Origin of the sequence: Marinobacter sp. MDS2, assembly GCF_030718085.1 — a bacterium.
Lineage (GTDB): Bacteria > Pseudomonadota > Gammaproteobacteria > Pseudomonadales > Oleiphilaceae > Marinobacter.
The window spans coordinates 1-115,343 of sequence record NZ_JAVAJF010000003.1 but is presented as its reverse complement, the minus strand read 5'-3'; the positions used below and the strand labels follow the sequence as shown (position 1 = coordinate 115,343).

103 protein-coding genes, 3 tRNA genes and 1 pseudogene (1 of these 107 running past the window's edge) are annotated in these 115,343 nt (G+C 55.1%); 37 read left to right on the top strand and 70 right to left on the bottom strand.

The features are described 5' to 3' along the window. From Q9245_RS13755 to purU, 6 genes are all read right to left on the bottom strand, one after another. A protein-coding gene (locus Q9245_RS13755) for a bifunctional prephenate dehydrogenase/3-phosphoshikimate 1-carboxyvinyltransferase (RefSeq protein ID WP_305897723.1) crosses the window boundary here: on the bottom strand, positions 1–107 show its beginning. 2,134 nt of this gene lie to the left of the window's left edge; only the first 107 of its 2,241 coding nucleotides appear in the window; it begins with the start codon at positions 105–107; the stop codon falls past the left edge of the window. Next, a complete protein-coding gene (gene hisC / locus Q9245_RS13750) occupies positions 97–1,221 on the bottom strand; it encodes a histidinol-phosphate transaminase (protein WP_305897722.1) in 1,125 nt (374 codons plus the stop codon). Before hisC ends, Q9245_RS13755 begins: the two co-directional genes overlap by 11 nt. Before the next feature lie 32 nt (positions 1,222–1,253). Next, positions 1,254–2,351, bottom strand: coding sequence for a prephenate dehydratase (gene pheA, locus Q9245_RS13745; RefSeq protein WP_305897721.1), 1,098 nt, complete (start codon positions 2,349–2,351; stop codon positions 1,254–1,256). Between the two features lie 2 nt (positions 2,352–2,353). Next, positions 2,354–3,436 (bottom strand): 3-phosphoserine/phosphohydroxythreonine transaminase, encoded by a 1,083-nt coding sequence (gene serC, locus Q9245_RS13740; RefSeq protein WP_305897720.1) that lies wholly within the window; start codon positions 3,434–3,436, stop codon positions 2,354–2,356. Continuing rightward, a complete protein-coding gene (gyrA, locus tag Q9245_RS13735) occupies positions 3,433–6,051 on the bottom strand; it encodes a DNA gyrase subunit A (RefSeq protein ID WP_305897719.1) in 2,619 nt (872 codons plus the stop codon). Before gyrA ends, serC begins: the two co-directional genes overlap by 4 nt. A gap of 123 nt (positions 6,052–6,174) precedes the next feature. Further along, positions 6,175–7,029, bottom strand: a complete 855-nt coding sequence (gene purU, locus Q9245_RS13730) for a formyltetrahydrofolate deformylase (protein WP_305897718.1) — start codon at positions 7,027–7,029, stop codon at positions 6,175–6,177. Between the two features lie 211 nt (positions 7,030–7,240). On the opposite strand from purU, the gene ggt reads away from it, so the two are divergent. Beyond that, positions 7,241–8,932 (top strand): gamma-glutamyltransferase, encoded by a 1,692-nt coding sequence (gene ggt, locus Q9245_RS13725; protein ID WP_305897717.1) that lies wholly within the window; start codon positions 7,241–7,243, stop codon positions 8,930–8,932. On the opposite strand, the gene yghU is transcribed toward ggt, so the two are convergent. After that, positions 8,929–9,792, bottom strand: coding sequence for a glutathione-dependent disulfide-bond oxidoreductase (yghU, locus tag Q9245_RS13720; RefSeq protein WP_305897716.1), 864 nt, complete (start codon positions 9,790–9,792; stop codon positions 8,929–8,931). The two genes, ggt and yghU, sit on opposite strands and share 4 nt — an antisense overlap. Before the next feature lie 207 nt (positions 9,793–9,999). Next, complete coding sequence (locus Q9245_RS13715; RefSeq protein WP_305897715.1) at positions 10,000–10,311, bottom strand: YkgJ family cysteine cluster protein; 312 nt, start codon at positions 10,309–10,311, stop codon at positions 10,000–10,002. Positions 10,312–10,457: 146 nt separating this feature from the next. On the opposite strand from Q9245_RS13715, the gene Q9245_RS13710 reads away from it, so the two are divergent. Further along, positions 10,458–11,948: a helicase HerA-like domain-containing protein gene (locus tag Q9245_RS13710; RefSeq protein WP_305897714.1), complete on the top strand. Its 1,491-nt coding sequence runs from the start codon at positions 10,458–10,460 to the stop codon at positions 11,946–11,948. Here the strand turns inward: Q9245_RS13710 and Q9245_RS13705 are convergent. From Q9245_RS13705 to Q9245_RS13695, 3 genes are all read right to left on the bottom strand, one after another. Next, positions 11,945–12,277, bottom strand: coding sequence for an MliC family protein (locus tag Q9245_RS13705; protein ID WP_305897713.1), 333 nt, complete (start codon positions 12,275–12,277; stop codon positions 11,945–11,947). The two genes, Q9245_RS13710 and Q9245_RS13705, sit on opposite strands and share 4 nt — an antisense overlap. Before the next feature lie 392 nt (positions 12,278–12,669). Next, positions 12,670–15,366, bottom strand: coding sequence for a cation-transporting P-type ATPase (locus Q9245_RS13700; RefSeq protein WP_305897712.1), 2,697 nt, complete (start codon positions 15,364–15,366; stop codon positions 12,670–12,672). A gap of 59 nt (positions 15,367–15,425) precedes the next feature. After that, positions 15,426–16,295, bottom strand: a complete 870-nt coding sequence (locus tag Q9245_RS13695; protein ID WP_305897711.1) for a LysR family transcriptional regulator — start codon at positions 16,293–16,295, stop codon at positions 15,426–15,428. Between the two features lie 94 nt (positions 16,296–16,389). Here Q9245_RS13695 and Q9245_RS13690 point away from each other — a divergent pair, with 94 nt between their 5' ends. Then, positions 16,390–16,890, top strand: a complete 501-nt coding sequence (locus Q9245_RS13690) for a lactoylglutathione lyase family protein (RefSeq protein ID WP_305897710.1) — start codon at positions 16,390–16,392, stop codon at positions 16,888–16,890. Between the two features lie 67 nt (positions 16,891–16,957). Here Q9245_RS13690 and Q9245_RS13685 read toward each other — a convergent pair whose 3' ends face one another. The 5 genes from Q9245_RS13685 to Q9245_RS13665 form a co-directional block, all read right to left on the bottom strand. Beyond that, positions 16,958–18,895 carry a CocE/NonD family hydrolase gene (locus tag Q9245_RS13685; RefSeq protein WP_305897709.1) on the bottom strand — a complete coding sequence of 646 codons (1,938 nt, stop codon included), beginning with the start codon at positions 18,893–18,895 and terminating at the stop codon, positions 16,958–16,960. Positions 18,896–19,022: 127 nt separating this feature from the next. Further along, positions 19,023–19,451, bottom strand: a complete 429-nt coding sequence (locus Q9245_RS13680; RefSeq protein ID WP_305897708.1) for a DUF4399 domain-containing protein — start codon at positions 19,449–19,451, stop codon at positions 19,023–19,025. A 114-nt stretch (positions 19,452–19,565) separates the two neighbouring features. Continuing rightward, on the bottom strand, positions 19,566–19,913 hold the full coding sequence (locus Q9245_RS13675) for a 4a-hydroxytetrahydrobiopterin dehydratase (protein ID WP_305897707.1): 348 nt from the start codon (positions 19,911–19,913) through the stop codon (positions 19,566–19,568). A 26-nt stretch (positions 19,914–19,939) separates the two neighbouring features. After that, positions 19,940–20,866, bottom strand: coding sequence for a M14 family metallocarboxypeptidase (locus Q9245_RS13670; RefSeq protein ID WP_305897706.1), 927 nt, complete (start codon positions 20,864–20,866; stop codon positions 19,940–19,942). Positions 20,867–20,902: 36 nt separating this feature from the next. Then, positions 20,903–22,042: a PQQ-dependent sugar dehydrogenase gene (locus Q9245_RS13665; protein ID WP_305897705.1), complete on the bottom strand. Its 1,140-nt coding sequence runs from the start codon at positions 22,040–22,042 to the stop codon at positions 20,903–20,905. 153 nt (positions 22,043–22,195) lie between these two features. Here Q9245_RS13665 and Q9245_RS13660 point away from each other — a divergent pair, with 153 nt between their 5' ends. After that, positions 22,196–22,372 carry a DUF6435 family protein gene (locus Q9245_RS13660; protein WP_305897704.1) on the top strand — a complete coding sequence of 59 codons (177 nt, stop codon included), beginning with the start codon at positions 22,196–22,198 and terminating at the stop codon, positions 22,370–22,372. A 90-nt stretch (positions 22,373–22,462) separates the two neighbouring features. Further along, on the top strand, positions 22,463–23,392 hold the full coding sequence (gene rlmF / locus Q9245_RS13655; RefSeq protein WP_305897703.1) for a 23S rRNA (adenine(1618)-N(6))-methyltransferase RlmF: 930 nt from the start codon (positions 22,463–22,465) through the stop codon (positions 23,390–23,392). A 21-nt stretch (positions 23,393–23,413) separates the two neighbouring features. Here the strand turns inward: rlmF and Q9245_RS13650 are convergent, their stop codons facing one another. Further along, a complete protein-coding gene (locus Q9245_RS13650) occupies positions 23,414–23,872 on the bottom strand; it encodes an acyloxyacyl hydrolase (RefSeq protein WP_305897702.1) in 459 nt (152 codons plus the stop codon). Positions 23,873–24,041: 169 nt separating this feature from the next. Further along, the gene (locus Q9245_RS13645) at positions 24,042–24,362 is read right to left on the bottom strand and encodes a hypothetical protein (protein WP_305897701.1); all 321 of its coding nucleotides are present in this window, start codon (positions 24,360–24,362) and stop codon (positions 24,042–24,044) included. 248 nt (positions 24,363–24,610) lie between these two features. Here Q9245_RS13645 and imuA point away from each other — a divergent pair, with 248 nt between their 5' ends. The 3 genes from imuA to Q9245_RS13630 are packed head-to-tail and all read left to right on the top strand — an operon-like array spanning position 24,611 to position 29,839. Then, positions 24,611–25,300, top strand: a complete 690-nt coding sequence (gene imuA / locus Q9245_RS13640; protein WP_305897700.1) for a translesion DNA synthesis-associated protein ImuA — start codon at positions 24,611–24,613, stop codon at positions 25,298–25,300. A gap of 4 nt (positions 25,301–25,304) precedes the next feature. Then, on the top strand, positions 25,305–26,723 hold the full coding sequence (locus Q9245_RS13635) for a DNA polymerase Y family protein (RefSeq protein WP_305897699.1): 1,419 nt from the start codon (positions 25,305–25,307) through the stop codon (positions 26,721–26,723). After that, positions 26,723–29,839 (top strand): error-prone DNA polymerase, encoded by a 3,117-nt coding sequence (locus tag Q9245_RS13630; RefSeq protein ID WP_305897698.1) that lies wholly within the window; start codon positions 26,723–26,725, stop codon positions 29,837–29,839. The genes Q9245_RS13635 and Q9245_RS13630 overlap by 1 nt, the downstream gene beginning before the upstream one ends. Positions 29,840–29,897: 58 nt before the next feature. Here Q9245_RS13630 and Q9245_RS13625 read toward each other — a convergent pair whose 3' ends face one another. The 4 genes from Q9245_RS13625 to dbpA all read right to left on the bottom strand — a co-directional run bounded on the left by Q9245_RS13625 (position 29,898) and on the right by dbpA (position 34,911). After that, on the bottom strand, positions 29,898–31,232 hold the full coding sequence (locus Q9245_RS13625) for a sodium ion-translocating decarboxylase subunit beta (protein ID WP_323754651.1): 1,335 nt from the start codon (positions 31,230–31,232) through the stop codon (positions 29,898–29,900). Positions 31,233–31,245: 13 nt separating this feature from the next. Next, positions 31,246–33,027: a sodium-extruding oxaloacetate decarboxylase subunit alpha gene (gene oadA, locus Q9245_RS13620; protein WP_305897696.1), complete on the bottom strand. Its 1,782-nt coding sequence runs from the start codon at positions 33,025–33,027 to the stop codon at positions 31,246–31,248. A 41-nt stretch (positions 33,028–33,068) separates the two neighbouring features. After that, positions 33,069–33,320: an OadG family protein gene (locus Q9245_RS13615; protein ID WP_114335687.1), complete on the bottom strand. Its 252-nt coding sequence runs from the start codon at positions 33,318–33,320 to the stop codon at positions 33,069–33,071. 217 nt (positions 33,321–33,537) lie between these two features. Next, the gene (gene dbpA / locus Q9245_RS13610) at positions 33,538–34,911 is read right to left on the bottom strand and encodes an ATP-dependent RNA helicase DbpA (RefSeq protein WP_305897695.1); all 1,374 of its coding nucleotides are present in this window, start codon (positions 34,909–34,911) and stop codon (positions 33,538–33,540) included. Positions 34,912–35,014: 103 nt separating this feature from the next. On the opposite strand from dbpA, the gene Q9245_RS13605 reads away from it, so the two are divergent. Continuing rightward, complete coding sequence (locus tag Q9245_RS13605) at positions 35,015–35,551, top strand: DUF2058 domain-containing protein (RefSeq protein ID WP_305897694.1); 537 nt, start codon at positions 35,015–35,017, stop codon at positions 35,549–35,551. 136 nt (positions 35,552–35,687) lie between these two features. On the opposite strand, the gene Q9245_RS13600 is transcribed toward Q9245_RS13605, so the two are convergent. The 7 genes from Q9245_RS13600 to alaS all read right to left on the bottom strand — a co-directional run bounded on the left by Q9245_RS13600 (position 35,688) and on the right by alaS (position 41,405). Then, the gene (locus Q9245_RS13600) at positions 35,688–36,488 is read right to left on the bottom strand and encodes a MerR family transcriptional regulator (protein ID WP_305897693.1); all 801 of its coding nucleotides are present in this window, start codon (positions 36,486–36,488) and stop codon (positions 35,688–35,690) included. Positions 36,489–36,613: 125 nt separating this feature from the next. Next, positions 36,614–36,690 (bottom strand) — tRNA-Arg (locus Q9245_RS13595). Between the two features lie 21 nt (positions 36,691–36,711). Continuing rightward, positions 36,712–36,788: transfer RNA gene (locus Q9245_RS13590), tRNA-Arg, on the bottom strand. A 60-nt stretch (positions 36,789–36,848) separates the two neighbouring features. After that, positions 36,849–36,938, bottom strand: a tRNA-Ser gene (locus Q9245_RS13585). A 125-nt stretch (positions 36,939–37,063) separates the two neighbouring features. Continuing rightward, entirely contained in the window at positions 37,064–37,261 is a 198-nt protein-coding gene (gene csrA / locus Q9245_RS13580; RefSeq protein ID WP_133005221.1) for a carbon storage regulator CsrA, read from the bottom strand. A gap of 169 nt (positions 37,262–37,430) precedes the next feature. Next, positions 37,431–38,669 (bottom strand): aspartate kinase, encoded by a 1,239-nt coding sequence (locus Q9245_RS13575; RefSeq protein ID WP_305897692.1) that lies wholly within the window; start codon positions 38,667–38,669, stop codon positions 37,431–37,433. A 105-nt stretch (positions 38,670–38,774) separates the two neighbouring features. Next, a complete protein-coding gene (alaS, locus tag Q9245_RS13570; RefSeq protein ID WP_305897691.1) occupies positions 38,775–41,405 on the bottom strand; it encodes an alanine--tRNA ligase in 2,631 nt (876 codons plus the stop codon). A 140-nt stretch (positions 41,406–41,545) separates the two neighbouring features. On the opposite strand from alaS, the gene Q9245_RS13565 reads away from it, so the two are divergent. After that, positions 41,546–42,082: an RDD family protein gene (locus Q9245_RS13565; RefSeq protein WP_305897690.1), complete on the top strand. Its 537-nt coding sequence runs from the start codon at positions 41,546–41,548 to the stop codon at positions 42,080–42,082. A 17-nt stretch (positions 42,083–42,099) separates the two neighbouring features. On the opposite strand, the gene lptG is transcribed toward Q9245_RS13565, so the two are convergent. After that, positions 42,100–43,161 carry an LPS export ABC transporter permease LptG gene (gene lptG / locus Q9245_RS13560; RefSeq protein WP_305897689.1) on the bottom strand — a complete coding sequence of 354 codons (1,062 nt, stop codon included), beginning with the start codon at positions 43,159–43,161 and terminating at the stop codon, positions 42,100–42,102. Beyond that, positions 43,154–44,257: an LPS export ABC transporter permease LptF gene (gene lptF, locus Q9245_RS13555; protein ID WP_305897688.1), complete on the bottom strand. Its 1,104-nt coding sequence runs from the start codon at positions 44,255–44,257 to the stop codon at positions 43,154–43,156. Before lptF ends, lptG begins: the two co-directional genes overlap by 8 nt. Positions 44,258–44,478: 221 nt before the next feature. Between lptF and Q9245_RS13550 the strand changes: the two genes are divergently transcribed. From Q9245_RS13550 to Q9245_RS13530, 5 genes are all read left to right on the top strand, one after another. Next, positions 44,479–45,969, top strand: coding sequence for a leucyl aminopeptidase (locus tag Q9245_RS13550; RefSeq protein ID WP_305897687.1), 1,491 nt, complete (start codon positions 44,479–44,481; stop codon positions 45,967–45,969). Then, positions 45,959–46,471 carry a DNA polymerase III subunit chi gene (locus tag Q9245_RS13545; RefSeq protein ID WP_305897686.1) on the top strand — a complete coding sequence of 171 codons (513 nt, stop codon included), beginning with the start codon at positions 45,959–45,961 and terminating at the stop codon, positions 46,469–46,471. Before Q9245_RS13550 ends, Q9245_RS13545 begins: the two co-directional genes overlap by 11 nt. A gap of 341 nt (positions 46,472–46,812) precedes the next feature. After that, positions 46,813–49,665 (top strand): valine--tRNA ligase, encoded by a 2,853-nt coding sequence (locus Q9245_RS13540; RefSeq protein ID WP_305897685.1) that lies wholly within the window; start codon positions 46,813–46,815, stop codon positions 49,663–49,665. A gap of 4 nt (positions 49,666–49,669) precedes the next feature. Next, positions 49,670–50,554, top strand: coding sequence for a ketopantoate reductase family protein (locus Q9245_RS13535; protein ID WP_305897684.1), 885 nt, complete (start codon positions 49,670–49,672; stop codon positions 50,552–50,554). A 27-nt stretch (positions 50,555–50,581) separates the two neighbouring features. Then, on the top strand, positions 50,582–51,139 hold the full coding sequence (locus tag Q9245_RS13530) for a cob(I)yrinic acid a,c-diamide adenosyltransferase (RefSeq protein ID WP_305897683.1): 558 nt from the start codon (positions 50,582–50,584) through the stop codon (positions 51,137–51,139). 36 nt (positions 51,140–51,175) lie between these two features. On the opposite strand, the gene Q9245_RS13525 is transcribed toward Q9245_RS13530, so the two are convergent. From Q9245_RS13525 to Q9245_RS13510, 4 genes are all read right to left on the bottom strand, one after another. After that, a complete protein-coding gene (locus Q9245_RS13525) occupies positions 51,176–53,200 on the bottom strand; it encodes a methyl-accepting chemotaxis protein (protein WP_305897682.1) in 2,025 nt (674 codons plus the stop codon). 99 nt (positions 53,201–53,299) lie between these two features. Then, positions 53,300–54,187: a regulatory signaling modulator protein AmpE gene (gene ampE, locus Q9245_RS13520; RefSeq protein WP_305897681.1), complete on the bottom strand. Its 888-nt coding sequence runs from the start codon at positions 54,185–54,187 to the stop codon at positions 53,300–53,302. Continuing rightward, entirely contained in the window at positions 54,188–54,790 is a 603-nt protein-coding gene (gene ampD, locus Q9245_RS13515) for a 1,6-anhydro-N-acetylmuramyl-L-alanine amidase AmpD (RefSeq protein ID WP_371824826.1), read from the bottom strand. Positions 54,791–54,906: 116 nt separating this feature from the next. Then, positions 54,907–57,195, bottom strand: a complete 2,289-nt coding sequence (locus Q9245_RS13510; RefSeq protein WP_305897680.1) for a DUF1631 domain-containing protein — start codon at positions 57,193–57,195, stop codon at positions 54,907–54,909. A 216-nt stretch (positions 57,196–57,411) separates the two neighbouring features. Here Q9245_RS13510 and nadC point away from each other — a divergent pair, with 216 nt between their 5' ends. After that, positions 57,412–58,251 (top strand): carboxylating nicotinate-nucleotide diphosphorylase, encoded by an 840-nt coding sequence (gene nadC, locus Q9245_RS13505; protein ID WP_305897679.1) that lies wholly within the window; start codon positions 57,412–57,414, stop codon positions 58,249–58,251. Positions 58,252–58,267: 16 nt separating this feature from the next. On the opposite strand, the gene Q9245_RS13500 is transcribed toward nadC, so the two are convergent. The 5 genes from Q9245_RS13500 to Q9245_RS13480 are packed head-to-tail and all read right to left on the bottom strand — an operon-like array spanning position 58,268 to position 62,020. Then, a complete protein-coding gene (locus Q9245_RS13500) occupies positions 58,268–58,603 on the bottom strand; it encodes a YqcC family protein (RefSeq protein WP_305897678.1) in 336 nt (111 codons plus the stop codon). Positions 58,604–58,617: 14 nt separating this feature from the next. Continuing rightward, positions 58,618–59,415 (bottom strand): ParA family protein, encoded by a 798-nt coding sequence (locus Q9245_RS13495; protein WP_305897677.1) that lies wholly within the window; start codon positions 59,413–59,415, stop codon positions 58,618–58,620. A 50-nt stretch (positions 59,416–59,465) separates the two neighbouring features. After that, positions 59,466–60,182 (bottom strand): DnaA regulatory inactivator Hda, encoded by a 717-nt coding sequence (gene hda, locus Q9245_RS13490; RefSeq protein ID WP_305897676.1) that lies wholly within the window; start codon positions 60,180–60,182, stop codon positions 59,466–59,468. Further along, positions 60,161–60,721: a CDP-alcohol phosphatidyltransferase family protein gene (locus Q9245_RS13485; RefSeq protein WP_305897675.1), complete on the bottom strand. Its 561-nt coding sequence runs from the start codon at positions 60,719–60,721 to the stop codon at positions 60,161–60,163. The genes hda and Q9245_RS13485 overlap by 22 nt, the downstream gene beginning before the upstream one ends. An 18-nt stretch (positions 60,722–60,739) precedes the next feature. Next, positions 60,740–62,020, bottom strand: coding sequence for a DUF2066 domain-containing protein (locus Q9245_RS13480; RefSeq protein ID WP_305897674.1), 1,281 nt, complete (start codon positions 62,018–62,020; stop codon positions 60,740–60,742). Between the two features lie 203 nt (positions 62,021–62,223). Here Q9245_RS13480 and purM point away from each other — a divergent pair, with 203 nt between their 5' ends. The 3 genes from purM to Q9245_RS13465 all read left to right on the top strand — a co-directional run bounded on the left by purM (position 62,224) and on the right by Q9245_RS13465 (position 64,761). After that, positions 62,224–63,288 (top strand): phosphoribosylformylglycinamidine cyclo-ligase, encoded by a 1,065-nt coding sequence (gene purM, locus Q9245_RS13475; protein ID WP_305897673.1) that lies wholly within the window; start codon positions 62,224–62,226, stop codon positions 63,286–63,288. Beyond that, positions 63,285–63,947: a phosphoribosylglycinamide formyltransferase gene (gene purN, locus Q9245_RS13470; RefSeq protein ID WP_305897672.1), complete on the top strand. Its 663-nt coding sequence runs from the start codon at positions 63,285–63,287 to the stop codon at positions 63,945–63,947. The genes purM and purN overlap by 4 nt, the downstream gene beginning before the upstream one ends. Positions 63,948–64,020: 73 nt before the next feature. Next, positions 64,021–64,761, top strand: a complete 741-nt coding sequence (locus Q9245_RS13465) for a DUF3108 domain-containing protein (RefSeq protein WP_305897671.1) — start codon at positions 64,021–64,023, stop codon at positions 64,759–64,761. On the opposite strand, the gene Q9245_RS13460 is transcribed toward Q9245_RS13465, so the two are convergent. The 4 genes from Q9245_RS13460 to apbC form a co-directional block, all read right to left on the bottom strand. Next, complete coding sequence (locus Q9245_RS13460; protein WP_305897670.1) at positions 64,752–66,035, bottom strand: valine--pyruvate transaminase; 1,284 nt, start codon at positions 66,033–66,035, stop codon at positions 64,752–64,754. The genes Q9245_RS13465 and Q9245_RS13460 overlap by 10 nt on opposite strands. 63 nt (positions 66,036–66,098) lie before the next feature. Then, positions 66,099–66,698: a YjaG family protein gene (locus Q9245_RS13455; protein WP_305897669.1), complete on the bottom strand. Its 600-nt coding sequence runs from the start codon at positions 66,696–66,698 to the stop codon at positions 66,099–66,101. Next, positions 66,695–67,261, bottom strand: a complete 567-nt coding sequence (dcd, locus tag Q9245_RS13450) for a dCTP deaminase (RefSeq protein WP_247063590.1) — start codon at positions 67,259–67,261, stop codon at positions 66,695–66,697. The genes Q9245_RS13455 and dcd overlap by 4 nt, the downstream gene beginning before the upstream one ends. 303 nt (positions 67,262–67,564) lie before the next feature. Further along, positions 67,565–68,665 carry an iron-sulfur cluster carrier protein ApbC gene (gene apbC / locus Q9245_RS13445; RefSeq protein ID WP_199007446.1) on the bottom strand — a complete coding sequence of 367 codons (1,101 nt, stop codon included), beginning with the start codon at positions 68,663–68,665 and terminating at the stop codon, positions 67,565–67,567. Positions 68,666–68,843: 178 nt separating this feature from the next. Between apbC and metG the strand changes: the two genes are divergently transcribed. From metG to nth, 8 genes are read left to right on the top strand one after another with little or no spacing between them, the layout of a single operon-like run. Beyond that, positions 68,844–70,877 carry a methionine--tRNA ligase gene (metG, locus tag Q9245_RS13440; protein ID WP_305897668.1) on the top strand — a complete coding sequence of 678 codons (2,034 nt, stop codon included), beginning with the start codon at positions 68,844–68,846 and terminating at the stop codon, positions 70,875–70,877. Between the two features lie 25 nt (positions 70,878–70,902). Then, on the top strand, positions 70,903–71,484 hold the full coding sequence (gene rsxA / locus Q9245_RS13435; protein ID WP_199007448.1) for an electron transport complex subunit RsxA: 582 nt from the start codon (positions 70,903–70,905) through the stop codon (positions 71,482–71,484). Positions 71,485–71,496: 12 nt separating this feature from the next. After that, positions 71,497–72,069: an electron transport complex subunit RsxB gene (rsxB, locus tag Q9245_RS13430; protein WP_305897667.1), complete on the top strand. Its 573-nt coding sequence runs from the start codon at positions 71,497–71,499 to the stop codon at positions 72,067–72,069. Continuing rightward, positions 72,069–73,886, top strand: coding sequence for an electron transport complex subunit RsxC (rsxC, locus tag Q9245_RS13425; RefSeq protein ID WP_305897666.1), 1,818 nt, complete (start codon positions 72,069–72,071; stop codon positions 73,884–73,886). Before rsxB ends, rsxC begins: the two co-directional genes overlap by 1 nt. A gap of 21 nt (positions 73,887–73,907) precedes the next feature. Continuing rightward, positions 73,908–74,966: an electron transport complex subunit RsxD gene (gene rsxD, locus Q9245_RS13420; RefSeq protein ID WP_305897665.1), complete on the top strand. Its 1,059-nt coding sequence runs from the start codon at positions 73,908–73,910 to the stop codon at positions 74,964–74,966. After that, a complete protein-coding gene (gene rsxG, locus Q9245_RS13415) occupies positions 74,963–75,664 on the top strand; it encodes an electron transport complex subunit RsxG (RefSeq protein WP_305897664.1) in 702 nt (233 codons plus the stop codon). The genes rsxD and rsxG overlap by 4 nt, the downstream gene beginning before the upstream one ends. Before the next feature lie 2 nt (positions 75,665–75,666). Further along, positions 75,667–76,383 carry an electron transport complex subunit E gene (locus Q9245_RS13410; RefSeq protein ID WP_305897663.1) on the top strand — a complete coding sequence of 239 codons (717 nt, stop codon included), beginning with the start codon at positions 75,667–75,669 and terminating at the stop codon, positions 76,381–76,383. Positions 76,384–76,414: 31 nt separating this feature from the next. Further along, positions 76,415–77,053 carry an endonuclease III gene (gene nth / locus Q9245_RS13405; protein WP_305897662.1) on the top strand — a complete coding sequence of 213 codons (639 nt, stop codon included), beginning with the start codon at positions 76,415–76,417 and terminating at the stop codon, positions 77,051–77,053. Between the two features lie 78 nt (positions 77,054–77,131). Here nth and Q9245_RS13400 read toward each other — a convergent pair whose 3' ends face one another. From Q9245_RS13400 to Q9245_RS13320, 17 genes and pseudogenes are all read right to left on the bottom strand, one after another. After that, on the bottom strand, positions 77,132–77,707 hold the full coding sequence (locus Q9245_RS13400; RefSeq protein ID WP_305897661.1) for a chalcone isomerase family protein: 576 nt from the start codon (positions 77,705–77,707) through the stop codon (positions 77,132–77,134). Positions 77,708–77,901: 194 nt separating this feature from the next. After that, a pseudogene (gene rpoS / locus Q9245_RS13395) lies at positions 77,902–78,732 on the bottom strand (RNA polymerase sigma factor RpoS); the annotation flags it as partial. A 340-nt stretch (positions 78,733–79,072) separates the two neighbouring features. After that, positions 79,073–79,864 (bottom strand): peptidoglycan DD-metalloendopeptidase family protein, encoded by a 792-nt coding sequence (locus tag Q9245_RS13390; RefSeq protein WP_305897659.1) that lies wholly within the window; start codon positions 79,862–79,864, stop codon positions 79,073–79,075. A gap of 284 nt (positions 79,865–80,148) precedes the next feature. Beyond that, complete coding sequence (locus Q9245_RS13385; RefSeq protein WP_305897658.1) at positions 80,149–81,114, bottom strand: DUF368 domain-containing protein; 966 nt, start codon at positions 81,112–81,114, stop codon at positions 80,149–80,151. Next, a complete protein-coding gene (locus Q9245_RS13380; protein ID WP_305897657.1) occupies positions 81,114–81,770 on the bottom strand; it encodes a protein-L-isoaspartate(D-aspartate) O-methyltransferase in 657 nt (218 codons plus the stop codon). The genes Q9245_RS13385 and Q9245_RS13380 overlap by 1 nt, the downstream gene beginning before the upstream one ends. Next, complete coding sequence (gene surE / locus Q9245_RS13375) at positions 81,767–82,537, bottom strand: 5'/3'-nucleotidase SurE (RefSeq protein ID WP_305897656.1); 771 nt, start codon at positions 82,535–82,537, stop codon at positions 81,767–81,769. The genes Q9245_RS13380 and surE overlap by 4 nt, the downstream gene beginning before the upstream one ends. A 24-nt stretch (positions 82,538–82,561) precedes the next feature. Further along, complete coding sequence (gene truD / locus Q9245_RS13370) at positions 82,562–83,620, bottom strand: tRNA pseudouridine(13) synthase TruD (protein WP_305897655.1); 1,059 nt, start codon at positions 83,618–83,620, stop codon at positions 82,562–82,564. Further along, a complete protein-coding gene (ispF, locus tag Q9245_RS13365) occupies positions 83,617–84,096 on the bottom strand; it encodes a 2-C-methyl-D-erythritol 2,4-cyclodiphosphate synthase (RefSeq protein ID WP_305897654.1) in 480 nt (159 codons plus the stop codon). The genes truD and ispF overlap by 4 nt, the downstream gene beginning before the upstream one ends. A gap of 44 nt (positions 84,097–84,140) precedes the next feature. Further along, on the bottom strand, positions 84,141–84,842 hold the full coding sequence (ispD, locus tag Q9245_RS13360) for a 2-C-methyl-D-erythritol 4-phosphate cytidylyltransferase (protein WP_305897653.1): 702 nt from the start codon (positions 84,840–84,842) through the stop codon (positions 84,141–84,143). Between the two features lie 144 nt (positions 84,843–84,986). Further along, entirely contained in the window at positions 84,987–85,259 is a 273-nt protein-coding gene (locus Q9245_RS13355) for a septum formation initiator family protein (RefSeq protein ID WP_114335729.1), read from the bottom strand. Positions 85,260–85,455: 196 nt separating this feature from the next. After that, positions 85,456–86,751: a phosphopyruvate hydratase gene (gene eno, locus Q9245_RS13350; RefSeq protein ID WP_305897652.1), complete on the bottom strand. Its 1,296-nt coding sequence runs from the start codon at positions 86,749–86,751 to the stop codon at positions 85,456–85,458. A gap of 247 nt (positions 86,752–86,998) precedes the next feature. After that, complete coding sequence (kdsA, locus tag Q9245_RS13345) at positions 86,999–87,844, bottom strand: 3-deoxy-8-phosphooctulonate synthase (protein WP_305897651.1); 846 nt, start codon at positions 87,842–87,844, stop codon at positions 86,999–87,001. Between the two features lie 2 nt (positions 87,845–87,846). Continuing rightward, complete coding sequence (locus Q9245_RS13340; protein ID WP_305897650.1) at positions 87,847–89,475, bottom strand: CTP synthase; 1,629 nt, start codon at positions 89,473–89,475, stop codon at positions 87,847–87,849. Positions 89,476–89,563: 88 nt separating this feature from the next. Continuing rightward, entirely contained in the window at positions 89,564–90,907 is a 1,344-nt protein-coding gene (gene tilS / locus Q9245_RS13335; RefSeq protein WP_305897649.1) for a tRNA lysidine(34) synthetase TilS, read from the bottom strand. Further along, complete coding sequence (gene accA / locus Q9245_RS13330) at positions 90,891–91,844, bottom strand: acetyl-CoA carboxylase carboxyl transferase subunit alpha (RefSeq protein WP_199007467.1); 954 nt, start codon at positions 91,842–91,844, stop codon at positions 90,891–90,893. Before accA ends, tilS begins: the two co-directional genes overlap by 17 nt. A gap of 102 nt (positions 91,845–91,946) precedes the next feature. Then, positions 91,947–95,429: a DNA polymerase III subunit alpha gene (gene dnaE / locus Q9245_RS13325; RefSeq protein ID WP_305897648.1), complete on the bottom strand. Its 3,483-nt coding sequence runs from the start codon at positions 95,427–95,429 to the stop codon at positions 91,947–91,949. 2 nt (positions 95,430–95,431) lie between these two features. Beyond that, a complete protein-coding gene (locus tag Q9245_RS13320; protein ID WP_371824825.1) occupies positions 95,432–95,827 on the bottom strand; it encodes a TlpA family protein disulfide reductase in 396 nt (131 codons plus the stop codon). Between the two features lie 163 nt (positions 95,828–95,990). On the opposite strand from Q9245_RS13320, the gene arsC reads away from it, so the two are divergent. From arsC to Q9245_RS13300, 4 genes are read left to right on the top strand one after another with little or no spacing between them, the layout of a single operon-like run. After that, complete coding sequence (arsC, locus tag Q9245_RS13315) at positions 95,991–96,344, top strand: arsenate reductase (glutaredoxin) (protein WP_305897646.1); 354 nt, start codon at positions 95,991–95,993, stop codon at positions 96,342–96,344. 23 nt (positions 96,345–96,367) lie between these two features. Next, positions 96,368–96,973 carry an NAD(P)H:quinone oxidoreductase gene (gene wrbA, locus Q9245_RS13310; RefSeq protein ID WP_305897645.1) on the top strand — a complete coding sequence of 202 codons (606 nt, stop codon included), beginning with the start codon at positions 96,368–96,370 and terminating at the stop codon, positions 96,971–96,973. Positions 96,974–97,007: 34 nt separating this feature from the next. Then, positions 97,008–97,367, top strand: coding sequence for a DUF2069 domain-containing protein (locus Q9245_RS13305; RefSeq protein ID WP_305897644.1), 360 nt, complete (start codon positions 97,008–97,010; stop codon positions 97,365–97,367). Positions 97,368–97,393: 26 nt separating this feature from the next. Further along, entirely contained in the window at positions 97,394–99,199 is a 1,806-nt protein-coding gene (locus tag Q9245_RS13300) for a GspE/PulE family protein (protein WP_305897643.1), read from the top strand. Here Q9245_RS13300 and Q9245_RS13295 read toward each other — a convergent pair whose 3' ends face one another. The 8 genes from Q9245_RS13295 to smrA all read right to left on the bottom strand — a co-directional run bounded on the left by Q9245_RS13295 (position 99,200) and on the right by smrA (position 105,799). Continuing rightward, positions 99,200–100,264 (bottom strand): DUF3080 domain-containing protein, encoded by a 1,065-nt coding sequence (locus Q9245_RS13295; RefSeq protein WP_305897642.1) that lies wholly within the window; start codon positions 100,262–100,264, stop codon positions 99,200–99,202. A gap of 12 nt (positions 100,265–100,276) precedes the next feature. Beyond that, on the bottom strand, positions 100,277–100,969 hold the full coding sequence (gene mtnC / locus Q9245_RS13290) for an acireductone synthase (protein ID WP_305897641.1): 693 nt from the start codon (positions 100,967–100,969) through the stop codon (positions 100,277–100,279). Continuing rightward, complete coding sequence (locus tag Q9245_RS13285) at positions 100,966–101,526, bottom strand: acireductone dioxygenase (RefSeq protein WP_305897640.1); 561 nt, start codon at positions 101,524–101,526, stop codon at positions 100,966–100,968. Before Q9245_RS13285 ends, mtnC begins: the two co-directional genes overlap by 4 nt. Then, on the bottom strand, positions 101,523–102,149 hold the full coding sequence (locus Q9245_RS13280) for a methylthioribulose 1-phosphate dehydratase (RefSeq protein WP_305897639.1): 627 nt from the start codon (positions 102,147–102,149) through the stop codon (positions 101,523–101,525). Before Q9245_RS13280 ends, Q9245_RS13285 begins: the two co-directional genes overlap by 4 nt. Before the next feature lie 83 nt (positions 102,150–102,232). Next, the gene (locus Q9245_RS13275; protein WP_305897638.1) at positions 102,233–104,434 is read right to left on the bottom strand and encodes a molybdopterin cofactor-binding domain-containing protein; all 2,202 of its coding nucleotides are present in this window, start codon (positions 104,432–104,434) and stop codon (positions 102,233–102,235) included. Position 104,435: 1 nt separating this feature from the next. Beyond that, entirely contained in the window at positions 104,436–104,924 is a 489-nt protein-coding gene (locus Q9245_RS13270) for a (2Fe-2S)-binding protein (RefSeq protein ID WP_305897637.1), read from the bottom strand. 41 nt (positions 104,925–104,965) lie between these two features. After that, entirely contained in the window at positions 104,966–105,166 is a 201-nt protein-coding gene (locus tag Q9245_RS13265) for a hypothetical protein (RefSeq protein ID WP_305897636.1), read from the bottom strand. A 51-nt stretch (positions 105,167–105,217) separates the two neighbouring features. Continuing rightward, positions 105,218–105,799 carry a DNA endonuclease SmrA gene (gene smrA / locus Q9245_RS13260; RefSeq protein ID WP_305897635.1) on the bottom strand — a complete coding sequence of 194 codons (582 nt, stop codon included), beginning with the start codon at positions 105,797–105,799 and terminating at the stop codon, positions 105,218–105,220. 196 nt (positions 105,800–105,995) lie between these two features. Between smrA and Q9245_RS13255 the strand changes: the two genes are divergently transcribed. The 6 genes from Q9245_RS13255 to Q9245_RS13230 all read left to right on the top strand — a co-directional run bounded on the left by Q9245_RS13255 (position 105,996) and on the right by Q9245_RS13230 (position 115,024). Then, positions 105,996–107,912, top strand: a complete 1,917-nt coding sequence (locus Q9245_RS13255) for a putative nucleotidyltransferase substrate binding domain-containing protein (protein WP_305897634.1) — start codon at positions 105,996–105,998, stop codon at positions 107,910–107,912. A 14-nt stretch (positions 107,913–107,926) separates the two neighbouring features. Continuing rightward, complete coding sequence (locus Q9245_RS13250; protein WP_305897633.1) at positions 107,927–108,631, top strand: PolC-type DNA polymerase III; 705 nt, start codon at positions 107,927–107,929, stop codon at positions 108,629–108,631. Between the two features lie 210 nt (positions 108,632–108,841). Beyond that, positions 108,842–109,105, top strand: a complete 264-nt coding sequence (locus Q9245_RS13245; protein ID WP_305897632.1) for a DUF4212 domain-containing protein — start codon at positions 108,842–108,844, stop codon at positions 109,103–109,105. Between the two features lie 6 nt (positions 109,106–109,111). Next, entirely contained in the window at positions 109,112–110,881 is a 1,770-nt protein-coding gene (locus tag Q9245_RS13240; protein ID WP_199007483.1) for a sodium:solute symporter family protein, read from the top strand. A gap of 97 nt (positions 110,882–110,978) precedes the next feature. After that, the gene (locus tag Q9245_RS13235; RefSeq protein WP_305897631.1) at positions 110,979–111,485 is read left to right on the top strand and encodes a hypothetical protein; all 507 of its coding nucleotides are present in this window, start codon (positions 110,979–110,981) and stop codon (positions 111,483–111,485) included. Positions 111,486–111,511: 26 nt separating this feature from the next. Beyond that, positions 111,512–115,024 carry a PAS domain-containing hybrid sensor histidine kinase/response regulator gene (locus tag Q9245_RS13230; protein ID WP_305897630.1) on the top strand — a complete coding sequence of 1,171 codons (3,513 nt, stop codon included), beginning with the start codon at positions 111,512–111,514 and terminating at the stop codon, positions 115,022–115,024. A 126-nt stretch (positions 115,025–115,150) separates the two neighbouring features. On the opposite strand, the gene Q9245_RS13225 is transcribed toward Q9245_RS13230, so the two are convergent. Next, positions 115,151–115,343, bottom strand: a 193-nt coding sequence (locus Q9245_RS13225) for a hypothetical protein (protein ID WP_305897629.1), incomplete at its 5' end; no start/stop codon positions are given.

The following is a 115,343-nucleotide window of genomic DNA, read 5'->3' as shown; positions in this document are numbered from 1 at the left end:
AGCTGGTGCTTACGAATCGCACTCGCCAGAGAGCCACCGATCAGACCCAAGCCAATGATGGCAACCCGATGAAAAGCAGGCGCGCTATCAACCACTTTAGTGCCCATCCCGAACAGCCTGTAATGCGTCAGACAGGGCTTCAAGGAAACGTGCGTTTTCTTCGGCAAGGCCCACAGATACACGCAGGTAGTTTGGCATACCGTAGCCGGCGACCGGACGAACAATCACGCCACGGGCCAGTAATGCCTGATAAACCTCGGCCGCCTGAGCGCCCACATCTACCGCTATAAAGTTGCCGACCGACGGAATGAACGACACGCCCAACTGCTCAAAGCCTGCAGCGAGCTGGCGCAAACCGGCGTCATTCACTTCGCGCGAACGATTCAAATACTCTTCGTCCTCAAGCACGGCAGCGGCTGCAGCCAAGGCGATAGAGTTGACGTTGAACGGCTGGCGTACCCGATTCAGCACATCCGCAATAGCCGGCGAGCTAAGAGCGTAACCTACCCGCATCGCCGCCAATCCCCAGGCTTTCGAGAACGTACGACAGACAACGAGGTTGGGATAACGCTCAAGCAGCTGGACTCCGTCAGCATACTCGCCGCCGGTCAGGTACTCGCAATAGGCCTCATCCAGAACCACCAGAACCTGCTCTGGAATGCGCTGCAGAAACGCTTCGATGGCACCGGCAGTGTGAACAGTACCCGTAGGGTTGTTGGGATTGGCAACAAAGATCAGCTTGGTGTGCTCATTGACCGCTTTCGCCATGGCATCAAGGTCGTGGCCCCACGCTTTAGCGGGAACCGAGACGCCCTTGGCACCAATCGCCTGAGCCACTATCGGGTAAACCGCGAAGGCATATTGAGAAAACACCACTTCATCGCCTGGCCCGGCAAAGCAGCGGGCAATCACTTCAAGGACATCATTGGAGCCATTGCCCAAGGTGATCTGATTCATTGCAACGCCAAACCGGCTCACCAGAGCCTGCTTCAACGAAAATCCATTGCCGTCCGGGTACAGACAAGACTCCTCCAGAGCCTTGCGAGCCGCGGCCATGGCTTTCTCACTCGGCCCCAGAGGGTTTTCGTTGCTCGCCAGCTTGATAATCTCTTCCGGATTCAGCCCGAGCTCTCGCGCCAGTTCTTCAATCGGCTTTCCGGGCTGATACGGAGACAGAGCCTGAACACCTTTCACCGCGAGACTCTGGTAATCCACTGACATTCAACATTCCTCCGGGTCAATTCAATCTCAACTTAAAGCACGCCAATCGGGTAAGAACCCAAACGTTTCAACTCCACCGCTTCTTCATCAATCTCGGCCAATACATTGCGAGCAAGCTCGTCTTCCATGTGCCCTTCAAAATCGATATAGAACACATAGGCCCAGGTGCCGCTGGGCGATGGTCGGGTTTCAATCCGGGTCAGACTGATGCCCTCACGATGGAAAGGCTCCAGCAATTGATACAAAGCACCCGGCTTGTTGCGCATAGACACCAGAATGGAGGACTTGTCCTGACCGCTGGCCTCAACTTCTTCCCGTCCGATAATCAGGAACCGAGTGGTATTGTCAGGGCGGTCTTCGATGCTACTTGCCAACACATCCAAACCGTAAAGTTCGGCTGCCATATCGCCCGCTATCGCCGCCGCACCAGGCTCTTCCGAAGCACGACGGGCCGCCTCTGCGTTACTCGACACCGTAATACGCTCAATTCCGGCACGGTGGGAATCCAACCACTGTCGGCACTGGGCAAAAGACTGCTGGTGGGAGTAAATGCGGGTAATTTCCTGATCTTTAAACTGAGGCGACACCATCAAATGATGATGAATACGAAGTTGCACCTCACCACAAATTTTCAGTGGCGACGACATGAACATATCAAGGGTATGGTTCACCATACCCTCGGTTGAATTCTCGACCGGCACGACGCCGTAATGAGCGGAGCCGGATTCAACTTCGCGAAACACTTCATCAATCGCTGGCATCGGCACGCTGATAACCGAATGACCAAAGTGTTTGAGCGCAGCAGCTTGGGTGAAGGTGCCCAGCGGCCCCAGAAACGCGATGTGCATCGGTTTCTCGAGCGCCAGACACGCAGACATGATCTCCCGAAACAGACGCGCCATTTCCTCGGCCGGCAGCGGCCCCGGATTCTCCTCTTTAATCCGGCGAAGCACCTGGGCTTCCCGCTCCGGGCGGTAGAAAAACACATCCTGCCCGGGGTTCGCAGCCATTTTCACATGGGCCACTTCCTGAGCGCAGGCGGCTCTGGCGCTGATCAGCTTCATGATCTGCTGATCAAGGCTGTCGATTTCGTCCCGAAGTTCGCTCAGGCGGGCCTTCTCGTCGGTCATGATCAGCCCCGCTCCTTCTCGAATTCCGCCATGTAGTCAATCAACGCGTCCACACCCGCTTCCGGCATGGCGTTGTACAAACTGGCACGCATGCCGCCTACCGAACGATGGCCTGCCAAGTTAAGCAAACCACGGGCATTCGCGCCCTTCAGAAACTCACCGTTCAAAGCGTCGTCACCCAAGGTAAACGGAATGTTCATCCAGGAGCGGAAACGTGGATCAATGGGGTTAGCGTAAAAGTCGCTGTTATCAATAAATCCATACAGCTTGCTGGCCTTACGTGCGTTGATCTCGCCCATCGCCTGTACGCCGCCCTGCGCCTTCAGCCATTTGAACACCAGACCGGCCAGATACCAGGAGTAGGTCGCCGGTGTGTTGTACATCGAGCCGTTATCCGCGATGACTTGATAATTCATCATCGTCGGCGTCTCTTTGCGGGCTTTGCCCAGCAAATCCTTGCGGACGATCACGACAACCAGCCCGGATGGGCCGATGTTTTTCTGAGCGCCGGCGTATATCAGGCCAAACTTCGAGACATCCAGCGGGCGCGACAGAATCGTTGATGACATATCCGCCACCAGCGGTACTGAACCCGTCTCCGGCACGAAGTCGTATTCCAGACCACCAATGGTTTCATTCGGCGTGTAATGCAGGTAGGCGGCATCGGAAGAAGTCGCCCAGCTGGACTGGTCCGGAATGGTAGTAAAGCCACTGTCTTCCGAACTGGCAGCCACATTGACATTGCCGAAGCGCTTGGCTTCCGCAATGGCTTTCTTGGACCAGATACCGGTGTTCACGTAATCGGCTGTGGTGCTCTCACCCATCAAGTTCAACGGGATGGTGGCAAACTGACTGGATGCACCACCTTGCATGAACAACACTGCGTAATCATCTGAAATACCAGCCAGTTCCCGCAGATCTTTCTCGGCGGTTTCACCAATGGAAACAAACTCGTCACTGCGGTGACTCATTTCCATCACCGACATGCCGGTACCGCGCCAATCCAGCAGCTCGGTTTCAGCCTGTTTCAGCACAGCTTCCGGCAATGTCGCCGGGCCGGCACAGAAGTTAAACGCCCTACTCATTCTTCAGTTTCCTCGCCTGCGGCACCTTCATCGGCACCTGACTCTGTGTTCCCTTCTACGCTGACGCCGGCTTCATCCTCGTCATCGGATTCCGCAATACGCTCAACACCGACCAGCCGCTCGTCGTCCTGCGCCAATCGAATCAGGCGCACACCCTGGGTGTTGCGGCTAAGAACAGAGACTTCATCCGTCCGGGTACGCACCAGAGTGCCTTTATCCGAGATCAGCATCATCTCGTCGCCTTCAAACAACTGAAGTGCGGTGACCAGATTACCGTTACGCTCGGAACACTGCATCGCGATAACACCCTGGCTGCCGCGGCTGTAGGCCGGGAACTCGTCAATGGCGGTACGTTTACCGTAACCGTGTTCGCTCGCCGTCAATAGCACGCCACCTTCCTGCGGAATAATCAGCGACACCACATGATGCCCTTCCGGCATCTTGATACCGCGAACACCACGAGCAGTCCGGCTCATCGGACGAACCTGTTCTTCCTTGAAGCGCACTGCTTTGCCGGCGGTAGAGAACAGCATCACTTCAGCTTCGCCATTGGTGATGGCTGCGCCAATCAAGGTATCCCCTTCGTCCAGATTCAGCGCAATCAAACCGCTGCTACGCGGACGAGAGAAGTTAGGCAGAGGCGTTTTCTTAACAACACCGGCAGACGTTGCCATCAACACGAACTGGTCTTCAGGATAATCACGTACCGGCAGGAACGTGGTGATACGCTCACCTTCATCCAACGGCAAGATGTTAACCATTGGGCGACCACGGGAGCCGCGGCTACCACGAGGAATTTCAAACACACGCAGCCAGTACACCTTGCCACGGTTCGAGAAGCACAAAATGGTGTCGTGAGAGTTTGCCACCAGCAGCTTCTCTATGAAGTCTTCGTCCTTCATCGCTGTTGCTGCCTTGCCACGACCACCACGGCGCTGTGCCTGATAATCTTCGACCGCTTGTGTCTTGGCATAACCGCTATGAGAAATGGTCACAACCAGATCTTCTTCGTCAATCAGGTCAGCGATGGTCAGGTCACGCTGCGAACTGGTGATTTCGGTACGACGCTCGTCACCAAATTCAGAAACAACCGCTTCCAGCTCTTCACGGATAACCGACATCAGACGGTCCGGATCACCAAGAATGTCCAGCAGATCCGCAATCTTTTCCAGAATCTCTTTGTACTCGTTCTGGAGCTTTTCAGTTTCCAGACCGGTCAGGCGGTGCAGGCGCATGTCCAGAATCGCCTGAGTCTGCTCAGGCGACATGTAATACAGACCGTCACGCAGACCGTAGATTTCAGGCAGATCATCCGGACGGCAGGCATCTTCACCGGCGCGCTCCAGCATGGCCAGAACATTTCCAGGTGCCCAGCCACGACTCATCAGCTTCTCTTTCGCCTCAACCGAGGTCGGAGACGCTTTGATCAGCTCGATCATCTCGTCGATGTTGGCCAGAGCGACCGTCAGACCTTCCAGAATGTGGCCTCGCTCACGGGCTTTACGCAGCTCGAAGATGGTCCTGCGGGTCACCACTTCGCGGCGGTGACGCACGAACGCATCCAGCATTTCCTTGAGGTTCAGTGTCTTGGGCTCACCATTGATCAGCGCAACCATGTTGATACCGAACACGGTTTGAAGCTGAGTCTGCGCAAACAGGTTATTCACCACCACTTCAGGGTTTTCACCGCGGCGAAGCTCGATAACAACCCGGATGCCTTCCTTGTTGGACTCATCACGCAACTCGGTGATGCCTTCAAGGCGCTTCTCTTTGACCAGCTCCGCGATCTTCTCGATCAGACGCGATTTGTTCAGCTGGTAAGGCAGTTCGGTAATGATGATGGCATCACGCTTGGTCTTGGCGTCGTGTTCCACTTCGTGGCGGGCACGAATGTAAATCCGGCCCCGACCTGTGCGATAGGCCTCTACAATGCCCGCACGACCGTTGATAATGCCCTGAGTCGGGAAATCCGGGCCCGGAATATGCGCCATCAACTCATCAACAGTCAGGTCCGGATTTTCAATCAATGCCAGACAACCATTGACCACTTCCGTCAGGTTGTGCGGCGGAATATTGGTCGCCATACCAACGGCAATACCGGAGGAACCGTTCACCAACAGATTCGGCACTCGGGTTGGCATAACTTCCGGAATACGCTCGGAACCGTCGTAGTTGTCAACGAAATCGACCGTTTCTTTCTCGAGATCCGCCAACAGCGAATGCGCCACCTTTTCCATGCGAATTTCGGTGTAACGCATGGCGGCCGCGTTGTCGCCGTCGATGGAACCGAAGTTACCCTGACCATCCACCAGCGGGTACCGAAGTGAAAACGGCTGAGCCATACGAACAATGGTGTCGTATACCGCAGAATCACCGTGAGGGTGATACTTACCGATCACATCACCCACCACACGGGCAGATTTCTTGTACGCCTTGTTCCAGTCATTGCCCAGTTCGGACATGGCGAACAGCACCCTACGATGCACAGGCTTGAGACCATCCCTTACATCCGGCAATGCTCGACCTACAATTACACTCATTGCGTAATCGAGGTAGGACTGTTTCAACTCGTCTTCAATATTGACCGGCAGGATCTCTTTGGCTAATTCACCCATCGAGAAAGGTTCCTTTGCGTTATCTGGAAGTCGTCCCGGGACCGTGTCCCGGCCCCGTCTTTATTCTTCATCAAGCCGCCCAGCATACCACAGACCCAACAGGCCCGGGGCAGCAGCAACTTGTTAATCAAACACTACCGTCTTGTTTTCGTAAGTAATCACGCGATCTTCAATGTGCGAACGAAGCCCCCGCGCCAAAACGTTCTTTTCAACGTCTTTACCCAGGCGAACCATGTCTTCAATCGAATCCCGGTGACTGATACGAATCACGTCTTGCTCAATGATCGGACCTTCATCCAGATCCTGAGTCACGTAATGGCAGGTCGCTCCGATCAGTTTCACGCCGCGACTGTATGCCTGATGGTACGGGCGCGCCCCGGCGAAAGACGGCAGGAAGCTGTGGTGGATATTGATCACCTTACCGGCGTATTTCTCACACAGATCCGCCGGCAGTATTTGCATGTATCGCGCGAGCACGATCACATCAGCCTCATACTTGTCGAGCAACTCTTCAATCTGACCGAAAGCCTCGGCCTTGTTCTCTTTGCTCACCGGGATGTGGTGATAGGGAATGTCATGCCACTCCACCATGCGCCGCAAATCGTCGTGGTTGGAGATAACGGCTGCCATTTCGGCATTTAACTCTTTGCTGTGCCAGCGGTGAAGCAGGTCCGCCAAGCAGTGCGACTCTTTGCTGCACATCAGCACTACGCGCTTCGGGCGGGCCGAATCAGCAATGTGCCAACGCATATTGAACTCACGGGCAATCGGCTCAAACGCGGCGCGAAATTGATCCAACCCGAACGGAATAGATTCGGCTTTAATCTGGTGTCTCATGAAGAACCAGCCAGACTGGGTGTCTGAGTGATGACTCGCCTCGGTAATCCAGCCGTTGTAGGTGGACAGAAAATTACTCACCTTGGCAACAATTCCCACCCTGTCCGGACAGGAAATAACAAGACGATAGGTATGCTCCATTAAGCCATTCCTTAACTAGAATCCGGGGAAAGCGAATGCGTTAGAAAACCACCAGCGATGACGCACGAGGAACTATCAACACGCACCTATAAAAATGACCAGCTATGATAGCGTATATGACCGCCAGAAACGAGGATCCCCCATGCATGACACTGACCACAGCCTAAACATTAAACTTCGCTCAAGGCTCCTGTGGAGCCTGACAGCATCAATGCTGCTCTGTTTACTGTCTTTTTCGTCGTTCGCCAGCAACCAGGCGATTCTCGAAGGCGAGCGATTTCACCCCACCCAGGGCAAACTGGGCATGGTCGCCACCAGCCACACACTCGCCACCGACGTAGCGCTGGAGGTGCTGAAAAACGGCGGTAATGCCGTGGATGCGGCGGTAACCGCCGGTTTCGCCCTTGCCGTCACTCAGCCAAGATCGGGCAACATCGGCGGTGGAGGCTTCCTGCTTTACTCCCCCGGCGACGGCAAAGCACCGGAAGCGATTGATTACCGGGAAACCGCCCCCGCCGCCGCAACGGAAACCATGTTTCAGGACAGCGACGGCAACGTGGTGAAAGAACGCAGCCGATTCAGCCATCTGGCGGCAGGTGTTCCGGGTACAGTCGCCGGCCTGGCCCTTGCTCTGGAACGCCACGGCACAATTTCGTTAAGTGAAGCACTCGCCCCGGCGATTCGTTTGGCAAAAGACGGATTCGTCGTGCCACACCGGTTTACGATCGGGCTGGAACGAGCCGCCAATCGATTAAAACGCTGGCCAGCCACCAACGCCACGTTTTACAAGGAGGACGGTTCTGCGCCGCAACCCGGCGAAGTGTTCAAACAGCCCGAACTGGCTGCCACACTTCAACGCATCGCCGATAACGGCATCAAAGGATTTTACGAAGGCGAAACAGCGCGCCTGATCGTTGAAGAAATGCAGCGCAACGACGGCCTGATCACACTGGATGACCTGAAAAATTACCAGCCGGCTATCCGCCAACCCGTGCACGGCACCTATCGCGGGTACGACATTTTCTCTATGTCGCCACCTTCTTCCGGCGGCACCCACATTGTGCAGATTCTGAATATTCTCGAAGGTTATTCTATCGGGGAAATGGGCCACAATTCAGCCGCCACCATTCACCACATGGCCGAAGCCATGAAACTGGCCTACGCAGACCGCGCGCAATACCTTGGCGACACAGACTTCATTGAAGTCCCCCTTACAGGACTCACCAGCAAGGAATACGCTTCGGAACTGAGAAAAACCATCTCCCCAGACAAAGCCCGACCTTCAAGTGATATCAAGCACGGCAAACCTACTGACTGGGAAAGTCCGGAAACCACACATTTCTCGGTCGTGGACCGTTGGGGCAATGCGGTATCGAACACCTACACCATCAACTTCAGTTACGGCTCAGGCATTACGGTGGCGGGTGCAGGGTTTCTGCTGAACAATGAAATGGACGACTTCAGCGCCAAGCCCGGCGTACCGAACGCCTACGGCCTGATTGGCGGCGAAGCTAATAAGGTGGAACCCGGAAAACGCATGCTCAGCTCCATGTCGCCCACCATTGTTCGCAAAGGCAACAAAAACCATTTGGTCACCGGAAGCCCGGGTGGCTCTCGCATCATCACCACCACCCTGCAAGTGCTGATGAACGTGATCGATCACAAGATGAACATCCAGACCGCTGTCAATGCACCACGCATTCACCACCAATGGTTCCCGGATGAAATCCGCATCGAGCAAGGCATCAGCCCCGACACCATCAGGCTACTCGAAGCCAAAGGCCACACGGTGACCGCCAACACCGCCATGGGGGCAATTCAAAGCATTATGGTTGGTGAAGATGGCACGCTCTATGGTGGAGCAGATGCCAGGCGCAGCACATCTTCAGCCAAGGGCTTTTAAGCGAGCTTGTCTTGGGTCCGAAGCTCAAAGTCGCTTGCATCGTGACGCTCATGCAGCTGTGACGACAAATCGCCCCACGCCTTATTGACCATCCGCCCCCGCCTTACCGCGGGGCGCTTGGCAACTTCTTCCGCCCAACGCACCACATGGGTGTACGTGTGCGCTTCCAGAAACTCAGCCGCTTCGTACACCATGTTTTTCACCAGTGCGCCATACCATGGCCAGATCGCCATGTCGGCAATACTGTATTCATCGCCAGCAATATAACGATTGTCTGCCAGCTGACGATCCAGCACGTCCAGCTGTCGCTTTACTTCCATTGCGTAACGGTTGATGGGGTACTCGTACTTTTCCGGCGCGTACGCATAGAAGTGACCAAAACCACCACCCAGGAACGGGGCGCTGCCCATCTGCCAGAACAACCAGTTAAGAGTTTCTGTTCGCTTGGAGATATTTTTTGACAAGAAATGTCCAAACTTCTCGGCCAAATACAACAGAATAGAGCCGGACTCGAAAACTCGAACGGCCGGATCTGCGCTCCGGTCCATCAACGCTGGGATCTTGGAGTTAGGGTTCACGCCGACAAAACCGCTGCCGAACTGATCCCCGTCCATGATGTTGACGATCCAGGCATCGTATTCCGCTTCCTTGATTCCCAACTCAAGCAACTCCTCGAACATGATGGTCGCTTTCACGCCGTTCGGGGTCGCCAGAGAATAAAGCTGGAAAGGATGCTCGCCCACGGGCAACTCTTTGTCATGAGTAGGGCCTGCAACCGGGCGGTTGATATTCGAGAACTTACTTTCACCTTCCTTATGCCACTTCCACACTTTTGGTGGCGTATAGGTAGGGTCACTCATCATCTGTCCCCTTAATCTGTAATCAATGACTCTTAATTAAATTCGCTCTGGAGAGGCTATCATCGACGACTTGCCAGCTTTTTAGGGCTCCGGCCACGCGTAAGCGAAACGTTTTCATGGCGCTCTCCGTTGTATTCGGGCCGAGGTAAGCCTGATGCCTCACCCTAACAGTAACCGAAAAAACCCTCTACAACCTGATGCCTTGGGCTAGCTGGCTATTTGAGCGATGTCGATCAAAGCACTCCGCTCTTCCCGACATTCGTAAGAGCCCATTTCAAATTCTCGACAGATCCAGGGTCGGTTCTCGTAGATCGTACACATGTACGTTTCCCGATCCAAAGCGGAGCACCAGCCGTCGTCTAAACGCTTCATGGTTTCCCCTCCCCATTCATCGTAGGCAATGTGCCTTTCAGGGACGCCTGTATCGCTGATGATCATGACTTCCAGCCGGCAACAGCAAGCCTTGCAGTTTGAGCAAGACACCTCTGAAGCGGGCGGTTTTTTGAGGGGAACGGTCATACATCTCCGGAGCTTTATCCCAATTACGCATTGGGCAATTTATCGACCATACTGATTATGTCTCGCACAACTTGAAAAAGTCAGCCTAAGCAAACATGGCATCGTGCCTGCACAGCCTACCCTAATAATAAACAGAGGTGTGTTCAGTGTCTGAAGATTCCGTTTTCATTGGCAAAGGCCGACACACGCAGAGCTTGCTGTTACGGCGCGCAAACCGGCATGGGCTGATTGCCGGGGCCACCGGTACCGGCAAGACCGTGACCTTACAAATCCTTGCCGAAGGCTTTTCAGCCCAAGGCGTGCCGGTGTTTATGGCGGATGTGAAAGGCGACCTCTCAGGCATTTCTCAACCGGGTACCACCAAACCGTTTCTGACCAAACGCGCCGATCAGGTGGGGCTTGAGCCCTACGTATTCGAAGGCTTTCCCACCGTATTCTGGGATGTCCTGGGCAAACAAGGCCATCCGATGCGGGCCACGATTTCCGACATGGGCCCGCTATTGTTGTCACGTCTGCTCGAACTTAACGACACTCAGGAAGGCGTCATCAATATTGCCTTCAAGTTGGCCGATGATCACGGCATGGCCTTACTGGATCTGAAGGATCTGCGGGCGCTGATGACCTTCGTCGCTGAGCAATCCAAAGAACTTTCAGCACTCTACGGCAACGTCAGCAAAGCATCTGTTGGCGCGATTCAACGGCGCTTGTTGCAGCTTGAACAACAAGGTGGCGATCAGTTTTTTGGCGAGCCCGCACTGGAGCTGGCTGACCTGATGCGCTGCGATCCCGCTGGGCGCGGACACATCAATTTGCTGGCGGCCAACCAGTTGATTGAACGGCCAAGACTGTACGCCACCATCCTGCTTTGGCTGCTGGCAGAACTGTTTGAAGAGTTGCCGGAAGTCGGTGACCCGGACAAACCCAAGCTGGTGTTCTTTTTCGACGAAGCTCATCTGCTTTTTGATGATGCGCCCAAGGCACTTTTGCAGAAGGTTGAGCAAGTGGTCCGATTGATACGTTCCAAGGGCGTTGGTGTCTATTTTGTTTCCCAGAATCCCACCGATATACCCGACAAAATACTCGGACAACTCGGCAACCGGGTTCAGCATGCGTTGAGGGCGTTTACCTCTCGCGACCAAAAAGCCGTTCGAGCCGCCGCTTCAACCTTCCGGCAAAACCCGGATCTGGATACGGAAAAAGTCATCACCGAACTTGGCGTGGGCGAAGCGCTCGTGTCCACGCTTGATGACAAAGGCACCCCCTCTATCGTGGATCAGACACTGATCCGCCCGCCCTCCTCTCGTTTGGGGCCGGCCACAGCAAAAGAGCGAAGAACCATTCTTGATTCAAGTGAGTTTGGTGCACGGTACAACGAAATGATTGACCGGGATTCAGCTTTTGAAAAGCTGCAAAGACGGGCTGAACAGGCAGCGAAGGAAGCCGAACAAGCGTCTGTTGCCAGAGAAAGAGTCTACGAAGCACCCGCGAAGTCAAGCAAAAAGCCAGCACCCAAACGACGTTCATCCCGCCAGAGCGTGTTCGAAACTCTCGCGAAAAGCATTGCCCGCACCATGGGCCGTGAAATGACGCGGGGCTTTTTGAGAGGGCTGCTAGGTTCACTGTTTAAGGGCCGTTAAAGCGCCGTGCAGCTCTCGATAATGTCGCCGGAGCTTCCGCCTGCCCGATGTTTCAACAAAAGACCTTCAGAGTCTGGCCCGGAGCCCTTCACCCACCACTCGATGCCGCCGCCAACGTATCGTGCGCCGCTGGCAGAAGCGGCGATTTCCATATCGTAGCGCGTGCCTTGGTAATAGACGGCGGCGGAGTCTGGAGCCCGGTAGTTAACCGCGACCATTTCGCCGCTTTCACACTCGTACTTCTGGGCAAAGGCATCACCCTGCTGAAAGCCTGAACAAGCAGAAATCAAGCACACCGACGACAACAAAAGCGGAACAGAAACCTTCATACAAGACTCCATTTTCGAAACATGGACTATAACGATATGAAAATACCCGCGACTATTTTACGCGAAAGATCTACGAGTTCTTAAGAAACAACCTCGAAAGCCTTTTACCAGCCGCAAAAAACACCGCAAGCACCATCAACACAGTGATGCCCGAAACAAGGTATCCCAAGCTTTCGGGCACTCCCATCCCCCACACTAACGTAAAAACCAAGTCTTGGAATGCCTCGAAAGGCCACTGGGAAACGGGCAGGTTCGACCCAGCAGCAAACAATAGCACGAGGCAGATCAAGCCAATGAAGGACGAAAAAATGCCGAAGAGGATCGATCGTTTCATTCAGGAACTTACCGCCAAAGAAGATGAGCAGCTGCCGAGGCTAACATACCAACTTTTGTTATGGGTTAAATCTCCGTAAGCGCAACCGAAGCTGTTTCTCCGTTTCAATGACCGCCAAAAGTACGATGCCCACGCATACAATAATGACACCGTCCCGAAAAGGCACCGCGACAGTTTCAAACAACGTTTGCAGAGGCGGCAGATACGTAATGGCGAATTGGGCAAGAGTGACGACGATCACCGTCGCCCAGACCACCTTCGTTCCTCGGACAGCTTGCCAGGTCAGCGACGCACCGAAAATATTGCGGATGAAAAACAGATGGAACACCTCCATCACCACCAGCGTATTGAGCGCGACAGTGCGCGCCAATTCAACGGAATATCCCTGATCCATCGCATAGGCATACATGCCAAATACGCCCCCCAGAAACAGGGCTGACACAAACACAATATGCCACGCAAGCTCACCGGTCAGTAGCGCCTCGTTTCTGGAGCGTGGTGGGCGGCGCATACTGTTGGCTTCGCAGGGTTCGAACGCAAGCGCCATACCAAGCGTGACCGAAGTTATCAGGTTGATCCAAAGAATCTGTATCGGTGTAATCGGGAGTGTCATCCCGAACAGCAACGCTACAATAATGGTCAAGGCCTCGCCGGCATTGGTCGGTAAGGTCCAACTTATAACCTTCTTGATATTATCGTAAACCGTTCGCCCTTCCCTGACTGCGGCCACGATGGTCGCGAAATTGTCATCCGCCAGAACGAACTCAGATGCTTCCTTGGCTGCCTCGCTGCCTTTAAGCCCCATAGCGATACCGGCATCCGCGCGTTTGAGCGCAGGGGCGTCGTTCACGCCATCCCCAGTCATGGCAACGGTCATACCCTGTGATTGCAAAGCCATAACCAAACGTAACTTGTGCTCCGGGCTGGTACGGGCAAATACATCCACATCCAGAACGGCCTCGGCTAGAGCGCGCTCGTCCATGCGATCAAGTTCGCTCCCGGTCAACACCCTATCGGGATTCTGCAGCCCGACTTGCTTTCCAATAGCCGCAGCTGTTCCCTTGTGGTCCCCCGTGACCATCTTCACGCGGATGCCTGCTTCCTGACTCTCTGCAATGGCAGTCACGGCCTCGGGGCGCGGCGGATCAATCAGTCCTACCAAGCCTATCAGCGTCAGCCCCTGCTCCACGTCGGAAAATTCCAGAACCGTATGCTCCGGCGCCACCGGTTGAACCGCAAACGCCAGTACCCGCTGCCCCAGAGCCGCGATTTCTCCGGCCATCGTGTCCCAATACGTTGCATCGAGTGGCTCCGCGCTACCGTCAACCTTGCGCTGTTGGCTACACATCGAAATTATCTGTTCAGGCGCGCCCTTCACGGAGACATAGGCCTGATTGTCATGGTTGTGGTCAAGCGTGGCCATGAAACGATGCTTGGCATCAAAGGGGATCACATCGGTGCGGGTCCAGCCAGGCCACTTCTTATGAAAATCGATTCCAATCTTGCCAGACAGCGCCAGCAAAGCGCCTTCCATGGGGTCGCCCTCTACCGCCCAGGTACCGTCTCTGTGCTGCAGCGACGCGTCGTTACACAGCGCTGAAACACGTCCAAGCTCGCACAGAGCGTTATATTCCCGAGCGTTTACGGCGACAGCGTTAAGTTTGATACTCCCTTCAGGCTCATATCCAACGCCTTCTAGCGAGAACATCTCGGAGCTTGTCACCACGGAAGCGACCATCATCTCATTGCGAGTCAAGGTGCCGGTCTTATCGGTACAGATCACCGATATCGATCCCAGCGTCTCAATAACCGGCAAGCGACGAACAATTGCGTTACGCCGGGCCATTGCCTGAACTCCGACCGCCAGCGCGATGGTCAAAACCGCTGGCAACCCTTCAGGAATGGCCGCCACGAAAAGACCGACCACAGCCATGAACATAGCCGAGAAATCGAAATGCTGGACGAAGTATCCGAACATCAAAAGCGCCGCAGCAACAAGTACAATCAGTGCGGTGAGCCAGCGGGAAAACACGTTCATCTGCCGAATTAGCGGGGTTGTCAGCACCTCCACCGATGACAGCAAACCACTGATCCGACCGATTTCCGTGTTCGAGCCTGTGGCGACGACCACCCCCTGCCCCAAACCACTGGTGACGAGCGTCCCGCTGTACGCCAGACAGGCTCGGTCTCCAAGGGGCGCGGTGGCACTAACGGGATGGGTCTGCTTTTCAACCGGGACAGACTCTCCGGTGAGAATGGATTCCTGAATTTGAAGTGCGCTTACGTCTAAGAGGCGCAGGTCGGCGGGCACCTTGTCGCCTGCTTCCAGCAGAACAATGTCGCCGGGCACCAGCGCTTCGCCTTTCACAGAGCATCGCACACCTTCGCGCAGCACCGATGCCTTCAAGGCCAGCATCCGGCGAAGGGCACCCATCGCTTTTTCCGCCTTGCCTTCCTGAAAAAAACCGATCCCGGCATTGGCAACCACAACCGCCAGTATTACCAGTGTATCGGCCAGGTGCCCCAAAACTGCGGTAATCGCAGCGGCGCCGAGTAAAACGTAAATGAGGATATTGTTGAAATGGGACAAAAAGCGAATCAGCAGGCTTCGTTTCGCTGCTTCGGGGAGCCGATTCGGCCCGTATATACGAAAGCGCTTTGCCACCTCTTCGGATGACAGGCCGTGTTTATTGGCGTCCAGAGCGTCAATCGCGCTCTCCGATTCCAGTTCGTGCCACGCGCCCTGTGCGTCCATGGCATCAAATCTCTACACGCATCATTTTCTCGCGCCCATTCACCGAACTTAGATTCAGTTTAGAGCCACCGCTTGGCTTCGGCTATGACCGTTTCCATTCTTTTTTGGAGAGGCCTGTGGCGGAGGGAGCAAAGATACAGCGTCTCCCTCACCGGCCGGGCCAGTTGATGAACCTTGATCAGATCGGGCCTCGGGAAAGCCTCAACCGCATGGGCAGGCAAGACGGTAAACCCCAATCCTCTGCTCACCGGTTCCAGAATCAAGCCAATCTGATTTGAGAAACCTTTCCTCGTAAATACGCTACTGTGCTGGAACTCGTTATAGTTCGCACCAAGAAGCAAATTCGCGTGATGGCTTCCATCCGGGTGATCGATAAAACCAAGAGCCATCAGTGTTTTCCAACCAGGGGTTTCAGTGGTCGCAGGTGTGACCAACAGCAGAGACTCTTCAGCAATGGGCGTACAGCCTACCTCGGCCAATGTGGATTTCGCGGTCATGAATCCGATATCAACGGTAGATTCGGAAATTGCCTGTTCCACATCGGTATTGGGCGCGAACCGGTAATCGATGACGAGCTTGGGGTGTTTCTGCTGCAAGGCCAACACCTGAGGGTATAACTTAAGCCCCACACTCCCCGGCGACATGATCCGGACAGCGCCCTCATACGGTGGGTCTTCCACAACCGTCTGTTCCAGTTTGGACAAAGCGAGAAGAATGCCCTGAGCGCTTGCGTACAGCCGTTCTCCGGCGCCCGAAAGCGAGAATTGTTTGCCATGGCGCACAAGCAATTCAACACCGAGCTGTTCCTCCAACTTGCGCACATGCTGACTCACTCCTGACTGCGTCATATGGAGGCGCTCCGCCGTGCGCGTGAAATGCCCCTCCTCGGCGAGCGTGCAAAAACTGCGCAACCAATGAACGTTAATCATCACGTCCTCTAATCAAAACTATGACAAATGATAATTTTACGTTATTAACCTGGCTATGTAACCTGATCTTAGATTCACAAACGGAGGACAAGCAATGAGCAACGTTTACCCAAGAAACTTTTCCCACATCGGCATATCCGTGCCGGATCTGGAGCAAGCCGTTAAGTTTTACACGGACGTTCTGGGCTGGTACTTGATTATGAAACCAACCGAGATCGAAGAAGACGACAGCGCCATTGGCGAGATGTGCACGGAAGTGTTCGGAAAAGGCTGGGGAAGTTTCCGGATCGCCCATCTATCTACCGGCGATCGAATTGGTGTTGAACTGTTTCAGTTCAGAAATCAAACCAATCCGGAAGATAACTTTGAGTATTGGAAGACCGGGATTTTCCACTTCTGCGTACAAGATCCAAACGTTGAGGAGCTCGCAGAACGCATCGTGGCCGCGGGTGGCAAACGGCGGATGGAGAAACCACGCTACTACTATCCGGGCGAAAAGCCCTACCGCATGATCTATATGGAAGATCCGTTCGGCAACATTCTGGAGATCTATAGCCACAGCTATGAGCTGATCTACAGTGAGGGCGCATACTGACTCGCGGCCCCGACGGGAATCTGGATCGGGCGATGCCAAACAACACCGGCCGATCCAGAGAAACCCGTTAAGGTGTTTCGGTCAATGTTCCTTCAAGCATCGGAAGCTGCACGGTCCCTGACACGTTTACAAAGGGCACCTGCGCATCCCGTGACCAGCTGACCGGGTACTGTAAATGGTATCCGGTTACCAGCAACGCCAGTTCATCACCGGGCGCCAAGGATTCAGCTACACCGACCAACTGAATAACAGCTTCATGTTTTATCCCGCGAACCGGCATCACCTGGTCGTCAATCAGATCCCAGCGACTCTCGCCTTCAGCACGCTTACCCAAACCGACAAACACAATCGGATCGCAGCCCGGAGCGTAGGGGCCCAGCTCGCTGTCACATGACGTTTTACCCGCAAGATCCGACACCGTCAGTTGCATAGTTGGTATGCCACCCAATACACCACCGTCTTCGCCAACTTTACCCAGGAATAGAGCCTGAGGAGGCTGGGTTACGGTGGCAGCGGCCTCGTATCCGGATGCCACAGGTTGAGCCGACGCAAACGCCCGTTCAACGGCATAGCGCCCTGTCAGCAACTGATCTTCACTGGCTGGCGCGGGGAAGCTATCCATGGGAACCAACACCGACTGATCATCCGCGAGCGACAAGCACACGTTGGATTCGGTGCCATCAAAGTAACCTGCAAGTGGCTTACCCAGCAGATGATGCTCCAGCCAGTTCAGCGTGGCATCGGCAATCGAAATACGGCCGCAATGAAACTTACCAGCCGCTCCCTGAAAGCCCGGAATTTCAAGCAGGCCCGCTGCTGGGTCAATGTGAGTTCCCGGTTGCGCCTCATCCGGTGCTTCGGCGGGTAGCACATGGCCAGTCTGATGAGTCAGTAGCCGAATATCGCCGTCTGTTTGCGCCGACAAGCATGAGAAGTTGCGCCACGCTTCGTTGAAGTTAAACAACGTATCTTTCATACCCTGAGTCAACAAGACATCAACGTTATTGAAGGGAGTCGGCGGGACATCGAAGGCCGGTGGATTCATTTGGTAGGAAACCAGGTCCGTATCCTCAGACACAGACAACGAGGTGCCCGCGCAGCGATAAGCCGGGCTGTGGTAATAGACAAAGTCCAGGCCGGCCTCGGGGAAGCGGTTCAAGGAGGCTCCCTGTGCCAGAACCTCTTTCATGATCGGATCCAAGCCGCTGTTTCCATTACGGTATGAGCCACTTTCGCCAAAGGCCACCAGCGCAAGATCCCACCCGGTCTTTATCACGTTGCCGGGATTCAGGCTGTAACGCAGGTCGTTCCACGTCATATCCGGCACCAACGCATCAAGCCGTTGTTTCGGGTCCAGACCATGAAGCAGGAATTGGAAGCCGCCCCCGTAACTTCCGCCGATAGCACCCGCCACCAAATTCGGATTCAACGCTTCGGGAAGGTCGGCCTCGTTTCGAAACTGCAGGTAGTCCAGGTTGGCTTCAGCCCAGTCAAGAATCTGCACCAGGTCTTGCCCCTCAAACTCCGGGTCCATTACCCGCACGGTTCCCGTACTTTGCCCAAACCCCCGCTGGTCGATGGAGATGACTGCAAAGCCCGCTTCGCGGTAACTATCGAAGCCATCGGTGCTGCGCGATCCACCGAAACCGTGCCCCTGCAAAACGAGCGGATGCCCAGCTTCACAATCTATCCCGCCCGTAGGCTCAAGTACCTGGAAGGTAATGGTTTCATTGCTGGCAGAACTAAGAGAAACCGAATAACTGCGCCCGCCTTCTCGGGGCGAGCCATCAGCGCAGGAAACCAGAACGGGATTAGGTAGTTTGCACTGCGGTGCCTGGCTGTTGCCGGGGTTTTCACAGGCCTGATCGGCGGAATTTCGCTGTTTTGTGGCTTGATCGGAACCGCCACTTCCCGAACCGGAATCGATACAGCCGGTGACAGCGAATGCTAAAGCGATGGGCGCCAGCGCAAAGCGAGCAGAAAGAAATGAGAAACGGGAGGGCATCGATTGTTCTCCTTATTGTGTTTTGAAAACCCAATAAGGAGCACGTAGCGCAGACAAACTCGTTCCGCTACACAGAAACAAAGGCCCAACATGACATTATGACGCCATGTTCATTTACCGTCTGTTGTTACTTGACCGTGATGGTGATCTTTTCGGATACCACCGGCGTGCTGTGAGGCACGTGGGCATGGTTACCCAATAACAACTGCAAGGTGTGAGTACCGGGAGCAAGTTCGATTTCGGTTTCCGTCTGGCCGCCGCCAAAGTGTTTGATCTTCTCGGTGGCTGGCAACGGCTTACTCAGATCAGCCGGCACGTCGGTATCAATCAAAAGGTGATGATGCCCGGTATTTTTCTTATCAACACCGGCCGGCGCAACGCCCATATTGCGAAGACCAAAAACCACTTTAACGGTTTGCCCAACCATGGCCCCATCGCTCGGCTGAACAAAGTAGACTTCCGCGTTGTCCGGAGCTTCAGACGTCATGCTTCCCGCGAGAGTCATCATCGGTGCAACCAACAAAGCCGACAACAAAGTCATTGTGCTTTTCTTCATGCTGCTCTCCCTATCTCCGTTTATTGCCATCTGTGTTGATACAGACTTCGCAGCCTGACCAACAACATAACAAGGCTAGACCAAGATCAACACCGCTGCCTACCCGAAGACAAGCTACTCTGGAACGGCCAATAAAGCGTCAGTTTTAGCTGCCATAATAAAATCATTCCGGTGCAGGCCGCCGATAGCGTGGGTCCACCAGCTGACAGTCACTTTGCCGTATTCCAGAAGAATGGCCGGATGGTGGTTTTCCGCTTCAGCCAGATCACCTACTTGATTAGCGAATGCCTGAGCTTGGGCGAAGTTTTTGAACTTAAAAACCTTTTTGAGCCTCTCTTCGCTCTGTGCATCCACAAGGCGCCAGTCCGGGATTTTCCCGCACAAGAGCTCCTTCTCATCGCCGGTCACCTTGGGCGCACCTTTACGGCACGCCTCGCAGTGTTGCTCAGCCAATTCACTCATCGCTGCTCTCCCCTAACGTCGTTCGCTTATCGGTTCGCGATCGCGTAACCAATTCCCGCGCACACGGCAGCAACCTGTGCCGCATTGCACTGATCAGGTGTCGCTCTTGAGCTGTCAGGATAAACCTCGGTTGTGGTCCGGTATGGGGCGTTCGTGATACCCGCACACAACCCGAGCTGTTGAAGCGGATACTGGATTACACCCCGCGAAGCTACAGGCGAGCCGAAGATCTCCCCTTTATCATCAGCAGGTGCAATATGCGTTATCTGCTCCACCGCTTCTATGATGGCCTGCTGAAATTCCGGCTGCGGATTTTCACTATCATCGACCAAATAGAAACCGTCTGGTATGTCGCCCGACTCAAACGGCTTACCGTCCCGGGCAGCCAGTGCGGGGCGAAACTCGGTTTCATCGGTATCAGTGGTTTCGTGCAAGTCCATATGCAACAGCGCACGATTGCGGATGGGCGCTACCAATCGCATAAGAGCTGCCGATTCCCCCGCGGGGCTGTTTTCGTGGAAAGAGCGGTTGGGATCGACCGCGTCTGCGTTCCAACGATGGATACGCTCGTATGCCCATGGGCTAACACAAGGTGCAACCAAAAGGTTCACACGCTCCGCGTAATCCGCCGCATGCTGCTCAACGAACTGCAGTGCACCATGCACACCGCTGGTTTCATAGCCATGCACCCCGCCCGTGATCAGCACAACCGGCAGATCGTCATGCCAGTCACGACTGCGAATCGCCATCAGCGGATAGCGGTCAGAACCGTAGTCCAGACACCCATATTCTTCTACGTCAAAATCCGATTTCAGGCGCTCGATGACGCTCAACACTTCGGATTCATAGCTGCGCTGCCGGGACTGTTGTGACAACCACTCAGTGCGCTCCTCGTCGCCCCACGGCGTGCCGGGCGTACCGATAGGGTAAGGGTCAGGGGCCGTATTCATCATTAATTTCTCCTGTAATGACCGATGCTTGCGTGTATTCTAGCATTTGCAAGCGAGGCGCAGCAGGCGACCACCAACGCCATCTTCCAGCACCCACAATGCACCTTCCGGCCCAACCTCAACCTCTCGGATACGTTCACCCATAGCGAAACGCTCTGCCTCTGAGGCTTCCTGACCGTCTATTCTGATTCGTAACAGAGATTCTGACCGCAGACCGCCAATAAAAGCCTGGCCCTGCCAGTTGGGAAACATCGAACCGTAATAAAGCGCCAGCCCAGAAGGGGCTACCGTTGGTACCCAGTAAATCGCCGGCGCTTTGAACTCAGGGCGCGTGTCATGATCGGGAATGGGAAAGCCGGAGTAATGATCCCCCCAAGAAACCAGGGGCCAGCCGTAATTCTCGCCGGCCACTGTCAGGTTAAATTCGTCGCCGTGTCTGGGGCCCATTTCGTGGGTCCATAACTGTCCCTGCTTGTCGAATGCAATGCCAAGTACATTGCGATGCCCGAGCGACCAAAAAGATTTTGCGAGCTCCCCTTGGTCCTGAAACGGATTATCCTTGGGAATGGAGCCGTCCGGATTAATCCGGATCACCTTACCCAAATTCTGACCCCAATGCTGAGCCGGCTCTAGTTTTTGCCGGTCACCCGAGGTGATAAACAAATGCCCTTCAGGCCCAAATGCCAGTCGGTGGGAGTAATGCCCTGCGCCGGAAACCTTCGGAGTTTGCCGCCAGATGACTTCGAGGTTTACGATGGATGGTGGGTCCGCCTCGGTATTCAGTTCGGCCCGAGCAACAACGGCTCCTTTTTTCCGCCAGGAACCCTGCTCTGCATACGACAGATAAATCCAGTGGTTATCCGGATAGTTCGGATGAAGAACAACGTCCCCCAAACCACCCTGCCCGCCATAGGCCACCTCCGGCATGCCTCGGACAGGCAGTTTAGTGCGGTCATTCAAGCGAACCAGATATAGAGCACCTGATTTTTCAGTGACAAGGAGGCGCCCATCCGGGAGAAAGGTCATGGCCCAAGGTTCATCAAATTCGCCATAGCTTTCAGCGATCAGGCTCGAACCTGAATTACCATGAACCACGTTATCCGTTCGTTCGGCGTAGGTGTTGCCGCAAACCCCAACTCCGATAAGGAATAGGTACAAGATGAATTGCGATGTTTTCATCATTCGCCCCGCGTCAGCAGCAAGCATTTATTCAGAGTATAGGATAAAGCGCACCCCGCATTCCTTGTCTATATTCAATGCGGTCTGCTGGTAATGACCTGATCCTAAAAACATTCCGTATATACCTCGCATCGCACACTAGCGGAGAACTCTATGCTGTCCTTCTTCAAGAAAGATCCGGCTAAAAAGCTCAAAAAACAATACGCGACACTGCTCGAGAGGGCCATGCAAGCCCAAAGGAACGGTGATATCAGAACGTATTCTGAACTCTCCGCAGAAGCAGAGGAGGTTTATAAGCAGATTCAGCAGATTGAGTCGCCGAACACCTAACGCAATTGGAGGACTGACAAACGCAGCTTATAATTGGGCCCGAAGCCAGACCCAGTCTACATTCAATTCCAAAGCCCCGGGCCGATTACTGTGAGCAGCCATCATCGACGTAAAAACCAAGCCAAACCTGTTCGCAAGAACCTGCACCCAAGGAACTTGCACAACCAAGGCTACGATTTCCCGGCTCTGGTAAAAAAACACCCGGCATTAGCGCCTTATGTAAAACCAAATGCTCACGGCAACCTGTCCATCGACTTCGCAACCCCCCTGGCGGTAAAAACCCTCAACGCCGCGTTGCTAAGCCACCATTACGACATCGGCGGCTGGGATATTCCTGAAGGTGCACTTTGCCCTCCCATCCCGGGCCGGGCCGACTACATCCATTACGTAGCCGACTTGCCCGGGCTTGAAAAAACCAATATCAAGCTGCTGGATATTGGCACGGGTGCGAACGGGATTTACCCGCTATTGGCCTGCCAGATATACGGCTGGCAATGTGTCGGCAGTGACATCAACACCCAGTCGCTGGCGAACGTGTCCGAAATCATCGCCCGCAACCCATCACTCAAAGAACAGATTTCACTGCGCATACAGCCCGATAAAAACCACATTTTTGAAGGAATTATTCAAGCGGGAGAATTCTTTGACATCAGCGTATGCAACCCGCCGTTTCATGCCTCGCTCGATGAAGCCCTGAAAGGGAGCCAACTCAAGCTTAATAACCTGGCTCGTAGCCGCGGTGAACAAAAAGCCCAAAGCCAATCCCCTACTCTGAATTTCGGCGGCATGGGAGCAGAGCTTTGGTGCAAAGGCGGCGAACAGCTGTTTCTCAAAAAGCTCATTAAAGAAAGCCACGCGTATTCAACTCAATGCCGATGGTTTACCAGCCTGGTTTCAAAGGCCGATAACGTTAAGCCCGCAAAAAAGTTGATTCGCAAGCTCGGCGCGGTTGATATCCGGGAAATAGAAATGAAACAGGGAAACAAGGTTACACGGGTGCTGGCCTGGACATTCATCTAAGCCCAGCCTGCGAAACGAAGGTCAAAATCGGTAGCTAAGTTCGATCATGTGGAAATCCGCTCCAGTCGTATCAGATCCATTAACGCTGGCATCGGAATAATGCAGGAAGCGATACCCCAGTCCCAGATTTCTAATAAGCGGAAAAGTGACGCCCGAGGTCAGGGCAAACTGAAAAGGCCCACCAAAATCCTGGGTACCAAAACGCCACCTGCTGAACAAAGCACCTCCTGCGCCCAGGTCCAGGACAAAACGACCGTTCTCACTGCCTAGCGTCAATTCCGGAATGAGCGAAACAACGAGCGCATTTTTACCCGCGCCCCGCAGCATTCCTCCGCTGGCCATTAAGCGGCTACCCACACCCCAGCCAGAAGCAAAATAGCTGTTCCAGGGTAAATGGAAAACTGCCGACACATCGTATTCCTTAAAGTCTTCCGGTGCGTCTTCTCCAAGCAATGTCTTCTCTGAAACCCGTGCACGCACACTGAGACTCTGCAACTCCAGATCTTCCGCGTAGCTCGGGGCTGAATGAAGTAACCAGCAGATGACCAATGGCAGCACGAAACGAAAGAAATGGCGACAAGAAACCATTGCTGGCAGCCCCCGCGGATTGTGAATAAGGGTTGTGCCTCACGTCCTATACAGACGTTAGTTATTGCTTAGTTTCCAGCTTGGCTTTTGCAGCCATATAGTCGGGTGTGCGCCCCACATCTTCGTAAATGGGATTACCCTCTTCAACGCGAATCACCTTATCGCCAGCCACATAGGGCATTTGCTCTTCGATTTGCAGCAACGCGGTGCTGATTATGTTAGCAAGCAAATCACCGGCAGGTAATTTATAAGTCTCGGCAAGTGCTTCAACCTTAATCAGGTCTGTCTTATTGAGAACAACCTTGGTACTGACCTGCTCTTTGACATGGGTTGAACGTTGCTCCCAATCATCGAGCATCTTCTTGATCAAGCGGCTGGTCATATTGGACTCCTGTTCGATTTATAAGAAACCTTTGATTGAGTCAGGGTTTTCCAAGGAATCGGGACGTACCGTGCTTACTCGAGCATAAACACAGCCCCCTGAGATAGTCAAACGCTGACCAGAGGCAAATCTGAAGTTCTCAGTGCTATCAACAAAACATTTTAGAACAAAACAATCGCACCAATTTGTTGAAATCCTGCCCTCTTAAGAATACTGTACATATAAACAGTATCTAGAGATTTTTCCCCATGAGCGAATTGCTGAGCAGCCTTCTTCAAGATGCCCGCGTGTGGCAGGGCCACCAGCATAAGAAGACCACCCAGCCTGCGGAACCCACGGGATACCCGTCGCTGGACAATCAACTCGGCGGGCTTGGCTGGCCTAAGGGTGCGTTGAGTGAATGTTTGCTGGATAGCTGCGGTATTGGCGAACTGCATCTTGTGTTGCCACTCATGCAGCGAGTGTCTAGTGAAGGCAAAACCATCTTCTGGCTAAACCCGCCACACACCCCCTATGCGCCCGCTTTGGCCCGGGAGGGGGTTGATCTGGATCATTTGGTAATGGTCACAACTCAAGATCAGAACGACTTTTTGTGGACGCTCGAAAACTGCCTTCGTTCACCGGTTACCGGGTTGGTTTTAGCCTGGCCTGGCACGTTGGCCAGCCGCGATGTGCGCCGATTGCAGCTAGCCTCGGAAGCCGGCGGTAATGTGTGTGTGCTTTTTCGTAGCCGCCGCCATATTGAACAGAATTCTCCGGCCGCTTTACGGCTGGAGCTTGTTCCGGATGAGCACCAGGAACTCAAGATCAACATCATAAAGCGCCGAGGCAGCTGGCCCGGCCAGCGTTGCTCTTTGGCAATCGGGCACCGGGCCAACCTTGCCAGCCAGAATTCCTCCCGTGTGATTCAGGGGCCGTGGGCTGAGGCTATGCGGTAACCTTATGCTTTGGCTATATCTGCACTTCCCCCACCTGTTGCTGGACCACATCCACCGCAATCAAGAGGCTGCGGGAGCTCTTGTGGTTGTGGATGGCTCAGGGCAAGCCGTTACGCAAGCTTGTGCCACAGCGCAGGCATTAGGCGTTGAGGTAGGCATGCGCCTGAAAACCGCACTGGGTCTGGCGCCTGACCTGCACATTATGCAAGCAAATCCGAAGCAGGAAGCCTGGCTTCTGGAAGACCAGGCGCGCTGGCTGTACCACTACGCCGCACACATCACCCTGGCACCACCCGATGGTCTTTGGGCTGAAGTCAGTAGTCTGCAAAAATTGTACGGCGGGCTGCCAGCCATCTGGCAAACCGTAGAACAAGCGTTAACCGAGCGTCAGCTCACCGCCTGGATCGCCATCGGCCACACGCCACTGACCGCGCGCTTATTGGCCCTCACGGGCAAAGGCGAATGTACCGATGACAAACGCCACATCATGACGGCACTTGGTACCCTGCCACTGCAGGCCGCCGGTTTCGATAAAAAGTCCTGCACCCGTCTTCAGCGTTTGGGGCTGTGCACTCTTGATGATGTATTCGCCCTACCCGCTCCTGAGCTAGCACGGCGACTCTCACCAGAACTGCTAAGCACGGTGCAGAAAATTCAGGGAACCCGGGCAGACCCGAAAACACCTTGGCAGCCACCTCATACGTTCCGGCATCGGGCGGATTTCATTCAGGAGGTGGAGCATACTCAAGGGCTCTTATTTTCATTGCAGCGAATTCTGGCAGAACTGGAGGAAGATCTTTGCTGGCGCCAGCAAGATACCGACACCCTGCTGCTCTCGCTGCAACATCGCCATCAAGAACCAACACGTCTTCGAATCCGAACCACCGGGCCCGAGCATCGGGCAGAGGTGTTTTTAAAGCTGATTCGTCTGAAGCTTGACCAGCAACCCTTGAGTGCGCCGGTCACTGCGCTGACGTTCACCGTCAAGCGATTTACCGGCCGGGCGGCGCCAACGGGGCAGGATTTACTGGGCGAAACACAGGATCTGAACGAAGCCTGGCACACGTTGATCAGCCGGCTTCAAGCCCGGCTGGGCGATCAGGCACTGAAACAACTTGCGCCTTCCGAGGATCATCGGCCGGAATGCGCCTGGTCTGCCAATGCTGTGCGCAAACCCACAAAACAGCGTGCAACGGAGTCAGCCCCTTTCCCCCACCGCCCTTTATGGTTGCTTAAAGGGCCCGAACCTCTGACCCAAACCCCCTCGCACTGGCTCTCCGGCCCGGAGCGCATCAGCAGTGGTTGGTGGGATGGCCAGCGGGTTCACCGGGATTATTACATTGCTCAGCTGCCGGGTGGTGAGCTGGCGTGGGTATTCCGTGATCACCAGGATGGATGGTTCATCCACGGGTGGTTTGGCTAATGGCCGCGGGCTATGCAGAACTTTTCTGCTTCAGTAATTTCACTTTTCTGACCGGGGCTTCGCACCCCCACGAGCTAGCCGAACGGGCATTAGAGCTAGGCTATAGCGCCATCGCGATCACCGATGCGTGTTCTGTAGCCGGTATTCCCAGAGCCTGGGCCGCGTTGAAAGATAGCCCCGTAAAGCTCATTACCGGCAGTTGGTTTGAGTTAAATGATGCTCCCAGCGGCTCTACTGCTCCTCGTTTTATCCTGTTGGCCAAAGACCGACAGGGTTATGGTCAGCTGTGCAAACTGATCACCACGGGCCGGCGCCGGGCTGAAAAAGGTCACTACCAGCTTTTCGCACGGGATATCGAAACCCACGAACTGGACCACTGTTTTTGCTTGTGGTTACCACCCACCGCTGAGCTCACTCCGCTTCCCGAAGCCATCGGTTGCGGTGAATGGCTATTGCGACTATTTGAGCAGCGATTGCGGGTTGCCGCCAGCCGCTCTCTGGAGGTTGGAGAGGAACTGCAACTGGCCCGAATCCGCGAATTGGCCGATCACTTACGCATCCCGGTGGTCGCCACCGGCGAAGTGCACATGCACAGCCGGGACAGGCAGCCCTTACAAGACGTTCTCACCGCCCTGCGCAACCACACATCCCTGGAGAAGGCCGGGCACTGCCTGTTTCAGAATGGAGAGCGATATCTTCGCCCTCTCTCTGTGCTGCAAAAACTCTTTCCGGAAAGCTGGTTACGCGAAACCGTCCGGATTGCCAACGTCTGTCAGTTCGAACCCGGCAGCCTGCGCTACGAATACCCGCCCGATTTAGTGCCAGCAGGTGAAACACCTGCCGGCCTTTTGAAGCGCCTGACCCAAAAAGGCGAGCGCCGACGATACCCCACTGGCACGCCTTTGAAAGTTCAGGCGTTGATTCGCAAAGAGTTGGGGCTGATTTCGGAGATGCGGTATGAGCACTACTTTCTGACCATCCACGACATAGTCGCGTTTGCCCGAAGCCAAGGCATTTTCTGTCAGGGGCGAGGCTCTGCAGCTAACTCGGCGGTCTGTTACTGCCTGGGTATTACTGAGGTAAATCCCGCCAAGGTCGAACTGCTGTTTGAACGCTTTATCTCCAAAGATCGGGACGAACCGCCCGATATCGATGTGGATTTCGAGCACCAACGGCGTGAAGAGGTCATCCAGTATATTTACCAACGCTACGGTCGCGAGCGAGCTGCGCTGGCTGCAACGGTGATTCGGTATCGGCCACGCAGTGCCATTCGGGATGTTGGCAAAGCGCTGGGGTTCGATGCTGCCTTGGTGGAAAAGTTGCTGGATGGTATCGACTGGCGTGACAAATCCACCAACTGGCGTCAACAGATTCTCGACAAAGGCCTGACTCAAAATCCGCAAGTGGCCAACCAGTTTTTCACACTGGTGAACACCTTGCTGGGTTTTCCCCGACACCTGTCCCAGCACGTTGGTGGCTTTGTCATCAGCGCCGGTCCCCTACCGGAACTGGTGCCGGTTGAAAATGCCGCCATGCAAGACCGCACCGTTATCCAATGGGATAAAGATGATCTGGAAAGCCTCGGTTTGATGAAGGTGGATGTCCTCGCCCTTGGCATGCTGACCGCCATCCGAAAGGCCTTGGAGCTGATCAGCATCGAAAAAGGCACGCCCTTTACCATTCAGGATATCCCTCAAGAAGATCCCGACACCTACGCCATGCTGCAAAAGGGCGACAGCATTGGGGTGTTTCAGGTGGAGTCCCGTGCTCAGATCAACATGCTGCCCCGGCTAAAGCCCGAGACCTACTACGATCTGGTCATAGAAGTGGCCATTGTGCGCCCGGGTCCGATTCAGGGTGACATGGTGCACCCCTACCTGCGCCGGAAACACGGACTGGAGCCGGTCGAGTTCCCCAACGATGCCATTCGTCAGGTACTGGAGCGCACCTTAGGTGTGCCCATCTTCCAGGAGCAGGTGATCAAACTCGCTATGGTGGCCGCCGGTTTTAGCGCCGGGGAAGCCGACAAACTCCGCCGCGCCATGGCCGCGTGGAAATCCGATGGCGACCTCTCCCCGTTCCGGGACAAGCTGATCAGCGGCATGCTGGAACGAGGCCATGCCCCGGAATTCGCCGAACGCCTTTATCAGCAAATATGCGGGTTTGGCGGTTACGGTTTTCCGGAATCTCATGCTGCCAGCTTTGCTCTGCTGGTGTATGTATCCGCTTGGATCAAACGCCACCACCCAGCGGTGTTTTACTGCGCCTTACTCAACAGCCAACCTATGGGCTTCTATTCCCCAAGCCAACTGATTCAAGACGCTCGCCGCCATGACGTAACGGTTCTGCCCCCTGACGTAAATTTCAGCCGGTGGGAACACACTCTCCAGAGGCCAACCCAACAGCTGCGTTTGGGGCTGCGCATTATTCGCGGCCTGTCCCAGCAAGGCGGCCAACGCATTTACGAAAATCGCCCAACGCAAGGCTATCGCTCCGCCAGCGAACTTCGCTCCGGTGCCAACCTCAACCAGCGCGACATGGAGTTACTCGCGGGCGCCAATGCCATGGCCGGCTTTACCTCAGACCGCCATCAAGCCTACTGGCAATTATTGGACTACGAAGAACCTTCCGCACTGTTTGCCCAAGAGGCCGAAGCGGAGTACCCGTCAGAGCCTTGCAGCCAGCTACCGCAGCCTACCGAGGGCCAAAACGTACTGGCGGACTACCGCAGCCAAGGCCTGACGCTGCAACGACACCCACTGGCTCTGCTTCGGGAACAAGGTCACCTTCAGCACTGCCTGACCGCCGAACAACTGAAAGGCACGCGCCCCGGTATTCCGGTGCAAGTGGCCGGCCTGGTGACTGGTCGCCAGAGGCCGGGGTCTGCGGCTGGTGTTACCTTTGTCACACTCGAAGATGAAACCGGCAACGTAAACGTCGTCGTGTGGCTGGCAACTGCCCGACAGCAACGCAAACCATTACTCACTGCTCGACTATTACACGTTAAAGGGGTTATCGAAAAAGAGGGAGACATCGTCCACGTGATGGCGGGCAAACTCTCAGACCTGAGCCACTTGATTAATGCGTTACCAGTCAGTTCACGGGATTTTCACTGACTGCAAAAAAGAAAACCCCGCCGAAGCGGGGTTTTCTTGGTACAGCTAGACGTGGTGATCAGCTCAGCAGCTTGATCATCACACCCGCGGCAACCGCAGAACCGATGACACCAGCCACGTTCGGGCCCATGGCGTGCATCAGCAGGAAGTTCTGCGGGTTAGCCTCAAGACCAACCTTGTTGGATACCCGCGCTGCCATTGGCACCGCAGATACACCGGCAGAACCGATCAGCGGGTTGATGGGGTCTTTGCTGACTTTGTTCATCAGCTTTGCCATCAGAACACCGGAGGCGGTACCCACACCGAACGCTACAACACCCAAGCCCAGAATACCCAAAGTCTGAGCATCCAGGAACTTGTCGGCCATCAGCTTGGAGCCAACCGACAACCCCAGGAAAATGGTTACGATGTTGATCAGTGCGTTCTGGGCCGTATCGCTCAAGCGCTCTACTACGCCACATTCACGCATCAGGTTACCGAAGCAGAACATACCCAGCAGCGGCGCTGCATCTGGCAGGAACAGTACCACCGCGATCAGTACAACCAGCGGGAAAACAATTTTTTCCTTCTTGCTGACCGGACGCAGCTGGCTCATTTTGATTGCCCGCTCTTCCTGGCTGGTCAGTGCCTTCATGATTGGCGGCTGAATCATCGGAACCATCGCCATGTAAGCGTAAGCAGATACGGCAATTGCACCCAGAAGATGCGGAGCCAATACGCTGGCTACATAGATAGACGTTGGACCGTCTGCGCCACCGATGATACCGATAGCAGCTGCTTCAAGAATGTTGAATTCCAGCACGCCGGTCCAATCCAGCAGCGCGGCACCAATAACGGTACCGAAGATGCCGAACTGAGCCGCAGCGCCCAGCAACATGGTCTTCGGGTTTGCAAGCAGAGGACCGAAATCGGTCATCGCGCCAACACCCATGAAGATCAGCAGAGGCCCTATGGTGCTGCCAATAACCACCGAGTAGAAGTTATAAAGCATACCGTTGCCGTAACCGAAGTCTTGGGCAAGGGAGTTCGCCATCGCCATTTCAGAATAGCTGGCTTCTTTGACCGCTACTTTGAAGGCTTCCTTCAGCTCAGGCGTGACAGCCTGTCCGGCCTGGTAAGCAACATCCAGAGGTACAGCCAGTGCGGCCAGAATCTGGGTAGCATCGCTTTTCAGCGCGAAGTGAATCGCATTTTCCGCCGCAGTCAGGGCGAGCCCTGCCTCCGGGATGTTCGCCAGAATACCGCCGAAGCCGATTGGCACCAACAGCAGAGGCTCAAAGCCCTTGCGAATTGCAAGGAACAGCAGCACCAGCCCGATGGCGATCATCACCACCTGACCAAACTCTATGTTGAACAGGCCACTGCCTGTCCAGAGTGTCATTATCTTATCCATGGAATGCTGGCCCTTATGCGATTGTCAGCATTTCATCATCAACAGAGACGGCGTCACCGACTTTGATGAAGACTTCACCGATGGTTCCGGCCTTGGGTGCGCGAATCTCGGTTTCCATTTTCATGGCCTCGAGAATGATCAGCACGTCACCTTCTTCAACCGTGTCTCCTGGAGAAACCAGAACCTTCCAGATGTTACCGCTCAAAGGCGCGCCAACAGGCTCACCGCCGCCGGCAGGTACTGGTGCAGCCGCTGCAGGCGCAGAGGCGGAACCGCCCTGACCTTCGATCTGGCTGATTTCACCACCTTCGGTAACGGCAACAACGTACTTCTGGCCGTTCACTTCAACGGTGTAGTTCTCAGGACCTGCAGCTTTCTTGGCCGGAGCTACGTCGTCTGCACTTGGCACCGGCTCAAAGGCGTCCGGGTTACCACGATTCTCAAGGAACTTCAGGCCAATCTGCGGGAACAAAGCGTAAGTGAGAACGTCGTCCACTTCCTGCTCAGCCAGCTTGATGCCTTTCTCGTCGGCCAGACCTTTCAGCTCTGCAGTCAACTTGTCCATTTCTGGCTCAATGTTGTCGGCCGGACGGCAGGTAATTGCTTCGGCTCCATCCAGAACACGCTCTTGCAGCTCTTTGTTGAAAGGCGCCGGTGCAGAACCGTACTCGCCCTTCAGAATCGCAGAGGTTTCTTTGGAGATAGACTTGTAGCGCTCACCGGTCAGTACGTTCAGAACAGCCTGAGTACCTACAATCTGGGAAGTCGGCGTTACCAGCGGGATGTAACCCAGGTCTTCGCGAACTTTCGGGATTTCGGCAAGAACTTCGTCGAACTTATCGGTAGCGTTCTGCTCGCGCAGCTGGTTTTCCATGTTGGTCAACATGCCACCCGGAACCTGAGCAATCAGGATGCGAGAATCAGTACCGCGCAGGCTACCTTCGAACTTCGCGTACTTCTTACGCACTTCACGGAAGTAAGACGCAATTTCTTCGAGCAGATTCAGATCCAGACCGGTATCACGATCGGTACCTTCCAGAATCGCAACCACCGCTTCCGTGGGTGAATGGCCGTAAGTCATGCTCATGGAAGAGATCGCGGTATCTACGTTGTCGATACCGGCTTCGGCCGCTTTAATGGCCGTAGCAGTGGACATGCCAGTGGTGGCGTGACACTGCATATGAATCGGAATATCCAACTCTTTCTTCAGACGGCTAACCAGATCGTAGGCAACGTAAGGCTTCAGGATACCCGCCATGTCTTTGATAGCGATGGAGTCTGCGCCCATGTCAGCGACTTCTTTCGCCAACTCAACCCACATATCAATGGTATGCACCGGGCTGGTGGTGTAAGAAATGGTGCCCTGTGCATGCTTACCGGTTTTACGAACTGCTTTAATTGCAGTTGCCAGGTTGCGAGGATCGTTCATTGCATCGAAGATACGGAACACATCAACGCCGTTTTCGGCAGCACGATCTACAAAACGCTCTACCACGTCATCCGCGTAATGACGGTAACCCAGCAAATTCTGGCCACGCAGCAACATTTGCTGTGGCGTGTTAGGCATTACTTTTTTCAGTTCGCGGATACGCTCCCATGGGTCTTCGCCCAGGTAACGAATGCAGGAGTCAAAGGTAGCACCACCCCAAGATTCCAAAGACCAGAAACCCACTTGGTCGAGTTTCTCGGCAATCGGCAGCATGTCGTCTAGCCGCATGCGGGTGGCAAGCAGGGATTGGTGGGCGTCACGTAGAATTACGTCCGTAATCCCCAGCGGTTTTTTCGTGTCAGTCATCGTGTCAGCCTTCTGTTAAAAGGTTCTAATCCGTTCCCGGGTCACTTCTTGTGGCGTGACCGGTATTGTGCAATCGCCTTCTTAATGGCCTCGGCGGTGTCAGGGTCAACCGACGTTGGCGCCTTCGGCTTGGCACGTGGCGTTCTGGCCGGGGTTGCCGGCTCTGGCGGAGCAAGCCGCAGAATGATTTTCGACATCAGGCCTGTTGCGAATACCAGAATAACCAGAAACGCGAACACAAAGCCCATACCGGCGATCATCAAATCTACGGCGTTTGACATCAGCTCATTCATAGTGAACAGCTACCTGTATTGGTTTGTGATTTCCCCGTCTCTATCGCCTCCTATTAAACAAAAGTCTAATAGCTGACGAAATCAAAACGGGAGGCAAAATCCTGCGTAATTTACCGGTTTCATTGTGCTGGAGCAACAAAAAGGACACTTTTCTATAGGGATTTCCCGAGCACGCACCCGAAAAAAGGGTTCTAAACACCCGAAAGAACCACCCTATTCAGACATAACGCACACGAATTTTCCGCCCCTTCACTTTTCCTTGCTCAAGCCGGGCAAGCGCTTTACCTGCCCACGCGACATCAACTGCCACGAAACACTGAAAATCAAACAGATCGATCTTGCCGACCGCCGCCCCCGGTATGCCAGCCTCTCCCGTCAGAGCACCCAGCACGTCACCGCGGCGAACCTTCTCTTTACGCCCACCAGCCAGACAAAGCGTCTTCATAGGTGGCGCCACTGGCTTCACCGGCTCTGCAAGCAGCTCCGCCGAGTCACCCCATTCAGCCGTCATGCCTCGGGCGCTTTCCAACCGAGAAATCTTGTGTCCCTGCTTAGGCGTACACAAGGTGACTGCATGCCCTTGCTCACCCGCTCGCCCAGTACGACCAATCCTGTGCGTATAGACTTCGGGATCACGCGCCGGCTCGGCATTGATAACCAGCGGCAGGCCTTTAATATCCAAACCACGAGCCGCCACATCGGTTGCCACCAAAACCGTGCAACTCTGGTTCGCGAACTGCACCAAGGTACTGTCCCGCTCCCGCTGTTCCAGATCACCGTGCAAGGCCGAAGCTGCGAAGCCCATCTGCCTTAACGCGGCCGCAAGGTCATCGCAATCCCGCTTGGTTGTGCAGAAAACCAAACTTGCTGTCGGCTGGAATCGCGACAGCAATCCGGCAACCGCCTCCACCTCCTGACCAGGCGCAATCTCATAAAACAATTCTTCAATTGTGGCGGTTGTATCGTTCACTTCGACCCGCACATCTTCTGGGTCCACCTGAAAACGCTCACTCAGGGTGCGGATAGGCACCGGCCAGGTGGCCGAGAACAACAGCGTTTGCCGCGTTGAAGGCGTTTGCGCAAGAATGCCTGCTACGACATCTTCAAACCCCATGTCGAGCATGCGGTCCGCTTCATCGAGCACCAGCGTATTCAGATTCTCCAGCGATAAGGTGCCTTTGCGCAGATGATCTTCAACCCGCCCCGGCGTGCCGACAATGATGTGCGCTCCATGGCTTAGGGAACCAATCTGAGGCCCGATGGAAACACCGCCGCACAAAGTCAATACCTTAACGTTCTCTTTAGCGCGGGCCAGCTCGCGCAATGCTTTAGCGACCTGATCGGCCAGCTCACGGGTGGGACAAAGCACCAACGCCTGAACCGCAAATCGCTTGGGTTGAAGCTTCTCGACCAGAGGTATTCCGAACGCGGCTGTTTTACCACTTCCGGTTTGAGCCATGGCGATGACATCTTTACCCGCCAAAGCCGGTGGCAACGCCTTTACCTGAATGCCGGTAGGCTGCTTGAAGCCCAGCTGCTCAAGATTAGCCTGCATGGTCGAAGAAAGGCCAAGCTCTTTAAAAGAAGACATAGAAAAATCCGTGGGGTGAGTAATCGTGGGTGATTGAGTTCGCTCTGACGGCGTATACTAGAGATAATTTGCTTAAGTTTATCACGAATCTACGGAGTCACTGATGGCGTCTTTGCAAGACCAATTACTCAAAGCCGGGCTCGCGGATGAAAAGAAAGCCCGCACCATTCGCTCTGAGAAGCGCAAACAACGTAAACAGCAGCCCAAAGGTGCCGCTCAAGTCAACGAAGCGGAAGAGAGAGCTCGCAAGGCTCGCCAGGAGCAAGCCGAGCGAGACCGGCAACTGAACCTGGAGCGCAAGAAAGAAGCCGACAAGAAGGCAATCCAAGCCCAAATTCGCCAACTGGTCGAAACCAACAAGCTCGATCGCAGCCGCGGCGAAACGTCTTACCAATTCGTGCACGAGAAAAAAATTAAAAAGATTTTCGTTGATGACCAGATGGTAGACCAATTATCACGAGGCCGACTGGCAGTCGTTTTTGTTAACGGCGAATACGAGCTGGTCGCCGAGGGCGTTGCTCGCAAAATCATGGAGCGGGACGAATCCGCGGTTGTGGTGCTACACGATCGCACGGCAGAAGATCAGGGTGATGATGACCCATATGCCGGCTACGAAATACCCGATGACTTAATGTGGTAATGACAACCATCAGCCCCGCTCTATGCGGGGCTTTTTTTGAACTCAAAGCGTGGCCGAAGGAATCCAAGAAATATTTAAAGGAAAACCGAAGGTTATGGTCGGACCAGAAGATATCAGCACCTCAAGGGCACCTTGATCATCGATCTTCTTGCAGATTTTCTATAACAGCGGAGAGACGATCACCCAAGAAATTGCGCAGAGAACGATTAAGAGCAAGCTCAGCTTCAGCGCGAATGGTTTGATGGGCGAGCGGACGAAGCTGCCAAATCAGCTGAGAAAGCTCACGGATCGTCTCGGAGGGCGGTAGCTCATCCCCAAACTCGTCGAAGCGGGCCACAGCAATTTTTACCAAGCCATCGGCGGCACGCTGCACATTCCCCCGCAAAAGACGCAAGAGGTCGAGAATTTCTTCAAATGGCATGCCCAGCTTGATCAACTGGGCACCTGCTTCAATGAGCCTCGGGCTAGGTGCCACAAACTTAGTGCGTTTGCGCTCTATCAGGCCCAACTTTACCGCTTCATCAATCATGCTCTTGCTGTCACTGTTAAGACCAAACATCTTAATGAGATCAGCAAGGCTATACTCTCGGGGCGCTTCAGATGAGAAAGCAAGCGTGATTGCCTTCTCCAAGCCCAAGATGTCCTCCAGATTTCGTCCGTCGGTCCATGCAGCAAGCAATTCACGAATATTATCAATGGAATACCCGCGATCTAGCAGGTTGTTAATAATATCCAGCCGAGCTGCATGCGAATCAAAATAGACGCCCAAACGCCCGCGCTTTTCCGGAGAGTCGAGAATTCCCCGGTCTTGGTAAGCCCGGATGTTACGCACAGTAGTACTGCAGCGGCGCGCGAGATCATCGATGGTGTACTCGCCATCGGCCAACTGGCGTTGACTCGCGTTTCGTCCGCGACGATTGCTGGTGGGATTATTCATGGCCCGCATTATATAACAGACATGTTCATTGGCAACTAACGCCCCTGGGGCTATCGATAAATATCAGGCACAAAAAAGCCCAGCACTTGGGCTGGGCTTTCGAGTTGTTTCTCAACAACTTAATATGGCGCGGCTGGGAGGATTCGAACCTCCGACCGCCTGGTTCGTAGCCAGGTACTCTATCCAGCTGAGCTACAGCCGCTAAAAACTTGTTTGCGAAAAATGGCGCGGCTGGGAGGATTCGAACCTCCGACCGCCTGGTTCGTAGCCAGGTACTCTATCCAGCTGAGCTACAGCCGCACATCTCGTCGCATGTGGTTGAAAGCAACTTCAACCTGCTCTCACTCTCCCGAAAGAAAATGGCGGAGAGGGAGGGATTCGAACCCTCGGTACGATTTCTCGTACGGTTCCTTAGCAGGGAACTGGTTTCAGCCACTCACCCACCTCTCCTTGAGAACGGTGCGTATACTACCACAACTTTTCTGTTTTCATAGGGTTGACACGATATTTTTCTAATCAATTTGCCCTAAAATTAAAAAAGCCGCTCAAGTTACCCTTGAACGGCTTTTTTCTGATCAACTATTGCCCGGTTCCGGCTCATCTGAGCCTTTTTCAGACTGAATACGCTGATAGATTTCTTCACGGTGAACCGCCACGTCTTTCGGAGCATTCACCCCTATACGAACCTGATTCCCCTTAACTCCCAGAACGGTGACGGTTACCTCGTCACCGATCATCAGAGTTTCGCCAACACGGCGAGTTAAAATAAGCATGTTCCATACTCCCTATTGCAAAGCTACCTGTTCCGACTGTCACTACTTTTTACTTATTGCTTTTATAAAAGGATCACCTATCAAACTATAGACGCAATAACACTTATGCCAAAATAGTTCCTGATAGAAATAACCAATGACCCTTATTTCCGCTCTCCAGCATCCCGCTTCAAGCGTTCTCATCCACCTCGGCATTCTCTAACCCGAACGTGCTGTGCAGCGCGCGAACGGCCAGCTCAAGGTACTTCTCATCGATCACCACCGAAACCTTGATTTCGGATGTGGAGATCATCTGAATATTAATACCTTCTTTCGACAGCGCCTCGAACATCTGAGTTGCAACACCTGCGTGCGAACGCATGCCGACACCCACGATGCTGACTTTGGCAATTTTACTGTCGCCAACAACTTCGCCTGCACCAATGTCATCTGAGATGCGGCGCAGAATATCCTGTGCACGCTTCAAGTCAGGACGGTTCACCGTGAACGTGAAGGCCGTTTTGTTATCCTGACCAACGTTCTGAACAATCATATCCACTTCGATATTGGCATCACTGATCGGCTTCAGAATACTCAATGCACTGCCTGGAGTATCCGGCACGCCGGAAATAGTCAGTTTGGCTTCGTCGCGGTTAAAAGCAATGCCGGAAACAACCGGTTGTTCCATGGCTGTATCATCCTCAAAAGTAATCAGAGTTCCCTCACCTTCTTCGAAGCTGGAGAGCACCCTTAACGGAACGTTGTATTTACCTGCAAACTCAACGGCACGGATCTGTAGAACCTTAGAACCCAGACTCGCCATTTCGAGCATTTCTTCAAATGTAATACGGTTCAACCGGCGCGCACTATCTACCACACGCGGGTCTGTCGTATAAACACCGTCTACATCGGTGTAGATCTGGCACTCGTCCGCCTTCAGTGCTGCTGCCAGCGCAACAGCCGTTGTATCGGAACCACCACGCCCCAGTGTGGTGATATTTCCATGCTCGTCCACACCCTGGAAACCCGCCACGACAATCACGCGACCTGCCGCAAGATCGGCCTGCATGCGATGGGCGTCGATATCTTTGATACGAGCTTTGTTGTGACTCGTGTCCGTTAGAATACGAACCTGACCGCCAGTGTAGGAACGGGCGTCACAACCACGCTTTTGAAGCGCCATAGACAACAGAGCAATGGTGACCTGTTCGCCGGTCGATACCAGCACGTCCATTTCCCGCGGCGTAGGCTCTTCCATAATATCGCCGGCGAGCGCAATCAGGCGATTGGTCTCGCCACTCATGGCAGAAACCACAACAACCACATCGTGCCCTTCTTTACGGAACCGACAAACCTTATCGGCCACCGCTTCAATCCGTTCGGTTGTGCCGACGGATGTACCTCCAAACTTTTGAACCAACAGAGCCATGTTTTGCCAAACTCCGAACCGGGGACCCAAAGCGGAGCCAACCGGCTCCACCATCGTATTAAGCGGGCGAATTATAAACCCGCGCCCGCCTCGGAAAACAGCACCTTACTGGATATTTCCTTCAACCCAGGCAGGTACGCCCGCCAGAGCCTCGGCCAATTTCGATGCGTCATTACCACCGCCCTGCGCCATGTCCGGACGACCACCGCCTTTTCCGTCAACCTGTGCACACAAATGCTTCATCAAGTCACCGGCCTTGACCTTGCCGGTAGCGGACTTAGTTACACCTGCAACCAGCACAACTTTGCCGCCTTCAACTGTGGCCAGAACAACCACGCCTTCGCCCAGCTTGTTCTTGAGCTGGTCGGCGGTTTCCATCAATGCCTTACGGTCAGCGCCGTCCATCTGGGCGGCGACCACTTTCAGATCACCGACCTGCACCGCTGAAGCTGCCAGATCACTGCCGGCAGAGCTCGCCAGCTTCGCTTTCATTGCAGCGATTTCTTTTTCCAGCTGGCGATTGCGATCCAGTGTTTGCTGAACTTTGTCCACCAAGGTTTCGCGAGTTGCTTTCACCAGCTTGGCGGTTTCACGCACGGTACTGTCGGTTTCATCCACCCACTCAAGCGCTCCAAAACCGGTGACCGCTTCGATACGGCGAACTCCCGAGGAAATGCCACTTTCGGAAGTAATGCGCATCATGCCGATATCACCGGTACGAGACACGTGCGTGCCGCCACAAAGTTCCACGGAATAACGATCAGAACCCATGCTCAGCACACGAACCACATCGCCGTACTTTTCGCCAAACAGTGCCATAGCACCTTTTTCCTGGGCGGTTTCCATGTCGGTGACGTCAATTTCAACCGGCGTATTCTCGAGCACCTGCTCATTCACCTGACGCTCGATTTCTTTCAATTGCTCAGGGGTAACCGCTTCAAAATGAGAAAAGTCAAAGCGCAGCTTGTCCGGATCAACCAGTGAACCCTTCTGATTCACGTGCTCACCCAGCACCTTGCGCAATGCAGCGTGCAACAAGTGTGTGGCGGAGTGGTTGCGTTTGGTGCGCTCCCGGCGATCATGATCGATGCGAGCATCCACCTCTTGTCCCGGGCTCAGCTCACCTTCAATCAGCTTGCCAACGTGCAGGTGGTTATCGCCATCTTTACGCGTGTCTGCCACCTCGAAACGGCCGCCATCCCAGGTCAGCAGCCCGGTATCACCCACCTGGCCACCCGATTCGGCGTAGAACGGTGTACGCTCAAGCACGACCACACAGTCATCACCCGCCACAGCGTTACGCTCTTCGCCATTGACCAGCACTACCCGCACCCTCTCTTTGCCATCGATGTGGTCGTAACCAGTGAACTCGGTTTCGCCCTCAATGCTGAGGCCTTCGGCGTTGTAATCAATGCCGAACTTACTGGCTGCCCGGGCACGCTCCCGCTGAGCTTCCATGGCTGTCTCATAACCCGCGTAATCCAGCGTCAAACCACGTTCACGAGCGATGTCGTTGGTCAGGTCCACCGGGAAACCGTAGGTGTCGTACAGCGTGAAAACGGTTTCGCCAGGAATCTCGTTGCCTTTCAGCTCTGCAATATCCTGCTCTAGCAAACGCAGGCCTTTGTCCAGAGTTTTGGCAAACTGCTCTTCTTCCTGCAACAGCACTTTTTCGATCTGCTTAAGGCTGCTGACCAATTGCGGGAAGGCTTCGCCCATCAGATCCGCCAGGGGCTTGGCCAGCTTATGGAAGAAAGGCCCGTTGGCTCCCAGCTTGTTGCCATGACGGGCAGCGCGTCGAATGATCCGGCGCAGAACAAACCCGCGACCTTCGTTCGAAGGCATCACACCGTCTGCAATCAGGAACGAACAGGAACGAATGTGGTCTGCAACCACACGAAGTGACGCTGCGGTTGTTTCAGCCCCGCCGAGAACGTCGGAAGCAGCCTTTAGCAGATCCTGGAACAGGTCGATTTCGTAGTTGCTGTGCACGCCTTGCAATACGGCGGCAATACGCTCGAGGCCCATACCGGTATCTACCGAAGGTTTGGGCAGGTTCAGCATTTCTCCATCAGCCGTACGGTTGTACTGCATGAAAACCACGTTCCAGATTTCGATGTAACGGTCACCGTCTTCTTCCGGGCTACCGGGAGGGCCACCAGCCACATCCGGGCCGTGATCATAAAAAATCTCGGTGCATGGGCCACATGGACCGGTATCACCCATCTGCCAGAAGTTATCGGAGGCGTAGCGGGCGCCTTTGTTATCACCAATGCGCACGATGCGGTCAGCAGGCACACCAACTTCTTTATTCCAGATATCAAAGGCTTCATCGTCATCCGCGTAAACGGTCACCCACAGCTTTTCTGTCGGCAGGTTCAGCCACTTATCTCCGGTGAGGAAGGTCCAGGCAAAATTGATGGCTTCACGCTTGAAATAGTCACCAAAGCTGAAGTTGCCCAGCATTTCAAAAAAGGTGTGGTGACGCGCGGTGTAACCTACGTTTTCGAGGTCGTTATGCTTGCCGCCAGCGCGCACACACTTCTGGGTTGAAGTTGCGCGGGTGTAATCGCGCTCTTCCCGACCAAGGAAGGTATCCTTGAACTGGTTCATGCCCGCGTTAGTAAACAGCAAGGTTGGATCGTCCGCTGGCACCAGCGAACTGCTTGGAACAATAGCGTGACCGTGCTGTTTGAAATAATCGAGGAACGTCTGTCGCAACTCTGCGGTTTTCATAGCCCTTTGATACCTTTCCAGAAACCCGCCGAGAAGCCGGCAGGTCCGCGATTGAATACGAATACTTACATGCGTGTGCAAATCCGCTACTCTAGCACACGCCGAGAACATGAAAAACGTGAAACCTCATAGGAGAACCCATGCCCCGCCGCTTCCACGACGCCGAGGAACTATTGCCGCCAGCAACAGCTTTAAAGCGGGCACTGGCGATTATCTACGACGGCTTGATCAGTATTGCCGTGCTATTGGTCGCCACCTGGGCGTATACCATGATTGCAGGCTGGGTGACCGGTTGGGAAACCTATGAACAAATGGCCGAAGCCGGCCAGCTATCCGGAGACCCGGGGCTGACCTTTGTCCTGTTCCTTGTGCTGTATCTTTTCTTTGCTTATTTCTGGACGCGCGTTGGCCAGACGTTGGGCATGCAGGTTTGGCGCGTACGCATCGAAAATCTGGATGGCACATCGGTGAGCTGGACACAGTCTCTGCTGCGCTATGGAACGGCCGCCGCCGTGGTTTTTCTGGCGATGCTTGGTGGCCATTATCTGGGCGCGGTCACCTTGCTGCTGACTGTACCGGCGATCATCGCCTTGTTTTATCCGATCAACGGCCTGTCGGTCACCGACCGGGTTTCCGACAGCGTGGTTGTTGCCTTGCCCAAGCCCACAAAAAAATAGCCCGTCTTCGGGCCGGCTTAGCCGGCCCTTCTCATCAACATCGCTCCCACGGCAGCGTTAATGAGTATCGGTGCCAATACCGCAATCATTGGATTGAATCCGTAAACCATGCTCATTGGCCCCAGCAGATCCTGCATGTATTTAAACAACAGCCCTACCAACAAGCCGGTAAACACACGAAAGCCCATGGTGACTGAGCGCAGGGGCCCAAATACGAAGGAAATCGCCACCAGCACCATCACGGCCGTTCCCAGGGGCATCAACGCCTTTTTCCAGAACGCCAACCAGTATTGAGCAGCCGTAAGACCTTGCTCACCCAGATAACGGGCGTAAGTAAACAACCCGGTCATAGAAAGATTTTCAGGCTTCACAATCAGTACACTGAGCACTTCCGGAGACAAGCCGGTATCCCAGCGCAGCGATGCCTGCTCATCACGGACCGTGCGTTCATCTTCAATGCGAGTGGTGACCACGTTTTCCAGCATCCAGTAATCACCGTGGAAGGCTGCCTTCTCGGCGAAACTCGATTGCGTCAACTGACGCTCATTATCAAATTCGAACAGAGATACACCCACCAGCACGCCATCAGGCTGGACCGCGTTCAAATGCATGAACGTGTTGCCTTCGCGGTGCCAAACTCCGTGAGCTTCCGCGACATTCCTGCCCGCGCCCATGGCTACGGCTTTATCACTTTGGGCGATACGCTCGGTGGTGGGTGCCACATACTCGCCAATCAACACTCCCAGCAACACTACAATCAAGGCGGGTTTCATCGCCGACCAGACAATTCGTTTCAATGAAACGCCGGCAGCCCGTATAACCGTCAGCTCCGACGAACTGGCCATGGTACCGAGCCCGACCAGGCAACCCATAAAAGCGCCCAAGGGCAGGTAATCGTAAATGCGACGGGGCAACGTCAGCGCCACATACCAGAGCGCCTCCATGGTCTGATAGCCATTACGGGTGTCTTCAAGCTCGGCGATGAAGGCAAAAATCAAATCCAGCGACAGCACCACCACCATCACCAGAAACATCGCGCCGCCCACGGTGGTCATCACATAGTTGTCGATCTTACGCATGGGCATCCGCCTCCTTTTGCAGGCGACGGCGGTTCAACCAGGCAGGGCCAAACTGCAGCCACAAGCCTAGCGACAAGAACAGCGCATGAACCCACAGCATGCCCAACCACTCCGGCACCTTGCCATCCGCCAGCGCATCCCGCGCAACAATCAGCAAGCCAAGGTAGGTGATGTACACCAACATGGCGGGCAATAGATGGAAGAACCGACCCTGCCTCGGGTTAACCCGGCTCAGGCGTACCGCCAACAGGGTGATAATCGGAACAATCAACGGCAGAGAAATACGCCAGTGCAACAACGCACGATCTTCAGGGTCATCCGAATTCCACAGGTCGAGCGTTGAAATACCTTCCTCCAGCTCTTTAGTGCCGGCTTCACCGCTCTGGATTTTCAATCCATAGGCATCAAAAAGCGTCACGCTATGATCGAGCCGTCCGGGGACGCCCTGAAACCGGCCACCGTCTTCGAGAACCAAAAAACGGCTCCCAGTCTCCTCATCGATCAACTGCGAGCCGGTCTCAGCCGTAATCAATGTAACCCCTTCCCCGTCACGACCGTATTCCGCAATAAACACGCCTTGCAGCTGGCGCTTGTCGTCACTCAAAGCTTCGGTATAGGTAACCCGGGTGCCGGAGCTCAGGTCCTGAAATCGGCCCGGCGCCAGCATCTCGAACTCCGTAGCTTTGCGCTGCTCATTGAAAATCTGTTCAACCTGTTTCATACCCCAAGGCGAGACATAAAGGCTCATGGCACCCACCACAAACATGACCGGCAAAGCACCCAGCAGCGTTTTCGTCAGCAGCTGGCGCTCACTGACACCGCAAGCAAACAACACGGTCATCTCGCTTTCGAGATACATACGGCCATAAGCGAGCAATATGCCAATAAACAAACCCAGCGGAAGAATCAGTTCAAGAAAACCCGGAAACCGGTAACCCATGATGGCAAACAATACGCCCGCAGCGATTTCGCCCTCTGCGGCACTACCCAGATACTTAATGAACCGACCGCTCATGAAAACCAGCAACAAAATGCCGGAAACGGCGAACATGCTCACCATGATCTGGCGAATGAGGTAACGGAAAATGATAGTCAAATCAGTCTCTCTGGTGGCGCCCGGTTAGAAGATGGTGGATACAGGAAACTGCGCGTATTCTATGTAACCTTGCAACTGAATGACAGTAAAGCACTCAACCATTAAAGCCATTCAAGCAATATGGGCCGTCTGCTTGATTATTCGTGGCTTAGCCCCAATCCTAGAGAACATGCAAAAAGCTGGGCTCGGCCCAACACTCGAATCACACAACAGGAGTTGTCATGAATTTCAGCCTGAGCAGCAAAGCCATCACGGCGACCAACACCGACTGCCTCGTTATCGGATTGCCCGAAAACGGTGAATGGCCGGAAACCACCAAAGCAGCAGACCAGGCTTTGGGAGGGCTGATCAAACAACTGGAACAAGCCGGCGACCTGACAGGCAAAAACGCCACGGTTAACACTCTGCCCCTGACCGAGCAACCCTGGCAGCGAGTAATTGTTATTGGCACAGGCAAAGACGACGAGCGCCATCAAGCCAACTACCGCAAAGCCTTGATCGCCGCCGTAGGCGCACTGAAAGACGGCCCATCCAACAGTGCCTTCATCTGCCTGACCGACACCGAAATTCAGGGCTCAGAAGCGACCACTTCAGAAGAGGCCCGGCTGAACCTGCTCGGCCGCACACTGGAGGAGCAACTCTACACCTTCACCGGATTCAAGAGCGAACAACCGCCCGCCCGCAAACTCAACAAAGTGGTGGCGCAAGCGTCTGATGCCGATCAGTCCCAGAAAGACGCCTTCAACCTGGGCCTCGCCACCGGCCGCGGCATGAACTACACCCGCGATTTGGGCAACACACCGCCCAACGTTTGCCACCCGGTTTGGCTGGCAGAACAAGCTCAGAACATGGCCAAAGAACACGACTGCATCAAAACCGAAATACTGGATGAGAAGCAGATGGCCGACCTGGGCATGAACACCATTCTGGCGGTTGGCAAAGGCTCAACCCAGCCTCCCCGCCTGATCGTCATGGAATACCGCGGCGGCAAAGCAGACGAAAAGCCCTACGTACTGGTCGGTAAAGGCATCACCTTCGACAGCGGCGGCATCAGCCTGAAACCCGGTGCCGGCATGGACGAAATGAAATACGACATGGGCGGCTCCGCCAGCGTATTTGGTACCATGAAAGTACTGGCTGAAACCAAGCCCAGCATCAACGTAGTGGCCGTTATCGCGGCGGCTGAAAACATGCCAGACGGCTCTGCAACACGCCCGGGCGATATCGTCACAACTCTGAGCGGCAAAACCGTTGAAATCCTCAACACCGACGCCGAAGGCCGCTTGGTACTGTGCGACGCACTCACCTACGTGAAAAAGTTCGACCCTGAAACCGTCATCGATCTGGCCACCCTCACCGGCGCCTGCATCATCGCCCTGGGCCACCAGGCAACCGGCATGCTGGCCAACGACGACGAACTGGCCAACGAACTGCTGGCCGCTGGCGAAAGAACCGGCGACCGAGCCTGGCGCCTGCCCCTGTGGGACGAATACCAAAGCCAGCTCGACAGCAACTTCGCCGACATCGCCAACATCGGCGGCCGCCCTGCCGGCACCATCACAGCCGCCTGCTTCCTGTCGCGATTCACCAAAGAATACCGTTGGGCCCACCTGGACATTGCAGGTACCGCCTGGGATTCCGGCAAAGCCAAAGGCGCCACCGGCCGTCCGGTTCCCCTACTGGTCAACTACCTGATGTCCCATGCAGGGTAACAGCCCAAACACGCCACCGGAGCCCGGCAGCCCAGCTGCCGGGCCCTCCGGCCAGGCCGCAAAAAACCAGCGCTACTGGTTTCACATCCTCGCCCAAAACACCCCAGCCGCCCGCAACCTCCACGCTGCCAAACTCGTGGACAAAGCCTGGCAGCAGGGCGACCGCGTGTGCGTGCTCTGTGAAAACCAGCAACAAGCGCAAGAATTGGACGACCTTCTCTGGAACTTCACCCCAGACGCCTTCATCCCCCACAGCATTGCAACCGACCCAAGCATCCCATGCTCCGACCCGGTTGGCATCTTGCTCTACCCACCGGCCGCTGCTGACTGGGACACGGTCATCATCCTGTCTTCCACCCTGCCCGAACAGGCTGACCAATACCGAAGACTGGCACTGGTCGCCCAAAACGATCCGGCGGTACTCAACCAAGCTCGCGGCCACTACAAACAGCTGCGAAAGCTCGGCATAGAAGCCCGGGTACACGACATGCGAAAACGCTGACTAACACGTTTGCCCATCAAAAGGCATACGGTCGCTCACGAATTTCCAAACACATAGATACAGCACAAACTTGAGCGCGACAATAAGCCAGAGTTTGATAAGCGAAGTTGGGACAGGCTTTCCAAAAATTTCGGAGGCCATGGATGGCCGGAGAGAAGCGCACATGGATGTGCTCGAAGCGGTTTTTGGAAAGCCTGTCCCAACTTCGCTAACACCCAAACGAGCAAGCTAAGAATATAGGAACACCGGAGCCGAACGTTCGCCCGAACCAAGCCGACCATGTATAATCGCCGGTTTCAAACTTTCCCTCGTGAATCAACCAACGGTCACTGCAGAAACCCATGGAAAAAACCTACCAGCCAGAAAACATCGAGCGCCAGTGGTACGAAAACTGGGAATCCAAAGGGTACTTCCGCCCCAGCGGAGAAGGCCAGTCCTACAGCATCGCTATCCCGCCACCTAACGTGACCGGCAGCCTGCACATGGGCCATGCCTTCCAGCACACCATCATGGACACCCTCACCCGCTACAAGCGCATGCAGGGCAACAACACCGTCTGGACCGTCGGCACAGACCACGCCGGCATCGCCACCCAAATGGTCGTCGAGCGCAAACTCGCCGCCGAAGAAGGCAAAACCCGCCACGACCTAGGCCGAGAAGAGTTCATCAAGCGCATCTGGAACTGGAAAGAAGAATCCGGCGGAACCATCACCCGCCAAATGCGCCGCCTTGGCAACTCTGTAGACTGGAGCAACGAACGCTTCACCATGGACGAAGGCTTCTACAAAGCCGTACAGGAAGTGTTCATCCGCTTGTACGAAGACGGCCTCGTCTACCGCGGCAAGCGACTGGTCAACTGGGACCCGAAACTGCACACCGCCATTTCCGACCTTGAAGTGGAAAACAAAGAAGAAAAAGGTTTCTTCTGGCACCTACGCTACCCGCTGGCTGACGGCGCAACCACCCAAGAAGGCAAAGACTACGTCGTGGTCGCCACCACCCGCCCCGAAACCATGCTCGGCGACACAGCCGTAGCTGTACACCCGGACGACGAACGTTACCAGCACCTGATCGGCAAGCACGTCATGCTGCCGCTGGTAAACCGCAGAATCCCGATCGTGGCCGACCACCACGCCGACCCCGAAAAGGGCTCTGGCTGCGTAAAAATTACCCCGGCCCACGACTTTAACGACTACGCCGTCGGCAAACGCAACAACCTGCCGATGATCAACGTCCTGACTCAGGACGCGAACATCCGCGAAGTCGCCGAAGTGTTCAACAGCGACGGCACCGAAAACAGCGACATCGATGGCAGCATGCCGGCCGCTTACGCCGGCCTGACCCGAGAAGCCGCGCGCAAGCAAATCGTTGCGGACATGGAAACAGCAGGCTTGGTACAACAGGTTGAAGACCACGTACTGAGCGTACCCCGCGGTGACCGCTCCGGCCTGATCATCGAGCCAATGCTCACAGACCAGTGGTTTGCCGATGCCAAAACCCTCGCCAAACCCGCCATTGAAGCGGTAGAAGACGGCCGCATCCAGTTTGTGCCCAAACAGTACGAAAACATGTACTTCTCCTGGATGCGGGACATCCAGGACTGGTGCATCTCCCGCCAACTGTGGTGGGGCCACCGGATTCCGGCTTGGTACGACGCCGAAGGCAACATCTACGTCGGCCGTGATGAAGACGAAGTGCGCAAGAAGCATAATCTGGCCGCCGATCTGGAACTGAAACAAGACGACGACGTACTGGATACCTGGTTCAGCTCCGCGCTGTGGACCTTCGGTACCTTGGGCTGGCCGGAAATCACCGAGCGCCTGAAAACCTTCCATCCGACCGACGTGCTGGTCACCGGATTCGACATCATCTTCTTCTGGGTTGCCCGGATGATCATGATGACCATGCACTTCATGAAGAACGAAGACGGCACGCCGCAGGTTCCGTTCAAAACCGTTTACGTCACCGGCCTGATCCGCGACGAACACGGTGACAAAATGTCCAAATCCAAGGGCAATGTCATCGACCCGCTGGACATGATCGACGGCATCGGCCTCGACGAACTGCTGGAAAAACGAACCGGCAACCTGATGCAGCCCAAACTGGCTGAAAAAATCGGCAAGCGTACCCAGAAAGAATTCCCGGAAGGCATCGCGGCCCACGGCACCGACGCCCTGCGCTTCACCCTGGCGGCCATGGCCACCACCGGCCGTGACATCAACTGGGACATGAAACGACTGGAAGGCTACCGCAACTTCTGCAACAAACTGTGGAACGCCGCACGCTACGTACTGATGAACACCGAAGGCGAAGACTGCGGTGTGAACGACGAGCCGGTAGAACTGTCTCTAGCGGATCGCTGGATCATCAGCGAGCTGCAGCACTGCGAACAAGAAGTAATCCGCCACCTGGAGCAGTACCGCTTCGATCTGGCCGCTTACGCGCTGTACGAGTTCATCTGGAACGAATACTGCGACTGGTACCTCGAACTGGCCAAGCCCTGCCTGAGCGACGAAAGCGGCAGCGCAGAAGCAAAGCGCGGAACCCGCCGCACACTGGTTCGTGTTCTGGAATCTATCCTGCGCCTGGCGCACCCGATGATGCCGTACATCACCGAAGAAATCTGGCAGCGCATTGCGCCTCTGGCCGGCAAGAGCGGTGACAGCATCATGCTTCAGCCCTTCCCGCAGCCTGAAGAGAGCAAGCAAGACGCCACCGCCAAAGCCGATATCGAATGGGTGAAAGGCGTTATCGTTGCGGTGCGTAACATCCGTGGCGAAATGAACATCTCCCCGGGCAAGCCGGTGCCGGTATTCCTGAAAGGCGGCAACAGCGAAGACGAACGCCGCCTGAATGCCAACCGTCAGTTCCTGATGTCTTTGGCCAAGCTTGAGAAACTGGAATGGCTGGGTTCAGAAAAAGCCCCAATGAGCGCTACTCAGTTGGTTGGCGAGATGGAAGTGCTGGTTCCCATGGCTGGCCTGATCGACAAAGATGCCGAGCTCAAGCGTTTGGACAAAGAGCTGGATCGATTGCAAAAAGAAATCAGCCGAGTTGAAGGCAAGCTGAGCAATGAGAAGTTCACGGCCAAAGCACCGGCTGAAGTGATCGAGAAAGAAAAAGGCAAACTGCGCGATGCCCAAGGCAGCCTGCAGCGGTTGAGTGCACAGCGAGCCGAAATCGAGGCCATGTAAGGCCATGATTGCGATTCTGGGTGCCGGCTCTCTGGGCCGGCTTTGGGCGGCCAAGCTCCCTGCTGGTCAGGTGGCTTTTGTGCCCCGCCCGGAGCAGTCTGCCGCACCCCTTCGCTATCGATTCCGGCCCATCAATGGGCCGGAACTATCCGTGCAAATCCCCTGGTTAACCAACACAGAATCGCCCTCACTGCTGATCGTCACCACAAAGGCTGGCGACACCTTGGCGGCCTTGCAGCCATTAATGCCCCGACTGCCCGAGACAACGCCCGTCGTCTTATTCCAGAACGGCCTTGGCAGCCAGCAACGTGTGGCCCAAATTTGGCCAAGCCACCCTATTCTCGCGGCGACCACCACCGAAGGCGCAAACCGCCCCGAAACCGAACTCACCGTCCATGCCGGGCAAGGTGAGACCTGGGTTGGCGCTTTGACACCCGCTGGCGAAGCCAGACTTCGCAAAACTGTTTCCACGCTGGCAGAAAGCGGCCTGAGCGTTAACGCCACACCGGACATTTTCGACAGGCTTTGGCAAAAGCTGGTGATCAACGCCGGCATCAATCCCTTTACCGCGATCTTGAATTGCCCGAACGGCGAGATACTTGCACACCCGTTTTATCAACAGTGGATTGATCCTCTGTGCCGGGAAATCAGCAAACTGTTAACCGCCAGCGGCCAATCTCCGAGATCTGCGACGGCACTCAGGGAGGCGATCGAAACCGTCGCCTGCAAAACCGCAACCAACACCTCCTCTATGCGTGCGGATCGGTTGGCCGGGCGCAAAACCGAAATCGACTTCATTAACGGCTACTTAGCGCGCCTTGGGGCAGAACTCGGCATCGACACCGCTGTGAACCGGATGCTCACCGATCAAGTAGAACAACTGAATTGACACTCTTTCATTAGGAGCACAACCACTATGGGCAACCGCCTATCAAAAATTTATACCCGCACCGGGGATGACGGCTCGACCGGCCTGGCAGACGGCAACCGCGTTACCAAGAACGCCCTGCGGGTAGAAGCTATGGGCACTGTCGATGAGCTGAATTGCCACGTCGGCATGCTTGTTGAAACGTTACCCACTGCCGATTCCCTGGTCGATCTGTTCCGCCGCATCCAGCACCACCTGTTCGATATCGGCGGAGAGTTTGCCATTCCCGGTAGCGAGATGATTGGCGAGAAGCACATCAACTGGCTGGAACAAGTGCTGGACGAACACAATGAAGACTTGCCCCCGCTGAAAAACTTCATCCTTCCCGGCGGCTCGCCTGCTGCCGCACAGTGTCATTTGGCACGTGCCGTATGCCGCCGCGCCGAGCGCATCGTGGTCGGCCTAAGTCAGGAGGAAGAGATCAATGCCGGTGCACGACAGTATCTGAACCGTCTTTCGGACCTGCTATTCGTGGTATCTCGGGTGCTGGCTCGCCGTGAAGGCGCCAAAGAAATTCTATGGGAACAACAAAAATCCGGCCTCTAAGGGCCGGATTTTAATCAGCATTAAGTCGCGACGGCTTCAGACCTTGAAGGTCTCAACCAGCTTTTGAAGCGAGGCCGTCAAGCCTGACATCTGGCGAGACGAATCCAACGTTTCCTGCGCGTTTTCGGCCGTGCTTTGGCCCAACTCACCGATACTCTCAACGTTGGCATTCACATTTTTCGCCACCGCGGACTGCTCTTCAGCCGCCTGTGCAATCTGATGACTCATATCGACAATTTCTGAAATGCCGTTCGCGATACTATCCAGTGCCTGCGTCACTTCTGTCGACTTCTGAACGGTCAACTCCGTCGCCCCATGACTGCTGGTCATCGCTGAAACCGCTTCTTTCACACCGCCCTGCAAACGGGAAATCATGTCTTCGATTTCCTCAGTGGACTTGTGCGTGCGCTGTGACAAAGATCGCACCTCGTCTGCCACAACTGCAAACCCGCGACCGTATTCGCCAGCACGCGCAGCCTCGATAGCGGCATTGAGCGCCAGCAAGTTGGTCTGCTCCGCAATGGCTTTGATCTCGACCAGAACCTGACTGATATTATCGCTGTCTTTGTTAACCCGATTGATGACCTCCATCGCACCGGCGATCTCGCCAGCCAGCTTGTGAATGGTCTCTACCGTATCCGCAACCACCTGTCGGCCAGTTTCGGTATCCCGTTCGGCACTACCGGCACTATCGGCCACCCGATGAGCACTCTCGGTCACTTCGTTGACCGCTTCCACCATCTGCCCCATGGCTTCGTTAATCTGACTGCTTTCATCCATCTGGCGCGCCACAGCTTCACTGTTCGCAGCCGCGGTATCGTTAACCCGAACGGCCTGAAGGCCGACATCGGCGGTGGTCGCACTGACAGACCGGATCAATTCGGCGATCTTGTCCGTCATATTGTTGAATTCGGATGTCAGCTCGCCTAATTCATCGCGGTTGGAAAGCTCGATATGCGTGGTCATATCACCGGCCGCCACGCTTCTCGCCGCAGAACTGAACCGATTGATGGCAACCCGGACCGACATAAAGAAACCGATATACAAATACACCACGACCAGCATTACGGCGATCAGAGACGCAACGATGGTGGTTCGCTGGCGTGTCTCACTGGCCAAACGGCGCTCCAGGTTGGCTCCCACCACGTCAAAAATGGTCTCAATCAAAGCATCGAAATGCCTGGTTTGGGCAGTAACCGTTGCATCGTATTGCTGCCAGGGCGTTTCCAGTCGCATGGGCGTAATCACCTGCATATCCAATGCGTTTCTGACAACCAGCAGGCTTTCGTCTACTCGGGGCAGGGCTGGATCCCCGGCCAGTTCAGACGAAGATTCTTTGGCAACGACCAAACTGGGCGAAAGCAAAGAGCTTCGGTTGGTCAAACGATCAAAGATCTCGTTCAGATTCTCGCTCATGGCATAGCCCACCTGCCCTTCGACGAGCGAGAAGATACCGTAAGATCGGGCGCTACCAATGGCATTACGTGCATCCGGAAAAACATCACGCACCAAACCAAGCAACAGCTGGTTTTCTCTGGAAGCGTCTTGCCCCAACCCCGACACTTCCATGGTGGCTGGCAACACTGCGACGACTTTCTGAACGAATTCCTGATAATACTTGAACTGCGCGTCCATGCTGCCCTGATAGCTATTGCTCTTCAGGAGTGCACGCCAATCTTTCTGCAACGCAAGAATCTGCTCCTGCCAGGAACCGGACACGTCAAACGAACGGCGCGACTCAGCCAAATCGGTCAGCAACGCATCCACTTGTTTTGCCGCCCGATCGGCCTTTTCGGCCAGGGCCGGATCCTCCTTGAGAATGGCGGGAGCCTTATAGTCGCGAAATTCCATCGCCGCTGCCAACAAACGATCGGCGGTCTGCAGTTCCACCAACCCGTCAATGCTACGGTTCATGGTTTGCACAGACTGATTGAGACCGGAAATGACCAGCCAGGACAGCACCAGAATAGGTCCAAGAAAGAGAATGCTGATGAGGCTGAACTTGTAAACCATCGGCAGCCGGTTCATCAACGCAATCGCTGGATTAATTAAGTAGTTCAAAGCGCCCTCGCCCAGATTCGAAAACCGAACCATGAATGTTATTTTTTTGATTGTTACCTACAGCTGGAACGTTTAAATCGCTCCAAAGTGGTAATGGGCCTATACCATGCCTGCAATAACCAGCAACGCAATGACACAGATCCAAACCAGCATACTGCGGTTCAATAAATCCCTGATGGCGATCAGACTGCGGCCACCGAAACGTGGCCAGTCTTCCGGATGCAACTCCGAGAACCGTTCAGGATCAAGTGCATATCCGGTTAACGACCCGTTGGCGGAAATCATTAGCACTTCCGTCGTCGATTTTTTCAAGCCGGGTATAATTTGACGGGCTTTCCGGGACCAACCCGACAAATCACCCGCCACACCAAACGTGCAGCCCAGCAATCTTGCCGGAATCCAGCCAATCCAATCCGCCGTCTTTCGATAACTCGGTCGCGCTCCGGCCTGCGGCCAATGCTCCGCCAAAGCCAATACTCCGCGAGCCAGCACCGCCGCCGCGACGCCACCGACGACATACCAGAACACCACCAGAAAAAAACGGCCAAACACGTTTTCAATCAGCGCCTTGGAAACCGACAGGTGCATGGCTTCCGGTGATAACGCGGCTCCCCGTTCATCGGCAGGCAGCCGGTCTTTAACGTGATGCCATGCTCCCTGCATGTCACCGCGGCTCCACGCCTCGGAGTAGGCTTTGAGGGACTCCTGCCAGCCCGGTACGCCCATCAGAAGGACGAGCAACACCATCTCTAGCGGATACACCGCCAGCCGAAATCCGAGCTGCTCAGCCAGCACCGTCAACACGACAAGACAAATCGCGGGTAGTACGACCAGCGCATACCCCTTTATTACAGAGGTTTCGTGCCCCACCTTGCTCGTTGCGCCCTGCTGAAACCAAGTACGCCAGAAGCCATCCGTACTGAAGGCTCCTTGCCGATCCAGCTTTCGACGTATCACATACGCCAGCAGAAAAATCACCAGAACCATTCAGTCTTTCTCCGAAGTGCCCACAAGCTTTTGAAAATGCGACCATTGAAAAGCCGGCCCGGGATCTGTCTTTCGGCCCGGGGCGATATCGCTATGGCCGGTGATGCGATCCGGAGTGACCGCCGGCCAAGCGGCCATGGTCAATCGCGTGAGCCGTGCCAGCATTTGATATTGTGCCTCGGTGTATGGAATGTCGTCAGCACCCTCGAGTTCAATCCCAATGGCAAAATCATTGCATTCTTGCTCATTACCAAAGCAGGACCGGCCGGCATGCCAGGCCCGGTCAAGACAGCTGACAAACTGCACAACCGAACCATCCCGCCGCACCAGTGCGTGCGCCGACACTTGCATGTCGGCAATTTCAGAAAAATAAGGATGGGCGTGCCGGTCCAGGCGATTGCAAAAGAAGTCTTCAATGTAAGGGCCACCAAACTGCCCGGGAGGCAGGCTGATGTTATGCACGACCAGCAAGGTGATCTCAGCTTCGGCCGGACGGGGACCAAAATTGGGCGAGGGGCACCACCGACCATCGGGGAAGCGTCCTGTCGCCCGCAAGTTGTCAACCTGCGCGGCAAAATCAGCGGTGGAACCGGAGGAATCGATGAGATCAGATTGTGTATTTGGCAAGGCTCATCCGTAGGGGCAATGAGTGATTCAAGTGCTTTGATTGAATCACAAAGCGATTACAGATGCCACGAATTACCGGACAGGCAACTGGATCAATCCTTTCGACTTTGCCGAAGATTATCGATAATGGATTCCAGAGCGCGATCGAAAATCAGGCCATCATCCAACAGCGAGATCTTGTTTTCCTGCATAGCCAAGGCCAGGTCGTCACGGAGATATTCGGCCACTTTTGCGCCGTTACGATTCACAAAGATGTATTTACCGGTCACTTTGATGAAGGCGGCCAGCTTACAGCGAACCCGCACACCGTCTTTGTTCAATTCAAGCCAGGACCCCACGCTCAGCTGATCGGCGGTATCAAGCCACTGTTGGTCAGCAACTAAACGCTCATTTTGCGACACCGCGTGGTCAACAATCTCCGCCGAGCCACCGCTACTGTCCTCACTCTTGTCCAGATCAGCCCCTAGCGCGTTATCTGTGACGCCTTCTGGCTCAAGAAGCGAGGGCTCAACCTCACCGCTCACATCTACTTCGATCTCGGGAAACTCCGCGGTTTCATTCCGGTGATTTCCAGATTCAATCGGCGCAGTCACCAGAGTCTGCAGGACATCGACGTGCACCAACTCCAAATCACGTATCATTGCATCGGTCGCAAACGGATCCCAGGAAATTTCCTGCAGCGCTTTTCTAAGCCCTTCAACCACAACCGGAATAGTTCGCAACAGGTCCGCACGAGTGTCTACGGAAACCGGGCGCGGATCGACACTCCACACCAAGCGACCGGTTAACGACTTGGCATTAGCCCACTCCGGACTCTCTTCGCCATGACGTAAAACCACCCACTGCAGGTAACGCGAAAGCGGATCATGGATAATCTGTATAACCGGCTGCGGGAGCTCGTGCTCATCGGATTGCCGGCGGATAAGCTCGGCCGCGACTTGCTGTGCGCGCTCTTGCTTGGCACGTCCTTCTTCCGCATCTCTGAGCCGCTGTTCGACCAATTCTCTGCGCCGCCGGTCCAGATCCATGAAATGGCCGAAGTCTTTCACGAGCTCCTCAAACAGCCCCACGTTCTCGCTGTACTCAGACAACACGCGCTCAACCACTTCTTCAATTTTATCCCGCAGCGGATCCCGTACGCCCGGGCGCTTTTCGCTCCACCCTATTGCCGCTATGGCTAGCTCGTTCAGCAGTTTGCGAACCGGGTGCCCTCCGCGATTGAAGAAATTCCGGTCACTCAGGGCCACCTTCAGAACGGGTATTTGCAGCCGCCCGATCAGCGCCTTCATCACCGGGTGCAACTGTCGGTCTTCCAGAATAAACTCAAACAGCATTGAGACAAGGTTAATGACATCGCCATCAACCTGCCCGACTGACGCATTTCCTCCCTCGACCGACCGAAGCAATGACTGCAATTGATCCCGCAATGGCAGCACCTGCTCGCTGCGGGCAGCCTGCGCAGCCGATTGAAGCTGGTTCAGCTGATTGATCAGCCGCTCTGTCTCTAGCACCTGCACACCGGCCTTTTCTGCCGGAGCTTCCTGATGGTCGGTTTGATGCAACAATGCACTCAACTCACTTAACGTCGGCGTTACTTCCGCCTGAGTGTGATGGGACTCAAGGTTTGAGCCTCCGGTGTTACTGGCGTTATCTGATGCTGGCACAGGACGCGTAGCGGACGGGCCGGTGCGAGGCGGCGTTTTCATATCCGCCAGGACACCTTGGGTAACCAAGGTCTGGTTACAGGCCTGATAAAACACTCCTAACTGCTCGGTGAGCATTCGTTCAAACAATTTCAGCACCACCAGTTTGGCGCGAATGTCGATGTCGAGATCAGCGCAGGCTTCTGAAATCGCTCCGCACAAAACCTCGGGGCTCAGAGGAATCTGTGCATCGGTCAACGATACGTTCGGAACGGTGTGGCGAACTCTGGCCGCCAACAGGCTCAATACTTCTGAATACCGGTTACGCAAGCGGTTAGTCAGGTTGTCCAGAGCAACCTGCTGCTCAAGATCCCCGTGGTCCACCAAGCTCAGTGAATCAACATCCACGTTCTCCAGCGACGGACCTTCCTGGCCCGGGTTAAACCGCCCGAGTTCGTTAAACGCCTGACTCACGTACTGAAGAATGGAAACCGTCATGGCCTTGCGCCGCAAACGCAGTTCGCGCATGGCATCGAAGTAGGATGTCTGGTCCTGGTTCGAGCCCGCTCGGTCAGCCAATGCAAACAGACTGTCATCGGCCTGTTCGAAGAATCCGGCAAGCACTGTCCGTAGGGATTGGCCAGAGCTATCCCGAAGTCGCACTAACGTCACCGGTAGCGAAAATCTGCCTACCGATGTTTGGCCACTCAAGTGAACGACCTTACTGTGCTGTGCCATGGATATGCTCCGCTCCAAACCTGTTAAACAATGTAAAACACGGCGTATTTACATCATATAGGCATTGCCTGTCACCTTCTGTCAGAATTTGTCACCTTTTGTTTACGCCGGAACTCAATCACATTATTCCGCCTTGCGCTGCACATTTTGATTAAGCGCCCGAGCGCAGTAGAATTGCGGCCTATCAACCTACATTCACTTTTCCGGAACGTCACCATGATCAACCCAGAACTGCTTCGACAGGCCCGCATTGAATCCGTTGCTGAAAGCCTGCGGGAAGATATCGGCGATGGCGACATCACCGCCATGCTGATCCCTGCCGACAAGCACGCCGAAGGACGGGTTATCACTCGCGAACCTGCTCGACTGGCCGGCAAAGAATGGGTGAACGAAGTATTTCGCCAGGTAGATCCGGACGTTAAGCTGGAATGGTTGCACGAGGATGGGGATCAACTGCAGGCGGATGACGTTATCTTCCGGATGTCCGGAAATGCCCGTTCGCTTCTAACCGCCGAACGGTCTGCACTCAACTGGCTTCAAATGCTCTCCGGCGTGGCGACCGAGTGCGCCCGGTTTGCCGCCAAGGTGTCACATACCAAAGTGCAATTGCTGGATACTCGTAAAACACTGCCTGGATTAAGACTTGCGCAGAAGTATGCGGTCACCTGCGGCGATTGCAGCAACCACCGCATCGGGCTGTGGGACGCCTTCCTGATCAAGGAAAATCACATCGCTGCGTGCGGCTCTATCGCGGCAGCCATCGCCGAGGCCCACCGCATTGCTCCGGGCAAACCGGTCGAAGTAGAAACCGAATCTCTGGATGAGCTAAGGCAGGCACTGGATGCCGGTGCCGACATCATAATGTTGGACGAGTTTTCAATGGCGGATATGAAGCAAGCGGTGGAGCATGTAGCCGGGCGCGCAAAACTTGAAGCATCGGGCGGCATCAACGAACAAACCCTGGTCCCCATTGCAGAAACCGGCGTTGACTACATTTCGATCGGCGCACTCACCAAAGACGTCAGGGCCATCGACCTGTCTATGCGCCTGGTATAATCCAGACGCCTCTCCCTCACTCCCCCGAGAGCAAACCGTCCATGTGCGCCAGCGCCTGAATAAGCCTGGCGCCACTTTCGCTCCGGGCTCGAAAGTATTCCTCCGCCATCGGCGCAATACCGGACACAGACGGCAGTGGTTGCCCGGCTTCCAGCAGCACCTTCATGCGCGCAACGAAAACAAACTGAAGCCACTGCGGGAAGCTCATGGTATCCAGACAGAACGGCTGCGTGCTTTCGAACGCTTCTGGCGGCAGCGGTTGTTCTTGCCATGCCCCCAAGGTTCTGAGCTCTAATTCTATCTGGAGCAAGCTGTCGGCAACGTTACTTGCATGAGATTGGCTATCAGTCATGGTCAATGGCCCCGTCAATCCGCCAGCGCTTCCAACTCAACCGCTTCACCGTGCAGTACCCGGTACAGGTCTTCGAACTGCTGTGTGAGCGCGTGTTTGGGCGCCATGTGTATCAGTGGTTTTCGTGCCTGATGGGATTCTTTCATTTTCACAGAACTGGACAAACGCACCGGTAGCACAGGCAAACCTTCTTCAATCAACTCCCGCACCAATTGCTTTGGCAGGCTGGCCCTGGGCTGGAACTGATTCGCCACAATGCCTTCAACCACCAACGCGTCGTTATGATCTTCCTGCAATTCGCGGATTTCGTGCAAAATGTTGTACAGAGCCTGACGCGAGAAGTCGTCACAGTCGAACGGAATCAGACAACGCTGCGCCGCAATCAACGCTGACCGGGTGTAGAAATTGAGGGCCGGTGCGGTATCGATAAAAATTTCGTCAAAACTGTCACCCAGCTTCTTCAGAAACTCTCTCAGTTTGTAGATCTTGTGCTTGGCTTCCAGTTTACGCTCAAGGAAATCCAGCTCCGGGCTGGACGGCAACACAAAAAGGTTATCAAAGGGCGTGGCATGCACAAACTCATCCGGGCGACGAGTGAACATGCTGAACGCCACGGTCTGCTCCAACAGGTCTGCCACTGTATCTTTCAGCTCGGAAGAAGCCTTTCCCAGCAAGTAGTGGGTAGAATTGCCCTGCGGATCAAGATCAACAACCAGAGTCCGCTTTCCCCGGGCAGCGCTGATGGCCGCAAGATTACAGGTAATGCTGGACTTGCCTACACCACCTTTTTGGTTGAATACAACCCGTCTCATGCTGTCTCTCCAATCGTCATTGTCGTTTTGAATTCGTTGTTATTGTACTGCTACCAACCCATCACCGTTTTTACGAAGGGAATGGTCAAACGCCGCTGAGCTTGCAGCGAGTTTTCGTCCAGAGTGTCCAGAATACCCAGCAGATCTCCGAGCTTTCGGGGCGCACGCCGCATGATAAAATTAGCCACATCATCGCTGACCACCAAACCACGCTGCTCGGCTCGGGCCATCAGTATATGCATCCGGTCTTCGTCCCGGTACAAGCCGAGCTGTAGCAATAAACCATGCGACAGCCGGGACACCAGATCCGGCAAGCCGAACGGCAACGAGCCGGGCACTTCCGACATGCTCACAAGCAGCAACCCGCCACGGTCCATGACCCGGTTATAGAGGTGGAAAATCGCTTCTTCCCAATCGGCTTTACCGGCAATCTTTTCGAGATCGTCAAGACAAAGCAACGGGTGCACATCAAGGCCATCCAGTGCATCCGGGCCAAAAGGCAGCAATTCGCCAATACTGATACAGACTCCGGCTCGGCCAAACTGGTCGGTTTTATTGCAGGCAGCCTGTAACAAATGGCTTTTGCCGGTGTCGGAATCGCCGCACACCACAACCACCGGAAGTCCCTGCGGCGCATCACAGATCGCTTCAAGCCGGCGAGCCGCCTCGCGATTCCTGTCACCGTGGAAATTATCGAAACGAGCGTCATCCCTGAGTTTGACCCCGAGGATCATCTGAGACGGTATCACGACCGCTTTGCCCTCCATGCTCGCACACCCCAAACCAACACATAATGGCCACCGCTAAACACCGCGGACACAGCTACGACCCAGATACTGGCTGTGAGGATCCAGGGTTCCATCGACATGCCGGCCATAAGAATAATGATCACCAAAGCGGCCAGAATTTGGATAAAGGTATTCATTTTGCCCGGTATACTCGGCTCCATTTCAAAGCGCCCTACGCCATAATGGAACGCAAGCCCTCCGCACACAATAATCAAATCGCGCCCAAGCACCAAGGCAAACAACCAAACCGGCAACACACCCGTAATCGTCAACATCAGGTAAGTGGTGATCAGCAATGCCTTGTCCGCCAGCGGATCGGCAATGGCACCCAGCCTGCTTTTCCAGTTGAATGAGCGGGCAAGAAAACCATCAATCGCATCGGTCAGCGCTGCCACAACAAAAATCACCAACGCAAGGCGGTACCCGCCGTCAAGCAAGGCACCGGCGAACGGAATGATCAGCACGATCCGCAAAAACGTCAGTGCATTGGGGATCCAACGCCACTGCTGCGATCTCACGTATAAGTCTCCGTCAGTTTACGAGTGGCTACCACCACGCCCCGGGGCACTCTGCCAGCGGTAGTAAAGTACTTCGTAGAGTGATTCGAACGCGTCAGCGGCGTCTTGTTCATCACCTTCCGGCAACGACTGGTAAGCGGGGCCGGAAACGTCTGCTGCTTCCGCTTCGTGACCCTGAGCCTCCTGCCCCTCCGGGGCGCTCGATTGCGGCGCCTCAGCCGCTTCCATCGGCGTTGCATCCTCTGCGTTCTGGGCGACGAATCGGGGATCCAGGGCAATGTATTCTTGCAGCTGATTCAACTCGCCCGAAAACGCCACCTCCAACGTTAAACGCTCGCCCCGAATGCGCGATGCCCCAACGGCGCGTACGGGCGTCATACTTTGCAGCGCCTTCACTACATTGCCGTAATCCGCCAGCGAGGTTACACCGTCCAACACTACGTCAACTGCCGGGGAATCGGCCACATTACCAGCGGAAACCGCGTAACGGCTAGCATAAAGTTCGGCCCACTGATCGACGACTTTTGCGGCCAACTCTGCTGGCGTACCGGCACTGGCTGAACGCTCACTCGGGTCCATGCCCATACCTTCGAATACCCAGCCCGCGCGCCACTGACCACCGGAGCGACTAATGCGCATTAATGAGACCACATCATAGGCCTGCCCTTCGGAAGCCGCTTCAATTCGGTCAACAAACTGGCCCCACAAATCTGATAGCAGGGAGCGGTCGCCGGAAAATTGCGGGTCAGGAAACACCATCGGTAACCCGCGCTCAGAGGCTGCCGCCACAAACTGCTGGCGCCACTCGGCTGCACTGCCGGATTGCGATGCCCCATCCGCCTCTTCGGTAATCAACTGGCGCTGACCCCGTTCTTCCACTGCGATCCAGGCCAACGTAAGCGGACGGTTTGCCCCCCACACCGGGGCATTGAGCGCAGCCAGCCCACGGTTCACGCCTACCGCGCCGAAACTCATCTGCATGCGGCTCTGGCCCTGGCTTTGCCCTACCTGATAGGACAGCAACAAGGATTCAGCCTTGCTCAGGAGGCCTTCGACACCTTCAAGCTCCAATACGTCCCGACTGCCCGAAACTCGCACCAGAACTTCACGAAGCCCCGCCTCATACCCGGCCTTCACACTCGAGCTGCTGGTATCCGAAATCGGCACATCGGCATTGTAGAGCCCGGTAATAGTGACCGCTGTCGCTGGCGATGCAACAAACAAGGCGCACACCATCGCCATTGCCACGAGCACTGCCCGCTTCATTACTGCTGAATACCCGTTGACTGAATTCGTCATGTAGATGTAGCACCCTGCCGTTCCCATGATTGGCGCACAGGATACACCATCGCCTGTCAGCTGAGTAGCAAGCCAGCCACCGCTCTACGTGATAACCGTAGATTATCCAACGAATCGTGGCCGTATCGCGGAATACCAGTTGGAGCCCCCGTGCGCACCTGTTAAAATCCGCGGCCAGACCCACAGTCCAATGGTTATTTTCCATGAGCGAACAGAAGCCCTCCCTGACCTACCGCGATGCAGGCGTTGATATTGATGCCGGTAACGAGCTGGTAAACCGCATCAAGAACACCGCGGCCAAAACCCGCCGCCCCGAAGTACTCGGCGGCCTTGGTGGTTTTGGTGCCATGGTGTCCATTCCGGCTGGCTACAAAGAGCCCGTCTTGGTTTCAGGCACCGATGGCGTTGGCACCAAGCTTCGCCTGGCCATGCAACTCGAAAAGCACGACACCATCGGTATCGACCTTGTTGCCATGTGCGTGAACGACCTGATCGTTGGTGGCGCCGAACCTCTGTTCTTCCTGGATTATTACGCCACCGGCAAACTTAACGTCGATATTGCGGCCAATGTCGTTGAAGGCATCGGCAAAGGCTGCGAGCTTTCCGGCTGTGCACTGGTGGGCGGCGAGACCGCAGAAATGCCAGGCATGTACGAAGGCGATGACTACGACCTCGCAGGCTTCTGTGTTGGCGTGGTTGAGCGCGAAAACATTCTTGACGGCAGCCGTGTTCAGTCCGGTGATGTACTGCTGGCTTTGGGCTCTTCAGGCCCACACTCGAACGGTTATTCACTGATCCGCAAAATCCTCGAAGTGAGCGGCGCCGATTTGAGTCAGCCGATGGGTGACACCACTCTGGCGGATGCGCTCATGGCCCCGACCCGCATTTACGTCAAAAATTTGCTGAAGCTGATCCGCGACGTCGACGTGCGCGCCATGTCACACATCACCGGCGGCGGACTGCCAGAAAACATTCCCCGCGTTCTGCCAGACAACACGGTTGCTGCAATCGATACGGATAGCTGGGAGCTACCGCCCGTATTCCAGTGGCTGAAAGACGCCGGCGGCGTGGCGGCAGAAGAAATGTACCGCACCTTTAACTGCGGCATCGGTATGATCGTGTGCGTGCCTGAAGACCAAAAAGACCTGGCCATCGACACGCTGAACGCAATGGGCGAAACCGTGTGGCAGGTTGGCGTTATCGAGAATGCAGACTCCAGCGACTCCGCTTCTGCGGTTCGTTACGCGCCAGGGCTACTTAAGGCATGAAGGCAGATCCAGCGCCGCTACCCAAAATTGTTGTTCTCGCCTCTGGCAGCGGAACCAACCTGCAAGCTCTGATCGAAGCCACCCGTGAACGGGACTTCCCTGGCGAAATCATTGCTGTGGGCTGCAACCGCCCCGGTGCATTTGCGCTCGAGCGCGCAGAGCAAGCCAACATCCCCACCTTCGTGATTGACCATACGAAGTCGGATTCACGGGAGGCGTTCGACGCCTCCCTGATGGCTGAGCTGCACCGACACAACCCGGACGTGATTGTCCTGGCTGGCTTCATGCGCATTTTGACGGCCGATTTTGTTCGCGCCTTCCGGGGCAGGATGCTGAACATCCACCCCTCGCTACTTCCAGCTTACACCGGCCTGAACACGCACAAACGCGTGCTGGAAGCCGGTGACAAAGTGCACGGCGTTTCCATCCACTTTGTCACGGAAGAGCTGGATGGCGGGCCAGTCATAGCACAATCCGAAATTCGGGTGAACGATGACGACACCGCGGAATCGCTGGCGGAGCGTGTTCAACAGCAGGAACACCTGCTCTACCCGATCGTTCTGCGCTGGTTCTGCGAAGGGCGTATCCAGCTGGCCGCCGATGGCGTTCATTTCGACGGCTCACTGCTGCCGAAACCCATGCGCCTCTCGGACAGCTGAACAGATTGTCATTTTCCCGGAGCCAATAACGGCTAGACTGTGTCACATGCACAGACCGTGAAGAGGCTTTCGAATGCAACGCTACCAAGCGCCAATCAACGTTTTTACGCTGCTCGCGGGGCTTCTGTTTTTTAGCCTCGCCGCCAGCGCATCTGCCGACAGCACTGCCACGGCAGAACTGACCCCCTACGAGGCCAGCTACACCGCCTCCATGTCCAAAGGCGTGAGCCTGAATGGTCAGGGCATCCGTACGCTCAGCTCTCAGGGCAACAACGTGTGGCTTTATCGCACCGACGTTGACTCCTTCATCGCCGACATCAATGAATCGCTGATCTTCAAATGGGAGAACGGGCACGTCATTCCATTGCGCTACCGCTATCGCCTGTCCGGCTTTCTGATCAAAGACCGAAAACAGTCGATCGACTTCAACTGGCAAAAAGGCATAGCAACCGGAAAGTATCGGGGCGAATCGTTTGAAGTAAAGTTAGAGGAAGGCACGCTGGACCCTCTGGGCTACCAACTGCAACTGCATCAGGACTTAAAGGCCGGAAAGCGTGACATCACCTACCGGGTGCTGGATAAGGGTGACTACGACACCGATCGCTTTGCCGTCATTGCCGAAGAAAGCCTGAGCGACCGCGGCCGAACCTTAAAAACGCTGAAAGCCGAGAAGGTGCGCGAGGAAGGCTCCAAGCGCCAAACCTTGATGTGGTTTGATCCGGAGCAAAACTACCTGCTGGCCCGCCTTCTTCAGGTCGAGCCAGACGGCAGCGAATACGAACTACGCTTAAAAGATGCGCGGGTTCAGGACTGACCCGCCACTCCGTGCTCTGCCCACACCGCTTTCACTTCATCAGCAATGATACGCATCCCGCTTGCCACCTGCTCGTCATCCTGCGAGTAGGTAACCCGCAAGCACTCATGGCGATGTTTCCAGTCATCATCCGGCAAGCCCGGGAAGAAGTAGTGCCCGGAAACGACCAATACCCCACGTTCTTTCAAGCGCTGGTATAACTCCAGGCTTGAAACCGGCAAATCCGGAAACCATAACCACAGGAACATGGCGCCTTCCGGTTTGTGGATATACCAGCGGCAACTGTCTTCCCCCATCGCCACCCGGAACGCCTCGACGGCCCTTTCCATTTTCGCTTTGTAGAACGGGCAAATCACTTCGCGACTCAGCGACAATATCTCACCGGACTTGACCAGCGGCTCGGCCAGCATGGCACCAAAACTGCCGGTAGCCAGATTCATGATGGCGTTGATACCAGATAACGCCTTGATGACCGGCGCAGAGGCGATCACGATGCCAGTACGCGCCGCTGGCAAGCCGAGCTTGGACAAACTCAGGCACAGAATAATCTGGTCGTTCCAGGTCGGCTTTGCATCCACGAACAACAAGCTCGGGAATGGCGTACCGTAAGCGCCATCCACAATCAGCGGAATGTCTTGCTCGCGCGCCATCGCTTCCAGACGGGCCAACTCGTCATCCGTAATGACGTTGCCGGTGGGGTTGGTGGGGCGGGACACACAAATAGCGCCCGTTTCGCCGGTTACTTCTACCGCATCGAAGTCCACGCGATATTTGAACTCATGGGCATCGGTAAACGAGATGTCAGGCTGCACCGCATGAAACAAATCCTGATCGATGCCCGCATCGGCATAACCGATGTATTCCGGAGCCAACGGCAGCAAGATGTGTTTGCGCTGCCCGTTGCCGTACTCACCACCAAACATGTTGAACAGCATAAAAAAAGCTGCCTGACTGCCATTGGTGAGCGCGATGTTTTCGGGCTTCAGGCCCCAGCCGTATTCTTTGTTCAGCAACTCAGCCAAGGAGGCAATGAACTGTTTTTCACCCTGAGGGGGATCGTAGATACCCACCAGGCGGCGCACCTGATTTTCGTCGGTGGCCATATTCGCCAGAATCTCCTGCACTCTTTGCTGAACTTCCGGGATGTGGCCTGGGTTGCCACCTCCCATCATGATCATATCCTCACCGGACGCCATGGCATTTCCCAAGTCATCCATCAGTGAAGTGATGCCGGCATCGGCGGTGAACTTACGACCAAAAGCAGAGAGTTTCATGTCTCTTATCCGTTCAAAAGCGATTAAGGAGGTATAGGCGAATTCTACTGCGGGCTGCGACAATCAGGTATCGAGCGAGATACCCAGATTGCTGACACCTTCATTCGAGGCGTCATTTCGCAGTTCTTCAATGAAATCTTCACTGGGCACGCGCTGTCGCTTGAGAGCGAGCACCGTGTCGCGCTGAAAAACCTTGTCTTCTTTGAGCAGGGGATGTTGATCGAACAACCGGATCAGTTCGTCGTCATCCATACCCTCACCTTCCGACATTTCAACGAAATCCATGACGGTTTTGGTGGCCAACTGGGACGCGTCTGTTGCCCGATGTTTGCTCGGGTTCAGGCGATTCAACAAGGCCTGCTCGAGCAGCTGGCAGAAGTCGAAAGCGGGGTATACGCCATATGCGTCGAACTCGTCGACGTTGGGGCTGAGCGTTTCGAGCTTGCTGAGCAACTGCGGGATCGCGGCTTCGGAGGTGTCCAGCTGTAGGGTTCCCCAGGCAAGATCAAGCAGCTGGCGCATTTTGCCACCGCTTTTCATGCCGACTGCGTCTGCGAACAGGGCGTAGTTGGGGAAGGCGCGCTCGGCGAGGGCCAGCAGGTAGGCGCATTCGCGCCAGCCCTGCAGTTGTGAAACGGCTTTCAAAAACTGGTTGGCGTTCATGTCCGCGGCAGGGTCACGCCTGTCTGGCCAAGGTATTTTCCGCCACGGTCTTTGTAGCTGGTTTCACAGATTTCGTCGGATTCGAAGAACAGCATCTGTGCCACGCCTTCGTTGGCGTAGATTTTCGCCGGTAGATTTGTGGTGTTGGAGAACTCCAGGGTGACCTGTCCTTCCCACTCTGGTTCCAGCGGGGTTACGTTGACGATGATACCGCAGCGGGCGTAGGTGCTTTTGCCAAGGCAGATGGTGAGTACGCTTCTCGGAATGCGGAAATACTCTACGGTGCGCGCCAATGCGAAGCTGTTCGGCGGAATGACGCAGACGTCGCCGGTGTAGTTGACGAAGCTGTTTTCGTCGAAGTTTTTCGGGTCTACGGTGGCGCTATGTACGTTGGTGAAGATTTTGAATTCGTTGCTGCAACGTACGTCGTATCCGTAACTTGAGGTGCCGTAGGAGATGACGCGGCCTTTGTCGCTTTCACGAACTTGCCCGGCTTCGAAGGGTTCGATCATGCCGTGCTGTTCGGACATCCGGCGGATCCACTTATCGGACTTTATGCTCATGGGGAATTCTCGTTTCCAGCTGGGAAAAATTGGGGCGTAGTTTACCCTGTCCTTGGGGTTGTGTCGAAGGCTTGGGCGTTTATCAGGCAGGCTTTTGGATTTGGTGATCTCAGCTGCGAGGGCGGCCTTCTGAAAAGATCTAACTATGGCGACTGCGGCATCGGGCACGCCTTCCAAAAACCGCTACTAGCACATCCATGTGCGCTTCTCTTCGGCCATCCATGGCCTACGACATTTTTGGAAGGCGTGCCCGATGCCGCGATCAAACGTTTGTGAAAGCCGCCCTGCAGAACCGTTTATTCGTTATGGCTCAACAACTGAGACACTGGAAATCGTTCCACCTAAATTCCGCTCTCTTGTGGACAGTTCCGCACCCACTCTGCGGGCAATATCGCGATAGCGGCGAGCCACTTCAGAATCCGGTTCGGCAACGACGGTTGGCGAGCCGCTGTCGGTTTGTTCGCGGATGGTCATGTGCAGGGGCAGCTGGCCCAGCAAGGTGGTGTCGTATTCTTCCGCGATGCGTGCGCCGCCTTCGCAGCCAAACAGATGCTCTTCGTGGCCGCAGTTGCTGCAGATGTGGACGCTCATGTTTTCGATCACGCCGATCACCGGGATGTCCACTTTGCGGAACATTTCGATGCCTTTTTTACCGTCCAGCAAGGCGATGTCTTGCGGGGTGGTAACGATGACGGTGCCGGTGACCGGGACTTTTTGGCCGAGAGTCAGCTGGATGTCGCCGGTGCCTGGCGGCATGTCAACTACGAGGTAGTCGAGTTCATCCCATAGCGTTTGTTGCAGCAGTTGCATGACGGCGCCACTGACCATAGGGCCTCGCCAGGCCATGGGAGTTTTGTCGGTGGTGACGAAGGCCATGGAGTTGGCTTGCAGGCCGTGAGCCTGCATGGGGACGAAGTATTTGTTTTCGCGCACGTCCGGGCGTTTGCCTTCGGGCACACCGAGCATCATGCCGATGCTGGGGCCGTAGATGTCGGCATCCAGGATTCCTACTCGGGCACCTTCGGCGTGCAGCGCCAATGCCAGGTTGACGGCGGTCGTGGATTTGCCGACGCCGCCTTTGCCGGAGGCCACGGCGATGATGTTTTTTACGCCGGGAACCGAGGCGATTTCTTTATTGATTTTGCAGGCGTGGATTTTTTGGGCCACGTGTACTTCGGCGCTTTCAACCCCGTCAACGAATTCGATGGCGTTGGCGACGATTTGTTTGAGGCCGCCAGCAATACCTTTCGAAGGGTATGGCAGTTCGACCATCAAGGTAACATTTCCCTGCTCGTCTGCCGTCAGATTTTTCACCGCGCCCAGCTCATACAGGTCTTTGTTCAAGTACGGGTCACGGTATTCGCGTACGGCGTCTTCGAGTGCCTTTTGGGGGATCTGGGTCATCGGGGTCTCCGGAATAAGCTTATCACCCTGAATGCAGGTGAAAATTGATGGCTTGGAAGGTATCATCTGTGGCCGTTTCTGACCATATGGGGTCTTCATCTGGAACAATCAATTCTGATTGTCACCAAAACCCCGTTTGTCTTTCCAACCCGTATCAACATAAGGTTCGGACATCACCATGACGCAAGCGAGCAATCAACAGCGCGATATTCTGGTTACCAGCGCTCTGCCCTACGCCAACGGGCCCATCCATCTTGGGCACCTGCTGGAATACATTCAGACTGATATCTGGGTGCGCTACCAGAAAATGCGTGGCCACAACTGCTATTACGTTTGCGCCGACGATGCCCACGGTACCGCGATTATGCTGCGGGCCGAGCGTGAAGGCATTACGCCGGAGCAGTTGATTGACCGGATTCGCCAGGAGCATCAGGAAGATTTTTCCGGCTTCCACATCCAGTTCGACAACTATTACTCGACCCATTCGGAAGAAAACCAATACTTTTCCGAATACATCTACCGTCAGATCCAGGCCAACGGCAACATCGCGACTCGCAAGATCAAGCAGTTCTTTGATCCCGAGAAAGAGATGTTTCTGGCAGACCGCTTTATCAAAGGTACCTGCCCGAAATGCAAAACAGACGATCAATACGGCGATAACTGTGAAGCCTGCGGTGCAACTTACACGCCCGCCGAGTTGATCAACCCTCGCTCAGCGGTTTCTGGCGCTACGCCGGTTGAGAAAGAATCCGAGCATTACTTCTTCAGGTTGCCGGAATTCCACGATTTTCTGAGCAAGTGGACTCGCAGTGGCGCACTGCAGCCGCAAGTGGCCAACAAACTGGCCGAATGGCTGGATGCCGGGCTTCAGGAATGGGACATCAGCCGAGATGCGCCCTACTTCGGTTTTGAAATTCCGGACGCACCGGGCAAGTTTTTCTATGTCTGGCTGGACGCGCCAATTGGCTACCTCGCCAGCTTCAAGAACCTGTGTAATCGTGAAGGCATCGATTTCGAACACTTCTGGAAGAAAGATTCCACGGCTGAGGTGTATCACTTCATTGGTAAGGACATCATCAACTTCCACGCTCTATTCTGGCCATCGATGCTGCACGATGCCGGTTTCCGCACGCCAACCGCGGTTTGGGCGCATGGTTTTGTCACTGTTAACGGTAAGAAGATGTCGAAGTCCCGCGGCACCTTCATCATGGCTCGCACCTATCTGGATCACCTGAACCCGGAATACCTGCGTTACTACTTCGCTGCCAAGCTCACTGGTGGCGTTGACGACATGGATTTGAACCTTGAAGACTTCGCAGCGCGTGTGAATTCGGATCTCGTTGGCAAGGTGGTGAATATCGCCAGCCGCAGCGCCGGTTTCATCACCAAACGCTTCGATGGTCAGCTCGGCCAAGTGACTGAGCAAGAAAAGCTGCAAGAATTCATCGACGCTGGCGAGCAAATTGCCGAGTTCTACGAAACCCGTGAATTTGGCCGTGCGATGCGCCGGATCATGGAGTTGGCCGACATTGCCAACCAGTATGTGAACGACGAGCAGCCCTGGATCATTGCCAAGCAGGAAGGACAGGACGACAAATTGCAGGCCATCTGCACCAACGCGATCAACATGTTCCGCCTGCTGATGACCTACCTGACCCCGGTGCTGCCAAAGACAGCACAGGCTTCGGCATCGTTCCTGAATGATCGCCTGACCTGGAATGAACGGGCGAATCTGCTGGAAAATCACGGCATCGACAAATTCAAACCGCTGATGAGCCGCGTCGATATGGGACATGTCGAGAAAATGCTGGACGCATCCAAGGAAGAAATGCCGGCCGCCACCGGCCAGCAGCAGGCACCCGCGTCTGATCTGGAACCCATCGCGGATGAAATCGAATTCGGCGATTTCGCGAAGGTGGATCTGCGGGTGGTGAAAATCGTCAAGGCCGAGCATGTGGACGGTGCCGACAAGCTTCTTCGACTGACGCTTTATGTGGGACATGGCGAGCGCAACGTGTTTGCGGGTATTAAGTCTGCCTACAAACCGGAAGAACTCGAAGGCCGCCTGACGGTGATGGTTGCCAACCTGAAGCCTCGGAAGATGAAATTCGGCATGTCTGAAGGCATGGTTCTGGCCGCAGGGCCGGGTGGTAAAGACATTTTTATTCTGTCCCCCGATTCCGGCGCGACGCCGGGCATGCGGGTGATGTAAGCAGCAACAGGCAGAGACGCTCCCGATGACAGAGTATTTGCTTATTTTGGTCAGTACGATTCTGGTGAACAACTTCGTGCTGGTTCAGTTCCTCGGGCTATGTCCTTTCATGGGGGTTTCCGGAAAACTGGAAACCGCCATGGGGATGTCGCTGGCAACTACCTTTGTACTGACGCTGGCGTCTGTGTGCAGCTATCTGGCCTACACCTACTTGCTGGAACCGCTGGATCTGGCCTTTTTACGCACCATCACCTTCATTCTGGTGATTGCCGTTGTGGTGCAGTTCACCGAGATGGTTGTGCGTAAAACCAGCCCTTTACTGTACCGGGTTCTCGGCATTTTCCTGCCGCTGATCACCACCAACTGTGCGGTACTGGGTGTCGCGCTGCTTAACATCAATAAGAACAACAACTTTATCGAGTCTGTTCTTTACGGTTTTGGTGCGGCGGCTGGCTTTTCTATGGTGCTGGTTCTGTTTGCTGCAATGCGCGAACGCATTGCCGTGTCGGATGTCCCAGTGGCTTTCCGCGGTGCTTCCATCGGGTTGATTACTGCCGGCCTGATGGCTCTGGCCTTCCTGGGCTTTACCGGCCTGGTTGCGGTGTAAGGAGCACGCATTATGTGGATTAGCTTTCTGATTGCCGTGACCGTGCTACTCGCGTTGGCGCTGGTATTTGGCGGATTGCTGGGCTTTGCCTCCGAGCGTTTCAAAGTCGAGGGCAACCCGCTGGTCGATCAAATCGACTCTCTTCTGCCGCAAACTCAATGCGGCCAATGTGGCTACCCGGGCTGCCGCCCCTATGCCGATGCCATTGCCGACGGTGACGCCATCAACAAATGCCCCCCGGGCGGCGAAAGTACGATCAAGGCACTGGCTGACCTGCTCGATGTGGAGCCTCAGCCGCTGGATGCCGAACACGGTGCCGAGCAAGCCATCCGCGTTGCGGTGATCCGCGAAGACGAGTGCATCGGCTGTACGAAATGCATTCAAGCATGCCCGGTAGATGCCATCCTCGGCGCGGCCAAACACATGCATACGGTGATCGAAAGCGAATGCACAGGCTGCGACCTCTGCGTGGAGCCTTGCCCCGTTGATTGCATTGATATGATCACCGTTGAAACGGACATCCGTACCTGGACACCGCCAGCTCCAAGCATCATTGCCACTGACCGCCAGGGAGCCACTGTCTGATGAGCCAGTTGTGGGATTTTTCAGGTGGCATTCATCCGCCCGAAAACAAAGTTCAATCCACCCGTCGCCCTATCCGATCGGCCGGCATTCCCGAACGTCTGATCCTGCCTTTGCAGCAACATATTGGCGTGCAGGCTGAAACTTTGGTTAACGTAGGTGACCGGGTTCTGAAGGGCCAGAAAATAGCCGATGTCACGACTGGCATGGGCGTGCCGGTTCACGCACCAACGTCCGGCACCATCCAGGCTATCGAGCTCCAGTCCGTTCCCCACCCTTCCGGCATGTCGGATCGGTGTGTGATTCTGCAGCCGGACGGTGAAGATCAATGGGTAGACCTGCACCCCGTCGAGAACTATCAAAAACTTGACCGGGATGAGGTTCTGCAGCTGATCCGCGATGCAGGCATCGCTGGCATGGGCGGCGCAGGCTTCCCGACGACGATCAAGCTAAGACCACCCCGTGATCGCAAGGTTGAGACACTGATTCTCAACGGTGCGGAATGCGAGCCTTACATTACCGCTGACGACATGACCATGCGCGAACGCGCTGCGGAAGTGGTGTCCGGCATGCAAATCATGGCGTGGATTTTACGGCCATCACGCTGCGTCATTGGCATCGAAGACAACAAGCCGGAAGCCATTACCGCCCTTCGCGAAGCGATAAAAGGCACGCAAATTGAAGTCGCGGTTATCCCGACCAAGTACCCGTCCGGTGGCGAAAAACAGCTGGTACAGATCCTGACAGGTCTGGAAGTACCCAGCGGCGGAATACCGGCAGACATTGGGGTGATGTGCCAGAACGTGGGCACCGCCGTTGCCGTCTCGCGCGCGATCTATGAAGGTAAACCTCTGATTTCCCGGATCGTGACCATCACCGGGGACGCGGTCCGGGAGCCCGGCAATTTCGACACCCTGCTCGGTACGCCGGTCAGCGCGTTGTTAACCATGGCCGGCCTACAGCCAAGGTTGCTGAACCGCTTGGTGCAAGGTGGCCCCATGATGGGCTACACACTCACCACCGACGCCGTTCCCGTCGTAAAAACATCAAACTGTATCATTGCCGCCACCGCTCAAGAGCTGCAGCCTCCCGCGCCTGAACAACCGTGCATTCGCTGTGGCCAATGCGCAGAAGCGTGCCCGATGGAGCTGCTGCCGCAGCAGTTATTCTGGTACTCCAAGGCAGAAGAATTCGAGAAAGCCGAACACCTGAATCTGTTCGATTGTATCGAATGCGGTGCTTGTTCTTACGTTTGCCCGAGCACGATCCCTTTAGTGCAGTACTACCGTTTTGCCAAAGGCGAAATTCGCAACCAACGCGAAGAACAGCTCAAATCCGACAGGGCGAGAGAGCGGTTCGAAGCGCGTCAGGCAAGACTCGAGCGGGAGCAGCAAGAGAAAGAACAGCGCCGTAAAGAGCGAGCAAAAGCCGCTGCTGAAGCTCAGGCTAAAAAGCAGGCTGAAGCCGAACAGGCTGCTGCTCAGGGCGAGACCGTAGACGACCGTGCAGCCAAAGCGGCGCTGGTCCAACAGGCGCTGGAACGCAAAAAAGCCAAAGCAGTTCAAGCTAAGGCTGAACCTGCCCCGGCCCAGGAACAACCCGACATCGAAGCCTTGGAGAAACAGGTCTCCCAAGCCGAAGCCAAGCTCAACACGATGCAAGGGATGCTAGACGAAGCGAAAGCCCAGCAAGCCGACAACGTAGAAAAGCTGGAGCGCGCGGTCGCCAAGAACCAGGACCGCGTTAAGCGAGCAAAAGACGCGCTCGCCGAAGCTCGCAAGCAAGTCCCGGCTGAACCCGAAACTCCGTCGTCCGAGTAACTTATTTCAGGCTGATAGTTCATGGCATTAATTCAACAGTCTTCTCCTCACGCCCACAACGCTCGCCCCACGTCTCGCGTGATGCTCTGGGTCATTCTGGCGGCACTTCCGGGCTTGCTCGCCCAAACACTGTTCTTTGGCTGGGGCAACCTGATCAATGTGATTTGGTGCGTCGCTCTGGCAATTGCGACCGAGGCCCTCATTCTCAAGCTGAGGAACAAACCCATTGCCTTTTTCCTGCGTGACAATACTGCGGCAGTGACCGGGTTATTGCTGGGCTTGTCGCTACCTCAACTCGCGCCCTGGTGGGTTTCAGCCGTTGCGGTCATTACCTCCATCGTGGTGGCGAAACAGCTTTACGGCGGTTTAGGCTCGAACCCGTTCAACCCTGCCATGGTGGGATACGCTCTGGTGCTGGTATCGTTTCCGGTGGCCATGACAACAAACTGGGCACAGCCAGCCACGCTGTGGGCTGGAGCACCGGGGTTTGGCGACACGCTAGCTACGATCTTTTCCGCCAGCCAGACCGCGGTCGATGGCTGGACCATGGCTACGCCTCTGGATGAATACAAACACAAAATTGCCACTCACACTGCGGCAGAAGTGCTGCAACACCCCACCTTTGGTGAGCAAGTTGCGCGAGGTTGGGAGTGGGTTAATCTGGCATTTCTGCTTGGCGGCCTGGTTCTTATCGCCCTGAAAATTATCACTTGGCACATCCCGGTCGCTTTCCTTGCCGGCATTACCGTTATGAGCCTGGCGTTTGGCAGCAACGCCGACCAGTACGCCCCGCTGCAACTTCACCTGTTAGCCGGCGGCACCATGCTTGGCGCGTTTTTCATTGCTACCGACCCCGTCTCCGCAGCCACCAGCCATCACGGAAAGCTGATCTACGGCGCCAGTATCGGTGTGCTGATTTACCTGATCCGCACCTGGGGCAACTACCCGGATGCGGTCGCCTTTAGCGTTCTATTAATGAACTTTGCAGTACCCTTTATTGATCATTACACACCGCCTCGCACCTATGGGCATCACAAAGCACGCCGGGGCTTGCCCAGTAAGAACGGAGCCAAGTCATGAATGCAATGATGAGTTCCATTCGCCGAAGCGCCATTGGTTTGGGTCTGTTCGCCGTCATTACCGGTGGTACCATCGCGCTGACTCAAGGCATTACGAAAGACCGGATTATCGAACAGGCTGAACGCGCAGAAGCCAAAGCGCTGTTCGAAATCATCCCGGAAAGTCAGCACGACAACGATTTACTGAAGGATGTTGTAACGCTACCGGCAGGCTCGCAACTGCCGAAGCATGAACCAGTGCAGGTATGGGTCGCTCGGCGCAACGGCCAACCGGTCGGAATCATCATGCCCACCACGGCCCCGGACGGGTATTCCGGCGATATTCGTTTGCTGGTAGGCATCAATATGGATGGCGAGGTTATGGGCGTTCGGGTGACCAATCACCGGGAAACCCCGGGGCTAGGCGACCGAATAGAAACCCGCAAATCAGACTGGGTCTACAATTTCGAGGGGCGTTCTCTCAGCAATCCGCGCCCCAAGCTCTGGAATGTCAAAAAGAACGGTGGGGTCTTCGACCAGTTCACCGGCGCCACCATCACCCCACGGGCCATCGTGAAGGCCGTCCAACGATCGTTGGTCTACTTTCAACAACACCGGCAAGACATCCGGGAACGTTTGAACGAAACGCCACCCGGCAACCCCAACACGCAGCGCCCCGAAGTCATTGCGGGTGAACTCAACTCTGCGGAGCATTCGTGATTATGGCCACCAAAACGTCCTCCGAAATCATCAAAGACGGCCTTTGGACCAACAATCCCGCCTTGGTACAGGTACTCGGGCTCTGCCCTCTGCTGGCTGTTACAAGCACTGTGGTCAACGCCATCGGTCTGGGTCTTGCCACCTTACTGGTACTGATCGGTTCTAATCTGTCGGTGTCTCTGATCCGGAATTTCGTCGGCGAGTCGGTCCGTCTTCCGGCCTTTGTGATGATCATCGCCTCGTTCGTGACCTGCGCGGAACTGCTGATGCAGGCATTCACTTACGAGCTCTATCAAATTCTCGGGATATTTATTCCACTGATCGTCACCAACTGCGCCATTCTGGGCCGCGCCGATGCCTTTGCCTCTAAAAACGCGCCTCTGCCCTCTCTGCTTGACGGTGCCATGATGGGCCTGGGCTTCTTGCTGGTCTTGATCGTTCTGGGTGGCATGCGGGAATTACTCGGCCAAGGCACCTTGTTTGCCGACATGCACCTGCTGCTTGGACCAGACGCCGCAAACTGGACGATTCGCCCATTCGAGCAATACCCCGACATGTTGTTTATGGTGCTGCCACCCGGTGCGTTTGTAGGGCTGGGCCTTCTTATCGCTTTGAAAAATGGCATTGATCAGCGTCTGAAAGAGAAACGACTGGCTGCTGCGCCTGTGCAAGCGGAAGCAGGTAGCAAGCGGGTGCGGGTAACCGGCAGCGTTTCCTAACCCTCGTGAACGACTCTATTTCAGGAAGATCATGAACAAAGAAAAGCGCATCGAAATTTTCACGCGGCTCAGAAATGACAATCCAAACCCGACAACCGAGCTGAATTACAGCACTCCGTTTGAGCTGTTGATTGCCGTTATTCTATCCGCACAAGCCACGGATGTTGGCGTGAACAAAGCCACCGATAAACTCTATCCGGTGGCTAATACACCGGAAGCCATCTACGCGCTCGGTGTCGATGGGCTGAAGGAATACATAAAAACCATCGGCCTGTTTAACAGCAAAGCCGAAAACGTGATCAAAACCTGCAAGATCCTGATCGACAAGCACAACAGCGAAGTACCGGATAATCGCGAAGACCTCGAGGCCTTGCCCGGCGTAGGCCGGAAAACGGCCAATGTTGTGCTGAACACGGCGTTCCGGCAACCCGCTATGGCCGTAGATACCCACATCTTTCGCGTCTCTAATCGTACAGGCATAGCGCCCGGGAAAACCGTATTGGAAGTCGAAAAACGTTTAATGCGGCTAGTGCCAAAAGAATTTTTGATGGACGCGCATCACTGGCTTATTCTCCACGGCCGATACACCTGTGTCGCGCGGAAGCCAAAGTGTGGTGCCTGTATGATTGAAGATCTCTGTGAATTTAAGCAGAAGCGGGATTACCAATAAGACGCTGAGCGCGCCACCTAGAGCATCAAAAAACCGGCAACAGCCGGTTTTTTTGATGGCATATAATTTATGCTGTTCTTAGCTCTTGCCCAGCATCTTCGCTTTCAAGTCTTTCTGCGCTGGCTCATCCGACAACCAGATTCCAAACAAAGCCTTTTTGAATTCGAAATCACCCACGGTGTCTTTCTGCTCGCCGTTCTTGAGCACTTGCACGCCACTGCCAGGAACGTATACGAGCTCGAATACGTCGCCTTCTTTGATCTCCTCCCGGAACACAGACAAGAACTGGTCAACGTCGGACTGAATGGAGGACAGGTCGCCATCCGTTGCCGCCTTGAAACCATCCATCGTGGCCTCAGTCATGCGATCGCTGGTAATCATGCCGGAGGTAATATGCAAAGCGATGGCTTGTGGCTCATCTGCATTAATAACGGCGCCGCCATCGCTGACTTTCTCTTGAACGTATAGACCACCTACATAAAGGTCCATAAACCACTTTGAGCGCGTGCCCGCACCGTTCAACTGAAGCTCCTGGCCTGCAGCCGTGTAAGTATCCGGAATATCAACACCAGCCACTTCGAGAGCGTGCACGGGCGTTACCAATGCTCCAGCCAGAAGCAGAGATGCAAATCCTGTTGTAAGTGTCTTCTTCATCGTCCTTTCCTTCAATCATTATTATCGAACGTGGTTTCGTTTCGAGGCCTGCACACAACCTCGAACCGAAGCCACATTCTAGCAATGAAGGTGAACCCGCCATCGGCACCTGGTTCTCATTTGATGGTGACCATAAATGAAAAACCGGCCATGTTTCCATGGCCGGTTTTCTTATGCCTCAGATCGGGCGCAACCTATTCGAATAACAGGTTACTAGAAAGGCCTTCTTTTTCAAGGATTTCTCTTAAACGGCGCAGGGCTTCCACCTGAATCTGACGAACCCGTTCCCGAGTCAGACCGATTTCCTGCCCCACTTCCTCCAGGGTGCTGATTGGATAGCCCCGCAAGCCGAATCGGCGCGACAAGACTTCCTGCTGCTTGTCACTCAGCTGATCAATCCAGTTCTCAAGACACGAACTCATATTGTTGTCTTGCAACACATCGGCTGGATCCGATGCCCCTTCGTCGGCCACGGTATCCAGAAGTGACTTGTCACTGCCGGCGCCGAGAGGTGTATCCATCGAGGCCACACGTTCATTAAGACCCAGCAAGCGCTTAACGTCTTTGACAGGCTTATCAACCAACTGGGCAATGTCTTCTGCGGTTGGTTCGTGGTCAAGCTTCTGAGTGAGCTCTCGCGCTGCACGCAGGTACAGGTTGAGCTCTTTAACCACGTGGATGGGCAAACGGATCGTCCGGGTCTGGTTCATGATCGCCCGTTCGATGGTCTGGCGAATCCACCAGGTTGCGTAGGTTGAGAAACGGAAGCCCCGCTCTGGATCGAATTTTTCTACCGCTCTAATGAGCCCCAGGTTACCCTCCTCGATCAAATCAAGAAGTGTCAGCCCCCGATTGACATAGCGCCGGGCGATTTTCACCACCAACCGCAAGTTGCTTTCAATCATCCGCTTACGACCAGACTCTTCGCCCTTTCGGGCCAAGCGTGCAAAATACACTTCTTCTTCTGGAGTTAGTAAGGGGGAAAAACCAATTTCGTTGAGGTACAGCTGAGTTGCGTCCAGCTGCTTTTGGGAAGCAAGAAACTTCCCGCGGTAAGTAAGGTCATCTGCTTTATCGACGGCCGGTTTGGTAGCTGGCGCTTTGCCGGGCTTACCCTCGGTCAACATCGACTCGTCCAATTCGTCTACTTCTGCTACGCGATCAATGACGCCTTCTTGTTCTAGTGACATGATGCATCCCGCCTCTCAATAATCCTGTGATCGCCCTATACGTCTTGTTGTTATGTCGGGCCCATCGGTTTTGGTTCTGTTCAGGACATTAATGTTTTATTTGGCAATTTCCGTTGCCGTTTTTCTTGTTTTGCTTTTTTTGATACATCCCGGTTCCTTTCTGGAACCTCTTTTTCTAGCGCCGTGGCAGGTATCGGGAGGGATCAACCGGGTTACCATTTTTCCGAATTTCAAAATGCAACATCGGCTTGTCCGTTCCGCTACTGCCCAGTTCGGCAATTACCTGACCTGCTTTTACGCCCTCCCCTTCTTGCACCAAAATCTTGCGATTGTGTGCGTATGCACTCAGATAGTGTTCGTTGTGGTTCACGATAATCAGGTTCCCGTAACCAAGCAACCCGTCTCCTGCGTAAACCACACTTCCATCTGCTGCTGCTCTCACAGCATCCCCGGGTCGGCCAACAATATCAATGCCTTTGTTGACTTTTCCCGACGTAGAATACGAAGCAATTACGGTGCCAGCATGCGGCCAACGCCACTTGATATTGGCAACGGTCTGGCTACCGGGTGAGCCGGAACGTCGAACCGGAGGGGCTTTCGATACCGATTTTACCGGCGCCGCTTTATTGGACGACGTTCTCGATGCAGGAGGTTTTGCAACCGGCTTTCGCTTGGCCTGAGCAGACGAATTATCGGCATGTCGTATTCTTCCCTTTCGGTCCAGCCTTAAAACTTGCCCCGCCCTTATTTCCCAAGGCGGTTTCAAACCATTGGCATCTCCCAGCTCCCGGTAATCCCGGCCATAACGCCAGGCAATCCCGTATAGGGTTTCGCCACTCTTTACCACGTGGCTCCCCCAATACACCGGTGGGTTATAACGATCGTCGTTGTAGATGGCAGCCGTATTACAGCCGGAAAGAAAAATTGCAGACAGAAGGAAGATTAGAATGGCAGGTAGATGGCTCACATGCGAACGGCCGCCCTCTAAGCTTTCGCTTGGTGGGCGATGCTTGTCGGGGCTCGCTGAATAGTGGTGCCTGCTATAAAAAATCACAAATAAGCCAACGCCTGATTATAATAAATCCATCTAAGAAACTGGACGTGCTACACGCACATTCTTATGTTTCAGGACTAACCTTTTAATATATTGCACGTTTCGGCAGTGATTCCAAGTTACTGCTGACTCAGGTTTGTTACCTTCCGGAACACGTTTTTTGTGCGCCCAGTAACACTTTTCAGCAGACAGGCACCTCAATCTCGCGCATCCGATCGCTGACGACCGAGCATTTCCAGCCCCACGACGATTGCTAACCCGACGCAGGCCATTAGTCCGGCCAAGCCTACCAATGGCTCTTGCCCATTCAGGTTAGCCCAGGTCTCGGGGCTTATAGGCAACTGGGTTAACGGCACCTGCTCCCCGGAACTGTTGGTACGCCAGCTCAAGGTTTCCTGCCAGGGCCAGACCTTCACCAAAGCTCCGATCATAAAGCCGGTAAGCAAAGCCAGTACGGTGTCGTGAGCGTACTTGAATGCCAGCGTGATAAGGCGGGCTACTGACAGCAGGCCGATCACGCACCCTGCCATGAACATGCCTAAATCCGAGAGCGCAGCATTTTTTATGGCCGATAGAACCGGCGCATACATGCCAATAATCAGCAGTAGAAAACTGCCAGAGATGCCCGGCAAAATCATCGCGCAGATCGCGAGGGCCCCAGCGCCGAGAAAAGCTAGCGCAGACGGGTCAACCTCACTGGCCGGAAGCGTTGTTACCCACCAGGCGAAGGCCACCCCCGCAATCAACGGAATCAATAACGCGGGCGAATAGCGTTTTACCTGCTGACCGACATGCCAAACGGACGCAACAATCAAACCGAAGAAAAAGCTCCAGATCAGAATGGGATGCTGATCCAACAGCCAGGTAATGAGCGATGCCAAGCTGGCAATGCTGGTCAGAATACCCGCCAGCAACGAGACCAGAAAAAAACCGTCAATAGCCCGCCAGAAGCCGAGAACATCACCACGGATCAGTTGCCGGAAAAAAGCCATTGGTGCGGCACTGATGGCCTCCAGCAACCGAAAGTAAATGCCCGTAATGAAGGCGATGGTACCGCCAGAAACACCGGGAACGATATCCGCAGCGCCCATAGCCATGCCTCTCAAAAAAACACCGGCAGGGTGTTGCGTTCTATTTCCTTCATTCCCTTGCAACTCGGACATCAACGCACCACTCCGCCCAACAAGGGAACAAACTTAACCGGCTCCAGTTCACGGCGCTCGAAGTCGTCACCCTTGCGAACAATTTCCACCAGCACTTGATCTTGTTCGCCCACTGGCGCAATCAACACACCACCATCGGAAAGCTGATCCAGCAATTCTTTGGGAACATCCGCCGGCGCCGCCGTAACGATGATGCCATCAAAGGGGCCTCGGTCCGGCCACCCCATACCGCCGTCGGCGTGCTTAAGCATCACGTTGCGAATATTCAGCTGGCGTAGCCTGTCCCGGGCGCGCTCTTGCAAAGGACGTATTCGCTCGACGCTGTATACCTCTTTAAAAAGTTGGGAGAGCACTGCCGTTTGATAACCCGATCCGGTGCCCAACTCCAACACCCTTGTCGGCTCGTGAGCGAGTAAAAGCTCGGTCATCCGGGCAACGATGTAGGGCTGGGACAGGGTCTGGCTGTAGCCAATGGGAAGCGCCGTGTCTTCATAAGCCCGATGGGACAGGGCTTCGTCGAGAAAGATATGCCGGGGAATCTGCCCCAGCACTTCCAACACCCGGTCAGACTCGATGCCCGATTCCCGCAAACGTTGAACAAGGCGCATTCTAGTGCGCCGGGAGGTCATTCCAATACCTTCAATCTGAGCATTCATTGATCTACGACCTCTACTCCAGCCAAACCATCCAGCCAATCCTTGAGTTCTGGGAGCGCTGCGTGTCGCGTCATATCGGTATGGACAGGCGTAATCGACACACATTTTTGACTGATCGCATAGAAATCGGTTCCCGGCCCGGCATCGCCACCTCGGCCTGCGGCCCCTATCCAGTACCGCTGTTTACCTCTGGGGCACGTCACGGGAACAACGCCCTCTGCGCGCTCACGATGCCCCAGGCGGGTGATGCAAAAACCGGCGAGTTCGTCCCACGGTACATCGGGAACATTGACGTTGAGTATGGATCTTGGCCCAAGGGCCAACGTTCGAGGGTTTTCAAGCAGGCGACGCACAACCTGCGCAGCTGTCTCGTAATGGAAGCGCCCTTCATTCACCAGAGAAACCGCAATGGCAGGCAAACCAAGATGGCGGCCTTCAGTGGCTGCGGCTACGGTGCCGGAATAAATGATGTCATCGCCAAGATTAGCGTGCGTGTTAATGCCCGACACCACGCGATCAAAAGGCCTGCTAAACAAGCCATTGACCGCCAGGTGAACACAATCCGTGGGCGTGCCGTCAACAGATTGGAAACCGTTAGGGTGTGTTTCAACCGTCAACGGCCGACTCAACGTCAGGGAGTTGCTAGCGCCACTGTGATCGCGGTCCGGTGCAACAACCTCCAGCTCGCCCAAGCCTTGCAAGCCCTCATGCAAGGCAACGAGGCCAGGCGAATGAACGCCATCATCATTCGACAGTAGAATTCGCAAAGTGATCTCCAGCTAGCTCGCTTATTACTTATTATCACGGCTGAGGCTCATGTCCTTCAGCTCGAAAACGTCTCCCAACACAGTGGTTGCGTACTGACCGGGCGGCAGCAAAAACTGAAGCCGAAGGGTATTCTCATCCACCCATTCCCAGCGCAACTGATCGGGCCGAGTGACCAATGCACGTCGTTCCGGCTTCATGCGAGTACTCGAAAAAAGTTGCTCAAACTCCGGATGCTGCGCAATAACCGATCGTTCCAATCGTTCTTGTTCTTCGGTGGCGTGAGTACCACCATCCCCCCAAAGAGGGCCGGTTGGCTTGCCGTCATCAGACGGCTCCCCGGGCAATGGCGTAAACCAGTTCCCGGCACTGACACGTTCTGCCAGCACCTCATTGAACAGCCACGAACGTGCCGCCGAAAAGTACAATACGTTTTTCGAGGCACTTCCGCCACCGCCGCGGCGACCACCGCGCTTTCGATTCAAGCGTGTGGGATCAAGGTTAACGGCCTTATCCAAATTACCGCCGCCCAGACCAAACCGCTGTGGGCCAAAATAATTGGGCGCACCACGCTCGGCTAACCGAGCCAACGCCGCGTCAATTTGAAGGCGCTCCCCGCGGACTTCCCGCAACACCAGCTCAAAGCCATTGTGTTCATGCTCGCCGCGACGAAGCTTCCGGGCGTGTCGACGATGAGCCAGGACGGGCCAGCGCTCAGCGATCGCCGCCAGCAATCCGGCATCGTCTGATTCCATGCCGGGCCGATATAAACTGAACCACTGCACCGTTATAGCATGACGGTCTTTCAACCCACAAAAGCCCACTTCGAATGCTTTCGTGCCCGCCAAGACCGCCAACTCCCGCGCAACGTACTCGGTGTTGTCACCGGTCTTCTCGATTCGAACGCACAAGTGCTCGCCCGACCCCGTCTCTTCTGCCTGCGGGCTTTCAAAATCAGGGACTAAATACTCGGTCACCCGAAAGTCGTCGGGGCTAACCTTAAGTAAGGCGGTTGCTGGCCGGGTACCGGAAGACGTTGGCCAATCAAGACGCCAGCGCGCTGTCACTGCCGACGACGAGCTCACAGAGTCACCGGTTCAAGCAAACACACCGCTTGACAGGCAATGCCCTCACCCCGACCGGTGAAGCCGAGTTTCTCACTGGTGGTAGCTTTAACACTCACCCGGTTAACGGGCACACCCAAATCAGCGGCAATATTCAATCGCATAGCTTCAACGTGAGGTGCCATCTTAGGGGCTTGAGCAATGATCGTGGCGTCCACATTCACCACCGAAAAGCCTTCATCCTGAACCCGTTGCATCACCGTTCGCAGCAACTCCCGGCTATCGGCCCCGGCCCATTCATCACTGGTATCCGGAAACAGATGACCAATATCTCCCAATGCAACTGCACCTAACAGCGCATCTGCCAACGCGTGCAAAAGAACGTCGCCATCCGAATGGGCTTTTAGCCCTTCGCTGAAGGGAATCTTAACCCCTCCCAAAATGACAAAATCGCCCTCACAAAAGGCATGGACATCAAAGCCCTGGCCAATACGCATGGTCATCTCCGAATCAAAACTAGAATGTACGAGGAGGCAAAACCCTACTGCCGACTCAAGATAAACTCAGCCAGCTCAAGATCCGACGGCACCGTAATCTTCAGGTTATCCGCCCGGCCTTCCACCAAAAGAGGCATATTACCGGAAAACTCCATAGCAGAGGACTCATCCGTAACGCCATGGCCGTTTTTGAGGCACAATTCCAGCGCTGACTTCAAAGCACCAAAACGGAACATTTGCGGCGTCAACGCCCGCCATAACTGACTGCGATCCACGGTTTCTTCAACTTCAGGCTCCCTTCCCCTGTTGGCCCGCTTCAAGGTGTCTGCCACCGGCGCTGCAAGCAGCCCACCGACCGGATGTTCAAACAACGTATCAATCAAATTGGAAAAGTCGTGAGCATCCAAACATGGCCGCGCGGCATCGTGCACCAACACCCAATCGCTTTCATCGGCCTGCTCTTCCAAAGCATGAAGCGCGAAGAGCACCGAGTCGGCCCGCTCCTTGCCACCGGTACACGTCTGAATGCGGTCATCCTTTGCGGATTCGCTATCCGGCCACCACTTATCCTGTGGGTTTAACGGCACCATGCAGCCTTTAAACGGCGCATTATTCAGCAAACGGGACAGGGTGATATCGAGGATAAAGCGGTCAGAGATTTTCAGGTACTGCTTGGGGCATTCGGCTTTCATGCGCTGGCCGATACCAGCGGCAGGAACCACAAGCCAAAGATTAGGAGTTTTCATAGAGGCAGATAAACAAAGTTGGGAGAGTATCGGGCGGCTTCTTTCCGGGAATTTCGAAGGCCAAGGATGGCCTGAGAGAAGCGCACATGGATGTGCTCGTAGCGGTTCCCGGAAAGAAGCCGCCCGATGCTCTGTGCACCCAAATCACTTCTCGACAACGAGAAAAAACGTCTCATCGTCCCGAATCAAGCCCAGGTTCATGCGGGCCCGCTCTTCCACCGCCCCCTGCTGATTCCGCAGGTTACGAACCTCTGCATAAAGCCGGTCATTCCGAGCCGCCAGCCCGGCATTCTCAGCTTGCTGCTTGGCAATCGCTTCTTCCAGTGCCCAAACTTGAGCAAAGCTACCTTCCCCGACCCACAGGCGAACCTGAAGCAGGAGAATCAGCACAGCAAGAATGGCCCAAAGCGTTTTCATGCAGATTAGCTCAGAAAATAACCAGTTAAAATTTAACGTCAGAGGGTAAGTATAGACGCTCAGGTAGATTAACAAGAAAATGCCCCAACTTATTGGGCAAAAAGGCCATCGTGTCTGAATTTTCATCCAGAACGCGATGGCCTTAACATTTTGTTACCTGACAGTATGCACTACCAGGTGTACTTCAGGCTCGTGTTTAGCCTTGGCCTTTGATCTCGCTCAGGCCACGGTAAGGCGCCTTGCCCTCCAGATCACCTTCGATACGCAGCAACTGGTTGTACTTGGCGACGCGGTCAGAGCGGCACAGAGAGCCGGTCTTGATCTGTCCGGCGCAGGTCGCCACGGCCAGGTCAGCGATGGTGGTGTCTTCGGTTTCACCAGAACGGTGGGAGATAACCGCGGTGTAGCCAGCATCCTGAGCCATTTTGATCGCGTCCAAAGTCTCGGACAAGCTGCCGATCTGGTTGAACTTGATCAGGATGGAGTTACCAACGCCTTTCTCGATACCCTGCTTGAGGATTTTGGTGTTGGTTACGAAAAGGTCATCACCAACCAACTGAACTTTGCTGCCCAGCTTGTCTGTCAGCACTTTCCAGCCGTCCCAGTCACTTTCGTCCATACCGTCTTCGATCGATACGATCGGGTAACGGTCGCACAAGCCGGCCAGGTAATCCGCGAAGCCTTCGGAATCGAAGCTCTTGCCTTCGCCGGTCAGCTGGTACTGGCCATCTTTGTAGAACTCGGAAGACGCACAGTCCAGAGCCAGGGTAACGTCTTTGCCCAGCTCGTAACCGGCCTGCTCAACGGCTTCCTGGATAGCGGCCAATGCGGCTTCGTTGGACGGCAGGTTTGGCGCAAATCCACCTTCGTCACCCACGGCTGTGTTCAGACCCTTAGCCTTCAGAACCTTCTTGAGGCTGTGGAAGATTTCCGCACCTACACGCAGAGCTTCTGCAAAGCTGGTGACAGAAACCGGCTGTACCATGAATTCCTGAATATCGACGTTGTTGTCGGCGTGCTCACCACCGTTCAGGATGTTCATCATCGGAACCGGCATGGAGAACTTGCCAGAGGTGCCGTTCACATCGGCGATGTGCTCATACAGAGGCTTGCCGAGAGCGGTTGCAGCGGCTTTAGCTGCGGCCAGAGATACGGCCAGAATGGCGTTGGCGCCCAGGTTGGCTTTGTTTTCGGTGCCGTCCAGGTCGATCATGATCTTGTCCAGACCACGCTGGTCTGCAGAATCTTTGCCTACTAGAGCGTCACGAATCTGACCATTGATCGCTTCAACGGCTTTGCGTACACCTTTACCAAGGTAACGGGTTTGGTCGCCGTCACGCAGTTCCAGAGCTTCGCGGGATCCTGTTGATGCTCCAGAGGGGGCGCAGGCACGGCCCAAGGTTCCGTTTTCCAGAATTACGTCTGCTTCAACGGTTGGGTTACCGCGTGAATCCAGAACCTCACGGGCTTTGATGTTGGCAATCTTGGTCATTCGTAAATTTCTCCAGATTTTATCTTCTAAACACTGTACCGGTTATCAATTTCGGTGCTGGAGCAATCAACTGGAAGAGCCTGGCGAAAACCGCTACAAGCACATCCCTGTGCGCTTCTCTCCGGCCATCCATGGCCTACGAAATTTTCGCCAGGCTCTTCCAGTCGATCGCTCTTCGAGCCCGTAAAGTACCCCTAGCGTATCGGCATCAGGAATATACGGGCTTTCAAAGTGCGGACACCGCCAATCAGGCGGTGTCTATAGGTTTAAAACTTTTTACCAGATCATCTACGGCTTTCACCCGCTGAAGGAACGGCTCCAGCTGGCTCAGGCGCAATGCACATGGGCCGTCACATTTGGCTTGATCTGGGTTCGGGTGCGCTTCAAGGAACAAGCCGGCGAGTCCTTGAGACATGCCGGCCAAAGCCAAGTCGGTCACTTGTGCGCGGCGGCCGCCAGCGGAATCGGCTCGGCCACCCGGCATTTGCAACGAGTGGGTCACGTCGAACATTACAGGCACGTTCATCGATTTCATGATGCCAAAACCCAGCATGTCGACAACCAAGTTGTTGTAACCGAAGCTACTGCCCCGCTCACACAGAATGATGTTGTCGTTACCGGCTTCTTCGCACTTGGTGATGATGTGCTTCATTTCCTGAGGCGCCAGGAACTGGGCTTTCTTGATGTTAATCACCGCACCGGTTTTTGCCATGGCAACGACCAGGTCGGTTTGACGACTCAAGAACGCCGGCAGCTGGATGATGTCACATACTTCCGCCGCAGGGGCGGCCTGAGCTGGCTCGTGCACGTCAGAGATAATGGGTACACCAAACTTGCTCTTGATGTCTGCCAGTATCTGCAAGCCTTTTTCCAGACCCGGGCCTCGGAATGACGTCACAGATGAGCGGTTCGCTTTGTCGAAAGACGCTTTGAATACGTAGGGAATGCCCAGCTTGCTGGTGGCTTCCACGTAGGCTTCAGCAACCTCCATGGCCAACTCAGGGGATTCCAGTACGTTCATGCCACCAAAAAGCACAAAAGGCTTTTCGTTAGCGACTTCAATGCCAGCGACATTAACCACGCTCTTGGCCATGCTTAGGATCCCTTTTTGTTCGCCAAAGCGGCCTCAACAAACCCTTTGAACAGCGGGTGGCCGTCGCGAGGGGTTGAGGTAAATTCCGGGTGGAACTGACATGCCACAAACCATGGGTGATCCGGTGCTTCTACAACTTCAACCAGTCGGCCATCGGTGGAGCGACCAGAGATCCGCAGACCGGCTTCTTCCAGCTTTGGCAGGTAGTGGTTGTTGACTTCGTAACGATGGCGATGACGTTCGCGGATGGTTTTTTTGCCGTAGCAGGCGGCAATGGTGGAGCCTTCAGTCAACACGCAGTCCTGGGCTCCCAAACGCATGGTTCCGCCCAGATCAGACGCTTCGGTTCGTTCTTCAGTGTTGCCGCTGGCGTCTAGCCATTCGGTAATCAGACCAACAACCGGGGCCGGAGAGTGTTCACGGAACTCGGTGCTGTGGGCGTCTTGCAAACCAGCCACGTTACGGGCGTACTCAATAACCGCTACCTGCATGCCCAGGCAGATACCCAGGTATGGCACATTGTTTTCACGGGCGTACTGAACTGTCCGAATTTTGCCTTCTACGCCACGCTCTCCAAAACCGCCGGGCACCAGAATCGCGTCGGCAGACTCAAGCACTTGAGTTCCTTCACGCTCGATGTCTTCGGAATCGATGTAATTGATGTTGACCTTGGTGCGGGTCTTGATACCGGCGTGCAGCAATGACTCGATCAGAGACTTGTAAGCCTCCAGAAGCTCCATGTACTTACCAACCATGGCGATGGTGACTTCCTGCTGCGGGTTCATCAGAGATTCCACAACTTCGTCCCACTCACTCAGGTCTGCCTCACGAGCGTCGAGGTTGAAACGATCAATAACCAGCTGATCCAGCCCGTATTCGTGCAGCATACGCGGGATGGCATAGATAGACTTGGCATCCTGCATCGGGATGACCGCCCGCTCTTCCACGTTGGTGAACAGGGCAATCTTGCGGCGAGAGCTGGCATCGACTTCATGCTCGGAGCGGCACAGCAGAATGTCTGGCTGCAAGCCGATGGAACGCATTTCTTTCACAGAATGCTGAGTTGGCTTGGTTTTAATCTCGCCCGCCGTCGCAATATAAGGAACCAGCGTCAGGTGCATGAACAAGGCACGCTGGGCGCCCACTTCCACCTTCAGCTGACGACACGCTTCGAGGAACGGCAGGGATTCGATATCACCAACGGTTCCGCCAACTTCAATCATGGCCACGTCAGAGCCGGCCGCACCCTCGATAACACGGCGTTTGATTTCGTCAGTGATGTGCGGAATAACCTGAACAGTGCCACCCAGATAATCGCCCCGACGCTCTTTGCGGATAACTTCTTCGTACACCCGACCGGTGGTGAAGTTATTACGCTTGCTCATCGGTGTACGGATGAAACGCTCGTAGTGGCCAAGATCAAGGTCGGTTTCAGCACCATCTTCGGTGACAAAGACTTCACCGTGCTGGAACGGACTCATGGTGCCGGGGTCCACGTTGATGTATGGGTCCAGCTTGAGAATAGTGACCTTCAGGCCGCGTGCCTCCAGGATGGCTGCCAATGAGGCAGACGCAATACCTTTGCCCAAAGAGGACACAACACCGCCGGTGACGAAAATATAACGCGTCATGCAGATTCCATGATTATCTGGTTCGGTAAAGGGGGGAGATTGTTCATCTCAAGATGGGACATCAGACTACCAGAAAGCCCTCACCTACTCAATCAAAATCCCGTTCCACAATGAGCCGCCAACCGGTGGCCGGGGCGCTCCCCGAGTATTGGTCAGAACACCACAAATCGCCAACCGCAACCAACTCGTCACCCTCGCTACGCTGCCTGTAAACCAAGGGCAGCTGGGCTCTTTCCCATGGAGGAACACCCTGTTCTTGAAGCCACGTTTTCAGTGCCCGAGAGGGGCCTTCAGGGCGCATTCTGACCCGCTCACCGCCCTGCCTCGTAGATACCCGTATTGGCGGCGGGGGATTTTTTGCGGTACCTGCTGGGGAATTCGGCATCAAGCTGAGTTCCCAGCCTCCCCATACCGCCAATTTATTCGGGTATAGGTTAATTGGCGCTTCCGGCACAACCACATCGGGCACGAGATAGAGATAACCGCGATATCGGCGCAGGCTAAACCCAGCGCCTCGTATTTCCGGCGCACGATCCTCTGCCGCGCTCAGCAGATCAGCAAGACCTTGATCCAAACCAGCACTCGCTGGTACTTCGAAGCGCTGCCTTTGCAGCCACCAACGCACCAGATTTCGCTGTTCGAGCGCACTCAGTTCTCTTAGCTTCGCCAAGATCAACCGACCGTTGTCTGAACAAGACTGCCATTGCAACTCAGCCAATCGCTGATTTAACTCCGCGCTTTCCCGGCAGGCACTCGCGCTGCGCCCCAGTCTTCTCAACAAGCCGGGCCAACGTTTTTTCAAACTCGGGATGATTGCATGACGCAGGTAATTACGATCATAAACCTGGCTGACGTTACTCGGGTCTTCGACCCAGCTAACGCCTGAACTCGCCGCCACTTGCTCCAGCCGGTTACGCTCTAGCGCCAACCACGGCCGATACAGACACCCCTTCCCCAACGACCGGCTTTCCGGCATGCCGGAAAGCCCTTTCACACCAGACCCACGAAGCATTCGAAACAGCACCGTTTCGGCTTGATCATCCCCATGGTGAGCCATCAGGATCAGATCGCCAACACCGACGCAGCGCTCAAACACCTGGTAGCGGGCGTTTCTTGCGGCTTCTTCCAAGCCGCCAGCGGCGGTATCCGAAACCGGCACGTCAACGTGCTCGACCACAATGGGAACGCCCAGCCTTTCGCAGACATCACGGCAGAATTGTTCGGTCTGCTGGTGATTTGTCTGGAGCTGATGATTGATGTGTAGTGCAGTGATCTCAGGATGGCAGGACGCCGCCACGTGCAGCAACAGAGCCGAATCCAGACCGCCGCTGAAGGCGATCCAGAGTCGGGAATATTCTGGGAGAGTGCTGACTGGTGCTAGCAGATCATCCGGCCAATCAGCATGCCGGGCGGAGTTACCGCCCGCCTTCATACTTGGTCAAACGCTCATACCGGCGGGCGATCAACTCATCCTGTGGCAGGCGGCACAATTCGGCCAACCCGGTTTCAAGTTGCGCTTTCAGGGTTGCCGCCATATCTTCGGGGCTGCGGTGCGCCCCGCCTAACGGCTCTTCTATTACGTTGTCGGCAACGCCCAACTCTTTCAGGCGAGTCGCCGTCACACCCATGGCTTCGGCCGCTTGCGATGCGTATTCAGCGCTCTTCCAGAGTATCGACGCGCAACCTTCCGGAGAGATCACGGCATAGGTTGAATACTGCAACATATTCAACTGGTCGCATACACCAATGGCGAGCGCGCCACCGGACCCGCCTTCACCGATGACCGTCGAAATAATCGGCGTTTTCAGCCTCGACATCACAGCAAGGTTGAAGGCAATGGCTTCACTTTGACCACGCTCTTCCGCTCCGATACCGGGATAGGCCCCCGGGGTGTCAATGAACGTCAGAATCGGCATTTTGAACCGCTCGGCCATTTCCATCAGACGCAGGGCTTTACGATAGCCTTCCGGGCGCGGCATACCAAAGTTGCGTTTCACTTTGTCACGCACTTCCCGCCCTTTCTGATGCCCGATGACCATGACTGGCTGATTGCCCAGACGAGCAGTGCCACCCACGATGGCCTGGTCGTCTGCGTAGCGGCGATCGCCGTGCAGTTCATCGAAATCGTCAAAGATCAAATCAATATAATCCTGGGTGTAGGGCCGACGAGGATGCCGGGCCAAACGTGCTACATCCCATGGCTTGAGATCAGAAAAAATGCTCTCTGTCAGGCTGACGCTCTTCTTCTTGAGGCGACTGATCTCATCGGTAATATTGATATCAGTATCGTTACCAACCATTCGAAGCTCTTCAATTTTGGCTTCCAGATCGGCGATCGGCTGTTCGAAATCCAGGTAATTAGGGTTCATGATGTTCCATCATTTGATTGCCAGGCGGGCAAATGCCCACCCAAACCAGAATTTGGGACAAAGATAGCAGCGCTGGCCGCAGAGCAAAAGCGGACATTGGTCTTAATCATAGACCAGTTCTACTGCTTGGTCGCCCACCAGATGTTTCAGCTCAAACAGAAGATCATCATCCGGTTGCACTCGCCAGGATTCTCCCAACTCTATGCGGGTACGGGCTTCAGCGCTGCTGTACTCGATCCATACCGGGCTACCGTCGTTACGGAAAGGCCGCAGTGTGTCGTCCAATTTATCCAACAGACCGTTTTGCAATTGGTCAGCGTGCAGTGCCAAGCGGATTCCCCGACTGAACTGCTGGCGCGCTGTCGCCACATCGGTGACCGAGCTAACCCGCATTTTCATCTGCCCCGAGTAATCGTCGTGGCTAACCTGCCCCTCCAACACGATCACCTGGTCCGATTGCAGCAGCTCCCGGTTCTCAAAATAGGCTTCCGAAAACAGAGTCGCCTCAATGCGTGCACTGCGATCATCCAGCGTGATAAAGCACATGGTTGAACCTGTGCGGGTTTTCATGGTGCGCTGAGCCACTACCAAGCCGGCCACACGCTGAGGTGATTTATTGGGCTTGAGCTCGGCAATGGACGAACGCACAAACCGGCGCACCTCTTTCTCGTATTCGTCGAAGGGATGGCCGGTAAGATAAATACCCAGCGTGTCTTTTTCACCTTTCAGACGCTGCTTTTCAGGCCATTCGCGCACATCGGCCACGTCAGCATATACATCTTCATCATCACCGCCTCCGAGCATTTCACCAAACATATCCACCATGCCAACGGCATCATTCCGGGATTGCTGGCCCGCTTGCTGTATGGCTTTATCAATACTGGCCATAAGCTGTGCCCGCGTTGCTCCGAGCTTGTCCATCGCACCGGCGCGAATCAATGCCTCCATGGCACGCTTATTGACTTTCTTCAGATCAACCCGGCGAGCGAAATCGAAGATATCCTGGAATGGGCCGCCCTCTTTGGCTGCAGCAACCACACTTTCAATGGGCCCTTCCCCCAAACCTTTGATGGCACCCAGACCGTACACAATCTGCCCGTCGTCATTCACGGTAAAGGTGTACTCGGAGCGACTGACGTCAGGCACCAGAAGGTCGAGTTTCATGTTCCGACATTCTTCGACCAGCGTGACCACCTTGTCGGTGTTCTGCATATCTGCGGTCAGTACCGCCGCCATAAATTCAGCGGGGTAATGGGTCTTCATCCACAGAGTTTGGTAAGACACCAAGGCGTAGGCTGCGGAGTGGGACTTGTTAAAACCGTAGCCAGCGAATTTCTCAACCAGATCAAAGATGTTCTCGGCCAGCGTTTTATCAATGCCGTTTTCTTCACAACCGTCGAGAAACAAGGCTTTCTGTTTGGCCATTTCCTCGGGTTTCTTCTTACCCATCGCCCGGCGAAGCATGTCGGCACCGCCGAGGGTGTAACCGGCCATAACCTGGGCGATCTGCATAACCTGCTCCTGGTATAGGATAACCCCGTAGGTGGGCTCCAATACCGGCTTCAGGCCTTCGTATTGATAATCCGGATGCGGATAGGATAACGGCTGGCGACCGTGCTTCCGGTCGATAAAGTCATCTACCATGCCGGACTGAAGCGGGCCGGGCCGGAACAACGCCACCAGTGCGATCATGTCTTCCAGCGAGTCTGGCTGAAGACGGCGGATCAGATCTTTCATGCCGCGAGATTCAAGCTGGAACACCGCAGTGGTTTCTGCCTTCTTCAGCATCTCGAACGACGCTTTGTCATCCAGAGGAATCGTCGCAATATCCAATTCCGGCTCCCCGCGCTTTTGACGGCGCGGGTTGATCATATGCAGGGCCCATTTGATGATGGTCAGGGTCCGCAGACCGAGAAAGTCGAATTTCACCAACCCGGCTTCTTCAACGTCGCCTTTATCAAACTGGGTGACCAGACTTCCGCCTTCGTCGTCACAATACAAGGGCGAAAAGTCGGTAATCTTGGTGGGCGCGATTACTACGCCCCCGGCGTGCTTACCGGCATTCCGGCACACACCCTCGAGTTTGAGAGCCATTTCCCAGATTTCCTGGGCTTCTTCGTCCTGCTCCAGGAACTCTTTTAACTGGGGCTCCTGCTCAATGGCCTTGTTCAGAGTCATGCCCACTTCGAACGGAATCAGCTTGGAAAGCTTGTCCGCCAACCCATAGGACTTGCCCTGCACTCGCGCTACGTCACGCACCACCGCTTTAGCCGCCATGGTACCGAAGGTAATAATCTGAGAAACCGCTTCACGGCCGTATTTCTGGGCTGTGTATTCGATAACCCGGTCCCGGCCTTCCATGCAGAAGTCAACGTCAAAGTCGGGCATGGATACCCGCTCCGGGTTCAGGAATCGCTCGAATAGCAAATCGTATTCAAGCGGGTCCAGATCGGTAATCAATAACACATAAGCAACCAGCGAACCGGCACCGGAACCCCGCCCCGGGCCAACGGGCACGCCGTTATTCTTGGCCCACTTGATGAAGTCCATAACGATCAGGAAGTAACCCGGGAAACCCATCTGAATGATGATGTCGAGCTCAAACTTCAGTCGCTCTTCATAGACTGCCCGTTTTTGGTCGTACTCCGGATCGTCTTTGCTGAGAATCGTTTCCAGACGCATGTCCAGGCCCTCTTCCGACACCTTTCGGAAGTAGTCGTCCATGGTCATACCATCCGGGATCGGATAATTCGGCAGGAAGTATTCACCTAACCGGACCTTGACCGAGCAGCGACGGGCAATTTCAACGGTGTTTTCGATGGCTTCGGGAATATCCGAAAACAGGTCGATCATCTCCTCGGCGCTGCGCAGATATTGCCGATCACTGAAGCGGCGATCCCGGCGCGGATCGTCCAGCGTGCGGCTTTCACCAATGCAGACCCGGGCCTCGTGGGCCTCGAAGTCGTCAGAGGTCAGGAAGTGCACATCGTTGGTGGCCACCACCGGCAAGGCCATTTCAGCCGCCAGCTCAACACTCAAGTGCAAGCAATCTTCATCGCCCGCCCGGTCGGTGCGCTGAAGCTCCAGGTAATAGCTGTCTGGGTACAAGTCCTTCCAGTACTGCGCTCGCTCGCGGGCCAGTTCGGGCTTACCGGCCAGCAGCGCTTTTCCGACATCGCCCATTTTTGCGCCAGACAAAGCAATCAATCCGCCAGCGCGGGCTTCCAGCCACTCTTTTCGGATAATCGGCTTGCCGTACCTCTGCCCCTCGGTATAACCCAGAGAAATGATTTCCGTGAGGTGCAGATAACCGTCGTTGTCACGGGCGAGCAAAGTCAAACGGAACGGATTTTCAGGTTCATCCGGATTTTCGAGCCACAGGTCAGCACCGACGATCGGCTTTACGCCTGCTCCTATAGCGCCCTGATAAAAGCGCACCAGCGAGCACATATTGGATTGCTCGGTGAGCCCCACAGCGGGCATGCCCAGTTCAGCCACCCGGCTGATCAGTGGCTTGACCCGAACCAGGCCATCCACCATGGAATATTCAGAGTGTACGCGCAGGTGTACGAAAGTATTTGCCATGCTCAATTGCCAATCACTGTGCGGATGTCATCTTCGGTTTGCGGACCGAAGCGCGTCTCTATGAGCTCACCGCCCGGGCCCACAATAAACGTAGCCGGCAGGGCTACCGGCATATTCCAGCCAAAATCCGACGCCGGGTCTTGCGCCAGCATGGCGTATTCGATGCCCATTCGTGCGCCCAAATCACGCAAAGCCTCGCCCTCGATACCATCGAAATTCACGCCCAGTACCGCAATATCCGGCGCTTTGTCGAGTTGGTTCAGTTCGGGAATTTCCTCAAGACACGGTTTACACCACTCAGCCCAGTAGTTCACCAGCACCCATTGCCCACGATAACTGTCCCAGCTTTTCAGGGTGCCGTCGGCATGCTCCAGCTCCACTTTGCTGCAACCGGACATCGCCAACCCCGCACTCAGCACCAGAAAGGCTAACCAGCGTGGGCGAGGTACTGACGGGGAGATTCGTGGGATGGACAGGTACCGAGGGTACTGCAAGGCATTTCCTCCTGTTAGACTACGCCCCAAAATAGACCGCAATCACGACTGTTAATCGAGCATGACCATGACAGAACAAACCCGTATTTTCCATAACCCACGGTGCTCAAAATCACGCCAGACCCTTGAGCTGCTTCAGCAAAAAGGTATCGAACCCGAGATTATACGCTACCTGGAGACGCCTCCGACAGAGCAAGAGCTTCTACATATTCTTGATCTGCTAGGCTGCGAGCCTCGGGAACTCATGCGCACCAAGGAATCTGAATACAAAGAGCAGAATCTGGCCAACCCGGAGCTGACCCGCGAACAGCTCGTTCAAGCCATGGTGACAACGCCTAAGCTTATCGAGCGACCCATCGTTCTGGCGAACAACAAAGCGGCGATCGGCCGCCCGCCAGAAGCTGTACTCGACATTCTTTAAAGAAGCCCCTGCAGGAGCCAGGCATGAGCGATTCCAGCCCTTACATTCTTGTTCTTTATTACAGCCGAAACGGCCAGACCGCTGAAATGGCTAAACAGATCGGGCGCGGCGTTTCCCGGGTGTCGGGGCTGGAAGCGAAAATTCGCACTGTGCCTCCTGTTTCGCCCGATACCGTGGCCAGCCAACCTGCCGTGCCCGACACCGGCGCACCCTACGCCACACGGGAAGACCTGGCCAATTGTTCAGGCCTGGCTCTGGGTAGCCCTACCCGTTTTGGTAACATGGCGGCACCGCTCAAACATTTTCTGGATGGCACCGGAGACTTGTGGCTCAACGGCAAACTCGCTGGCAAACCGGGCGGCGCCTTTACCTCAACGGGCAGCTTGCACGGTGGGCAGGAAACTACCTTGCTGACGATGATGGTGCCCCTGCTGCATCACGGCATGGTACTGTGCGGCCTCCCCTATTCCGAAAGCGCCCTGAACGATACCAGTACCGGTGGCACGCCCTACGGGCCCTCTCACTGGGCCGGCACGGGTACCGAGCAAGCTCTGAGCGAACATGAACGAACGCTGTGCCAGGCTTTTGGCGAACGCCTCGCTCGTTTGGCACAAAAACTGTCTGACTGATTTTCACAACGACGTTAACTATCCGGAACCCTTTATGCTTCATAACGAAAAAGCCAAAACCACCGCACGTGTGACCAGCGGGCTCTATCTTGCCGTATTGGCTACACTGGTTCTGACAACGTTCTATCCGGCACCGGTTGAAGGGGTTTCCATTGGCCTGATGCTTTCGGTCAAAGTACTGCCTCTGCTGGCGTTTATCATCCCGGTCTTCCGTGGCCACAACCGCGGTTATATCTGGATGTCGTTTGTGCTGATTTTTTACTTTACCCAAGCGGTTGTCTCCGCCTGGCTTAGCGAAGGCGCACTCGGGCCCGTCATCATGACAGTGCTGACGTTCCTGCTGTTCACTGTGGCCATGATGCACTTGAAAGTGAACCGCCCGATAACCGCGTAACGCACCCCAATTGAGAGGCAATACGGATGGCTGATCAAACCCTCGCGATACCCGCGCCGCCCCATCACCGCACACTCACATTGAGAGATGTGTGCACTGCGCTGGTGGAAAGCGAGGAAATCAGTCAGCAGGATGCTGAAAAAGTACTGACCGCTAATCTGGGTTCACCCTCCGAAGGCCCGAACCACACATCCAGACACCCGCTGGAACTGGTGGCCATCGCCGGCCTGAACAGCCAGATTGACGGGCGCACACTGGATCTCGAACGCCTGACCCACTGGTTGGCAACCTGGGGCCAGCAAGACTACTACCACATTGATCCACTGAAGATTGATACCCCGGCTATCGCCCGAGTCATGTCTTATGCTTTCGCCCAGCGCCACGGCATTCTGGCGGTCGAGATCACTGACGACGAAGTCGTGATCGCCAGCAGCGAACCGTTCAAACGGGAATGGGAAGGCAACCTGAGACAAGCGGTTCGCAAAGACATTCGGCGCGTGGTCGCCAATCCGGAAGCCATCCGTCGGTATACCGTCGAGTTCTACCAACTGGCGGCTTCGGTCAGCAAAGCCGGTGGCGGCGCGAAAGCCGGGCCAGCCGGCAACCAGAATCTGGAACAGCTGTTGGATCTGGGTTCCAGCGATAGCGCGGATGCCAACGATCAGCATGTGGTCAAAATAGTCGATTGGCTGCTGCAATACGCCTTCGAGCAGCGCGCCTCGGACATTCATATCGAGCCTCGCCGCTCAGTCACTCAGGTGCGGTTCCGTATCGATGGCGTGCTGCACAACGTGTACGAATTCCCCGAGCACGTAGGCACGGCCATTACCAGCCGCCTGAAAATTCTGGGTCGCCTGAACGTTGCCGAAAAACGGCGTCCTCAGGATGGCCGAATCAAAACCCGCAAACCAGATAACCGGGAAGTAGAGCTCCGCCTGGCCACCATGCCCACCGCCTTTGGCGAAAAAATGGTGATGCGGATATTTGATCCGGAAGTACTGCTGAAATCGTTTGAACAACTCGGTTTCAACAAAGACGATCGAAGCCGCTGGCACAGCATCACGTCTCGCCCTCACGGCATTGTGCTGGTGACCGGCCCCACCGGCTCCGGCAAAACCACCACCCTGTACTCCACCCTGAAACAACTGGCGTCTCCGGAACTGAACATTTGCACCATCGAAGACCCCATCGAGATGGTCGAGCCAGCCTTCAATCAGATGCAGGTTCAGAACAATATCGACCTCACCTTCGCGCAGGGCGTCAGAGCTCTGCTTCGCCAAGACCCAGACATCATCATGATTGGGGAAATCCGGGACCTGGAAACCGCGGAGATGGCCGTGCAGGCCGCCCTGACCGGGCACTTGGTGCTATCGACACTGCACACCAATGATGCGCCGAGCGCCATTACCCGATTGATGGAACTGGGTATTCCACCCTACCTGATTCGCGCTACCGTGCTCGGAGTGATGGCCCAGCGACTGACTCGCAATCTTTGCCCGCATTGCAAGCAACCGACCGAAGCCGACGAGCAAGCGTGGCAAACCCTGACCCGCCCGTGGAAAGCGCCGGCACCCAGGCAGTTTTTCCACCCTGTGGGCTGTTTGGAATGCCGGAATACAGGCTACATGGGGCGTTCAGGGGTTTATGAAATCATGACAATGTCAGAGAACCTGACCCGCCAGATTACCGATCGCTGCGAGTTGGAGGCCCTGAGACGGGACGCGTACAAAGAGGGCATGAAATCGCTCAGGTTAAGCGGTGCCCAGAAAGTGGCAGCCGGGCAAACCACCGTTGAAGAAATTCTTCGGGTGACGCCGGAAAGCCAGCGCTGATCAGGCTCCGGGCCGGAGGCCACACTGGGCCAACAGGTCCTGCCAATGCCGAGTGTGCCGCATCATCGCCCGGTCCAGCTCACGCCACAGGCTATCGCCGGAATCCTCGGAAAGATGCCGGCGATACCAGCGTTCAAACGTATCCGGCATCACACCCTTTTGCTGTTCCGCCAAACGCGCAAATCCAAGAATCAAACTATCGCGAGCCCGGCTCACGGCGCTCATATAAGGCTGGACTTCTCCGATATAGATCTTGAAAAAGAAACTTTGGACAATATTGGACTGGTTATTGGGCTTGCCGTTCAAGCACAGCGGCTGCTCCTCGAGCCTCGCCTTCAACGTGTCGGTACCTGCATTCAAAGTGGCAATCAACAAGCGCGCGCTATTGATCGCCTGTCCTGCTAAAAACTGCGCCTGCCACCGTTGATGAATCTGCCCCAGATCACTCAGCGCCACAGTCAGCTGCTGATCGTTCAGTGCTTCAACCATAGCATTCAACTGATCCAGATCCAAAGCCAGATCGGCCACGGGGTTTTGCTCGGCCGTTACAGGGAAATAGCCTTTGGACAAGGTAAAGAGCTTTTCGATCTCTTCGGTGCCCCAGGTGGCGTTCCAGACCGCCAGCGGAAGTGTCTGGCGCTTACTGGCAATAGCCTGCTCCAATGTGTTTTGCAACTCATCGTCGTCGATCTGTTGCACACAACGCTCGGCACTTCGGATAAAACGGATCTCGTATCGCAGACGGTTGATCGGCTGCATGACCCGACCCATCACCGAATTTTTTTCGCCCACCACATACTGGAGTTCGCAGCCATACAGAGAAAGAAAATCGAGCATCCCCAATTCCAGCTTGGGAATTTCGAGAACACGGTCGCGGCGCTTGGGAAGGGTGGTTGCGCTGGGCAATTCTGAAAGCGTGGTTTCGGCGGGAGTGTCGAGCACCCGAGCCAACCGGCTCAGGTACTCATCCATCATTGGCTCTGCGTCGGTAAACGGGTTGCAACCGCTCAGAAACAACACAAGCATGCCCGGAATCAGACATCGTCTTCTCCTGTCACCGGGCATCTTTCAGACCTCCTAACGTTTGCGCAGGAGTGCATCAACCTCCGCAAAATCCCGAGCAACAAAACGATCGGTCTCGGGAATGTTGCCTTCGCGTATCAGCCAAGCGGTTTTCATGCCCGCCTGCTCGGCGGCTTCCAGCTCTGCTTCCACATCCGACAGGAATAGCACCGTCTTGGGTTCAACGCCAAGCTCGGCAAGAATGTTGTGGTAGGACTGCGCTTCTTTTTTACCGCCAACCTCAGTATCAAAATAGCCGGAGAAAAACGGGGTAAAATCCCCTTCATTACTGTGGCCAAAAATCAGCTTCTGGGCTTTAACCGAGCCGGAGGAATACACGAAAAGGCGCAAGCCACGGTCATGCCACCGCTGCAGGTAGTCAGCCGCATCCGGGTATATATGCCCCTTCAATTCACCACTGCGGTAACCTTGCTCCCAGATCATGCCTTGCAGAGCCTTGAGGGAACCCTCTTTACGATCCTCGGCTATCCATTTTTGAAGAACCGCAATCAACCCCTCCACATCTTTGCTCTCGACCCCACTTGTTTCGGCGACGACTGCTAACTGTTCGGATACGGCACGGGTGGTGTGGTGATGCTCCCGAACGAACTCCGGCAAGTGTTTGCTGGCGTAGGGAAACAGCTCATCGTGTACAAACGAAATCGAGCTGGTGGTTCCTTCAATGTCGGTCAAGATAACGCGGATCATGCCTTCACTCCTGCCAAGGCTTCGTACCTTGGAATCTGTGCAGCAATATCTTCGCCGGTAAAGCTGGCCACCCACCCCTCAGGATTGGTGAACAGGCGAATACAGGTAAATTCCGGTTCTGCGCCCATATCGAACCAGTGGCGCGTTCCATTCGGGACACTGATCAGATCGTTTTTCTGACACATGACCGCGTAGATCTGATCGCCAAAATGCAGATAAAACAAACCTTGACCATGTACGAAAAACCGCACTTCGTCTTCACTGTGGGTGTGCTCATCCAGAAACTTTTTACGAAATTCGGCTTTCTGCGGATGCTCCGGAGTCAGGCTGACCACGTCAGCGGTCTGGAAACCACATTCTTGTTTGAGCCGATTCACATCGTCAGCGTACACCGACAAAATCTGCTCCTGACTGGCGCCAGCCGGAAGATCACGAGTGGGCCAACGCTCAAAGCGAACACCCTGCTCCTGCAACGTGTCACGAATCACTTGCGGGTCAGACGTGACCGTATGAGCGGTGTCTGGCTGATTCTGATTGAAAATGCTCAGGGTGGTCATCGGCAAATTCTCATGGTTTCAAGTTCACATTCAAAGAGGAATTCAAACGCTTCAACATGGCGCAAGCAATCCGCCATAGTCGCACCCCACGTGTAGAGCCCGTGGCCCCGAATAAGATACCCGGGCTGCTCCGGATGATGCTGGAACCATTCCCGAGTTCGTTCCGCCAGCGCTGGAATGTCCTGGGTGTTGTCAAAGACAGGGATTCTCAGCCGGCCGTCGTGGCTTTCTACTCCCGGAAAGGCCTTCTGGAGCTCATACCCTTCCACTTCAAAGGGCGCTCCGGCTTCAATCAATCGGCTTAATACAGTCGCCTTTACCGAATGCGTATGCAAGACAGCGCCAACATCCGGATAGATTTGATAGAGCACGGTGTGCAGGAGAGTTTCAGCAGAGGATTTCGCACAACTCTGGACAGGGTTGCCATCAAGATCCACCACCATGACATCGTTGGTGGATAGCTGGCCCTTGTGCCGGCCCGATACGGTGATGGCAACATGGTCGTGGTCAAGGCGAGCGGAATAATTACTGCTGGTGGCGGGAGACCAGCCACGGTCGTACAGAAAGCGCCCGGCATCGACAATAGCCTGAGCCGCTGTGGCGTATCGGGTTACATCAAACATTGGCTCACTCCCGGTTAGAGTTGGCCCGTCGGGGCAAAGATCGGCCGCCATTATAGGGCGGCCGATCGCTCCGGCAAACCGCTTTATCCGGCGGTCAATGGCAACCTGCGCTGCCGTTTTCCGGTCAACGCGAACAGGGCATTACCCAGGGCAGGAATGACGGGCGGTACCCCCGGCTCACCGACACCCGTGGGTTCAATTTCACTCTCCACAATATCCACCACCACTTCCGGCACCTGATACATCCGCAGCACGCGCGAGTCGTGGAAGTTGCTTTGCTGAACCTCGCCGTTCTTGAAGGTTATTTCTCCGAACAGTGCGGCACTCAATCCAAACAGAATACCACCGGAGATCTGGTCTTCGACCACTCGAGGGTTCACCACCTGGCCGCAATCGACACTGCAGGTAACCTTATGAACCTTGATCTCACCATTTTCGATGCTCGCCTCGACAACCTGAGCCACGTACGTTCCGAAAGACTTGAACAGGGCGATGCCTCGGGCCCGCCCTTCGGCCAGCGGTGTTCCCCAACCTGCCAGTTCGGCTGCCCGGTCAAGCACCGCACGATGGCGCGGTTCATTGTCCAGAAGTTTTCTGCGGAACTGCAGCGGATCTTCCCCGGCCTCGTGAGCCAGTTCGTCCATAAAGGTTTCTACCGCAAAACCATTGTGGGAGTACCCAACAGAACGCCACCAGGTAATCGGAACCCCCGGGTCAGTATGGGTATGGCGAACACTGACATTCTCGACCTGATACGGATACCCGATGGCTCCCTCAATGGCGGAAATATCTTTCGGTGTTGCAATCCCCTCCGCCATCAGGCCTACCCGGCCCAAGGTGCTGTACAGAAACTGCGGCGCCCAAGGATACTGAGCAGGTGCCGCATTGCGCACATACCAATCCAAAATCTGAGGGCCGACAATCTGGTGGTCCCAGCCGGTCAGTTCACTGTCTTTGAAGCTGGCTTTCATCCGATGCAACATCGCCGGTCGCCAGAAGCCGTGACGAACATCCTCTTCCCGGGACCAGATCAACTTGACCGGCTTTTTGATCTTATAGGCAACAATGGCAACTTCTTCGACATAATCCTGCGTCAAACGTCGACCAAAACCGCCGCCCAGGAAGGTGGTATGCACCGTGACATCACCCGGCGACAGGCTTGAGTGACGGGCGGCCGCGATACGCGCCAAATCCGGAGCCTGAGTCGGCGCCCACACTTCCATGCTGCCATCACGGTACCAGGCCGTTGCGTTCATGGGCTCCATGGCCGCGTGATCCAGATAAGGCTGTTCATATTCCGCCTCAACCACACGACTGGCGCTTTCAACGGCATCTTCGAAATCGCCGTCGGAGCGCTCCTGAGCACCCGAGTCTTCGCTCGCCGCCTCGCGATAGCCTTCGAACACCTGATCGTTATCCAGATCGATCGCTTCGGAGAAATCCCACTCAATATTCAAGGCTTTTTGCGCCTTGCGCGCCCGCCAGTATCGGTCGGCAACCACGGCAACACCGCGCTCGGTGATGAAAGCGTCCAATACTCCCGGCCACGCCAGCACGTCGCTCCGGTTAAAACCGGTGGCTTTACCACCATAACGAGGGCAACGCGTCATGACCGCATACACCATCCCCGGCAACTCAACATCGATGCCATAAACGGCTTTACCGGTTGCCTTGGCTTCGGTATCCAGCCTCCGCCCTTGGCGCCCGATGTATTTCCATTCGGAGCGCGGCTTCAAGGCCACATCACCACGGATAATTTCCTTGTCCGCCAGCTCTACCAGCTGGCCGTAGCGCAGCGAGTCGATGCCATTGGGATGCACAACCCGGCCATCCTGAGTACTACACCCTGCCGCCTCTACCTTCCAGACACGGGCTGCCGCCATCATCAGCATTTGCCGTGCCGAGGCGCCCGCTTCACGGAGCGGCTTCCAGCTGGTTGCCACACTGGTGCTTCCACCGGTCAACTGCAGGCCAAACAGAGGGTTGCGATATTCCGAAGCCACCGGCGCAAACTTCACTTGGATTCGGGCTGGGTCAACATCCAGCTCTTCGGCAACCAAGGTGGTCAAACCGGTGTATGTGCCCTGTCCCATTTCCACACGGGCCAGAGTAAAGAAGATTTCGTCTTTCGTGGTCAGCTCGAGCCAAATATCCGGCGACCATTGCCCTGTCTCTTCCTCGTAACCGGTCTTAATAGTCGAGCAACCGGGGAGCGAGACGGCCAGCATCAGGCTACCGGACGCAGCGGTACTGACTTTCATGAAGTCACGGCGATTCATCGTCATCTCAGGCTCCTCCCTGCTCTGGCTCGTAATGGCCAACGCCATCAACAACCGATTCAACGGCCGCAACAATGCGGGAGTATGTGCCACAGCGACATAGGTTGCCGGCCATCGCCGCCACAATTTCTTCTCTCGAAGGGGCTGGCGTGTTCGCCAACAAATGGGCCGCTGTCATAATCTGACCTGACTGGCAGTAACCACACTGGGGCACGCCCTCAGCAACCCAAGCCTTTTGGAGCGGGTGCAACTCGCCGTTTTCAGACAAGCCCTCGATGGTGGTTATGTCAGCACCGTCCAGATACTCAACCGGTGTGGAGCAGGAACGGGTTGGCTGGCCGTTAACATGCACCGTACACGCACCGCACAAACCGGCCCCACAGCCAAACTTTGTTCCTTTGAGACCCAGCTCATCCCTCAACACCCATAACAAAGGGGTATCAAGTTCTACGTCCAGACTATAGTGCTGGCCATTTACTGTCAGGCTTAACGCCATGTTCCACTCCCGTATTATTTTAATCCGGCTGCCAACAACCGTTACTTGACGACTTCGTTGCCGCTTTTATCCACCCAGATGTCTCGATCTCCAGAGTCCATCTTTCCGTTCGAATTCCAAACTTCGCGGTTCTGGGTAGCCTCTTCCACTTTACCGTTGTCGTTCCAGATCACGCGGTCTTTACAGCCCGCCAAAGTGAACAGGGCCATCATGACCACAATTGCAAAAGAACGTTTGTTCATTGATGCCACCTTTATCTACTGAGGGTTCCTGAGCCGGCCCACAACACCCGTTCAGGAGCCACCGTGAATTTCTCTGTTCTGCTGTTTTTCATGATCGCTCTTGCGCACCATAACGTAGACCGCTCCGGTGCCACCATGGCGCTTTTGCGCAGAATGAAACGCCAGAACCGCATCCAGCTCTGGCAACCATTTCGCCAGGTAACTTTTAAGCTGAGCAATGCCGTCTGGGTTGCGCTCCCCCTTCCCATGAAGAATGATGACAGAACGCAGCCCGTAATTTACGCAATCCTTGACGAACTGGAACACCTCTTTTCGGGCCTCTTCGACCGTCATTCGGTGCAAGTCCAGCCGAGCCTCAATAGGGTACTGCCCCAGCCTGAGCTTTTTAAACACGCCATGCTGAACCCCGGGCCGCTGCCAACAAAGCACATCGTGCGCCGTGAGCGGCTCGACCACGTCCGCCGTTAACGGATTGAGATCACGGACCTGCGCCTCAACCGCGGCTTGTTGGCGAACCAAGTGCCCGGGAGTGAGTTCCGTGCGTGCCACCACATCAGCACGATTCGGTTTACGTATGCGCCGCACATCTTTCATTTCTTCAAGGAAAGCCAGGCGCTCATCTTTGGAGGTCATAACACATACGAATCCAGATTGACGAGTAACAGGACTCTACCACTGCACAGGCATCCCATAAAGAAATGCTCTCGCTCACTTAGGACGAAAATCGAAGGGCGCTGCCCTCGTTCAGTGAACTACACTTCTGAAAACGCATATTAGTGAAGTAGCATCCCTGTAACCTTCCTTGCTACCGAGCATGACGGATTTCCCTATGACTGCCGACACTCCTGACACTCCGCTGCCGCAGAATACCCGCGCGATCATGACGTTTTTACGCGAGCACGCACCGTTCTCGAATATGGATGACCCACATCTCGCCCATTTTGCCGAGAACGCCAAGCTCACTTTTTTCAGTGACGGGGAGGAAGTCCTCTCGCCCGAAGGTGGTGTCGTGAAAGACTTCTGGGTGGTTAAGCAAGGCAGAATCCGAGGAGAACGATTCAGCGAAAAGGAAAATCGGGCTGTAACCACCTTCGAAATCAGCAAAGGCGAATGTTTTCCCCTTGCCGCACTCATTGGCGAGCGCCCGACTCGAACTCTGCACCGGGCTTCAGGCGATACCTTTTGTTTAAGTATCGGCCATGACGCATTCGTGACGCTGTTTGCGGAAAGCGAAACGTTTCGGGATTTTTGCCTGCGCGGCGTCAGTAGCCTGCTTGACCAGGTCAATCAACGCATTCAATCAACCGCGATGGCGTCCATCGGCTCCAGTGACAGCCTCGACACTCCGCTTGAGCGTTTCGCGCTGCGCGCCCCTATCGTGTGCACGCCTGACCTCCCGGTCAACGAAGCTGTCGCCAGGATGCACGAGAACAATGTCGGTAGCATTGTCGTCACCGACGACAAGCAGCAACCAACCGGGATTTTCACGCTCCGCGATTTGCGTATGCTGGTCGCCGAGGGAGTGGACTCACTGAGTAAACCGATCAGTCAGGTGATGACACCAGACCCATGCCGGTTACTGGCGACAGAGCATGCTTTTGACGCTGCCATGCTGATGGCAGAGCATCATTTTGCTCACGTGTGTGTGGTCGATGATAACAACCGACTCATTGGGGTTGTTTCCGAGCGAGACCTGTTTTCATTACAACGTGTCGATCTGGTGCATCTGGCCCGGACCATCGGCACTGCAGCCCACCTGAACACGCTCGTTAGTCTTCGCACCGATGTCTCCCGACTGGTCGATACGATGCTTGCCCACGGCGCGGATTCCGGTCAGGTCGTTAAAATTATCACCACGTTGAATGATGTCACCGTGCGCCGGGTACTGGAGCTGAACCTCAAACAGAATGATCCCGGTGTTTCGTTCACCTGGTTAACCTTTGGCAGTGAAGGCCGCCAGGAACAAACCCTGCTGACCGATCAGGATAATGGCATCTTGTTCGCGACTCCCGAGGGTATGACGGAAGATCAAGTCCGAGAAAAACTGCTTCCTTTTGCGCGCAAAGTGAATGACGAGCTGGCCCGATGCGGCTTTACGCTGTGCAAAGGCAACATCATGGCCAGCAACCCCAAGCTTTGCCTCAGTGAAACGGAATGGGACGACTGGTTTCAGCGATTTATCGACGCATCCACACCCCAAAACCTGGTCTACTCATCCATCTTTCTGGATATGCGCGCGGTTTATGGCCCAGACGAGCCGCTAAGAAGATTGTTTGGCAGGGTACTGGAGCGTATTGCAAAAAACGCCCTGTTTCAGAAGATGCTGGCCGGAAATGCTCTCCAGCGGAAGCCGCCCCTCACCATGTTCCGTAATTTCCGCTATCTGAACGATGACAACAAAAAAGTGCTGGATCTGAAGCGTCAAGGATTGGCACCGTTCGTTGAATCGATCCGGGTGTTTGCGTTGGCGAACGGTATCAAGGCAGCCAATACTCTGGAACGGCTGGATGAGCTTGCCAAAAAAGGGGTATTTGACAATAAAGACGCAGGTGCGTGGAAAGAGTCCTACAGCCTGATTCAAGCCATACGAATGCGGGCCCACCAAGACCTGCTGGCCAACGAAGAACCACTCACGAACTACATCGACCCGGACGACCTGAATCCCCTCGACCGGCGCATACTGCGAGAATCCTTTCGTCAGGCCCAGCGACTCCAGCAAAAACTGGAACTGGCATACCAACTATAGGCCTTGGCACCATCATGCTTTCAACCCTTAAACAATGGATTAATGCTAACCGTCACGCCAGAACGCGCATAGATACGGACAACCTGCCGACTCCTAAATCGGCAGGTGAGCAGAATCTTTTCAATTCTCGCCTGATCGTCTTGGATCTCGAAACCACCGGCCTGAACACCGCCAAGGATGAAGTTATCGCCATCGGAGCGGTGGCTATCGAAAAAGGCGCGATACATCTGGACGACCAGTTCGACCTGATTCTGCGGCGCCCCGAATTGGACATTCGTGAAACAGTACTGATTCACGGCATTGGTCCCGAAGCCCTGACGCAGGGCCAGGAAACGAAAGAAGCTTTACTGCGCCTCTTGGAGTGGATGAACGGCGACCCCATCCTTGCCTATCACGCCGCATTTGATAAGCGCTTCCTTGAACGAACCCTGAAGGCTCAACTCGGTTACTCCCTCTCCCACGTATGGATGGACGTTGCAGAACTATTGCCTGCTTTTTTTCCGAAAGCAGACCCTAAAGGCCGTGGGCTGGATCATTGGTCCGACTTTTTTGGACTGGAAGTAAGTGAACGGCATCACGCTGCAGCCGACGCGATGGTAACCGCGGAACTGACCTTGATCGCCCTTAACTCGGCCAAGAAGGCGAACGTAAAAACCCTAAAAGATCTGTCTCAAAAGCTACGTTATCAACGACGTTTACAGAAAATGAAGCGATTTTAGTTTCTTCGACCGCCTCCAAAAAAGCGTGTATCAGCGCGGCTTTGCAGCCGAATTAATAAGACCATTTGCCAATATCCATAATGTCATTGACGAGTAGAGTCGATAAAGACAACAAGTCAGAGAACAACACTATGAACAATAAATTCTCTAACCGCATTACCCAAAAAGATCGCCAGCCGAGCTTTACAACAACAATATGGGAGTGAGTGTATGTCAGGACATAGCTACGACGCTGAAAACTACTGGAAATCCAATCTTCGCCTGATCTTCGGAAGCCTGATCGTTTGGGCTCTGGTCTCATACGGCGCTGCAATTCTCCTACGCCCGATGCTTGCCGGCATTGAAGTAGGTGGTACCGACCTAGGCTTTTGGTTCGCCCAGCAAGGTTCCATCATCACCTTCATCATTCTGATTTTCTTCTACGCCTGGCGTATGAACAAAATCGATGAGAAATTTGGCGTGCACGAGGAGTAATCACCCATGAGTCAATTTGCAATTAACTTGCTATTCGTTGGGGGCTCCTTCCTCCTGTACATCGGCATCGCCGTTTGGGCAAAGGCCGGCAGTACCAGTGACTTCTATGTAGCCGGTGGCGGCGTTCATCCTGTGACCAACGGCATGGCAATTGGCGCCGACTGGATGTCCGCGGCCTCCTTCATTTCCATGGCCGGCCTGATTGCAGCAGGCGGTTACGCCAACTCTACGTTCCTGATGGGCTGGACCGGCGGTTACGTGTTGCTGGCGATGCTGCTCGCGCCGTACTTGCGTAAGTTCGGCAAGTTCACGGTTCCGGAATTCATCGGTGACCGCTACTACAGCTCAAACGCGCGACTGGTCGCGGTTATTTGTCTGATCGTTGCGTCGGTGACCTACGTTATCGGCCAGATGGCGGGTGCTGGCGTTGCCTTCTCACGCTTCCTGGAAGTTGACTCTACCAACGGCTTGATCATCGCCGCGATTGTTGTCTTCATCTACGCTGTAATGGGCGGCATGAAAGGCATCACCTACACTCAGGTTGCCCAGTACTGCGTACTCATCGTGGCTTACACGATTCCAGCGGTGTTCATTTCTCTGCACCTGACCGGCAACCCAATTCCGGGTCTCGGCATGTTCTCAACGCACACCGAATCCGGCTTACCGTTGCTGACCAAGCTGAACCAGGTAATCACCGACCTCGGGTTCAATCAGTACACTGCGGATGTCGATAACAAATTGAACATGGTGCTCTTCACCTTGTCACTGATGATCGGTACCGCCGGTCTGCCGCACGTCATCATCCGCTTCTTCACGGTGCCAAAAGTGTCCGATGCGCGCTGGTCTGGCGGCTGGGCACTGGTTTTCATCGCCCTGCTGTACCTGACTGCGCCAGCCGTGGCTTCCATGGCCCGCTTGAACCTGATGACCACCATCTACCCTGAAGGCACTCAGGCCCAGCCGATTGAATACGATCAGCGTCCGGGCTGGATTGCCACCTGGGAAGAAACCGGTCTGATTAAATATGAAGACAAAAACAACGATGGCCGGATCCAGCTGTATAACGACAAAAACGCTGACTTCGCCGCTACCGCTTCCGAGCGCGGCTGGGCAGGCAACGAAATGGTCGTTAACAACGACATCCTGGTATTGGCTAACCCTGAAATTGCCAACCTGCCGGGATGGGTTATTGGCCTGATTGCAGCGGGTGGTTTGGCAGCCGCACTGTCTACAGCCGCCGGCCTCTTGCTGGCCATATCCTCGGCAGTGAGTCACGACTTGATCAAAGGCCGACTCAATCCCAACATCAGCGATAAAGGCGAATTGCTCGCGGCCCGAATTTCGATGGCTGTCGCGATCGTGGTAGCCACATGGCTAGGCGCAAACCCACCGGGCTTCGCAGCTCAAGTGGTCGCATTGGCCTTCGGTATAGCAGGAGCCTCCCTGTTCCCCGCGTTGATGATGGGCATCTTCTCCAAGCGAGTAAACAACGTAGGCGCAATCTCCGGCATGCTGGCAGGTCTGACCTTCACACTGGTGTATATCTTCACCTACAAAGGCTGGCTGTTCATTCCGGGAACCAACACCTTGGCAGACACCCCTGAAAACTGGGTGTTGGGTATTTCCCCGCTGTCTATTGGTGCAATTGGTGCCATCGTCAACTTTGCGGTAGCCTTCGGAGTATCGAAAGTGACGGCTGAACCGCCGGTAGAAATTCAGGAATTGGTCGAAAGCGTCCGTTACCCTCGCGGTGCCGGCACAGCTCACGATCACTGAACTTCATGACGACCTGATTTGTCACCTACAATGACGGGTTGATACCGAACGGGCTTCCTCAGTGAGGAAGCCCGTTCTTTATTAAGGATACCGCTTTATGTTCTGGAATTTTGTGGCCACGATTTTCTGCGGGCTCGGAGCTGCAGGCATCGCAATGGGCATCCGTGCTATCACGGCGAAGAAGGCGCCCAGATGGATTATTCCGGTCTTTGCCGGGCTCGGTATGCTGAGCTATCTGGTGTATGGCGAATACACGTGGTACGACCACAAACAAACGCTGTTGCCCGAAGAAGCCGTGGTGGTCGATACGGAACGTGAACAGCAATTCTTCCGCCCGTGGACGTTTGTATTTCCTTACGTCACCGCATTTTCGGCCGTAGATGTTGAAAGCATCGCCCGGGACACTCAGAACACCGAGATTGTTCGTTTTACCTTGTACCGGTTTGAACAAACGGTGACGGATGCCGTTTCCCACCGCGTACATCTGATCAACTGCCAAACTCAAGAATTAGTCCCCCTAGCTAGCAACGGAAGCCCTCGGGTAGACAACCTGAAACGGCTCAATAACAACGATCCACTGCTTAACACTGTGTGTGGCGCCTGATAGACCTGACTGGATAACCGCAATACATGATTAGTGCCTGGCTGCTTGTCTTAATATCGATCACCTACATCTCACTGCTGTTCTTGATCGCCTGGGCAGGTGACAAGCATCCGGGGCTGTACCGACATAGATTGGCCCGCACCCACATTTACAGCCTTTCACTGGCTGTCTATTTCACCTCATGGACGTTCTACGGAGCCGTCGGGCGGGCAACTCAGGAAGGTTTCGGCTTTGCGTCGATCTACCTCGGCCCGCTCCTGGTTTTCCTCTTCTTCGCCCCGCTACTTCGGCGCATCATCCATATCAGCAAACGCAACAACAGTACCTCAATTGCGGATTTCATCGCCTCCCGGTATGGCAAATCCCAATTATTGGCAGCCATGGTTGCGGCGGTCGCACTGATCGGCAGCGTGCCCTACATTGCACTTCAACTTAAAGCCATCGCTCTTGGTTTCAGTGTTCTGTCAGAGAACAGCCACCCGCTGCCCGGACTCGGTACAACCTGGAATGATTCGGCTTGGTACATCACTCTCACCCTCGCCGTGTTCACGGTACTCTTTGGAACCCGGCATCTCGAATCCACCGAGCATCACCGCGGGATGATTCAAGCCATTGCGTTCGAATCTCTCATAAAGCTGGTGGCTTTCATCGCGGTAGGTCTATTCGTTGGTTACGGCTTATTTAACGGATTCGGCGACCTGTTCCGGCAGGCCGCCGACGCAGATTTGATCGGGACCCTGACCACCGCGAGTTTTGATGCACCGACCTTCATCACCCAAACTCTGGTCGCGATGCTGGCCATCATCTGCCTGCCGCGACAGTTTCACGTAATGGTGGTCGAAAACGCAGATCACCGGGACTTCGACGTCGCCCGCTGGGCCATGCCGGTATATTTGATCATCGCAACCGCATTCGTGATACCGATTGCCGCTGCCGGTCTTTTATATGCCGACAGTCTGGGTAGCAACCCCGATATTGTGATCCTGCAACTGCCGATCATGGCAGGAGAACAATGGCTCGCGGTACTCGCGTTTTTAGGCGGTGGCTCTGCCGCAGCAGCCATGGTCATTGTCTGCTCAGTTGCTATCTCCACCATGGTGAGCAACGAAATCATCATGCCCGGCCTGCTGAAATTCTTCAGACCCCGGATGAACCGGCGGGCGGATTTGAGCTACCTGCTACTCACCATTCGCCGCGTAGCCATTTTCGTCGTCTTGTTGACCGCCTACGCCTTCTATCGCATGGCAGGACAGGATTACAGTCTGACGGCTTTCGGCTTGCTGTCTTTCGCCGCCGCCGCTCAATTCGGACCGGCTCTGGTCGGTGGCATTCTATGGCGCCAAGGCAACGCAACAGGCGCAATCTGGGGGCTCGGCCTGGGCTTCACCGTTTGGTGCTACACCCTTTTACTACCGGCCCTGGTTTCCACTGGCTGGGTTGATGACGGATTGCTCAATAACGGTCTGTTTGGCTGGAACTGGACGCGACCAACGGCTCTGTTCGGCTCTGAACTGGAGCAAATGACCCACGGTATTCTGTGGAGCCTCGGGATGAACACCGCAACTTATGTATTGCTGTCGCTACTAACCCGCCAACGCATCCGGGAAAAGATTCAGCTTGCCGCGTTCTTCCAGGAGTTTGACCCCCGGCAAGATAGCCCTACCAATCAAGGTTGGCAGGGCGAAGTGCTGATTTCCGATCTGCAGGCATTAACGGATCGCTTCATGGGAGAAGAGCGATCGGAAAGCGTATTCCGCAACTATGAGCGCCGTAATGCGATCCGGCTCTACCCGCATCGGGAAGCCTCTACGCATCTGAGAAAATACATTGAACGGCAACTGGCCTCGGTGATTGGTGCCTCCACGGCACGGGTAGTGCTTGAATCTACCCTGACCGGTCGCGATATGCAGATCGAAGACGTTGTGAGCATCGTGGATGAAGCGTCTCAGGCCATGACCTTCAGTCGTGAACTGCTGCAATCGGCCATAGAAAACATCAGTCTGGGTGTCTCGGTGGTCAATCATCAACAACAACTGGTGGTATGGAACCAACGCTACCAGGAGTTGTTCAGCTACCCCAAAGGTTATGTTCGAGTTGGGCGCCCGGTTGAAGATCTGATGCGTTACAACCTGATGAACGCCAACCTGTCGGCCCGTCGCATTGATGAAATCATTGAAGACCGCTGCGCCAGCATGCGTGCAGGCGAACCTATGTCGTACGAACGCCAACGACCGGACGGGACGGTCGTGCGTATTGATGGCAGCCCGATACCCGGCGGGGGCTATGTCACTACCTTTCAGGACATCACGCCGATGCGGCGTACCGAACAGGCGCTCAAGGAGACCAATATCTATCTTGAGCAACGGGTGCGCGAACGCACACAGGAGCTTCAGGTTATCAATGAGCAAATGCTCAAAGCCAAGTCCGTTGCAGAGCAGGCCAACCAGAGTAAGACCCGGTTTCTGGCTGCGGCCAGCCACGACCTGTTACAGCCGTTGAACGCTGCCCGCCTGTTTACCTCGGCCCTGTCGGGAAAATCCGTAGACCACGAAACCTCTGAGCTGATTCAGCATATTGACAGCTCCCTGGGAGCTGCCGAAGAGATCATCAGCACTTTGCTGGATATATCGAAACTGGATGCCGGTGCACTCGAACCGGACATTACCGTGTTTCCGGTGAATGACCTGCTCAGCCACCTTGCCACCGAGTTCTCGGCCATTGCAAAAGATCAGGGACTGGAGCTCCACGTAGTGCCGAGCTCCGCTTGGGTCCGGTCTGATGCCAAGCTACTCAGACGCGCAGTGCAGAATTTTCTCTCCAACGCGATCAGGTATTGCGACAGTGGCCGCATCCTGATGGGCTGTCGCCGCTTGAAAGGGTATCTGAGGATCGAGATCTGGGACACCGGTCCCGGCATGTCAGAAGAACAGTTAACCCACATTTTCGAGGAATTCCGTCGTTTCCAACATGGCCAGGACAAAAAAGGGCTCGGGCTGGGTCTCGCTATCGTAGATCGCATCAGCGGTATGCTTAACCACCCGGTAACGGTTCTGTCCACACAAGGAAAAGGCAGTGTTTTCGGCATCACGGTACCTCTCACTGCAGCGGAAAAACCCCGCGCGGAGTCAAGCCGAGGCCAAGCCGTTTCCAGGCGAGTTGCAAGCCTGGGCGGTCTACACGTGCTCTGCATTGATAACGATGCTGCAATTCTGCAAGGCATGGTCGCCCTGCTCGGGAACTGGAAATGCGATGTGACAGCCTCAGAAAGCCTGGAAACCGCTCTCACAAAGCTGGACGGGCACAAGCCGGATATCATCCTCGCGGATTACCAGCTCGATGACAATCGAAACGGCCTGGATGCGATGGACAGTGTACGAGCGGAGCTTGGAAAGCACATACCCGGTATCTTGATTACCGGCTATATGGCACCTGAAGTTCGCGAAGACGCCATCAACCGTGCCTATCAGATTCTGTATAAACCCGTTAAGCCTGCCGCATTAAGGGCGTTGGTCAACAAGCTACTGAAGCAAGCAAAATAAGAAGGAAATGTACGGGTCATTGAGGCTCCCCTTACGGCACGAACCTTCCTCGTGCGCTTGCTTCATAGGCCCTACAGGTCCTGTGAAGGTGACGTCTCTGCAGGAGACCTCAGCCCTATCCTGCCGTCAAAACCATTGAACTGGTACAAGCCACTGCCGGGCTGGCGCAAGAGTCGGTCGATATTTTGGTTTCAGAAATGAAAAAACCCCAGCCTCTTTCGAAGCTGGGGTTTTGGTATTAAGAGTCTGACGATGACCTACTCTCACATGGGCAAGTGCCACACTACCATCGGCGCAGGCTTGTTTCACTTCTGAGTTC

What these genes read in the sequence shown, in the direction of transcription:
- arsC (WP_305897646.1), top strand. Translation starts at nt 95,991, where the DNA reads ATGACAGAACAAACCCGTATTTTCCATAACCCACGGTGCTCAAAATCA.
- dbpA (WP_305897695.1), bottom strand. Translation starts at nt 34,911, where the DNA reads ATGTCTTCTTTTAAAGAGCTTGGCCTTTCTTCGACCATGCAGGCTAAT.
- dcd (WP_247063590.1), bottom strand. Translation starts at nt 67,261, where the DNA reads ATGAGCATAAAGTCCGATAAGTGGATCCGCCGGATGTCCGAACAGCAC.
- Q9245_RS13255 (WP_305897634.1), top strand. Translation starts at nt 105,996, where the DNA reads ATGACTGCCGACACTCCTGACACTCCGCTGCCGCAGAATACCCGCGCG.
- csrA (WP_133005221.1), bottom strand. Translation starts at nt 37,261, where the DNA reads ATGCTTATTTTAACTCGCCGTGTTGGCGAAACTCTGATGATCGGTGAC.
- Q9245_RS13355 (WP_114335729.1), bottom strand. Translation starts at nt 85,259, where the DNA reads ATGAAAACGCTTTGGGCCATTCTTGCTGTGCTGATTCTCCTGCTTCAG.
- ampE (WP_305897681.1), bottom strand. Translation starts at nt 54,187, where the DNA reads ATGGTTCTGGTGATTTTTCTGCTGGCGTATGTGATACGTCGAAAGCTG.
- alaS (WP_305897691.1), bottom strand. Translation starts at nt 41,405, where the DNA reads ATGAAAACCGCAGAGTTGCGACAGACGTTCCTCGATTATTTCAAACAG.
- purM (WP_305897673.1), top strand. Translation starts at nt 62,224, where the DNA reads ATGAGCGAACAGAAGCCCTCCCTGACCTACCGCGATGCAGGCGTTGAT.
- nth (WP_305897662.1), top strand. Translation starts at nt 76,415, where the DNA reads ATGAACAAAGAAAAGCGCATCGAAATTTTCACGCGGCTCAGAAATGAC.
- Q9245_RS13705 (WP_305897713.1), bottom strand. Translation starts at nt 12,277, where the DNA reads ATGAAGGTTTCTGTTCCGCTTTTGTTGTCGTCGGTGTGCTTGATTTCT.
- Q9245_RS13455 (WP_305897669.1), bottom strand. Translation starts at nt 66,698, where the DNA reads ATGAACGCCAACCAGTTTTTGAAAGCCGTTTCACAACTGCAGGGCTGG.
- Q9245_RS13265 (WP_305897636.1), bottom strand. Translation starts at nt 105,166, where the DNA reads ATGAACAAACGTTCTTTTGCAATTGTGGTCATGATGGCCCTGTTCACT.
- nadC (WP_305897679.1), top strand. Translation starts at nt 57,412, where the DNA reads ATGATCAACCCAGAACTGCTTCGACAGGCCCGCATTGAATCCGTTGCT.
- Q9245_RS13285 (WP_305897640.1), bottom strand. Translation starts at nt 101,526, where the DNA reads ATGACCACCCTGAGCATTTTCAATCAGAATCAGCCAGACACCGCTCAT.
- rsxD (WP_305897665.1), top strand. Translation starts at nt 73,908, where the DNA reads ATGGCATTAATTCAACAGTCTTCTCCTCACGCCCACAACGCTCGCCCC.
- Q9245_RS13245 (WP_305897632.1), top strand. Translation starts at nt 108,842, where the DNA reads ATGTCAGGACATAGCTACGACGCTGAAAACTACTGGAAATCCAATCTT.
- purN (WP_305897672.1), top strand. Translation starts at nt 63,285, where the DNA reads ATGAAGGCAGATCCAGCGCCGCTACCCAAAATTGTTGTTCTCGCCTCT.
- Q9245_RS13670 (WP_305897706.1), bottom strand. Translation starts at nt 20,866, where the DNA reads ATGATGAATACGGCCCCTGACCCTTACCCTATCGGTACGCCCGGCACG.
- Q9245_RS13460 (WP_305897670.1), bottom strand. Translation starts at nt 66,035, where the DNA reads ATGAAACTCTCTGCTTTTGGTCGTAAGTTCACCGCCGATGCCGGCATC.
- dnaE (WP_305897648.1), bottom strand. Translation starts at nt 95,429, where the DNA reads ATGGCAAATACTTTCGTACACCTGCGCGTACACTCTGAATATTCCATG.
- Q9245_RS13480 (WP_305897674.1), bottom strand. Translation starts at nt 62,020, where the DNA reads ATGACGAATTCAGTCAACGGGTATTCAGCAGTAATGAAGCGGGCAGTG.
- Q9245_RS13320 (WP_371824825.1), bottom strand. Translation starts at nt 95,827, where the DNA reads ATGTCCGGTTGCAGCAAAGTGGAGCTGGAGCATGCCGACGGCACCCTG.
- pheA (WP_305897721.1), bottom strand. Translation starts at nt 2,351, where the DNA reads ATGACCGACGAGAAGGCCCGCCTGAGCGAACTTCGGGACGAAATCGAC.
- Q9245_RS13240 (WP_199007483.1), top strand. Translation starts at nt 109,112, where the DNA reads ATGAGTCAATTTGCAATTAACTTGCTATTCGTTGGGGGCTCCTTCCTC.
- wrbA (WP_305897645.1), top strand. Translation starts at nt 96,368, where the DNA reads ATGAGCGATTCCAGCCCTTACATTCTTGTTCTTTATTACAGCCGAAAC.
- rsxA (WP_199007448.1), top strand. Translation starts at nt 70,903, where the DNA reads ATGACAGAGTATTTGCTTATTTTGGTCAGTACGATTCTGGTGAACAAC.
- smrA (WP_305897635.1), bottom strand. Translation starts at nt 105,799, where the DNA reads ATGACCTCCAAAGATGAGCGCCTGGCTTTCCTTGAAGAAATGAAAGAT.
- Q9245_RS13565 (WP_305897690.1), top strand. Translation starts at nt 41,546, where the DNA reads ATGCCCCGCCGCTTCCACGACGCCGAGGAACTATTGCCGCCAGCAACA.
- Q9245_RS13380 (WP_305897657.1), bottom strand. Translation starts at nt 81,770, where the DNA reads ATGAATGCTCAGATTGAAGGTATTGGAATGACCTCCCGGCGCACTAGA.
- oadA (WP_305897696.1), bottom strand. Translation starts at nt 33,027, where the DNA reads ATGACTGACACGAAAAAACCGCTGGGGATTACGGACGTAATTCTACGT.
- ggt (WP_305897717.1), top strand. Translation starts at nt 7,241, where the DNA reads ATGCTGCTCTGTTTACTGTCTTTTTCGTCGTTCGCCAGCAACCAGGCG.
- Q9245_RS13385 (WP_305897658.1), bottom strand. Translation starts at nt 81,114, where the DNA reads ATGTCCGAGTTGCAAGGGAATGAAGGAAATAGAACGCAACACCCTGCC.
- rsxG (WP_305897664.1), top strand. Translation starts at nt 74,963, where the DNA reads ATGAATGCAATGATGAGTTCCATTCGCCGAAGCGCCATTGGTTTGGGT.
- Q9245_RS13625 (WP_323754651.1), bottom strand. Translation starts at nt 31,232, where the DNA reads ATGGATAAGATAATGACACTCTGGACAGGCAGTGGCCTGTTCAACATA.
- serC (WP_305897720.1), bottom strand. Translation starts at nt 3,436, where the DNA reads ATGAGTAGGGCGTTTAACTTCTGTGCCGGCCCGGCGACATTGCCGGAA.
- Q9245_RS13680 (WP_305897708.1), bottom strand. Translation starts at nt 19,451, where the DNA reads ATGAAGAAAAGCACAATGACTTTGTTGTCGGCTTTGTTGGTTGCACCG.
- hda (WP_305897676.1), bottom strand. Translation starts at nt 60,182, where the DNA reads ATGGAGGGCAAAGCGGTCGTGATACCGTCTCAGATGATCCTCGGGGTC.
- Q9245_RS13630 (WP_305897698.1), top strand. Translation starts at nt 26,723, where the DNA reads ATGGCCGCGGGCTATGCAGAACTTTTCTGCTTCAGTAATTTCACTTTT.
- rsxB (WP_305897667.1), top strand. Translation starts at nt 71,497, where the DNA reads ATGTGGATTAGCTTTCTGATTGCCGTGACCGTGCTACTCGCGTTGGCG.
- lptG (WP_305897689.1), bottom strand. Translation starts at nt 43,161, where the DNA reads ATGCGTAAGATCGACAACTATGTGATGACCACCGTGGGCGGCGCGATG.
- Q9245_RS13250 (WP_305897633.1), top strand. Translation starts at nt 107,927, where the DNA reads ATGCTTTCAACCCTTAAACAATGGATTAATGCTAACCGTCACGCCAGA.
- Q9245_RS13660 (WP_305897704.1), top strand. Translation starts at nt 22,196, where the DNA reads ATGCTGTCCTTCTTCAAGAAAGATCCGGCTAAAAAGCTCAAAAAACAA.
- Q9245_RS13635 (WP_305897699.1), top strand. Translation starts at nt 25,305, where the DNA reads ATGCTTTGGCTATATCTGCACTTCCCCCACCTGTTGCTGGACCACATC.
- Q9245_RS13465 (WP_305897671.1), top strand. Translation starts at nt 64,021, where the DNA reads ATGCAACGCTACCAAGCGCCAATCAACGTTTTTACGCTGCTCGCGGGG.
- Q9245_RS13685 (WP_305897709.1), bottom strand. Translation starts at nt 18,895, where the DNA reads ATGCCCTCCCGTTTCTCATTTCTTTCTGCTCGCTTTGCGCTGGCGCCC.
- metG (WP_305897668.1), top strand. Translation starts at nt 68,844, where the DNA reads ATGACGCAAGCGAGCAATCAACAGCGCGATATTCTGGTTACCAGCGCT.
- Q9245_RS13715 (WP_305897715.1), bottom strand. Translation starts at nt 10,311, where the DNA reads ATGACCGTTCCCCTCAAAAAACCGCCCGCTTCAGAGGTGTCTTGCTCA.
- Q9245_RS13510 (WP_305897680.1), bottom strand. Translation starts at nt 57,195, where the DNA reads ATGGCACAGCACAGTAAGGTCGTTCACTTGAGTGGCCAAACATCGGTA.
- Q9245_RS13300 (WP_305897643.1), top strand. Translation starts at nt 97,394, where the DNA reads ATGGCTGATCAAACCCTCGCGATACCCGCGCCGCCCCATCACCGCACA.
- eno (WP_305897652.1), bottom strand. Translation starts at nt 86,751, where the DNA reads ATGACCAAGATTGCCAACATCAAAGCCCGTGAGGTTCTGGATTCACGC.
- Q9245_RS13495 (WP_305897677.1), bottom strand. Translation starts at nt 59,415, where the DNA reads ATGAGACGGGTTGTATTCAACCAAAAAGGTGGTGTAGGCAAGTCCAGC.
- hisC (WP_305897722.1), bottom strand. Translation starts at nt 1,221, where the DNA reads ATGTCAGTGGATTACCAGAGTCTCGCGGTGAAAGGTGTTCAGGCTCTG.
- Q9245_RS13695 (WP_305897711.1), bottom strand. Translation starts at nt 16,295, where the DNA reads ATGATTAACGTTCATTGGTTGCGCAGTTTTTGCACGCTCGCCGAGGAG.
- Q9245_RS13545 (WP_305897686.1), top strand. Translation starts at nt 45,959, where the DNA reads ATGCAGGGTAACAGCCCAAACACGCCACCGGAGCCCGGCAGCCCAGCT.
- Q9245_RS13410 (WP_305897663.1), top strand. Translation starts at nt 75,667, where the DNA reads ATGGCCACCAAAACGTCCTCCGAAATCATCAAAGACGGCCTTTGGACC.
- Q9245_RS13575 (WP_305897692.1), bottom strand. Translation starts at nt 38,669, where the DNA reads ATGGCTCTGTTGGTTCAAAAGTTTGGAGGTACATCCGTCGGCACAACC.
- Q9245_RS13675 (WP_305897707.1), bottom strand. Translation starts at nt 19,913, where the DNA reads ATGAGTGAATTGGCTGAGCAACACTGCGAGGCGTGCCGTAAAGGTGCG.
- gyrA (WP_305897719.1), bottom strand. Translation starts at nt 6,051, where the DNA reads ATGGGTGAATTAGCCAAAGAGATCCTGCCGGTCAATATTGAAGACGAG.
- imuA (WP_305897700.1), top strand. Translation starts at nt 24,611, where the DNA reads ATGAGCGAATTGCTGAGCAGCCTTCTTCAAGATGCCCGCGTGTGGCAG.
- Q9245_RS13700 (WP_305897712.1), bottom strand. Translation starts at nt 15,366, where the DNA reads ATGGACGCACAGGGCGCGTGGCACGAACTGGAATCGGAGAGCGCGATT.
- Q9245_RS13295 (WP_305897642.1), bottom strand. Translation starts at nt 100,264, where the DNA reads ATGCCCGGTGACAGGAGAAGACGATGTCTGATTCCGGGCATGCTTGTG.
- accA (WP_199007467.1), bottom strand. Translation starts at nt 91,844, where the DNA reads ATGAACCCTAATTACCTGGATTTCGAACAGCCGATCGCCGATCTGGAA.
- Q9245_RS13540 (WP_305897685.1), top strand. Translation starts at nt 46,813, where the DNA reads ATGGAAAAAACCTACCAGCCAGAAAACATCGAGCGCCAGTGGTACGAA.
- Q9245_RS13665 (WP_305897705.1), bottom strand. Translation starts at nt 22,042, where the DNA reads ATGAAAACATCGCAATTCATCTTGTACCTATTCCTTATCGGAGTTGGG.
- Q9245_RS13305 (WP_305897644.1), top strand. Translation starts at nt 97,008, where the DNA reads ATGCTTCATAACGAAAAAGCCAAAACCACCGCACGTGTGACCAGCGGG.
- Q9245_RS13400 (WP_305897661.1), bottom strand. Translation starts at nt 77,707, where the DNA reads ATGAAGAAGACACTTACAACAGGATTTGCATCTCTGCTTCTGGCTGGA.
- Q9245_RS13230 (WP_305897630.1), top strand. Translation starts at nt 111,512, where the DNA reads ATGATTAGTGCCTGGCTGCTTGTCTTAATATCGATCACCTACATCTCA.
- Q9245_RS13645 (WP_305897701.1), bottom strand. Translation starts at nt 24,362, where the DNA reads ATGACCAGCCGCTTGATCAAGAAGATGCTCGATGATTGGGAGCAACGT.
- Q9245_RS13605 (WP_305897694.1), top strand. Translation starts at nt 35,015, where the DNA reads ATGGCGTCTTTGCAAGACCAATTACTCAAAGCCGGGCTCGCGGATGAA.
- Q9245_RS13500 (WP_305897678.1), bottom strand. Translation starts at nt 58,603, where the DNA reads ATGACTGATAGCCAATCTCATGCAAGTAACGTTGCCGACAGCTTGCTC.
- Q9245_RS13235 (WP_305897631.1), top strand. Translation starts at nt 110,979, where the DNA reads ATGTTCTGGAATTTTGTGGCCACGATTTTCTGCGGGCTCGGAGCTGCA.
- apbC (WP_199007446.1), bottom strand. Translation starts at nt 68,665, where the DNA reads ATGACCCAGATCCCCCAAAAGGCACTCGAAGACGCCGTACGCGAATAC.
- purU (WP_305897718.1), bottom strand. Translation starts at nt 7,029, where the DNA reads ATGGAGCATACCTATCGTCTTGTTATTTCCTGTCCGGACAGGGTGGGA.
- Q9245_RS13615 (WP_114335687.1), bottom strand. Translation starts at nt 33,320, where the DNA reads ATGAATGAGCTGATGTCAAACGCCGTAGATTTGATGATCGCCGGTATG.
- Q9245_RS13550 (WP_305897687.1), top strand. Translation starts at nt 44,479, where the DNA reads ATGAATTTCAGCCTGAGCAGCAAAGCCATCACGGCGACCAACACCGAC.
- Q9245_RS13340 (WP_305897650.1), bottom strand. Translation starts at nt 89,475, where the DNA reads ATGACGCGTTATATTTTCGTCACCGGCGGTGTTGTGTCCTCTTTGGGC.
- Q9245_RS13690 (WP_305897710.1), top strand. Translation starts at nt 16,390, where the DNA reads ATGAGCAACGTTTACCCAAGAAACTTTTCCCACATCGGCATATCCGTG.
- Q9245_RS13530 (WP_305897683.1), top strand. Translation starts at nt 50,582, where the DNA reads ATGGGCAACCGCCTATCAAAAATTTATACCCGCACCGGGGATGACGGC.
- ispF (WP_305897654.1), bottom strand. Translation starts at nt 84,096, where the DNA reads ATGCGTATTGGCCAGGGCTTTGATGTCCATGCCTTTTGTGAGGGCGAT.
- Q9245_RS13275 (WP_305897638.1), bottom strand. Translation starts at nt 104,434, where the DNA reads ATGACGATGAATCGCCGTGACTTCATGAAAGTCAGTACCGCTGCGTCC.
- tilS (WP_305897649.1), bottom strand. Translation starts at nt 90,907, where the DNA reads ATGAAGGCGGGCGGTAACTCCGCCCGGCATGCTGATTGGCCGGATGAT.
- Q9245_RS13535 (WP_305897684.1), top strand. Translation starts at nt 49,670, where the DNA reads ATGATTGCGATTCTGGGTGCCGGCTCTCTGGGCCGGCTTTGGGCGGCC.
- rsxC (WP_305897666.1), top strand. Translation starts at nt 72,069, where the DNA reads ATGAGCCAGTTGTGGGATTTTTCAGGTGGCATTCATCCGCCCGAAAAC.
- Q9245_RS13600 (WP_305897693.1), bottom strand. Translation starts at nt 36,488, where the DNA reads ATGAATAATCCCACCAGCAATCGTCGCGGACGAAACGCGAGTCAACGC.
- Q9245_RS13280 (WP_305897639.1), bottom strand. Translation starts at nt 102,149, where the DNA reads ATGTTTGATGTAACCCGATACGCCACAGCGGCTCAGGCTATTGTCGAT.
- kdsA (WP_305897651.1), bottom strand. Translation starts at nt 87,844, where the DNA reads ATGGCCAAGAGCGTGGTTAATGTCGCTGGCATTGAAGTCGCTAACGAA.
- ispD (WP_305897653.1), bottom strand. Translation starts at nt 84,842, where the DNA reads ATGAAAACTCCTAATCTTTGGCTTGTGGTTCCTGCCGCTGGTATCGGC.
- yghU (WP_305897716.1), bottom strand. Translation starts at nt 9,792, where the DNA reads ATGAGTGACCCTACCTATACGCCACCAAAAGTGTGGAAGTGGCATAAG.
- Q9245_RS13270 (WP_305897637.1), bottom strand. Translation starts at nt 104,924, where the DNA reads ATGGCGTTAAGCCTGACAGTAAATGGCCAGCACTATAGTCTGGACGTA.
- mtnC (WP_305897641.1), bottom strand. Translation starts at nt 100,969, where the DNA reads ATGATCCGCGTTATCTTGACCGACATTGAAGGAACCACCAGCTCGATT.